The sequence below is a fragment of the Longispora urticae genome (assembly GCF_053902585.1).
In genome coordinates, this window is sequence record NZ_JAQZSH010000036.1 from 1 (window position 1) to 115343 (window position 115343).

Annotated in this window: 84 protein-coding genes, 1 pseudogene and 1 riboswitch; of the genes and pseudogenes, 31 read left to right on the top strand and 54 right to left on the bottom strand. The window is 74.5% G+C overall.

Annotated features, from left to right (window positions below):
* Positions 1 to 1082, top strand: a pseudogene (locus tag PT931_RS25440) (hypothetical protein); the annotation flags it as partial.
* A 145-nt stretch (positions 1083 to 1227) separates the two neighbouring features.
* On the opposite strand, the gene PT931_RS25445 reads toward PT931_RS25440, so the two are convergent.
* From PT931_RS25445 to PT931_RS25465, 5 genes are all read right to left on the bottom strand, one after another.
* Positions 1228 to 1647 (bottom strand): S26 family signal peptidase, encoded by a 420-nt coding sequence (locus PT931_RS25445; RefSeq protein ID WP_456248216.1) that lies wholly within the window; start codon positions 1645 to 1647, stop codon positions 1228 to 1230.
* Positions 1644 to 2144 carry a MauE/DoxX family redox-associated membrane protein gene (locus tag PT931_RS25450; protein ID WP_456248217.1) on the bottom strand — a complete coding sequence of 167 codons (501 nt, stop codon included), beginning with the start codon at positions 2142 to 2144 and terminating at the stop codon, positions 1644 to 1646. Before PT931_RS25450 ends, PT931_RS25445 begins: the two co-directional genes overlap by 4 nt.
* A gap of 19 nt (positions 2145 to 2163) precedes the next feature.
* Positions 2164 to 3957: an ABC transporter ATP-binding protein gene (locus tag PT931_RS25455; protein ID WP_456248218.1), complete on the bottom strand. Its 1794-nt coding sequence runs from the start codon at positions 3955 to 3957 to the stop codon at positions 2164 to 2166.
* The gene (locus tag PT931_RS25460) at positions 3954 to 4442 is read right to left on the bottom strand and encodes a TlpA family protein disulfide reductase (RefSeq protein WP_456248219.1); all 489 of its coding nucleotides are present in this window, start codon (positions 4440 to 4442) and stop codon (positions 3954 to 3956) included. Before PT931_RS25460 ends, PT931_RS25455 begins: the two co-directional genes overlap by 4 nt.
* Before the next feature lie 74 nt (positions 4443 to 4516).
* A complete protein-coding gene (locus tag PT931_RS25465; protein ID WP_363720139.1) occupies positions 4517 to 4714 on the bottom strand; it encodes a hypothetical protein in 198 nt (65 codons plus the stop codon).
* 272 nt (positions 4715 to 4986) lie between these two features.
* Here PT931_RS25465 and PT931_RS25470 point away from each other — a divergent pair, with 272 nt between their 5' ends.
* On the top strand, positions 4987 to 8022 hold the full coding sequence (locus PT931_RS25470; RefSeq protein ID WP_456248220.1) for an AfsR/SARP family transcriptional regulator: 3036 nt from the start codon (positions 4987 to 4989) through the stop codon (positions 8020 to 8022).
* A gap of 55 nt (positions 8023 to 8077) precedes the next feature.
* On the opposite strand, the gene PT931_RS25475 is transcribed toward PT931_RS25470, so the two are convergent.
* The 4 genes from PT931_RS25475 to PT931_RS25490 form a co-directional block, all read right to left on the bottom strand.
* Positions 8078 to 8992, bottom strand: a complete 915-nt coding sequence (locus PT931_RS25475) for a GNAT family N-acetyltransferase (RefSeq protein ID WP_456248221.1) — start codon at positions 8990 to 8992, stop codon at positions 8078 to 8080.
* Positions 8993 to 9164: 172 nt separating this feature from the next.
* Complete coding sequence (locus PT931_RS25480; protein ID WP_456248222.1) at positions 9165 to 10196, bottom strand: hypothetical protein; 1032 nt, start codon at positions 10194 to 10196, stop codon at positions 9165 to 9167.
* A gap of 72 nt (positions 10197 to 10268) precedes the next feature.
* Complete coding sequence (locus PT931_RS25485; RefSeq protein WP_456248223.1) at positions 10269 to 11315, bottom strand: ABC transporter permease; 1047 nt, start codon at positions 11313 to 11315, stop codon at positions 10269 to 10271.
* The gene (locus PT931_RS25490) at positions 11312 to 12037 is read right to left on the bottom strand and encodes an ABC transporter ATP-binding protein (RefSeq protein WP_456248224.1); all 726 of its coding nucleotides are present in this window, start codon (positions 12035 to 12037) and stop codon (positions 11312 to 11314) included. Before PT931_RS25490 ends, PT931_RS25485 begins: the two co-directional genes overlap by 4 nt.
* 88 nt (positions 12038 to 12125) lie before the next feature.
* Between PT931_RS25490 and PT931_RS25495 the strand changes: the two genes are divergently transcribed.
* Complete coding sequence (locus tag PT931_RS25495) at positions 12126 to 12785, top strand: response regulator transcription factor (protein WP_456248225.1); 660 nt, start codon at positions 12126 to 12128, stop codon at positions 12783 to 12785.
* Positions 12772 to 13845 (top strand): sensor histidine kinase, encoded by a 1074-nt coding sequence (locus PT931_RS25500; RefSeq protein WP_456248226.1) that lies wholly within the window; start codon positions 12772 to 12774, stop codon positions 13843 to 13845. The genes PT931_RS25495 and PT931_RS25500 overlap by 14 nt, the downstream gene beginning before the upstream one ends.
* 23 nt (positions 13846 to 13868) lie before the next feature.
* Here PT931_RS25500 and PT931_RS25505 read toward each other — a convergent pair whose 3' ends face one another.
* The 7 genes from PT931_RS25505 to PT931_RS25535 form a co-directional block, all read right to left on the bottom strand.
* Positions 13869 to 14606, bottom strand: coding sequence for a (2Fe-2S)-binding protein (locus tag PT931_RS25505; protein WP_456248227.1), 738 nt, complete (start codon positions 14604 to 14606; stop codon positions 13869 to 13871).
* Positions 14603 to 15277: an ABC transporter ATP-binding protein gene (locus tag PT931_RS25510; protein ID WP_456248228.1), complete on the bottom strand. Its 675-nt coding sequence runs from the start codon at positions 15275 to 15277 to the stop codon at positions 14603 to 14605. The genes PT931_RS25505 and PT931_RS25510 overlap by 4 nt, the downstream gene beginning before the upstream one ends.
* The gene (locus PT931_RS25515) at positions 15274 to 17028 is read right to left on the bottom strand and encodes a dipeptide/oligopeptide/nickel ABC transporter permease/ATP-binding protein (RefSeq protein WP_456248229.1); all 1755 of its coding nucleotides are present in this window, start codon (positions 17026 to 17028) and stop codon (positions 15274 to 15276) included. The genes PT931_RS25510 and PT931_RS25515 overlap by 4 nt, the downstream gene beginning before the upstream one ends.
* Positions 17029 to 17069: 41 nt before the next feature.
* Complete coding sequence (locus PT931_RS25520) at positions 17070 to 18014, bottom strand: ABC transporter permease (RefSeq protein WP_456248230.1); 945 nt, start codon at positions 18012 to 18014, stop codon at positions 17070 to 17072.
* Positions 18014 to 19576 (bottom strand): ABC transporter substrate-binding protein, encoded by a 1563-nt coding sequence (locus PT931_RS25525; protein WP_456248231.1) that lies wholly within the window; start codon positions 19574 to 19576, stop codon positions 18014 to 18016. The genes PT931_RS25520 and PT931_RS25525 overlap by 1 nt, the downstream gene beginning before the upstream one ends.
* 124 nt (positions 19577 to 19700) lie before the next feature.
* A riboswitch (cobalamin riboswitch) is annotated at positions 19701 to 19916 on the bottom strand.
* 119 nt (positions 19917 to 20035) lie between these two features.
* On the bottom strand, positions 20036 to 20818 hold the full coding sequence (locus tag PT931_RS25530; RefSeq protein WP_456248232.1) for a hypothetical protein: 783 nt from the start codon (positions 20816 to 20818) through the stop codon (positions 20036 to 20038).
* Between the two features lie 100 nt (positions 20819 to 20918).
* A complete protein-coding gene (locus PT931_RS25535) occupies positions 20919 to 23099 on the bottom strand; it encodes a HelD family protein (protein ID WP_456248300.1) in 2181 nt (726 codons plus the stop codon).
* A 152-nt stretch (positions 23100 to 23251) separates the two neighbouring features.
* On the opposite strand from PT931_RS25535, the gene PT931_RS25540 reads away from it, so the two are divergent.
* Positions 23252 to 24112 carry an SDR family oxidoreductase gene (locus PT931_RS25540; protein WP_456248233.1) on the top strand — a complete coding sequence of 287 codons (861 nt, stop codon included), beginning with the start codon at positions 23252 to 23254 and terminating at the stop codon, positions 24110 to 24112.
* Between the two features lie 93 nt (positions 24113 to 24205).
* Complete coding sequence (locus PT931_RS25545; protein ID WP_456248234.1) at positions 24206 to 24808, top strand: response regulator transcription factor; 603 nt, start codon at positions 24206 to 24208, stop codon at positions 24806 to 24808.
* Here PT931_RS25545 and PT931_RS25550 read toward each other — a convergent pair.
* From PT931_RS25550 to PT931_RS25570, 5 genes are all read right to left on the bottom strand, one after another.
* Complete coding sequence (locus PT931_RS25550; protein ID WP_456248235.1) at positions 24787 to 26583, bottom strand: ATP-binding cassette domain-containing protein; 1797 nt, start codon at positions 26581 to 26583, stop codon at positions 24787 to 24789. The two genes, PT931_RS25545 and PT931_RS25550, sit on opposite strands and share 22 nt — an antisense overlap.
* Positions 26580 to 28346, bottom strand: a complete 1767-nt coding sequence (locus tag PT931_RS25555) for an ABC transporter ATP-binding protein (RefSeq protein ID WP_456248236.1) — start codon at positions 28344 to 28346, stop codon at positions 26580 to 26582. Before PT931_RS25555 ends, PT931_RS25550 begins: the two co-directional genes overlap by 4 nt.
* Positions 28347 to 28422: 76 nt before the next feature.
* A complete protein-coding gene (locus PT931_RS25560) occupies positions 28423 to 28557 on the bottom strand; it encodes a SapB/AmfS family lanthipeptide (RefSeq protein ID WP_456248237.1) in 135 nt (44 codons plus the stop codon).
* A gap of 21 nt (positions 28558 to 28578) precedes the next feature.
* Complete coding sequence (gene lanKC, locus PT931_RS25565; protein WP_456248238.1) at positions 28579 to 31173, bottom strand: class III lanthionine synthetase LanKC; 2595 nt, start codon at positions 31171 to 31173, stop codon at positions 28579 to 28581.
* Between the two features lie 183 nt (positions 31174 to 31356).
* Positions 31357 to 32046, bottom strand: coding sequence for an SDR family oxidoreductase (locus tag PT931_RS25570; RefSeq protein WP_456248239.1), 690 nt, complete (start codon positions 32044 to 32046; stop codon positions 31357 to 31359).
* 83 nt (positions 32047 to 32129) lie between these two features.
* On the opposite strand from PT931_RS25570, the gene PT931_RS25575 reads away from it, so the two are divergent.
* Positions 32130 to 33017 (top strand): SMP-30/gluconolactonase/LRE family protein, encoded by an 888-nt coding sequence (locus tag PT931_RS25575; RefSeq protein ID WP_456248240.1) that lies wholly within the window; start codon positions 32130 to 32132, stop codon positions 33015 to 33017.
* A gap of 10 nt (positions 33018 to 33027) precedes the next feature.
* Positions 33028 to 34143 carry a M24 family metallopeptidase gene (locus PT931_RS25580; protein ID WP_456248241.1) on the top strand — a complete coding sequence of 372 codons (1116 nt, stop codon included), beginning with the start codon at positions 33028 to 33030 and terminating at the stop codon, positions 34141 to 34143.
* Here PT931_RS25580 and PT931_RS25585 read toward each other — a convergent pair.
* The 4 genes from PT931_RS25585 to PT931_RS25600 are packed head-to-tail and all read right to left on the bottom strand — an operon-like array spanning position 34115 to position 38970.
* On the bottom strand, positions 34115 to 35428 hold the full coding sequence (locus PT931_RS25585) for an FAD-dependent oxidoreductase (protein WP_456248242.1): 1314 nt from the start codon (positions 35426 to 35428) through the stop codon (positions 34115 to 34117). The two genes, PT931_RS25580 and PT931_RS25585, sit on opposite strands and share 29 nt — an antisense overlap.
* Before the next feature lie 50 nt (positions 35429 to 35478).
* The gene (locus tag PT931_RS25590; protein ID WP_456248243.1) at positions 35479 to 36420 is read right to left on the bottom strand and encodes a TolB family protein; all 942 of its coding nucleotides are present in this window, start codon (positions 36418 to 36420) and stop codon (positions 35479 to 35481) included.
* On the bottom strand, positions 36417 to 37613 hold the full coding sequence (locus PT931_RS25595; RefSeq protein WP_456248244.1) for an MFS transporter: 1197 nt from the start codon (positions 37611 to 37613) through the stop codon (positions 36417 to 36419). The genes PT931_RS25590 and PT931_RS25595 overlap by 4 nt, the downstream gene beginning before the upstream one ends.
* A gap of 1 nt (position 37614) precedes the next feature.
* The gene (locus PT931_RS25600) at positions 37615 to 38970 is read right to left on the bottom strand and encodes a discoidin domain-containing protein (RefSeq protein WP_456248245.1); all 1356 of its coding nucleotides are present in this window, start codon (positions 38968 to 38970) and stop codon (positions 37615 to 37617) included.
* A 292-nt stretch (positions 38971 to 39262) separates the two neighbouring features.
* Between PT931_RS25600 and PT931_RS25605 the strand changes: the two genes are divergently transcribed.
* On the top strand, positions 39263 to 40357 hold the full coding sequence (locus tag PT931_RS25605) for a golvesin C-terminal-like domain-containing protein (RefSeq protein ID WP_456248246.1): 1095 nt from the start codon (positions 39263 to 39265) through the stop codon (positions 40355 to 40357).
* 181 nt (positions 40358 to 40538) lie between these two features.
* Here the strand turns inward: PT931_RS25605 and PT931_RS25610 are convergent, their stop codons facing one another.
* Positions 40539 to 42506, bottom strand: a complete 1968-nt coding sequence (locus PT931_RS25610; protein ID WP_456248247.1) for a BTAD domain-containing putative transcriptional regulator — start codon at positions 42504 to 42506, stop codon at positions 40539 to 40541.
* A 164-nt stretch (positions 42507 to 42670) separates the two neighbouring features.
* Here PT931_RS25610 and PT931_RS25615 point away from each other — a divergent pair, with 164 nt between their 5' ends.
* Complete coding sequence (locus tag PT931_RS25615) at positions 42671 to 43543, top strand: M23 family metallopeptidase (protein WP_456248248.1); 873 nt, start codon at positions 42671 to 42673, stop codon at positions 43541 to 43543.
* A 108-nt stretch (positions 43544 to 43651) separates the two neighbouring features.
* On the opposite strand, the gene hrpB is transcribed toward PT931_RS25615, so the two are convergent.
* The gene (gene hrpB, locus PT931_RS25620) at positions 43652 to 46153 is read right to left on the bottom strand and encodes an ATP-dependent helicase HrpB (RefSeq protein ID WP_456248301.1); all 2502 of its coding nucleotides are present in this window, start codon (positions 46151 to 46153) and stop codon (positions 43652 to 43654) included.
* A gap of 60 nt (positions 46154 to 46213) precedes the next feature.
* On the opposite strand from hrpB, the gene PT931_RS25625 reads away from it, so the two are divergent.
* Together PT931_RS25625 and PT931_RS25630 are read left to right on the top strand one after the other, a co-directional pair.
* Entirely contained in the window at positions 46214 to 46792 is a 579-nt protein-coding gene (locus tag PT931_RS25625) for a TetR/AcrR family transcriptional regulator (protein ID WP_456248249.1), read from the top strand.
* Positions 46793 to 46883: 91 nt separating this feature from the next.
* Positions 46884 to 48284, top strand: a complete 1401-nt coding sequence (locus PT931_RS25630) for a nitrilase-related carbon-nitrogen hydrolase (protein ID WP_456248250.1) — start codon at positions 46884 to 46886, stop codon at positions 48282 to 48284.
* A gap of 64 nt (positions 48285 to 48348) precedes the next feature.
* Here the strand turns inward: PT931_RS25630 and PT931_RS25635 are convergent, their stop codons facing one another.
* Positions 48349 to 49818 (bottom strand): hypothetical protein, encoded by a 1470-nt coding sequence (locus tag PT931_RS25635; RefSeq protein ID WP_456248251.1) that lies wholly within the window; start codon positions 49816 to 49818, stop codon positions 48349 to 48351.
* Between the two features lie 237 nt (positions 49819 to 50055).
* Between PT931_RS25635 and PT931_RS25640 the strand changes: the two genes are divergently transcribed.
* Positions 50056 to 52419: a GGDEF domain-containing protein gene (locus PT931_RS25640; RefSeq protein ID WP_456248252.1), complete on the top strand. Its 2364-nt coding sequence runs from the start codon at positions 50056 to 50058 to the stop codon at positions 52417 to 52419.
* Between the two features lie 63 nt (positions 52420 to 52482).
* Here the strand turns inward: PT931_RS25640 and PT931_RS25645 are convergent, their stop codons facing one another.
* From PT931_RS25645 to PT931_RS25655, 3 genes are all read right to left on the bottom strand, one after another.
* The gene (locus PT931_RS25645) at positions 52483 to 53970 is read right to left on the bottom strand and encodes an alpha/beta fold hydrolase (protein ID WP_456248253.1); all 1488 of its coding nucleotides are present in this window, start codon (positions 53968 to 53970) and stop codon (positions 52483 to 52485) included.
* A 171-nt stretch (positions 53971 to 54141) separates the two neighbouring features.
* Positions 54142 to 55122: a DUF3800 domain-containing protein gene (locus PT931_RS25650; protein WP_456248254.1), complete on the bottom strand. Its 981-nt coding sequence runs from the start codon at positions 55120 to 55122 to the stop codon at positions 54142 to 54144.
* A 107-nt stretch (positions 55123 to 55229) separates the two neighbouring features.
* Entirely contained in the window at positions 55230 to 55952 is a 723-nt protein-coding gene (locus PT931_RS25655) for a hypothetical protein (protein ID WP_456248255.1), read from the bottom strand.
* 229 nt (positions 55953 to 56181) lie between these two features.
* Here PT931_RS25655 and PT931_RS25660 point away from each other — a divergent pair, with 229 nt between their 5' ends.
* Complete coding sequence (locus PT931_RS25660) at positions 56182 to 56568, top strand: VOC family protein (protein ID WP_456248256.1); 387 nt, start codon at positions 56182 to 56184, stop codon at positions 56566 to 56568.
* A 93-nt stretch (positions 56569 to 56661) separates the two neighbouring features.
* On the opposite strand, the gene PT931_RS25665 is transcribed toward PT931_RS25660, so the two are convergent.
* Entirely contained in the window at positions 56662 to 59667 is a 3006-nt protein-coding gene (locus PT931_RS25665; RefSeq protein ID WP_456248257.1) for a BTAD domain-containing putative transcriptional regulator, read from the bottom strand.
* A gap of 194 nt (positions 59668 to 59861) precedes the next feature.
* Here PT931_RS25665 and PT931_RS25670 point away from each other — a divergent pair, with 194 nt between their 5' ends.
* Positions 59862 to 60248: a hypothetical protein gene (locus PT931_RS25670; protein ID WP_456248258.1), complete on the top strand. Its 387-nt coding sequence runs from the start codon at positions 59862 to 59864 to the stop codon at positions 60246 to 60248.
* An 85-nt stretch (positions 60249 to 60333) separates the two neighbouring features.
* Here PT931_RS25670 and PT931_RS25675 read toward each other — a convergent pair whose 3' ends face one another.
* Entirely contained in the window at positions 60334 to 61245 is a 912-nt protein-coding gene (locus tag PT931_RS25675; protein ID WP_456248259.1) for a hypothetical protein, read from the bottom strand.
* 260 nt (positions 61246 to 61505) lie between these two features.
* On the opposite strand from PT931_RS25675, the gene PT931_RS25680 reads away from it, so the two are divergent.
* Positions 61506 to 64946 (top strand): M28 family peptidase, encoded by a 3441-nt coding sequence (locus tag PT931_RS25680; protein WP_456248260.1) that lies wholly within the window; start codon positions 61506 to 61508, stop codon positions 64944 to 64946.
* 73 nt (positions 64947 to 65019) lie between these two features.
* Here the strand turns inward: PT931_RS25680 and PT931_RS25685 are convergent, their stop codons facing one another.
* A complete protein-coding gene (locus PT931_RS25685; protein ID WP_456248261.1) occupies positions 65020 to 65913 on the bottom strand; it encodes a hypothetical protein in 894 nt (297 codons plus the stop codon).
* Positions 65914 to 66173: 260 nt separating this feature from the next.
* On the opposite strand from PT931_RS25685, the gene PT931_RS25690 reads away from it, so the two are divergent.
* Positions 66174 to 66326 (top strand): hypothetical protein, encoded by a 153-nt coding sequence (locus PT931_RS25690; RefSeq protein WP_456248262.1) that lies wholly within the window; start codon positions 66174 to 66176, stop codon positions 66324 to 66326.
* A gap of 279 nt (positions 66327 to 66605) precedes the next feature.
* On the opposite strand, the gene PT931_RS25695 is transcribed toward PT931_RS25690, so the two are convergent.
* Complete coding sequence (locus tag PT931_RS25695) at positions 66606 to 66971, bottom strand: winged helix-turn-helix transcriptional regulator (RefSeq protein ID WP_456248263.1); 366 nt, start codon at positions 66969 to 66971, stop codon at positions 66606 to 66608.
* A gap of 92 nt (positions 66972 to 67063) precedes the next feature.
* Between PT931_RS25695 and PT931_RS25700 the strand changes: the two genes are divergently transcribed.
* Complete coding sequence (locus tag PT931_RS25700) at positions 67064 to 67681, top strand: NAD(P)-dependent oxidoreductase (protein ID WP_456248264.1); 618 nt, start codon at positions 67064 to 67066, stop codon at positions 67679 to 67681.
* Between the two features lie 381 nt (positions 67682 to 68062).
* Here the strand turns inward: PT931_RS25700 and PT931_RS25705 are convergent, their stop codons facing one another.
* The 5 genes from PT931_RS25705 to PT931_RS25725 form a co-directional block, all read right to left on the bottom strand.
* On the bottom strand, positions 68063 to 69208 hold the full coding sequence (locus tag PT931_RS25705; protein ID WP_456248265.1) for a branched-chain amino acid ABC transporter substrate-binding protein: 1146 nt from the start codon (positions 69206 to 69208) through the stop codon (positions 68063 to 68065).
* Between the two features lie 108 nt (positions 69209 to 69316).
* Positions 69317 to 70144 carry an AfsR/SARP family transcriptional regulator gene (locus PT931_RS25710; RefSeq protein WP_456248266.1) on the bottom strand — a complete coding sequence of 276 codons (828 nt, stop codon included), beginning with the start codon at positions 70142 to 70144 and terminating at the stop codon, positions 69317 to 69319.
* A gap of 131 nt (positions 70145 to 70275) precedes the next feature.
* Positions 70276 to 73152 carry an AAA family ATPase gene (locus PT931_RS25715; RefSeq protein ID WP_456248267.1) on the bottom strand — a complete coding sequence of 959 codons (2877 nt, stop codon included), beginning with the start codon at positions 73150 to 73152 and terminating at the stop codon, positions 70276 to 70278.
* A 4-nt stretch (positions 73153 to 73156) separates the two neighbouring features.
* On the bottom strand, positions 73157 to 73375 hold the full coding sequence (locus PT931_RS25720) for a hypothetical protein (RefSeq protein WP_456248268.1): 219 nt from the start codon (positions 73373 to 73375) through the stop codon (positions 73157 to 73159).
* A gap of 288 nt (positions 73376 to 73663) precedes the next feature.
* Complete coding sequence (locus PT931_RS25725) at positions 73664 to 75070, bottom strand: MFS transporter (RefSeq protein ID WP_456248269.1); 1407 nt, start codon at positions 75068 to 75070, stop codon at positions 73664 to 73666.
* A gap of 45 nt (positions 75071 to 75115) precedes the next feature.
* Here PT931_RS25725 and PT931_RS25730 point away from each other — a divergent pair, with 45 nt between their 5' ends.
* On the top strand, positions 75116 to 75598 hold the full coding sequence (locus tag PT931_RS25730) for a winged helix-turn-helix transcriptional regulator (RefSeq protein ID WP_456248270.1): 483 nt from the start codon (positions 75116 to 75118) through the stop codon (positions 75596 to 75598).
* A 37-nt stretch (positions 75599 to 75635) separates the two neighbouring features.
* On the opposite strand, the gene PT931_RS25735 is transcribed toward PT931_RS25730, so the two are convergent.
* From PT931_RS25735 to PT931_RS25755, 5 genes are all read right to left on the bottom strand, one after another.
* Complete coding sequence (locus PT931_RS25735; protein ID WP_456248271.1) at positions 75636 to 76418, bottom strand: ABC transporter permease; 783 nt, start codon at positions 76416 to 76418, stop codon at positions 75636 to 75638.
* Positions 76415 to 77368, bottom strand: coding sequence for an ATP-binding cassette domain-containing protein (locus PT931_RS25740; RefSeq protein ID WP_456248272.1), 954 nt, complete (start codon positions 77366 to 77368; stop codon positions 76415 to 76417). The genes PT931_RS25735 and PT931_RS25740 overlap by 4 nt, the downstream gene beginning before the upstream one ends.
* 236 nt (positions 77369 to 77604) lie before the next feature.
* On the bottom strand, positions 77605 to 78450 hold the full coding sequence (locus tag PT931_RS25745) for a DUF4097 family beta strand repeat-containing protein (RefSeq protein WP_456248273.1): 846 nt from the start codon (positions 78448 to 78450) through the stop codon (positions 77605 to 77607).
* Between the two features lie 49 nt (positions 78451 to 78499).
* Positions 78500 to 79015, bottom strand: coding sequence for a hypothetical protein (locus PT931_RS25750; RefSeq protein ID WP_456248274.1), 516 nt, complete (start codon positions 79013 to 79015; stop codon positions 78500 to 78502).
* 89 nt (positions 79016 to 79104) lie between these two features.
* Positions 79105 to 79662 (bottom strand): hypothetical protein, encoded by a 558-nt coding sequence (locus tag PT931_RS25755; protein ID WP_456248275.1) that lies wholly within the window; start codon positions 79660 to 79662, stop codon positions 79105 to 79107.
* 255 nt (positions 79663 to 79917) lie between these two features.
* Here PT931_RS25755 and PT931_RS25760 point away from each other — a divergent pair, with 255 nt between their 5' ends.
* The 4 genes from PT931_RS25760 (at position 79918) to PT931_RS25775 (ending at position 98169) form a co-directional block, all read left to right on the top strand.
* Positions 79918 to 80127, top strand: coding sequence for an MbtH family protein (locus tag PT931_RS25760; RefSeq protein ID WP_456248276.1), 210 nt, complete (start codon positions 79918 to 79920; stop codon positions 80125 to 80127).
* 47 nt (positions 80128 to 80174) lie between these two features.
* Positions 80175 to 97073: an amino acid adenylation domain-containing protein gene (locus PT931_RS25765; RefSeq protein ID WP_456248277.1), complete on the top strand. Its 16899-nt coding sequence runs from the start codon at positions 80175 to 80177 to the stop codon at positions 97071 to 97073.
* Between the two features lie 77 nt (positions 97074 to 97150).
* Positions 97151 to 97507, top strand: a complete 357-nt coding sequence (locus PT931_RS25770) for a hypothetical protein (protein ID WP_456248278.1) — start codon at positions 97151 to 97153, stop codon at positions 97505 to 97507.
* Positions 97507 to 98169, top strand: coding sequence for a nucleotidyl transferase AbiEii/AbiGii toxin family protein (locus tag PT931_RS25775; RefSeq protein WP_456248279.1), 663 nt, complete (start codon positions 97507 to 97509; stop codon positions 98167 to 98169). The genes PT931_RS25770 and PT931_RS25775 overlap by 1 nt, the downstream gene beginning before the upstream one ends.
* Before the next feature lie 66 nt (positions 98170 to 98235).
* Here PT931_RS25775 and PT931_RS25780 read toward each other — a convergent pair whose 3' ends face one another.
* Complete coding sequence (locus PT931_RS25780) at positions 98236 to 98496, bottom strand: DUF6289 family protein (protein ID WP_456248280.1); 261 nt, start codon at positions 98494 to 98496, stop codon at positions 98236 to 98238.
* A 170-nt stretch (positions 98497 to 98666) separates the two neighbouring features.
* Here PT931_RS25780 and PT931_RS25785 point away from each other — a divergent pair, with 170 nt between their 5' ends.
* Positions 98667 to 99446, top strand: a complete 780-nt coding sequence (locus PT931_RS25785; RefSeq protein WP_456248281.1) for a class I SAM-dependent methyltransferase — start codon at positions 98667 to 98669, stop codon at positions 99444 to 99446.
* A 25-nt stretch (positions 99447 to 99471) separates the two neighbouring features.
* Here the strand turns inward: PT931_RS25785 and PT931_RS25790 are convergent, their stop codons facing one another.
* Positions 99472 to 102189, bottom strand: a complete 2718-nt coding sequence (locus PT931_RS25790; protein WP_456248282.1) for a BTAD domain-containing putative transcriptional regulator — start codon at positions 102187 to 102189, stop codon at positions 99472 to 99474.
* A 257-nt stretch (positions 102190 to 102446) separates the two neighbouring features.
* Between PT931_RS25790 and PT931_RS25795 the strand changes: the two genes are divergently transcribed.
* Positions 102447 to 102869, top strand: coding sequence for a hypothetical protein (locus PT931_RS25795; protein WP_456248283.1), 423 nt, complete (start codon positions 102447 to 102449; stop codon positions 102867 to 102869).
* Positions 102870 to 103056: 187 nt separating this feature from the next.
* Entirely contained in the window at positions 103057 to 103584 is a 528-nt protein-coding gene (locus PT931_RS25800) for a hypothetical protein (RefSeq protein ID WP_456248284.1), read from the top strand.
* 12 nt (positions 103585 to 103596) lie between these two features.
* On the opposite strand, the gene PT931_RS25805 is transcribed toward PT931_RS25800, so the two are convergent.
* Positions 103597 to 104253, bottom strand: a complete 657-nt coding sequence (locus PT931_RS25805) for a nitroreductase family protein (protein ID WP_456248285.1) — start codon at positions 104251 to 104253, stop codon at positions 103597 to 103599.
* A 68-nt stretch (positions 104254 to 104321) separates the two neighbouring features.
* Between PT931_RS25805 and PT931_RS25810 the strand changes: the two genes are divergently transcribed.
* Both PT931_RS25810 and PT931_RS25815 read left to right on the top strand, forming a co-directional pair.
* The gene (locus PT931_RS25810) at positions 104322 to 104708 is read left to right on the top strand and encodes a winged helix-turn-helix transcriptional regulator (protein ID WP_456248286.1); all 387 of its coding nucleotides are present in this window, start codon (positions 104322 to 104324) and stop codon (positions 104706 to 104708) included.
* Positions 104709 to 104794: 86 nt separating this feature from the next.
* Positions 104795 to 106006: an erythromycin esterase family protein gene (locus PT931_RS25815; RefSeq protein WP_456248302.1), complete on the top strand. Its 1212-nt coding sequence runs from the start codon at positions 104795 to 104797 to the stop codon at positions 106004 to 106006.
* 77 nt (positions 106007 to 106083) lie between these two features.
* Here the strand turns inward: PT931_RS25815 and PT931_RS25820 are convergent, their stop codons facing one another.
* The gene (locus PT931_RS25820) at positions 106084 to 107409 is read right to left on the bottom strand and encodes an MFS transporter (RefSeq protein ID WP_456248287.1); all 1326 of its coding nucleotides are present in this window, start codon (positions 107407 to 107409) and stop codon (positions 106084 to 106086) included.
* Positions 107410 to 107474: 65 nt separating this feature from the next.
* Between PT931_RS25820 and PT931_RS25825 the strand changes: the two genes are divergently transcribed.
* From PT931_RS25825 to PT931_RS25835, 3 genes are read left to right on the top strand one after another with little or no spacing between them, the layout of a single operon-like run.
* Positions 107475 to 108455 carry a DUF5937 family protein gene (locus PT931_RS25825; RefSeq protein WP_456248288.1) on the top strand — a complete coding sequence of 327 codons (981 nt, stop codon included), beginning with the start codon at positions 107475 to 107477 and terminating at the stop codon, positions 108453 to 108455.
* 52 nt (positions 108456 to 108507) lie between these two features.
* Positions 108508 to 109173: an AAA family ATPase gene (locus PT931_RS25830; protein WP_456248289.1), complete on the top strand. Its 666-nt coding sequence runs from the start codon at positions 108508 to 108510 to the stop codon at positions 109171 to 109173.
* An 18-nt stretch (positions 109174 to 109191) separates the two neighbouring features.
* Positions 109192 to 109929 carry a VOC family protein gene (locus PT931_RS25835; RefSeq protein ID WP_456248290.1) on the top strand — a complete coding sequence of 246 codons (738 nt, stop codon included), beginning with the start codon at positions 109192 to 109194 and terminating at the stop codon, positions 109927 to 109929.
* A 41-nt stretch (positions 109930 to 109970) separates the two neighbouring features.
* Here PT931_RS25835 and PT931_RS25840 read toward each other — a convergent pair whose 3' ends face one another.
* The 5 genes from PT931_RS25840 to PT931_RS25860 all read right to left on the bottom strand — a co-directional run bounded on the left by PT931_RS25840 (position 109971) and on the right by PT931_RS25860 (position 115016).
* A complete protein-coding gene (locus PT931_RS25840; RefSeq protein WP_456248291.1) occupies positions 109971 to 110780 on the bottom strand; it encodes a hypothetical protein in 810 nt (269 codons plus the stop codon).
* Positions 110781 to 110782: 2 nt separating this feature from the next.
* On the bottom strand, positions 110783 to 111763 hold the full coding sequence (locus PT931_RS25845) for a TauD/TfdA family dioxygenase (protein WP_456248292.1): 981 nt from the start codon (positions 111761 to 111763) through the stop codon (positions 110783 to 110785).
* Positions 111764 to 112165: 402 nt separating this feature from the next.
* Positions 112166 to 112891: a TIGR03089 family protein gene (locus tag PT931_RS25850; protein ID WP_456248293.1), complete on the bottom strand. Its 726-nt coding sequence runs from the start codon at positions 112889 to 112891 to the stop codon at positions 112166 to 112168.
* A 194-nt stretch (positions 112892 to 113085) separates the two neighbouring features.
* On the bottom strand, positions 113086 to 113451 hold the full coding sequence (locus tag PT931_RS25855; protein WP_456248294.1) for an iron chaperone: 366 nt from the start codon (positions 113449 to 113451) through the stop codon (positions 113086 to 113088).
* A gap of 59 nt (positions 113452 to 113510) precedes the next feature.
* Positions 113511 to 115016, bottom strand: a complete 1506-nt coding sequence (locus PT931_RS25860) for a carboxylesterase/lipase family protein (RefSeq protein WP_456248295.1) — start codon at positions 115014 to 115016, stop codon at positions 113511 to 113513.
* Positions 115017 to 115343 lie beyond the last annotated feature (327 nt).

Sequence of the window (115343 nt, forward strand, 5' to 3'; positions counted from 1 at the left end):
GCTCCGGATACGTCGACATGGCCTGGCACACCGGCTCACACCACTGGACCGGCAACCTCTCCGCCATCTCCTACGAGATCCCCCGCGCCGACCTCAAGGCCGGCGACATCCTCAACGACGCCGCCAACCACGTCTTCCTCTTCAACGCATGGGAAGCCGACCACACCTACTTCTCCTACTACAGCTTCGGCTCCAGCCCGGTCCAGAAGGTCAACCACGTCTCCATCAACGCCGGACAGCTCGACGGCCACCCCAACGGCAACTACGTCGCCCGCCGGTACAACAAGATCGTCGACGACGCCGGGGTCTCCAGTCGTCGGATCTACGAGGCCAGCAGCGCGAACTCCTGGATCAACCAGTGGACCGGCGTCAGCGCCACCGGGGGTCTCTCCGTGGTCGAGGTCAACGGCACGAAGCTCATCTACTCCGTGGACGCCAACGGCCGGGTCAACGAGGCCAGCAGCGCGAACTCGTGGATCAACCAGTGGACGGGCGTCACCGTGCCCGCCACCTCGAAGCTGTCCGTGGTCGCGGTCAACGGCACGAAGTTGATCTACTCGATCGATGCGAACGGGCGGGTCAACGAGGCCAGCAGCGCGAACTCCTGGAGCAACCAGTGGACCGGGGTCACCGCCGCCCCGGGCTCGAACCTGTCGGTGGTCGCGGTCAACGGCACCAAGTTCATCTACTCGATCGATGCCAACGGGCGGGTCAACGAGGCGAGCAGCGCGAACTCGTGGATCAACCAGTGGATCGGCGTCACCGTGCCCGCCGGCGCGAACCTGTCCGTGGTGGCGGTCAACGGCACCAAGCTGGTCTACACGATCGATGCCAACGGGCGGGTCAACGAGGCGAGCAGCGCGAACTCGTGGATCAACCAGTGGATCGGCGTCACCGCCACCGGGGGCCTGTCCGTGGTCGCGGTCAACGGCACCAAGCTGGTCTACACGATCGACGCCAACGGGCGGGTCAACGAGGCCAGCAGCGCGAACTCGTGGATCAACCAGTGGACCGGGGTCACCGCCACCTCGGGTCTGTCGGTGGTCGCGGTGAATGGCACCAAGCTCGTCTACTCCTACTGATCCGCGCCCAGCACGAAGGCCCGACCCAGTAGTAACCCTCCGCGTCGCGGGGCGCGGACCACCCGGTCCGCGCCCCGCGACGCGTTCCGGCCAGGACATGCCATGCGTCCGTAGGCCGGGGGACACCGCGGCGACCGGATCGACCTCATGCCGGGTCGGCGGCCCCCAGGCGGCGGACGACCACGCCGAGCACCGCCGCCACGGGTACGAGGCCGAAGCGCCGGGAGTCGAGGCTGTGCGGGTTGTCGCCCAGCACGGCCAGGTACCCGGCCGGCACCACGGGATCCGGCACCGCAGCGGCCATCTCCGGTGGCACCGGGTCGCCGGGGGTCGCGGTGGCCCGTTTGACGAGCCAGGGCGGGTCGCCGGGGCGCGGCCGACCCGGAGGCGCGAAGACGAGGGGCGTTCCCCGTCGGACGGTGCGGGTACGGCGGACGAGGAGCCGGTCGCCGTCGTGGAAGGTGGGGGTCATGCTCGACCCGACGACCGTGACCACCCGGTACCGCACCCGGGCCCCCGCGAGCCCCGCGCCGGCCAGGACCAGGAGCACCCCCAGCCAGATCATCGGCCGGTCACCAGGTACGCGAGGTCGCCCCACCTGCTGATCAGGAACCCGCCCAGGCACCCGACCCCGATACCGGCCAGCATCCCCACGGCGTCGGCGGGTCCCTCCCGGACGACGAGACCCAGCGCCGACGTGGCGAGCAGGACCAGGTTGCGGGCCAGCTCGCCGGGGCCGAGGACGCTGACCGGCCCGAAGCACGCGCACCTCACCCGGCGCCGGCTCCGGACGGCCCAGCCGGCGACGACGGTGAACGCCGCCAGCAGGGCGCCGCCGAGCGCGAATCCGGCGACCGCCGCGCCGGGTACCACCAGCAGGACCGCCGCGACCGCTTCGGTGACGGGGACGGCGACCGTGACGAACGGCCGCGCCGCGCCCGGCAGCCAGGCCAGGTCGGCCAGGCTCGCGCGGAACCCGGCCAGCGCCCGGAACTTGCCGACGCAGGCGAGGACGAGGACCACCACGAGGGCGGCCCGGCAGGCGTAGCCGACGACGCTCATCCGACCGTCCCGGCGGCGCTCATGCGGCGGTCCCCGCGTAGCCGGCGGCCTGGAGGGCGAAGAGTTCGGCGTACCGGCCGCCCGCGTCGACCAGTTCCGCGTGCGTGCCCTCCTCGAGGACCCGGCCGGCCTCCAGGACGACGATCCGGTCGGCCTCCCGGAGCGTGTTCAGCCGGTGCGAGACGAGCAGGCTGGTGCGCCCGGACCGGTGCCGGCGCAGGATCTCGTGGATCTGGTGCTCGCTGACCGCGTCGAGGCCGGAGTTCGGCTCGTCGAGGATCAGCAGATCCGCGTCGTCGCGCATCAGGGACCGGGCCAGCGCGACCCGTTGCCGCTGGCCGCCGGACAGGGCCACGCCGCGGCTGTCACCGGTCTCGCCGAAGAAGATCCGGCTGAGCAGCGTCCGGTACCCGTCCCGCAGTCCTTCGACGATCGCCGCCGCCCCCGCGAGCCCTGCCGCGCGTTCGATCGCGGGCCGGTCGTCGAGCCGGGCCACGTCGCCGACGCCGATGTTCTCCGCGACGGTGAGGTCGTAGGCCATGAAGTCCTGGAAGGTCGCCCCGATCCGGCCGCGCAGGCCGTCGATCGAGAACGTCCGGATGTCCCTGCCGTCCCAACGGATCTCCCCGCGCTCGGGATCGTACAGCCGGCACAGCAGACTGATCAGGGTGCTCTTGCCGGCGCCGTTCACCCCGGCCAGCCCGGTCGCCCGCCCGACGGGGATCGTCAGGTTCAGGCCGCGCAGCACCCACGGACCGTCGGCGTCGTAGCGGAACCACACGTCGCGGAACTCCACGCCGAGCCGCAACGGGTCGGGGACCCCCGCACCGTCCACCAGGTCCGGTGGGGCGTCCACGACGTCCAGGTAGTGCCGGAACAGCCGCACCGCCTGCGCGGCGTCGGTGAGCTGGGTACCGACCCCGGAGATCGCCGCCTGCAACCCGGCGACCGCGCTGAGGAACAGCACCACGTCACCGGCCGTCAGGTGGCCGCCCGCCGCGCGGAACACCACGACCGCCGACCCGGCCGCGAGGGTCACCGCGCTGAGCAGGGCCAGCCCGCCCTGGGTCAGGGCCATCCTCCGCTGGACCCGCAGGTCCGCCCCGCTGACCTCCAGCGAGGCGCGCATCATCCGGGAGTGGAACAGGTCCCCGAGCCCGAACAGCCGGTGCTCGGCGGCCCCGGCCAGCTCGGTCTGCAACCCCTGGTACATGAACCGGGAACGCCGGGCGGTCATCGTCTCCTCGGCCGTCCGGGCGAACCGCCGCGCCATGCCCAGCTGGGCGAGCAGGTGCGGGACGGCGGCCAGCGCCAGCATGACGGCCATCGGCGGCCACACCGCCAGCACCAGGACGAGGAAGCCGGCGGACCCCAGCACGGCCCGGACCGCTGTGAGCAGGAAGGACACGCACGCGCCCGGTGCGTGCTGCGCCGTGCCCTCCGCCAGCCGGAACCGGTCCTGGAACGCCGGGTCCTCCAGTACCCGCAGGCCGCGCAGTCGGCTCGCCGCCCGGTAGAGCCGCTCCTCGACGTGCAGGCCGATCCGGGTCCGCAACCAGACGGTCAGATAGCTGGTCAGGTACCCGGCGCCGGCCGCCGCCCCGCCGAGCAGGGCGGCCGCGGCGGCCAGCCAGGCGAGGTCCCCGGCGGGGCGGGCCGGGCCGCTCAGCCCGTCGATGAGCAGCTTCCCGGCCCACGCGGCCAGGACCGGCAGCCCGCTGACCGCGGCACCGACCGCCAGGACCGCCACCCCGCGCGTCCCTGCCGCCGCCCAGCCGGTGAGCAGGGCGGCCCGTACGGCGCGCCCGCTCACACCCCGGCCCCGGCCGCGACGCCGTTGTCCACTTCCCGGATGACCCCGTCCGCGACCCGGAGCGTGGTCGGGAACAGGGCCACCCCGAAGGCCCGCCCGACCGGTCCGTCCATCGGCGTGACACCGGCGCGGGCGAAGAACGGGACCTTGGCGAGAACGGCCTCCGTCTCGCCCCCCGGCTCGCCCATCACGAACACGAACGTCGGTTCGGCTCCGGGCAGCGCGGCCAGCGTCCTCGTGCACGGGGCGCAGCCCGGCAGCGCGAACACGACCGTGGCCGGCCCGACGAGCAGGTCGCGGTGCGTGAGGGTCGCCCCGTCGGTCATCGTGGTGGCGAACGTCGGCACCGGGTCGCCGACCCCCGGGGCGGCGGGCCCGGCCGTGGCGCCGTCGCGCAGCCGGCGGATCACCGCGAAGGTCAGTACCAGGTTGAGCAGCACGATCGCGGCCAGGATGAGCACGGCCGCCGCCAGCAGAGATTCCATCAGTGTCCCTTTCAGACGGTCAGGGGAGGGTGGCGCCGCGACCCCGTGGGCGGCGCCACCCCGATCTCGGGCTCCTAGCAGGGCGCCCCTTCGGTGGTGCAGTGGCCGCCGCAGTTCTGGTAGGCCTTGCTGCACCGCCACAGCCCGCCACCGAGGGGTACGCAGTAGCAGCCGCAGTAGTCCCCGTGCGAGGGCACGCAGGCGCCCGCGGTGCTCGAGGGCAGCAGGCGGCCCAGCAGGCGGTCGCCGAACCTCGTCATCAATCTGGTCATGACGCTCCTTCCAGAGGTCTCACACCTGGGCAGTCCAGGCCCGGCCCGGTTCACAGTGGAGGCGTGAAAATCCGGGGCGGGCACGAGACTTGCCGACGCCGCTGTCACGGCGCTGTCATGAGTGCCGGCCGGGAGGCGGACCGGCACGAGATCTGGACCACACTCGACGGAAGGGACTACGGGTACAGGCGCCCCGAACAGCACAATTCCGAAAGGGCCTACCGGGCGTACCCCAAAGGTCCGGATCACCCCGGCGTGACATCGGAGACGACATGGAGATCGGCCTGCTCGGCCCGCTGGACATCCGCGACCACGGCCGCCGGATCGCGGTCACCTCGGCCAAACAGCGCACCGTGCTCGCCGCCCTCGCGCTCCGGGTCCCCGAGGTCGTCAGCGCCGAGCAACTGATCGACCTCATCTGGGACGGGCAGCCACCCGCCACCGCGCGGAGCGTCCTCCAGGCGCTCGTCATGCGGCTGCGCCGGCTCCTCGGCCCGCACGTCCTGGTCACCCGGGCGCCCGGCTACCTGCTGGCCCTGCCGCCGGAGGCGATCGACGTCCACCGGCTGCGCGACCTGCGGACCGCCGCCGACCGGGCCGCGGCGACCGGCGACGTCGAAGGCGAGGTCGGGTGTCTGCGCCAGCTGACGGCCCTGCGTCGCGGCCAGACCTTCGCCGACATCGCCTCGGAGACCCTGCACCGGGAGTACGCGCCGCTCCTGGACGAGCAGCTCGTCGAGGCGCGGGAACGCCAACTGGCCGCCGAGCTGGCCCTGAGCCGGCACCACCTCGTGATCGACGACCTGCGCTCCTTCGTGCTGGCCCACCCCCTGCGCGAGCACGGCCGGGCCATGCTCGTCACCGCGCTGCACCGGACCGGACGGCGCGCCGAGGCGCTCACCGCCTACGAGGACGCCCGGCGGACCCTGGCCACCGAACTGGGCGTCGAGCCCGGGCCGGACCTGCGCCGGGCCCACGCCGCCGCCCTCGACGAGCCCGCCGCGACCCCGGCCCCGGCCACCCCGCCACCGGCCCAGCTACCCGCCGACATCGGCGACTTCACCGGCCGCTCCGGAGTGCTCGACCAGCTGGCCGCCCGACTCGACCCGACCGGCGCGGCACCGTTCGTGGCGGTGGTCTCCGGTATGGGCGGGGTCGGGAAGACCACCCTGGCGGTACACCTGGGCCACCAGCTCAGGGCCCGGTTCCCCGACGGCCAACTGCACGCCGGGCTGTCCGAACCCGGCGGCCGGCCCGTGCCCGCGGTGGACGTCCTCGGCCGGTTCCTGCGGGACCTGGGCACCCCGGAGCGGCAGCTGCCCGCGGGGCTGGAGGAGCGGGCCGCCCGGTACCGCAGCCTGCTCGCCGACCGTCGGGTCCTGGTCGTGCTGGACGACGCGGCCGACGCGGCCCAGGTCCGGCCACTGCTGCCCGGTACCCCCACCGGCGCGGTCCTCGTCACCAGCCGCAACCGACTGTCCGGCCTGGCCGGTGCCACCCGGATCGACCTGGACGTCCTCGGGGAGACCGACGCCGGGGCGCTGTTCGCCACGATCGTCGGCGCGGACCGGGCACACGGCGACCAGCGGGCCACGGCGGAGATCCTGGCCGTCTGCGCCGGGTTGCCGCTGGCCGTCCGGATCGCCGCCGCCCGACTCGCGGCCAGGCCGGGCTGGAGCCTGCGCACACTCGCCGACCGGCTCACCGAGGCCCGCGGCATCCTCGACCAGCTGGCCACCGGCGACCTCGCCGTCCGGGCCAGCTTCGAGGTCAGCTACCGCACGCTCGCCGCCGGCAGCCCCGCCGAACGCGTGGCGGCCCGCGCGTTCGGGTACCTCGGCTGGTGGCAGGGCGCCGACCTGGCCCTGCCGGCGGCCGCCGCCCTGCTGGGCCTGGCCGAGCCGGACGCCGAGGACGCGTTGGAGACCCTGGTCGACGCGCACCTGGTCCAGACCGCCGAGCCCGGCCGCTACACCTTCCACGACCTGCTGCGGGTGTACGCCGCCGAACGCGCCGCCACCGACGCCCCGGGGGAGCGCGCCGCGGCACTCGCCCGGCTGTCCGCCCACTACCTCGCCGCCGCCACCGGGGCCGCCCGCGACGCGGACCGCCATCCCCACGCCCCGGCCACGGCCGCCGCCCGGGCCTGGCTCGACGCGGAGCGCGCCAACCTGATCACGGCCGCGGCCCTGGAGCACCGGCTCTCCCCGGTGCTGACCGGCTACCTGCAGACCCACGCCCACTACGGGGACGGGGTCCGGCTGCACACCCTGGCGGTGGAGGCCACCGGCAACGACCCGGTCGGACACGCCCGCGCGCTCCACGACCTCGGGCACGCGTACCTCCAGCAAGGCCACTACGCCACCGCGCTGGAACACCTGCGTCGAGCCGCCGCCCGGTACGCGGAGCTCGGTGACGAGGCCGGCGAGGCCCTGGCCCTGGAGGTGACCGGCGAGCTGCACGGACAGCGCGGCGAGCTCGACCAGGCGCTGGCCCAGCTGCTGCGCGCCGCGGACCTGCGGCGCTCCGCCGGCGACCCGTACAGCCAGGCCGGCGGGCTGGTCAACCTCGGCACCGCGCACGGGCGGCTGGGCGACCTCGACCGGGCCACCGCCGCCTGGCGGGAGGCGCTGGTGCTCGGCAGGGAGGCCGGCAACCAGCGCGCCGAGGGCGCCGCGCTCGCCGGGCTGGGCATCGTCCACCAGCGCGGCGGCCAGTACGACCTGGCCCTGGAGTACCTGCACCAGTCCCTGGACCTGCACCGGGCCCGGGGTGACCGCCGCGACGAGGGCGGCACCCTCAACAACCTGGGCGTCGTCTACGGCCGGCTGGCGCGCTACCCCGAGGCGGCGCACCACTTCCGCCAGGCCCGCCAGCTGCACGCCGAGATCGGCAACCGGGCCTCCGAGGGGCAGTCGCTCAGCGGACTGGGCACCGTCCACGAGCGACTCGGCGCCTACGACGAGGCCATCGCCCACCACGAGTCGGCCCTCGCGCTCGGCCGCCAGATCGGCGAACGCAACCTCCAGGCCCAGTCGCTCAACGGCCTCGGCTCCGCGCACCTCGGACGGGGCGAGCTCCAGGCCGCGCTGGACCGGCACACCGCCGCCCTGGGGATCGCGGAGGAGACCGGTGGCCTGATGGACCAGGCCCAGGCGCACGAGGGCATCGGGCACGCCCGGCACGCCCTCGGCCAGACGGCACTCGCCCGGCCGCACTGGGACCGGGCGCTGCGGACGTACACCGGGATGGGCGTCGTCGAGGCCGACGAGCTGCGGGCGAGGCTCGCCGACCAGGACCCGCACTGATCCGAGCCCACGCTGGCAGCCGGCCGGCGGGGCACCGGCGTCCCCGACCGGGCCGTCAGACCCGGACGGTGAGCTGACAGATGTTCGCGGCGTACGCCGTGGTCATCCCGACCGACTGGTACAGCTGGTACGCCCCGGTCGGATTCGAGGTGTCCACACCGAGCCCGGTCGCGTTCCGGCCGCGCGCCGCGTGCCCCGCGAACGCCGTCTCCAACAGCAGGCGCCCCAGCCCCCGGCCCCGGTGCGCCGGCCGCACGCCGAGCAGCTTCACCCAGCCCTCGCCCCGGTCGGCCCGCTGGTCGGTGGAGCGCAGCGCGGCGGCCCACTCGCCGTCGACCTCGCACACCAGGCAGTCGTCCCACTGCCCGGAGTCGTCCGCCGTGTACGGCCGCCGGGCGGTCGCGAACGCCTCGACCATCACCGCGTGGAACTCGTCCCGCTCCCCGGTCGCCATCGGCCGGACCACCACCCCGGCCGGCGGAGTGGGCGCCTGTTCCGTCCCGGTCAGCTCCCGGCTCATCCGCGCGCTCTGGTACTCGAACGCGAAGCCTGCCCCGGCCAGGGCCGACAGCCACCACTCCTCGGTACCGGGCACCCCGCCCGCGCGGACCACCAGCTCGGACCGCCCGGCCGCCCGGGCCCGCTCCGCGCAGCGCGCCAGCAGCAGGTCCAGCACCGGGCGGTGCGCGTCGCCGACGGCGTCGGGGTGCCGGTACACCTCGCAGAACACCGAGTTCTCCTCCGGCTCCAGGTAGCCGAGGCAGACCACCCGGCCGTCGGGGTCCCGGACCAGCCAGGCGTCGAGGGCCGGGTCGAAGTCCGGGGCGGTGAGGATGTCGCGGACCTGGGACTCGTCGAACTCGGGCGCGCCGATGGAGGCGACGTCGCTGGCGTGCAGCATCACCAGGATGTCGGCCACGTCGTGCGCGGTGGGCCGGCTGAGGGAGTGTCCGGCGGGGAGGGCTGTCATGGGGCCAGTCTCAAGGCCCGACCATCCGAGCGCCATTCCTTTTCCTCCGGGCACCCTTCGGCCCACCGGGAGCGTTCCTCCGGGCACCCCTCGTCCCGCCGGGAACCTTCCTCCAGGCACGCTTCGGCCCACCGGAACGCACCGGACCCGAGGCGCCGGGCGTCCGGCGCCGTCACTGCGGGTTGAGGTGGACCGGCGCGTCCGGGCAGCTCAGACACACGAACAGTCGCAGCGACCCCCAGCGGCCGACCTGCACCCCGGTCGGCTCCTGTAGGTCGAGGCGGTCGGGGTGCGCCCAGTCGACGTGCCCCTCCTCGACGGGCCGCCAGCGGTCCCGGGTGCCGCCGTCGTACTCGGCCGAGGCGATGACCAGCAGCAGGCTGGTCGGTCCGGCGCAGCGCGGACACGGTGTCGGCACCGGGTCGGTGGTCGTCCACGCGGCGTGCCCGCCGACCTTCCAACCGGGGGCCGTCAGCGCGCTGGCGTGGTCCTCCGCCCACGACTCCAACGAGTCCCGCAGTCCGGCGGGCAGCTCCGTCGGATCCGGGTACTCCACGACCTGCTCCGGATGCAGCCCGCACGCCCGGGGCAGATACCGCTCGTCGCCGGCCCCGCCACCCGGAGGCTCGGCCAGTTCCCCCGTCACGTCGGCCTCGCGGCGCCACCGCAGCTCCAGCGTCGGCCCCACGAACCCGTCCTGGGGGTGGTCGAACGGGCACCACAGCACCTGGAGCAGGTCGGCGCCGCCCGGCCGGGGCAGGTCGGGGACGTCCGCGGCCCGCAGCTGGGCGACCGCGACCAGGGGATTCGGCGGGACGTGCGCCCGCGACGCGTACCGGTGGCCGACCGCCGGGCCGTCGCCCTCGGAGCCCCAACCGACGAACCCGGGGCCGACCAGCCGGGCGAGCTCCTCCATCAGCTCCCACTCGCCGTCGGCGAGCACGTGCCGCTGGGTGCGGCGCGCCTCCGCCGCCGCGAACCGCTCCATCAGCTCGGCCGGCAGCGGAACGTCCTCCAGGACCGTGTGCGGGGTGTCGCAGACCGGCCAGGGCTCGTCGGCGGGCCAGCGCAGGGGCCCGCCGACGTGGCTGTCGGCGGCGGTGACCGGGCCGGGCCGGGGGTGCAGCCGGGTCGTTGTGCGCCCGTACGCCTCCAGCTCGGCCAGCCGGGCCCGGAGCTCCGGCGGCGCGGGTGGTGTCCTCACCGGCCGATGGTAGACACGGCGGCCGCGCGAACCGGCCAGCGGGTCGCACCGAGCGGTTCCGGGCCGCCCGGTTCAGCCGCCGTGCCGCCGGAGGCGGTGGAACGCGTACCCGCAGAGCAGGGCCGCGAGGGTGGCGTACACGGCGAACTCCCACCACTGGAACGTCCAGTAGCGGTCGCCCGGCTGGTAGGTGACCGCCTGGTGGTACGTGGCGCCGATCCGCGCCACACAGTCCCGCATGCCCTGCGCGACCTCCGCCGGAACCGGGCCCGCCGGGCCGCCGCCCTGCCCCTGGCCGATGGTCGGGCACGCCGCGCGCAGCACCTCGTCGGTGAGCGGCCGTCCCGCGTCGTCGACGACGTGGACGGACCGGATCCAGGCGTCCGGGATGTCCGGTGGCGCCGGTTGCAGAGCGGGTTCCGGGACGCCGAGGAGGATGCTGCCGCCGGAGCCGTATCCCGTCGTGTCCGGGTCGAGGGGGACGGTGGTCCGCCGTGGCGTGGCCGCCAGCGGCCGGATCCAGCCCGTCACGATGATCCGGAGGCCGAGCAGGCCGACGAGCGTCAGGGCCATGGCCGGCAGGGTCCGGCGCAGGACCAGGCCGGCGGTCACGCCGAACGCGAGGGCGAACAGCGCGTACCCGACCGGTGCCAGGTCGCGCTGGTCGAAGGTGCCGTAGACCGCCGCCGTCGCGGTGTCCAGCGGTGCGGCCCACCACGTGACGAGCGCGGTGAGCAGGCCGGTGGTCGCGACCGTCGCGGCGCCGAGGACCCCCAACTTGACCGCGAGCCACCGGGTCCGGCCGACGCTCTGGGCCCAGGCCAGTTCGTGCGTGCCGGCCTCGAACTCCCTGGCCACCATCGGCGCGCCCAGGAAGAGGCCGAGGAGGGCGGGCAGCACGATCACGACGAGCCCGACCACGGTGTTCAGGGGCGTGTTGGCCTGCACGAACGTGAGGAGGGCCGGACAGTCGGTCTCCGTCCCGCAGGCACGACGGGCGGCGGCGGCTGCGGTGACCAGCCGCGGCCGGGTCACGAGGAGCACGGCGGCGACGGCGACGGAGCCGGCCGCGAGCACCCAGGCCGGGGCACGGAACTGTCGGAGGGCGAGGCTGATCACGGGGCCGGGGTCCTTTCGTCGGCGGCGCGGGTGAGTTCGTCGAGCACGATCCGGTCCAACCCGGCCGGGGTGGCGCACAGGTCCGCGATCGAGGACGCCAGACGGACCCTGCCGCCGGCGAGCACGACCACGTGGGTACAGCAGTGCGCCAGGTCCGCGACCAGGTGGGTGGAGAGCACGACCGCGCCGCCCGTGGCCAGGGCCGAGGCGGCCGTCTCGTCCAGGAACGCCCGCCGCGCGAGCGGATCGAGAGCGGCCACCGGTTCGTCGAGGACCAGCAGGTCGGGGCGCTTCGACAGGGCGATCGTGAGGGCCAACTGCGCGCGTTGTCCGCCGGAGAGCCGACCGGCCCGCTGCCGGAGCGGTAGCCCCAGGCGGTCGATCCGGCGCGCCGCCGCGGACGCGTCCCAGCGGCGCGGGTTCAGCCCGGCGCCCAGGTTCAGATGGTCGGCGACGGTCAGACCGGCGTAGACCGGGGCGTCCTGCGCGACGAACCCGACCCGGCCGGACCGCATCACCGCGCCGGGTGCGCCGCCGAGCACCCGGACGGTGCCCGCGGTCGGGGTCAGCAGGCCCACGACGAGCCGCAGCAGGGTGGTCTTGCCGGCGCCGTTCGGCCCGACCAGGCCGACGATCGCGCCCTCCGGCACGGCCAGGGTGCAGTCGGACAATGCCCATCGCCGCCGGTACCGCCGGGCGAGGGCTTCGGTTTCCAGGATCATGCCGTCGAGTTCTACGCCGGGCCGGGTGACAGCCCGGTCACACGGGACTGTCACCGCGCTGTCACCCGCCGGCTGGCATGCTGGGCCGATGCGGGTACTGGTCGCCGAGGATCACCGGTTCCTCGCCGAGACGATCGCGACGGGGCTGCGCCGGGCGGGCATGGCCGTCGACGTGGTCACCGACGGCGGCGAGGCGCTGAACCGGTTGGACCTCGCGCCGTACGACGTGCTGGTCCTCGACCGCGGCCTGCCCGTCGTGTCCGGTGACGACGTCTGCCGGCACGCGGGCCGGCGCGGGCTGCCCGCGCGGATCCTGATGCTCACGGCCGCGGGCACGCTCGCGGACCGGGTCGACGGGCTCGACCTCGGCGCCGACGACTACCTGACCAAGCCGTTCGACTTCCCGGAACTGGTCGCGCGGGTCCGGGCGCTCGCCCGGCGGTCCGTCGCACCCGTGCCGCCGGTGCTGCGCGTCGCGGACGTGGAACTGGACCCGGCCCGCCGGACCGTCACCCGCGCCGGGCGCCCGGTGGCGCTCACCCCGAAGGAGTTCACCCTGTTGGCCTACCTGATGGCGCGCCCCGGCCGGGTGGTGTCCACGGAGGAACTGCTCGACCACGTGTGGGACGAGGCCACCAACCCGTTCACCACCACGGTGAAGACCACGCTCGGCCGGCTGCGGGCCAAGCTCGGCGCGCCGGCGGTCATCGCGACGATCCGCGAGGGCGGGTACCGTGTCGACGACTGACCGGCCGCGGCTGCGTACCCGTCTCGCCCTGCTCTACGCCATGACGGCGGTCGTCCTCGGGGCGGGGCCGGTGGTCGTCGTCGGTCTGGGCGCCTGGTCCGGTGGTTCCGCCCACGAGGCCGGCATCCCGGTCGCCGCGGGGCCGCCGGACAACACCGGCACCGTACTCCTCGCGGCGGCCCTCGGACTGTTCCTGGTGGCCCTGGTGGCAGGTCCGATCGGCTGGGCGCTGGCGGGGCGGGCGGTCCGACCACTCCGGGAGCTGACGGCCGCCGCTGGCGGGGCGGCCCCGGGCCGGCTACCGGGCCACGGCGAACTCGGCAGATACCAGGAGTACGCCGAGCTGTCCGCCACGCTGACCGGCCTCTACGCCCGCCTCGACGCCGCGTACGCCGCACAGCGCCGCTTCGTCGCCGACGCCTCGCACGAACTGCGCACCCCCCTGACCGTCCAACGTGCGCTGATCCAGGTGACGCTCTCCGATCCGGACGTCGACGCGACCTCCCTGCGGGCGGCCTGCGAGAAGGTGCTCCAGATCGGGGCCGAGCAGGAGCGCCTGGTCGCGGCGCTGTTGGCGCTGGCCCAGGGGGAGCGGCGCCCGGTGGCGGCCGAGCCCGTCGACCTGGCCGTCCTCGCGGCGGAGGCGTGCACCGCGCGCCGGCCCGCGGCGGCGGACCGGGACCTCACCCTCCGGCGGGACCTCCAGCCGGCCGTCGTGATCCGGGCGGATCCGACGCAGTTGTCCAGTCTGATCGGCAACCTGCTGGACAACGCCGTCCGCCACAACGTCGACGGCGGCCGGATCGACGTCACCACCCGAGCGGAGGCCCGGCGCGCAGTCCTCACCGTGGGCAACACCGGACCCGTCGTGCCGGCCGACGCGGTCGGCCGGATCCTCCAGCCGTTCCAGCGCCTCGGCCCGACCAGCCCGGAGGACGGGAGTTCCGGCCTGGGGCTGGCGATCGTGCGCGCCGTCGCCGCCAGCCACGACGCCGAGCTGCGCGTCCGGCCCGGCGTCCAGGGTGGACTGACCGTCACGGTCGCCTTTCCCCCGGGCTGACCGACCGGGGCGCGGGCGTCCCGTCACGCCTCCAGGGCGGCGTCCCACCGCTGGCGCAGCTCCGCCGGCTCGAGCAGCGCGCAGTCGCCGCACTTGCCGCCCGCCGGGATCTGGTAGTGCAGGCAGCAGCTGCGCCGCACGTAGAAGCTCCGTCCCCGGTGCGCCGCGAAGGTCCCGGCCCCGGCCAGCGGACCATGCTCCAGGAGCGGCCCGCAGTCCACCACCGGGGCCGGGCCGCTCCGGGCCACGGTCTCCAGCGCCCCCGCGACCGAGGCCGCCACGTTGCCCCACAGCATGCCGACCGCCCCGGGCGCCCGTTCCCGCACCGCGTCCACCACCGGGCCGAGGTGGCCGTCGATCAGGTCGGCCCACCACCGTCCGACGTCCCGGTCGTCCAGCGGTCGGCTGCCGGCCGGCTCCGTGAGCAGGAACTGGAAGCCGTCCGTGGGGACGTAGCGCCAGCGGACCCGGTCCGGGTGCACGTCGAGCAGCACGCCCCGGGTGGCGTACGCCGCCACGACCGGGCCCAGCAGGCGGGACGCGTAGCCGAAGACCGTGAACGAGCCGGCGACCCGGGGCGTGCCGATGGCGAAGCGGCGGGCCACGGTGTCGATCAGCCGGTCGGTGGTCGCGTCGGCGGCGCACAGCTCCCGCACGGTGCTCCAGCCGGGGCCGGCCGGTCCGGTGCGCAGGGTGTATCGGGGGACCGCCGCGACCGCGGCCAGGACATCGAGGAGCTCAGCGCGGGGTACGGCGGTCACGGGTCCATCCGGTGGGTGCGGTGGGCGAGGGTGTCGAGCCAGACGGTGTCGTGGCTGACGACGACGAGCGCGGTGCCGTGGCCGGCCGCCTCGGCGAGCAGCTCGGTGATGGCCGCGGCGGTGATCACGTCCTGCCGCGCGGTCGGCTCGTCGGCGACGACGAGCGCGGGGCCGGCGACGAGGGCGCGGACGATCGCGATCCGCTGGCACTGCCCGCCGGACAGCTGACCGGGCCGCGCCGTGGGGTCGAGGTGCCCGAGCCGGGCCCGGTCGAGCCACTCGGCGGCGACGGCGCGCAGCCCGGCGGGGTCCGTCCGGGGCCGGCCCGGGGCGGTCAGCGGTTCGGTGACGCTGCGCCAGATCGGCCAGCGCGGGTCGAGGCTCGCGTGCGGGTCCTGGAAGATCGGCATCACGTAGCCGGGGCGCGGGTAACTGGCGGCGCGGTCGCGGCGCCACGCGGGTTGGCCGGCGTAGTGGACGGTTCCGGTGTCCGGCCGTTCGATCCCGGCCAGGAGGCGGAGCAGCGTCGACTTGCCGGAGCCCGACGGTCCGCTGATCCCGAGGATCTCGCCGGGCGCGACGTCGACGCTGACCCGGTCGACGGCGGTGATCCGGCCGAGGCGGGTCCGGTAGCCCCGGGTGACGTCCACGGCGGACACGACGGCGGTCATGACTCCTCCCAGCAGGCGACCCCGCCGACGAGTACGGGTTCGCGGTCCCGGCACACGTCGGCGACCTGGGCGCACCGGTCCGCGAAGGTGCAGCCCGGGCCCGGCTCGCCCCGCAGCGCCGGGGGAGTGCCGGGCAACGCGGTCACCGGGGCGCCGCCGGGTCGCGGGGTGGCGGCGAGCAGCGCCCGGGTGTACGGGTGCCGCGGGTTGTCGAGCAGCTCCGCCGTGGGCCCGGTCTCGACGATCCGGCCGGCGTACATGATGACGATCCGGTCGGCGTGCCGGGCGACGAGGCGCAGGTCGTGGCTGATCAGCAGCAGTGACCGGCAGGAGCCGCGCAGGGTGCCGAGGATGTCGTCGGCGAGGTGCGCGTCGAGGGCGCTGGTCGGCTCGTCGGCGATGGTCAGTACCGGCTGGTGCGCGCCGGCCGCCGCGATCGTGGCCCGCTGCAACATGCCCCCCGACCAGCGGTACGGCCGTTCGGTGAGGCGCCGCGCGGCGTCGGCGATCCCGAGCGCGTCGACCCGGCGCACCACCTCGCCGCGCGGTGGCCGCCGGCCGTGGTGCCGCCACGCCCCGCCGACGTGGTGCCCGACGGAACGCAGCGGATCGCAGGCGGCGTACGGGTCCTGGGCCACGTAGCCGACCACCCGGCCCCGGAGCCGGCGCAGGCCCCGTCGGTCGAGGCCGGCCAGGTCGGTGCCGTCGACGGCCAGGGTGCCGCCGAGCGTGACCCCGGCGGGCAGCAGCCCGAGGACGCTCCGGGCCAGGGTGGTCTTCCCGCACCCGGACTCGCCCACGATGGCCACGCACTCACCGGCGGCGACCGTCAACGAGACGCCGCGCACGGCCCGGGTGCCGTCGGGGTAGGTGACGACGAGGTCCGTGGCGCTCAGTACCCCCGGAATGTCCTGTGTGGTCTTGACCTGTGGGGTTCGGCGCAGGCGGGTGGGGCGCGGGCGCGGGTCGACGGCGTCGCGGAGGGCGTCGCTGACCAGCATCGCGGACGCGACCATCGCGGCGATCAGCACCGTGGGGCCGATCAGCAGCCACGGGGAACTGACCAGGGAGCCCTGGCTGTCGGCGAGCAGCTGGCCGAGCTCGGCGGTCGGCGGTTGGGCGCCCAGGCCGAGGAACGACAGGCCCGCCAGGGTCAGGGTGGTCTCGCCGACCGTCGTCGTGGCCGCGACCAGCACCGTCGTCGTCGCCCCGGGCAGCACGTGGCCGAACAGGATCCGGATCCGGCCGATGCCGGCCAGCCGCGCGGCGGTCACGTCGAGCCGGCGGTCGCTGCCCAGCACGGCGCCGCGCGCGATCCGGGCCGGATACGCCCAACCGGACGCGACGATCGCCAGGATCAGATGCGTGGAACCGACGCCGAGCGCCCCCACGACCGCGAGCGCGATGATCTGCGACGGCAGCCCGAGCAGCGCGTCGATCACCCGGCCGACCACGGCGTCCACGACCCCGCCCAGGTAGCCGGCCAGGCCGCCGACGGTGATCCCGATAACCGTGGTGAGAGCGAACACGACGAGTACCGCCTGGAGGGACTTCCCCAGGCCGGCCAGCGTCCGGGCCAGCTGGTCACGGCCGGACTGGTCGGTGCCGAGCCAGTGCTCCGCGCCGGGCGGGGTGAGCTGGTGGGCGTAGTCGGGCAGGTCGGGGTCCACGCCGAGCAGGACGGGGCCCGCGACGGCGAGGGCGAGGACGGCCACCGCGATCCCGACGCCGGTCCACATGCCCAGGGTCATGGCCGGCCATCCGCCCCGGGGCGGCTGCACGGACGCCGGACTCACGACCGCCCACCCGCCCGGGCCAGCCGCGGATCCACGGCGACGGCGACCAGGTCCACCACCAGCGACACCGCGACATACACCGCGATCGCCAGCAGGGTGTACGCCTGCACCACCGGCAGGTCCCGCGCCGTGATGGCCTGCACCGCGTACCGGCCGACCCCCGGCCACGTGAACACCGTCTCCACGATCGGCGCCCCGCCGAGCAGCGCGGCCACCCCGGTCCCGACCACGGTCAGGAACGGCACCAGCGCCCCCGGCAGATCGTGCACCAGCAGCAGCCGCGACCTGCGCGCACCGCGCGCCGTGGCCACCTCGACGTGCGGCGCGCCCCCGGCCCGCAGCAGCTCGGCGCGCAGCAGCCGCGACCACGCGGCGGCCGTTCCCAACGACAGGGTCAGCGCCGGCAGCCCGACCGTCGCCCAGCTCCCGTCCGTGATGATCTGGAAGTGCCCCAGCCGCAGCACCACGACGTGCAGCAGCGCGAGCCCGACCACGAAACCGGGCAGCACCAGCACCGCCGAGGACAGCAGCCGGATCGCCGCGTCCGGCCACCGGCCCGCGGTGACGGCGGCGACCGTGCCGAGCAGCAGGGCCGCCGCCAGCGACAGTCCGACCGCGACGACGGTGAGCCGCACCGTGGCCGGCAGCCGCTGGCCCAGCTCGTCGGCCACCGGCCGGCTGGTGGCCCAGGACGTGCCGAAGTCGCCGCGCACCGCGCCGGCCAGCCAGCGGCCGTACCGGGTCACCGGATCGCCGGTCAGCCCGAGCTCGACCCGCTTGGCCCGCACCTGCTCCTCGGTCGGGTGCGCGACCCCGTTGGCCGTGAGGACCCGGTGCGCCGGATCGCCCGGCGCCAGGGCCAGCAGCGCCCAGACCAGGACGCTGCCGACCAGCAGGGTCAGCACGGCCTGGCCGATCCGGCGCAGGACCGTGTTGCGCATCAGTACGCGTCGACCCACAGCAGGCCCACGGGCGGTACCGCGTAGCCGCGCAACGTCGGCGAGGCCACCACGGGTACCCGCTTGAGCGACAGGTACAGGCTGTACACCTTCTCCTCGATCACGATCTGCTGCACCCGGGCCATCAGCTTGTCCCTGGCCGCCGGGTCGAACGTCTCCGCCAGCTGCCCCGCGAGCCGGGTCAGCTCCGGATCGTCGACCCCGCCGTAGTTGTTGTCGCCGCCCGGGGTGAAGTTCGCGATGATCGGGGTCACCGGGTCGGTCTGGGTCCAGTCGATCGCCCCGTTGCCCATCACCGCCGCGTCCCAGCCGGTGGGGGTCTTCACCGTGGCGGTCACGTCGTCGATCTGGCGGACCTCGACGGTGAACCCGACCGTCTTCAGCTGCGCCTGCACCGCGACCGCGACGGTCTTCGAGTCCGGCTGCTGCGGGTACGTGAGCAGCGTGAACGCCAACGGTGTGCCGCCCTTCGCCCGGGTACCGTCGGCGTCCTTCGCCCAGCCGGCCGCGTCGAGGAGCCGGTCCGCCTTCGCCGCGTCGAACGTCTGGTTGCGCGCCGCGTACGGCAGGAACGCCGGGTAGAAGCCGACCGACGTGTCGTACAGCCCGTTCATGACCTGGGTGGCGAGCTGGCCGTAGTCGATCGCGTGCGACAGCGCCCTGCGGACCTCCACGTCGGCCAGCGGGCCGGTGCGCGGGTTGAGCACCAGCTGGAAACCCTCTGCGGCGGTACCGGCCGCCTGGTTGAGGAACACCGCGTCCGCCCGGCCCCGCAGTTCCCGGGCGGCGGACGTCGGCGGGTACAGCGCCAGGTCGGCCTCCCCGTGCTGCACGGCCAGGATCCGGGCCTGCGCGTCGGGGATGAACCGGACGGTCAGCCTCTCCAACTTCGGCGCCGACACCGTGTACCCGGGGGTCGGCGTCATCGTCATCGCCTCCGAGGTCAGCCCGGTGACCGTGTACGGCCCCGACCAGATCCTCGCCGCGATCAGCTCGGCCGGCTTCCCCTTCACCGGCAGGTACCCGGCGTGGTCGAAGATCGGGAACATCGACTCGTGGGCGAGCAGGCTCGGCACGTACGACGTCGGCTTGACCGTGGTGAGCGTGACCGTCAACGGCCCGTCCGCCTTCACGGTCGCCCCCGGCAGCATCGGCTTCACCGAACTGTTGTCGGTCAGGCTGAACGTCATCGCGGCGGCGAGCGCGGCCCCGTCGAGCGGCTTGCCGTTCTGGAAGGTCAGGTTCGGCCGCAGCTTCAGGGTCCACGCCGTCGGACCCGCCTGGGCCGGCGCCGACTCCAGCAGCCACGGGACCAGTTTGCCCCCGGCGACCGGCTTCATCAGCAGCGCGCCGAACCCGAACTCCGGCGCCCAGAACCCGCTCTCCAGCGGATCGAGATCCTTGACCGCGAAACTCGTCGCGATCGTCAACGTCGTGACCTTGCCGTCCGCCGGCTTGTCGGTCGACGTACCCGTGCAGGCCGAGGCCCCCAGGGCCAGCCCGAGCACGGCGATCAGAAGCCTGCTTCCACTGCCTGTCCGCATTGCCGCTCTCCCTCGCGAGATCCGACGCAAGCCGGGTCGGCGGGAGACCACGCGTGAACCGGCCCAGGGCGCGGCACGGCGTCGGCGAGGCCCCTCCCACGAGACCCGGAACCGGCACGCGCGTTGGGCGCGTGCACCGACGGCAGATATTCGGACTCGTGGGCGGTGCGCCGACAGACGCTGCCTAGTGGCCGTCGCTTCCCAGGACGTGGCGTCCCAGTGCTGTTGACGGCGGTCGTTCCCACATACCGCTGCGGGGCAGTCCCGGATTCACACCGGGTTCCCTGTTGCCACGCCACCGCCGTGCGGGAGGGGGCGTACCGTTGGCGAGCAGGAGCATACACACCCCGCCCCGACCGGGATAGCGAGTGACTCACACCCGTCACCTCTTGCGGAGTGTCCGTCACTGTCCGCAATGCTCTGCACGGCCCGGGGCGCCTTCCGCGCGGCGCCGTGCCATCAGTGTCCTGGGGCGACCACGCGCGTCGCGGCCTCGTAACCGGCCAGGGGCAGGACCACCTGGGCGTGGCAGCCCCGCGCGCCGCACTCGCACGCGAAGGGATAGCCGGTCGGCGCCACGGGCGGGACGTGCGCCGTACCCAGCCAGGTCCGGATGTTGTCGGCCACCACACCGTTCTCCCAGCGCCGCGCCGCCCGGACGTCGGCCGGGTCGACCTCGGGCCCGACGACAGCGGGCAGCGCGTCCTCGACGGCGACCAGGACCGCCTCGACCGGCAGGGTGCCGTCGACCGGAACGACCGGGAAGCCGCGCGCGGCGGCCAGCTCGACCACCCGTTGCCCGTGGAGCCGGTCCTTCTCGATCCGGTTCTCCAGCGCCTGCCGGGCGTCGGCGGTCGGCGGCAGCGGCCGGCGTTCCAGCACCGAGCGTTGGAACGGGGCCGTGGAGACGAGGAACACGGCCGCGTCGCCGTCCGGCACCAGGTCCGGCAGCACCTGCGGCCCCTCGACGACCACGGGCGGCGACGGTGGCAGGGCGGCCAGGTCGGCGAGAACCAGCGGCCAGCGCTTGCGGGCCAGCGCCTCGAACTCGGCCGCCTGCTCGACCGGGGTCAGCCCGAGCCACTGGTCGTCGGGGCTGCGCTCCGGCTCCGGCAACCGGGCCTCGTGGCTGTGCCAGAACGCGTCCACGGGGAACACCCGCAGGCCGTGTCGGCCGGCGAGGATCCGGGTCAGTGTCGTCTTCCCCGAGCCGGTGCCGCCGCCGATCCAGACCGTGACCATGTCCGCCACAGTACCGACACTCCCCGGTCCGGGCGCACCCCCAGGAAGCGAGGATGTCCCAGTGAGGCCGGAGGGCGTACACCCTCCGGCCCGGCGTCCGTCAGCGCGGCTTGAGCGCCCGCAGCACCTCCGGCACCTCCCCGGGACACAGCACCCCGAGCCGCCGCGTCGACCGCGTCAACGCCACATACAGATCGTTGTGCCCGCGCGGCGACTCGTCCAGGATCGCCTGCGGATCCACGATCAGCACGGAGTCGAACTCCAAACCCTTCGCGTCGCGCACGGTCAGCACCTGGTCCCGGCCGCCGACGGCCCGCAGCTCGGCCCGGCTCTCGGGCACGATCACCCCGACCCGGCCGTGCGCACCCTCCTCGGCGACCAGCGCCGCGACCCGGCCCGCCAGGTCGCCGGTCTGCTCCACCCACGGCTCGACCCCGACCGACCGGACCGGACGCGGCGCTGTCAACGCGGGATCCAGTTCGGCGAGGACGTCGGCGGCCACGGCCATGATCTCCGCCGGGGTGCGGTAGCTGACGGTCAGTTCGGCGAGCCGCCAGCGCTCGGCCACGTACCTGCCGAGGGCGTCCTGCCAGGAGGCCGTGCCGGCCAGGTCGCCGGTCTGGGCCACGTCCCCGACCAGCGTCATCGACCGGTTGGGGCTGCGGCGCATCAGGAGCCGCCACGTCATCGGGGACAGCTCCTGCGCCTCGTCGACGATGATGTGCCCGAACGCCCAGGTCCGGTCCGCCGCCGCGCGCTGGGCCGCGGTGAGCCGTTCGGCGTCCTCCTGGCGTTCGGCGAGCTGGCCCGCGTTGACGACGTCGGCGGCGAGGAGGAGTTCCGGGTCGATTTCGTCCTCGAGGTCGATGGACCGGGAGCCGAGCGCGATGTCGAGCACGCCCTCCGCGTAGTCGGCGTCGACCGCCGGGCCGGCGACCTCGACGACCTCCTCCTCGCCGAGCAGCTCGGCGGCCTCGTCCAGCAGGGGCACGTCGGCGGGGGTCCAGCCGCCGCCGGGCCGGTACAGCGACAGACGTTCCGCGGGGGTGAGCAGGTCACCGGCGGCGATGTCGATCCGGTCGCGGTCGGCGTAGAACTCGGCGAGCAGGCGTTCGGGGGTCAGGTCCGGCCACAGTTCCTCCAGGGTCGCGGCCACCTCCGGGTCGGCGGCCAGCTCCTCGCGGATCTCGACCAGGTCGGCCGGGCCGAGCAGGTTGTCGCCGCCCAGCGGGTCCGCGCCGATCCGGTCGGCGGCCTGGCGGACCAGGGCGTCGAGGACGTCGTCGGCGAACACCGCGCGGGCCAGGTTGTGCGGGCGGCCGGTGCCCAGGGCGCGGGTCCGGGCCCGGTCGCAGGTGACCGGGTCCAGCCAGAGCGGTTCGCGGTCGTAGGTCAGTTCGATCGGCTCGTCGGGGACGCGCTGCCGGTCGGCGACCGCCCCGGCCAGCACCTCGGCCAGCACGAGCCGGCCCTTCACCTCGGCGACGTGCGCCGGTTCGGCCGCCGTGGCGGTCACGCCGGGGAACAGGCCGCCGGGGGTACGCAGCAGCACGCCCGTCTCCGCCAGCGACGGCAGCACCTGGGAGATGTACCGCAGGAACGTCGGGTTCGGCCCGATGATCAGCACGCCGTGCCGGGACAGCTGTTCGCGGTGCGTGTAGAGCAGGTACGCGGCCCGGTGCAGGGCGACGGCCGTCTTGCCGGTGCCGGGGCCGCCCTGCACGACGAGGACCCCGCCCATGTCCGAGCGGATGATCACGTCCTGCTCGGCCTGGATGGTCTCCACGATGTCGCGCATCCGGCCGGTCCGCCGGGCGTCGAGGGCCGCGAACAGCGCCGCCTCGCTGGCGATCCCGACCTCGGTGTCCTCGCGGGCGGCCTCGGCCAGGTCCAGGACCTCGTCGTCGAGTTCGGTGACCCAGCGGCCCTGGGTGCGGATGTGCCGGCGGCGGCGGACCCCGTCGGGCGCGGCGGCCGTGGCCAGGTAGAACGAGCGGGCCGCCGGGGCGCGCCAGTCCATCAGGAGCTGCGCGTGCTCGCCCCCGGCGTCGAACAGCCCGATCCTGCCGATGTGCCGGACGGTGCCGTCGTCGAGGTCGAGGCGGCCGAAGCACAGGCCGTGCTCCAGCGCGCCGAACTCGACGACCTGGTCGGTGTAGAGGACGCTCGCGGAGTCGCGCTCGGAGCGGTTCTGCGGCGTGCCGCCGGGCGTGTAGTGCAGGGCGGTGGCCAGCCGGTCCTGCGCCTGGGCGCGCAGGGTGTCGAGCTGGCCGTAGAGCATGGACAGGTAGTCCTGCTCCTCACGGAAGTCGGCGGCAGTTGACAAGCGAACTCCTTGTTTGGTACCGTCATGGCCAGAACCGCTTTTTACGCGGTTCTTTTTTGTTGCACGAACTTCCCAGTATAGCCACGCCCCGTCGCTACGGTGGTGTGATGACTCCTCTCGCCGTCACAGGATCCACCGGGCAGCTCGGTGGCCGGGTCGCCCGGCTGCTCGCGGCGGCCGGCCTGCCGCTGCGCCTCCTGGTCCGCGACCCCGCCCGCGCCCCCGACCTGTCCGCCGAACTCGCCGTGGCCTCCTACGGGGACGGGGAGGCCGTCCGCTGGGCCCTCGACGGCGTCGAGACGGTGTTCATGGTCTCCGCCGCCGAGTCCCCCGACCGCCGCGACCAGCACTTCACGTTCGTGGACGCGGCGGCCGCCGCCGGGGTCCGCCGGGTGGTCTACGTCTCCTTCCACGGCGCGAGCCCCGACGCGACGTTCACCCTCGCCCGGGACCACTGGGCCACCGAACGGCACATCCGCGCCTCCGGGCTCGCGTCCACGTTCCTCCGGGACAACCTGTACCTCGACTTCCTGCCCCACATGGTCGGCGCGGACGGCGTGATCCGGGGGCCGGCCGGCGACGGCAGGGTGGCCGCCGTCGCCCAGGACGACATCGCCGCGTGCGCCGCCGCCGTGCTCACCGACCCGGCCGCGCACGACGGGGAGAGCTACGACCTGACCGGCCCCGAGGCGCTGACCCTCGCCGAGGTCGCCGCCGTCCTGACCGCGCGGACCGGGCGGACGGTCACCTACCACCCGGAGACCGTCCCGGAGGCGTACGCGTCGCGGGCCTCCTACGGCGCCCCCGACTGGCAGCTCGACGCGTGGGTGAGCACGTACACGGCGATTGCCGCCGGGGAACTGGCGGGCGTCAGCGACGCGGTTCCCCGGCTCTCCGGCCGGCCGGGGACCACGCTGTCCCAGCTTCTGGGCTCACGTTCCGTCAAACCTCCCGAGGTGGTCGGATAGTCGACAATCGACTGGTTGCTATGCCATGGCTACGCTGGGGAAAGGGAGATTGGCACGGGGAGTGACCGACTTGGGGGTTCGTTGATTCGCACGGTGCTCGGACACGAGAGGGCGCTCTGGCGGGGAGCACTGGGTGCGATGCTGGCCCGGGAGCGCGACCTGGTCGTCGTGGCCGAGGTGGGCCGCGGCGAGGAGATCCTCGACGTCGCCCTCCGTGAGCGGCCCGATGTCGTCGTCCTCGACATCGCGTTACCGGGCACGGTGGAGGTCGACGAGCTGTGCGTGACCCTGTGCGAGGGGCTGCCGGAGGCGGGGATCCTGGTCCTGGTCGACCGGCGGACCTGCGCCACCATCGGCGTCACCCTCACCCGGCTGGCGCCCCGGGTCGGGTTCCTGGCCACCGACGCCTCGCCCCGCCAGCTCGTCGAGGGCATCCGGCAGCTCGCGCTCGGCAAGCCGGTGATGGACGTCCAGATCGCGGTGGCCGCGCTGTCGGCGGAGAACAACCCCCTCACGACCCGCGAGCGCGAGGTGCTCCGCAAGGCCGTCGACGGCGCGCCGGCCCGGGAGATCGCGGCGGAGCTCTTCCTGAGTACGGGCACGGTGCGCAACTACCTCTCCAGCGCGGTGTCGAAGATCGGCGGCCGGAACCGGATCGAGGCCATCCGCATCGCTCAGGACGCCGGCTGGGTCTGAGCGCCCGGTGCCGTCTCCGACTGCCAGTGGCCGAGCAGCTCGCGGTACAGGGGGGACGTCGCCAGGAGCGTGTCGTGGTCGCCGAGCGCGGCGGTCACCCCGTCGAGGACCAGCACCCGGCGGGCCCGGAGCGCGGAACTGATCCGGTGCGCGATCACCACCACCGTGCCGCCGCGCGCCGCGAACGCCTCCTCGGCCCGCCGTTCCGCCGCCGCGTCCAGGTGGCAGGTGGCCTCGTCGAGGACGACGACGGGCGCGTCGGCCAGGTACGCCCGGACCAGGGCGAGGAGTTGGCGTTCCCCGGCGGACAGCGCGCCCGGGGTGACGGTGCCGGGGTAGCCGCCGAGGCGGGTCACCAGGTCGGTGGCCCCGATCGCGGCCACCGCGTCGTCGAGGAGCGGGTCGGGGGCGGTGGGGCGCAGGTAGCGCAGGTTCTCCCCGACGGTACCCGTGAAGAGGTATGCCTCCTGGGGGATGAGGACGCGCCGGTCGGTGGGTGGGGCGGTCACGGTGCCGGCGTCGGGGGGCAGCAGCCCGCACAGCAGGCCGGCCAGGGTGGACTTGCCGATCCCGCTCGGGCCGACGACGGCGAGGTGGTCGCCTTCGGGCACGTCGAGGTGCAGGTTCCGGAGCACCGGCAGGGAGTGGGGGCCGTAGGCGAAGGTGAGGCCGCGCACGGCGATGGCGTACCCGTCCGATGGCGGGACCAGGTCCGCCGCGACCGCGCCGGACGTCCGGGCGGCGCCCTCGGCCGGTGCGCCCGGCCGGGTCGAGGCCGCGTACCCGTCCGATGGAGCCACTCGGCCGGCGGGCGGCCCCGGGCGCACGGGCTGTTCCGCCGCGGCCGCCGCGTCCAGGATCCGCCCCAGGGTCACCACGAACCGCAGCCCGCTGCCGCCCAGCCCGTTGACGAGCGCGCCCAGCGCGGGCTGGAGCCCGACCAGCACGTACGTCAGCCCGCCCAGCAGGGCGCCGGCGGTCAGGCCCCGGCCGACGAGCCACGGCGCGGCGGCGAGCAGGACCAGCAGCGGTCCCCAGCCGCCGACCGCGAAGCACAGGGTCCGCAGCGCGCCGACCCGGGCCAGGGCCAGCTCCGCCGTCGCCTGGTGTCCGACGGGGCCGCCGACCAGCGCCGCCGCGTACGCCTCCCCGCCGCTCCCGGTCACGTCCCGCAGCCCGGCGAGCACCGTCCCGGCCGTGCTGGACAGCCGTTCGTCGGAGCGGACGTACGCGCGCTGCCGGCCGGCGGCCACCCCGAGCGTGGTCAGGAACGCGCCGAGCCCGAGCAGGAACGGCGGCCCGACCAGCAGCAGGATCACCGGCGCGGTGGAGGCCAGCCCGACGGCGGCCCCGGCGGCGGTGACGACGAAGCCGCGCACGACGACGACCAGTCCCGCGTAGGTGTCCCGGGCGATCTCCACCTGGTGGGTCAGCCGCGCGACCGCCCCGTCGTCCGGGCGGCCGGCGACGCCCCGCCGTAGCGCGCCGCGCACCACGAGCCGGACCAGGTCGTCGCGGAACGGTTCGACGAGGTCGCCGAGGCGCAGGTACACCTGCCGGGCCCCGAGGGCGCCGATCCCGGCGGCGGCGAGCAGCGCGCCGAGCCAGGCCAGTCCCACCCACGGGCGGCCGGCGAGGAACCCGGTGTCCACGGCGCGCGCGACGGCCAGCCCGGACAGCGCGGCCGGCAGCGCCTCGGGGACCGACCAGGCCAGGAACGCCCCGGTGGCGCGCCGCCGCAGGGTACGCCCGGCGTAGCGCAGCTCGCGTCTCACGTCGGGAACACCGCCCGGTAGTCGGCGTCCGTCCACAGTGCCGCGTGCGGGCCGACCGCGCGGACCCGGCCGGCCTCCAGCCACACCACGAGGTCGGCCCGGGCCGCCGTGGACACCCGGTGGGTCACGATCAGACGGGTACGGTGCCCGTGGTCCTCCGTCAGCGTCCGGCTGATCCGCATCTCGGTGACCATGTCGAGGCTGGACGTCGCGTCGTCGAGGACGAGCAGCCGGTCGGCGTGCCAGGCGCGGGCCAGGCCGAGCCGCTGGGCCTCGCCGCCGGACATCGGCGCGGCGGCGAGCGCGGTGCCGTAGCCCCGGGGGAGCCGGGTGACGAACTCGGCGGCGCGGGTGGCGTGCGCGGCCGCGAGGACGTGGGTGAGGGGCCGGCCCATGCCGACGGCGTCGGCCACGGTGTCGCCGACGAGGACGGGGCGCTCGAAGGCGCAGGCGACAGCCGCCCGCAGGGCGGGGTGCGGTAGCTCGGGGAGGGGGACGCCGTCGAGGAGGACGGAGCCGGCGTCGGGGTCGCGCAACCGGCCGGCGAGCGCGGCCAGCACCGACTTGCCGGCTCCCGACAGGCCCACGACGGCCACGGCGGCGCCTCCGGGCAGGTCCAGCGTGACCCGGTCCAGCAGAGCCGGGACCCCGCCCCCGTCGAGCGACGCCGGGGCCCCGGATCCGCCCGGTGCCGGGCCGGCGGAGGGGTCGCCAGGCGCGGCGACGGGCGCGGACGGCGACAGGTGTCCGGCGTGGACGGTGACGTCGAGGAACTGGAGGCGGCCGGGACCCTCGGGCAGCGACCGCGTGCCGTGGATGGTGGGCGGGACCGCGAGGACCTCGGTCACCCGGTCGCCCCCGGCCCTGGCCCGGGCCAGCCGCCCGAGCAGCCCGGTGAGCCCGCCGAGCCCCGCGCCCTGGACGGCGTACTGGCTCGCGGCGAACAGTTCGCCCGCCGTGATCCGGCCGTCGACCAGCGCGAGTCCCCCCGCGGCGAGCACCGCGACGAGGACGAGCGGCCCCACGAGCGCGCCCTGGGCGCCGGTCCGGGCGAGCACCTGCCACGCGCGTACCCCGTGCCGGTGCAGCTCCGCCAACGGACGCAGCACCCGCGCCTCCTCCCGGTCGACGGTGCCGGCCGCGGCGATCGTGCGGGCCCCGGTGAGGGCCTCGGTGAGCCGGCCGGCGAGCTGCCCCTGGGTCTCCTGGTAGCGGAGGGCGGCCTCGGTGGTCCGCCGGGTGAAGGCGCGCAGCACGAGCGCGACGAGCCCGAGGCCGGCGAGGAACGCCACGGCCAGCCACGGGTCGAGGACGGCCAGCAGGACGAGGCTGCCCGCCGGGGGCACGACGGCGGCGGCGAGCAGGACGAGGCTGGGACCGGCGTGCGCGGCCGACGCGGCGGCGGAGGTCAACCGGGTGGACAGGTCGCCGGGGGCGAAGGGGCGCGCGCGGCCGGGTCCGAGGTCGAGGATGTGGCGGAGGAGGCGGTGGCGCAGCCGGGCGGTAGTGTCGGCGACCGACGCGGCCCCGGCATAGGAGCCGGCGAGGTCGCAGGCCACGGCCACGACGACGGCGAGCACGGCCCAGGTGGTCCAGGAGTACCCACCGGGGCCGGTGGGTCGTGCGGTGCCGACCAGGGCGTCGACGGCGTTCCCGAGGACCCACGGCAGCCCCAGCCGGGCCAGCGCCCCGCCCAGTGCGGTCACCCCGATCAGCGGCAGCCATCCGCCGCCGCGACGCGAGATCTCCCCGGGCTGGTTCACCTACACTCCTCGGTACGGGCCGCGGCCCCGGACGAGCGACAATCGTCCGGGGCCGCGGTCTGCGTGCGGGGTGGTACTAGTCGCAGATCAGGACGCTCAGGCCGCTGCCGTGGCCACACAGGGTGACGCTCAGCGTGCTGCCGTGGCCACCGTGGCCGCCGCCGCCGTTCTCGGGAGCGGTGGTCATGCCCTGCAGGTCGAGAAGAACCATGGGAATCTCCTTTGAGGGATTTCAGTGACCCGCGCCGGACGGCGCGGGGGTCTGTGGGGTCGGCGCGGGGCGTCGACCGGGGGTGAGCAGCGGCGCGTGCACGGGCGAGTCGTGCAGGACGGCGCCCAGCGCGAGGAGCACGCCGGCGGTGCCGGTGGCCAGGTCCATGGACAGCCGCAGCAGCGCGGTGCCGGGGAAGGCCGTCCCGTCGCCGTAGGGCAGGGCGTGCCAGTCGAGGCCGCGGACCTGGCGGGCCACCTCGGGGTCGGTCCGGGGCTCCGGTGAACGGCCGGCGAGGTAGAGCAGGATGCCGGCCCGGCCGGTGAACAGGCCCGGGAGGACGTACATCGGGGACCGGGCGGCGAGCTGCGCGCCCCGGCTGGCGACCGCGAACTCCTCGTCGGCGCCTCGGGCCAGGTACTCGTCGAGGACCATGCCCAGCCCCACGCTGCCCACGTCGAGGTACGGGTTCGTCCGCCAGCCCTCGTCCACCTCCAGCACCCCGTTGTCGCGGACCCGGCACCGGCGCAGGTCCTGGCGCAGCGCCACGGCCGCGTGCTCGAGGAACGCCGGGTCGCCGGTGTCGTCGTAGGTCCGCAGCAGCAGCCACGCCCGGCCCGCCCCGCCGCGCATCAGCCCGGCGTAGGGCTCCTTGCCGCCGCTCGTCGTGCCGCCGTCCGCGGTCTCGCCCAGCCGTTCGGCGACCAGTTCCGCGGCCCGGTGCGCGGCCACCCGCAGCGTGGGCTCGCCGGTCCGGTCGGCCAGGTGCAGCAGGTTGAGGCCCGCGCCGGCCAGGCCGCCGAACAGGTCGGTGCCCAGGGTGTGCCACTTCTCGCCGAGGAACACGTCCACGGCGTCGAGGGCCGCCTGGCGGTGGCCGAGGTGGTCGAGGGTGAAGGCGGCGCCGTGCAGGCCGTCGTACAGGCCGAGCCGGGTGTCGGGGTGCGGGTCGCGGGTGTGCCGGACCAGCCAGTCCTCGAACTCCGGGTGCCGGCCGGCCCCGGTGACCGACAGCGCGTGCAGCACGCCGGACGCGCCGTGGGCGAGCCCCAGGCCGCCGAGCGTGAACTGCGCGATGTCGCCGGGGAACAGCCGGTCGCCGCGGCCGGGCGTGGCGCTGGCCACGATGGCGCGGGCCAGGCTGTCGCGCAGGTCGGGCCAGCCGGCCGGGTCGGGTTCGATCCGGGCCACGGGCGCCGAGGGCAGCTCCGCGGGCGCGATCACGTCGACGGCGCGGGCGAGGAACGACGGCGGCACCGGGAAGTGGTCCTGGATCGTCTCGGCGTGCCGGCGGGCCGTCGGCCGGTGCAGCCACAGCAGGTTCGTCATCGGCAGGAACAGGGCCAGGCGCAGGCAGGCCAGGGAGTACAGGTCGCGGTCGACGCCGGTGACCCCGCGCGGCGCGGCGAAACCCTGGTTGCCCAGGCCGGCGCGGACCGGGTCCCCGATCTGGGTGGCGACCTCGAAGTCGAGCAGGGCCACGGTGTCGTCCTCGCGGACCAGGATGTTGAGCAGGTGCAGGTCGCCGTAGACCACGCCGCGGGCGTGCACGGCGGCGAGGGTCTCCTCGACCTGGCGTTGGATGTCCAGCGCCCAGTCGGTGTACCGGGCGCGGTCGGCGGCCCCGGCCGCCGGGTCCGTCAACGGGTAGCGCGCGACGATCGCCCGGTTGAGCACGGTGCCGTCGACGTGCTCCATCACCAGGAACCGGTGCTCGCCCAGGGTGAACAGGTCGAGGGCGCGGGGGATGCCGGGGACGCCGTCGAGCTGGCGGAGGATCGCGTGCTCGTGCTCGATCCGGCGGACCGCGTCGTGCCCGTGCGAGTCGAGCCCCGCGTGCGGCCGGCCCTCCTTGAGCACGACCCGCGCGCCGGTCCGGGTGTCCTTGCCGGTGTACACGCCGCCGCCGTTGGAGAAGTGCAGCACCCCGTCGATGGTGTACGGCAGGTCCGCGACGTGCACGGCGTTGCGCGCGGCCAGGTGCGGGGCGAGGAACGCCGGCAGCGTGACCCACTCGGGCACGTGGAACACGGGGTCGCGCCGGTCGGGGACGAGCGTGCCGTCCGGGGCGGCGATGGCGGGCACCCGCTCGCCGTCGGCGGCCACCAGGTACCGGTGCGTGAAGGCCCCGTAGCGCACGTGCAGCGGCCCGGAGCCCCAGCGCAGGTCCGTGAGGATGGCCGGGTTGGGCTCCCCGTCGAGCACCGCCCCCAGCTCGGTGAGGATGGCCTCGCAGGCGGCGTCGTCGGCCGGGTAGATGGTGACGAGTTTGCCGCTGTGGCCGCGCGGCGCGTTCTTCGACACCCGGGCCGACAGCGCGTCGGGGGAGCGGAGGAACTTGAAGCCGATGCCGCGCGGCACGCAGTGTTCCCAGACCGCGTCGAGGACCCGGTCCGCGTTCTCCCGGGTGGCCGACGCGTGGATCTTCCAGCCCTGGGCCGGCAGCGGGTCGGCCGGCCGGCGGAACACCAGCCAGTCGTCCTGCTCCGCCCGGGCCCAGCCGTCGGGGAGCGGGCGGGCGGCGGTGGCGAAGGACTGCCCGGCGGTCGCCGCCGAGCCGATGGCGTCGTAGAAGGTCCGATCCGCCATGCAGTAGTCCTCGTACCGTTGCGCCATGCCGCCTCGATCCCTCGACTGTGGTATCGAGGTCCATCATTCGGGGGATGGACACGGCGGAACAGTGCACTCCGTCATGTGCCGGATATGAAATGCTCACCGATGATTCGTGGATATTTCACAACCGGAAACACGTTTAGAAAAGCACTCCCAACGGTACGCGGACCACTGTCCTCCATGGACCTACCGCAGTCCGGGCCGGACCGTCAGGTCGGTGACCTCCGCGTCCCGGGGCAGGTCGAGCGCCGCGAGGACGGCCGTGGCGACGCTCTCCGGCTGGATCCACTCCTTCGGCTCGTAGTCCGCGCCCTCCTGCTGGTGCACCTTCTCCTGCATGGCCGTCGCGGTCCGCCCCGGGTAGACGCTCGTGACCCGGACACCGTTGCCGTGCTCCTCGGCGCGCAGCGCGTCGGCGAACCCGCGCAGCCCGAACTTGCTCGCCGCGTACGCGCTCCAGCCGGCGTGCGCCGCCAGGCCCGCGCCGGAGTTGACGAGCACCACGTGCCCGGCCGCGGCGCGCAGGGCGGGCAGTGCCAGCCGGGTCAGCTCGGCCGGCCCGGCCAGGTTCACCGTCAGCATCGTCTGCCACACGTCCGGGCCCAGCTCGGCCACCGGCCCCAGCTCGACGGCGCCGGCGCAGTGCACGAGCGCGTCGAGCCGGCCGGGCAGCCGGCCCGCCAGCTCCCCGGCGAGGTCCGCCGGGCGCCCCACGTCGGCGACCAGCACCTCCGTACCCGGAAACTCCTTCGCCAGCGCTTCGAGCGCGGCCCCGTCCCGCCCGAGCAGGAAGAGGTTGTCCCCCCGGTCGTGCAGCTTTCGCGCGATGAGTGTGCCGATCCCGCCGGTCGCCCCGGTGAGCAGTGAGTTCGCCATGGGACCCATCCTGCCAGCCGTCCCGGGTCGGGTCCTGGCAACACCGTGGCAGTTGTCGGGCGGTAGGACTAGCATCGCCGGCTGTGACCACAGACTACGTACTGCCCGGCGAGGACGTGTTTCCCGAGGGCATCACCGAGGGCCCCGACGGCCGCAGCTTCTACGTGTCCAGCGCCCGGCAGGGCACCGTCTACCGGGGCCGCACGGACCGCCCCGAGCTGGAGGTGTGGCAACCCGCGGGCGCCGACGGCCGGACGGGCGCGCTCGGCATGGCCGTCGACGGGCACGGCCGGCTGCTGGTCTGCGGCTCACGGACCGGCTACCTGTTCGCCTACGACCTGGCGGGCGGCCACCTCGTCGCCAAGTGCCGGGTGCCGGCGGAGCTGACCCTGCTCAACGACGTGTTCGTCGTCGGCGAGTACGCCTACGTCACCGACTCCGAGCGCCCCGTCGTCTGGCGGGTGCCGGTCGGGGAGGAGATCGGCGAGGCCGAGGAGTGGCTGGTGCTCGGCGCGGCCGAGGACATGCCCTACCTGAACGGGATCGTCGCCGTGCACGACGGCGCGACCCTGCTGATCGCCGCCCAGGGCACCGAGGTGCTGTGGCGGGTCGACGTGGCCACCCGCGCGGCCGAGCACGTGACCCTCGACGGGGAACTGGCCGCCGACGGCATGGTCCTCGTCGACGGCGCGCTGTACACCTGCGACAACGCCGAACTCCTGGAGGGCGACGTGGCCTTCTACATCAGCCGGATCGAGCTGGCCCCCGACGCGCGCTCCGGGCGGATCACGCACCGCTGGGACCGCCCCGCCGCCGACCACCCGACGACCATCGCGCACCTCGACGGCAGGTTCCTGCTGGTCAACTCGCAGTTCCTCGCCGGTCGGGAGGGCACGGCCCGGGCCCCGTTCACCGTGAGCGCCGTGCGGTTGGCTCCCGAAACCAGCGTGTCCCCGGCGACCGGTCACTAGGCTGGGGGCCGTGACCCACGACGCTGAGCTGTACCCGGCCGACCGGCTCGACCGGGCCCGCGCGGCCGCCGTCGCCGCCGGCTACGACGCCCTGCTGGTCTCCCCGGGCCCCGACCTGCGCTACCTGACCGGGTACGAGGCGCTGCCGTTGGAGCGGCTCACCTGCCTGGTGCTGCCGGCCGAGGGCGAGGCGTTCCTCGTGGTGCCCCGCCTGGAGAAGCCGGCCGCGGAGGCGTCCCCGGTCGGCGGGCTGGGCGTCGAGATCGTGGGCTGGGCGGAGACCGAGGACCCGTACGCTCTGGTCGCGGCCCGGTTGCCGAAGGGCGTCGGCCGGGTCGCCGTGGACGACCACATGTGGGCGGAGAAGGTGTTCGGCTTCCGGGCCGCGCTGCCCGGGGCCGAACAGGGCCTGGCGGGGGCGCTGCTGCACGGGCTGCGGATGCGCAAGTCCCCGGCGGAGGTGGCCGCGCTGCGCCGGGCCGGGGCGGCCATCGACCGGGTGCACACCCGGATGGCCGACTGGCTGCGCGCGGGCCGCACCGAGCGGGAGGTGGCCCGCGACATCGCCGAGGCCCTCCTCGCCGAGGGGCACGCCCGGGTCGACTTCGTCATCGTCGCGTCCGGCCCGAACGGGGCCAGCCCGCACCACGAGGTCTCCGACCGGACGATCGCGGCCGGCGACCCGGTGGTGGTGGACATCGGCGGCACGATGCCCGACGGGTACTGCTCGGACTCCACCCGCACCTACGCCGTCGGCGCCCCGCCCGCCGACTTCCTGGCGTACTACGCCGTGCTGCTGGCCGCCCAGACCGCCCAGACCGAAGCGGTGAAGCCGGGGATGACGGCCGAGGCGCTCGACGCGGTCGGCCGCGACCTGATCACCGCCGCCGGCTACGGGGAGCAGTTCATCCACCGGACCGGGCACGGCATCGGCCTGGAGACCCACGAGGAGCCCTACATCGTGGCCGGCTCGGCCCGGCCGCTGGAGCCGGGGATGGCGTTCTCCGTGGAGCCCGGCATCTACCTGCCGGGCCGGCACGGCGCGCGGATCGAGGACATCGTGGTGTGCACCCCGGACGGCGGCGAGCGCCTGAACGTCACCGGGCGCGAGCTCGTCCTGCTGTAGCCCGTCGGGCCGCCCACAGCACCTTCCACATCATCGCCGGCCGTTGCAGGACGGCGGGCGGCGTGACGAGGTGCTGCACCGAGGTGAAGGTGCGCCGCACGCCCAGGTCCACCCCCGCGGCCTCCTGCATCTTCCGGGTGTACCAGTTGAGGAACCCGATGCCCCGGGGCCGGGGGCCCTCGGTGAGCGGGTACGCGAAGTCCCCGCCGACTGCGAACTGCCAGGGGGTGGCGATGGTCCGGGCGGCGGCGCGGTAGTACTCCGTGGACAGCGCGGCGGTCACCGTCTCCCGGCTGGTCAGCAGCCGGTCGAGTTCGAGGGCCTCCAGGGCCGCGCAGGTCATGCCCTGGCCGTAGATGGGGTTGAAGCTGCAGATCGCGTCCCCGAGCGCGAGGTAGCCCGTGGGCGGGGCGGACAGGTCCTCGAAGTGCCGCCGCCGGCTCGACGGGAACTGGTGGTAGACGATCTCCGTCACGGGTTCGCTGCGGGCGAGCAGGTGGGCGAGGTCGGGGTGCGGCAGGAGGTCGATGTGCTCGCGGAAACCGGCCTCGTCGCGCGGGTACGCCCCGTGCCAGCCGCCCAGGGTCACCACCCAGCGGTCGCCCTCCACGGGCAGCGCCAGGCCGACCCGGAGCTCGTGGGGCGGGGCGGGCACGACGAGCACGGCGTTGCCCTGGGCCAGGTCGTCGGGGGAGCGGCGGTACAGCCGGCTCGCGTACCCCACGCCGATCTTGACCTCGGTGACCTTCGGGGCCTCGTGGCCGAGCGCGCCCAGCCAGCGGTCGGAGCGCGAGCCCCGACCGGTGCAGTCGACGACCAGGCCGGTGTCGATCGTCGTCCCGTCGTCGAGGCGGACCCCGGTGACCCGGCCGTCCGCGCCGGTCAGCTCGGTGACGGCCACGGTGTCGCGGAACTCGACGGCGGCCAGCTTGGTCACCCGGTTGCGCAGGGTCAGCTCCAGCAGCGGCCGGCTGAACGACACCAGCCGCAGGCCCAGCGGCTCGTCGATCGGCCAGCTGTACCCGAACCGGTGGAACCGCAGCCCCAGCCCGGCGTCGAACGCGCTCGCGCCGGCGGCCAGCAGCTCCTCGGTCACGTCGCCGAACAGTTCCTCCAGGGCCCGCAGGCCGGCGAGCAGCAGCACGTGGCCGTGGCCGCCCTGCGGCACCCCCCGGCGGGGATCGGCGGCGTCGGGGAGCCGGTCGCGGTCGAGGACGACCACCCGGCCGAAGTGGTTGGCCAGGGCGCGGGCCGCGGACAGGCCGGCGATCCCGGCTCCGATCACGACAGCAGTCTGATCCGAAGTGGTCACCATTGCACCGATGTTATGCCCTCTCACCCCGTTTGTGGAGCTGCCAGCGCGGGAGAAGGTGAGGTTCCCTCAACGAGGCGGGTGGGCGCTCCGGAGCCGTCGGCGGGCACCGTCCACACCGTCCCGGCCCGGCCGTAGCCGACCGTGCTGTCGCCGAACCAGACCGCCTGGTCGTCCACCTCGGCGGACTCCGCGAGGGGCGTGTCGGCCAGGGTGGACAGATCCAGGACGTGCAACCGCCACCCCGAACCGACCTTCTTCTTGTACGCGACCCGCCGGCCGTCCGGCGACAGCGACGGGCACTCGACGTTCTCCCGCACCGTCTCGACCCGCCACCCGGCGAAGTCGCCCTTCACGAGATGGGTGCGGCCCCTGGTCGCCACGGTCGCGTAGAACGTGTTGTCGTCGGCGGAGAAGGTCACCCCCCAGAAGTTGACGTCGGGCGCGTGGTAGCGCTGCCCGTCCACGTACAGCTGGAGGTTCTCGATGTTCGTGACCAGGTTGCCGGTCCGGCCGTCCAGGATGCCGGTGGCCGTGGAGAACGTGCCCGCCGCCGCGTAGGAGTCACCCGTCGTGAACGTCGTCCACGCCAGGAACCGGCCGGTCGGCGACACCCGGGCCCGGCTGGGGATCCCCGCGAGCTGGATCCGCCGGGTCTCCCGCAGCGAGCCGTCCAGGACGATCGCGGTGGTGGTCGCCACCGCGCCGGGCTGCACGACCAGGCACAGCCCGACCCCCGACGCCGCCGAGAACCGGTCGCAGGTGCGCTCCCCGACGGTCACGCCGCCCTCCGGCGTGCGGGCCGACACCCGGCCGTCGGGCCCCCGGAACAGGGTGGCCCCGGCGTCCAGGGTCAGCGCCTCGCCGCCGGCCGTGACCCGGCGGGCGGCGTACACGGTGTACCCGAGGGCGACGGCGACGAGCGCCACCGTCGCGGCCAGGGCGATCCACAGTCGGGTCCTCACGGGACCTCCTTCGGCAGCAGGAACGGGGCACAGGCCAGCGCGAGCACGAGCCCGACGGCGGCGGCGGCCAGCGCGGCCGTCAGCCCCCAGCCGGTCCACGCGGCGCCGAACAGCACCGAGGAGAACAACCGGGCCACCGCCTGCGCCGTCTGCACGAGGGCGAGGGTCCCGGTCCGGCGCTCGGGGGTCGACAGCGGGCCGGCCAGGGCCATCAGGACCCCGTCGGTGGCCGCGTAGAACACCCCGTGCAGGGCGAGGGTCGCCACCAGCAGGCCCGCGCCGGCCAGCGGCGAGAGCAGCAGCAGGTACGCGAGCCCGAGCGCCCCGTGCCCCGCGAGGAACACGGTGCGCCGGCCGAACCGGTCGGCCAGGATGCCGGCGGGTACGGCGAGGGCCAGGTAGACCCCCGCCGTGCCGAGCGGCAACAGCGGGAAGTACGTGTCGGGGAGCGCGAGCCGGTCCCGGAGCACCAGGTAGACGAACGGGTCGGCGACCGTCACCACCCCGAGCAGCGCGGCGGTCAGGCAGATCCGCCGCACCGCCGGCCCGGCCGTGATCCGGGCGGCCACCGCCTCCCGGGCGATCTGGGGGGCCTCCTTGACGAACAGCGCCAGCAGCAGCACCCCGAAGCCGCCGATGCAGCCGCTGACCACGAACACGGCGTCGTACCCGCCGGACGCCACCGCGAGGATCGCGAACGCGACCAGCGGACCGAGGAGGGCCCCGGCCGTGTCCATCGCGCGGTGCACCCCGAACGCCCGGCCCAGCGCCCCGGCCGGCGAGCTGAGCGTGATCAGCGCGTCGCGGGGCGCGGTCCGGATGCCCTTGCCGGCCCGGTCGACGACCAGCGCCCCGACCAGCCACGGCATGGTGCCCACCAGGAAACCGAACCGGGACAGCGCGGACAGTCCGTAGCCGATCCCGGCGACGAGCTTGTGCCGCTGCCAGCGGTCGGCCGCCCGGCCCCCGGCGAGCCGGACGAGGGCGGTGACGCCCCCGTACAGCCCGTCGAGGAATCCGAACTGGAGCGGACTGAGTCCCAGCCCGAGCACCAGGTAGAGCGGCAGGACGGCCGTGACCATCTCGGAGGAGATGTCGGTGACCAGGCTGACCGTGCCGAGCACGAGCACCGTGCCGGCGACCCGCCCGGACCGGGACGCGCGACGCGCGTCCCGGTCGAGTGCGACGTACATATCAGTGGCAGGTGTACGTCGGGCTGGTGTCCAGCACGCTGTTGTCCGCCCCGATGAGGGTCGAGGTGAACGTCGTGTCCGTGAAGTTCAGCTTCAGCACACCGAACTTGCCGGTGATCCGCTTGAGGCTGTTGGGCTGCACGTTCTCGATCGCGTACGGCGGCGCGCCGCCCATCCCGCCCAGGATCTCCACGATGCCGTTGGCGTTGCTCTGCGCGGTGGGGGTCTGCGGGCCGAACCGCTCGTAGTGGTGGTCGTGGCCGTTGAGGACCAGGTCGGCGCGGGCCGCGTACAGGGCGTCCCACACCGGCTTGCTGACCGGGTCGTTGCCGTGCTCACCGGAGCTGAACAGCGGGTGGTGGTAGTACGCCGCGATGCAGCCCTTGGTGTTGGCGGCCAGGTCGGCCTTCAGCCAGTTGAGCTGCTCGGGGGTGTCGAGCAGGTTGGAGTCGAGGGCGACGAAGTGCCAGTTGCCCTCGTTGTAGCTGTAGTAGCTCTTGCCCTGGGGGAAGGCGATGGAGCCGTAGTAGCTCTTGTAGCCGACCTCGAACCCGGCCGGGTCGTAGGTCTCGTGGTTGCCGGGGACGGGCCGGGTCTTGGCCTTGAACGCGCCCCAGGTGGTGTCGTAGTACGCCTTGTAGTCCGAGAGCCGCGCGTCGTCGTACTGGTTGTCACCCATGGTGACCACGAACTTGGGGTTCATGTTCGTCACGAGCTTGGCCGTCTTCGGGTGCTGACAGCTGGACGAGGACGCCGTGCACTGGGCGGCGATGTCCCCGGCCGCCGCGACGACGAAGGAGCCGCCGCCCGGTGAGGGGGACGCCGTCGGGCTGGCGGTCGGGCTCGCGCTGGTCGAGGGGCTGGGCGTGGGGCCGGGGCCCTGGGTGCCGTACACCTCGAGTTCCTTGATCGAGTATCCGTAGGACGTGCCGCGCTGGGTGCCGTTCACCCGGACGTAGCGGCCGGCCCCGGACAGGCCGGTGCGGTCGTCGGTGCCCCCGTCGCCGTCGGTGGTGGTGTGCACCCGGATCCAGTTGGTCCCGTCGTTGGACAGGTCGAACGTGTACTTCTTGGCGTAGGCGGCCTCCCAGACCACCTTGATCCGGGACACGGCGGACACCGCGCCGAGGTCCACCTGCAGCCACTCGGGGTCGTGGCCCTCCTGGGAGGCCCACCGGGTGCTGGTGGTGCCGTCCACGGCCTTGTTGGGGGAGAAGCTGGACGACTCCACCGACGAGGCGGTGGCGGGCTTGTCGCGGGACAGCAGCGGGTCGGCGGCCTCGGCGGCGGTGACCCCGACGCCTAACAGGGCCGCGACGAGCGTGATGGGAATGACGGTATGGCGCAAACGGAACACGTCTGCCTCCTGGTCAGCGGAAACGCGGACGGACCCCACCGCCCCCATGGGGAGGGCGATGGCTCAGCGGGCGCAGGGGCCCGCCGACGGCCGGGTCAGTGCTTCGTACTGAGCGCGTCACCTCAGGTGGGGAGGCCGCGCCGAGCCGTTGGGTCGATCACAGCGGATCATGGCATTATTTGTCAAGTAGTCTAACTATCAATTGGCACCCTTGAGTCCATCCAAGATCGCTGATAGAAAGGGTGGCGCTGCGCGGGGCGGTCACCCGTCCCTACTCCTCCGTGGAGGAAACATGTCCGACCCCGACCGCGCCCTGCTCACCGCCGCCCTGTCCCGCCGCTCCGTGTTCCGGGGCGCCGTTGCCCTCGGCGCCGGCGCCACCGTCGGCGGCCTCGAACTCGCGGGCCCCGCCTCGGCCACCGTGCCCGCGCCCGCCATCGCCAGCTGCGCCACCTGGGGCGCCCGCCCGCCGGCCGACCCGCTGACCGAGATCAGCACCGACGCCAACAAGATCCTGATCCACCACACCGCCACCCCGAACGTCACCGACTACTCCCAGGCGCACGCCCACTCCCTGGCCCGGGCCATCCAGAACTTCCACATGGACAGCAACCACTGGTCCGACACCGGCCAGCACCTCACGGTCAGCCGCGGCGGGTACGTCACCGAGGGCCGGCACTTCAGCCTCGCCCACCTGACCAGCGGCAACGGCATGGTGGTCGGCGCGCACTGCCCGGGGCAGAACAACCAGGCCATCGGGATCGAGAACGAGGGCACCTACATCTCGGCCACGCCCACCACCGCCCAGTGGAACAAGCTGGTCGACCTGTGCGCGTACATCTGCGAGCGGTACGCGATCGCGCCGACGAAGATCTACGGGCACCGCGACTACGTGTCCACCAGCTGCCCCGGCGACGCGTTCTACGCCAGGCTCCCGCAGCTGCGGCTCGACGTGGCCGCCCGGCTCGACGGCACCCCGGCGTTCTCGGTCGTCGTCGACAACGCGTCCGCCGGCTTCCGGGCGTCGGCCGCCTGGGACGTGTCCAGCTTCTCCGCCCAGCGGCACGGCGGCGACTACCGGTTCGCCACCCCGGTCGGGGCCAGCGACGCCGCCTACTTCTCGGCCACCCTGCCGGCGGCGGCGAACTACCGGGTCGAAACCTGGTACCCGGCCGACGCCGGCTACAACGCGGCCACCCCGTTCGTGGTGTTCGCCTCCGGGGGCAGCCGGACCGTGACCGTGAACCAGCAGGTCAACGGGGGAGGGTGGCGGGACCTGGGGACGTTCGCGTTCGGGGCGGGGGCGCGTGACCTGGTGGCGGTGAGCCGCTGGACGTCGGGCACCCAGTACGTGATCGCCGACGCGGTCCGGGTCACCCGGGTCTGACCCGACGCCGGCCGGGTGGGGGCGCCCACCCGGCCCGCAGGTCGGCCCATCCGGTCCCGGCGGGTCAACCTGCCTGCGCGCGTTGGACGCCGGAACCGACCGGTTCCCGTCCCGCCGCACCCCCGGCGCGCGGAGGTCGACGCGCGATGAACCGGCGACGGGACGTCCGGCGGCGCGGGGTCTAGGAGTCCACCGTCGACTGCAACCGCAGGGCCTCCGACGTGTACGCCGCCGCCAGCGACCCGCCCGTGTGCAACTCGCCCAGCCGGCGCGCCGTCCGCGCCTGAGCCCGCCGGTCCCCGATCCGCTCGAAGATCTCCCACGCCCGGGTCAGCAGCCGCACCGCCGCGTCCCCGCGTTCGAACCCGGCCAGGTCCGTCAGGCAGTACGCCTCGCCGTGCGCGTCCCCGAGCGCCGCGAACCGGTCCAGCGCCGCCACCAGCGCCGACCGCGCCCCGGCGGGGTCCCCGGACCGCAGCCGCAGCAGGCCGAGCTGGTGGGTCAGGTGCGCGGTGCGGTGCGTGTCGTCGACCTCCCCGGCGAGCCGCAGGCCGGTCCGCAGCGCCCCGGCCGCCGCCGGCAGGTTCCCGCCCACCCGCAGGGCCATGCCGAGCGCGCCGTGCACGTACGCCTGGCCGTGCCGGTCGTCGGCGGCCACGTAGTACGCGAGGGCGAGGCGGAGGCAGTCGTACGCGGCGTCCAGTTCGCCCCGGATCCGGTGCACCGCGCCCAGCCCGGCCAGGGCCCCGGCCTCGCCGCGCGGGTTGCCGAGCCGCGCGTACAGCAGCCGGGAGCGGCTGAACGCCTCGGTCGCCGCGGAGTACCGGTCCCGGTAGAGGTGCACCTGCCCCAGGTCGCGCAGCGTGACCGCCTCGCCGAGCAGGTCACCGGCCCGTCGGCACGCGGCGTGCGCGGCCCGGGCGGTGCGCTCCCAGTCGGTGGTCCGCCCGACCAGGTCGCACCACGGCACCATGGCGTGCGCGAGTTCCCAGGCCAGGTCCGCGTACCCGCCGCGCGCCGCCAGCCCGACCGCCGCCACCAGGGCCCCGCTCTCGGCGGCGAACCAGGCCACCGGGTCCGCGGTCAGCGCGTCGCCGCCGGGCACCGGCCAGCGCGCGGCGACCCGGACCCCGGGCCCGAACACCGGGGGCGGCAGCGACGCGGCGGCCCGGTCGGCGAGTTCCAGGTAGCCGCCGAGGACCCTGCGCACGGCCGCGTGGTCGGGGACGCCGGGCAGGTCGGGGGCGAGCAGGCCGACGAGGACCGGCAGCGCGTACCGGGCCTGGCCGAGGGCGTCGACGCCGTGGGCCCGTACCAGTCGATGGGTGTGCAGGGCCTCCAGCACCGACCGCCAGGAGGTGCGGTCCGACAGCGCGCCGACCACCCAGCCGGGCACCGGCCCCAGGCCGAGCTGCGCCAGGCCGCGCAGCACCCCGGTCGCCTCCCCGTCGAGCCGGTCGGCGCCGGCGAGCAGCGGCACCTCGTCGCGGAGCAGCAGCGAGCGGTGCAGGGCCCGCAGCGGCTCGCCGGGCTCGACGCCCAGCTCCTCGGCGAGGCCGCGGCGGGCCCGGGCGTAGGCGGCCAGGGCCTCGGCGCGCCGGCCGGTGGCCTCCAGAGCGGTCATCAGCAGCAGCCAGGACTCCTCGCGCAGCGGGTCCTCGTCGACGAGGGCGCGCAGGTCCTCCAGCCGGCCGGCCGGGTCGGCGGCGGCCCGGGCCTGGCGGATGCCCCGCCACCGCTCGACGAGCCGGTCCACCTCCGGGGCCCACAGCGGGCACGGTGGCAGATTCTCCAGGGGCTCGCCCCGCCACAGGTCCAGCGCGTCCGGGTCGGCGGCGTCGAACCGGGCCGCGTCCAGCTCGCCGTCGCCCAGCTGGAGCCGGTAGCCGGGCGGTTGGCGGTGCAGGCGCTCGTCGCCGAGCAGGCCGCGCAGGTAGCTGACGTAGGTGTGCACATTGGCCACCGCCGACCGGGGCCGCCGCTGGGGCCAGAGCACCTCGACGGCGTGGTCCACCGACACGGTGCGGCCGTGGTGCAGGGCGAGGGTGGCCAGCAGCTGGCGGGGTTTACGGCCCTCGACGGTGACGAGGACCCCGTCCTTGACCAGCTCCAACGGGCCGAGGATCCGCAGTTCGAAGCCGTCCGACATCGACACATCACCCACGATTCATGATCGATGCGGCTGAGCCTAGCGGGGTCGGATCTTCCGGACCAGTGGCGAGTGGAGGAATTCTGGAGGTCGCCTGGAGGTCCGGGCGTGAGGCTGGGCGCACCCCGCGCAGCAGCGGACCCACCGCGCGAAAGGAGCCCACCATGCGCCTCCGCCCGGCGCTGCGAGCCGCAGCCGCCCTGATCATCGGCCTGTCGAGCGTGTTCCTGGCCAGCCAACCCGCCTCGGCGGCCGCCCCGGCGTTCCAGATGCCGTTCCCCTGTGGACAGGCCTGGAACGGCGACAGCGACAACAGCAGCGCCCACGTCTCCTGGGAGCTGGACTTCAACCGGGGGAGTTCGGCCAACGCCGACCTCGGCGACACCGTCCTGGCCGCCGCCGCCGGCACCGTCGAGGTCTCGGCCCACCAGGGCTCCGTCAACGGGTACGGGAACCTCATCGTCCTCAACCACGGCGGCGGCTACTACACCTACTACGCGCACCTCAACAAGCGCGCCGTGACCGCCGGCCAGTCCGTCCTGCGCGGCCAGGCCATCGGCTCCGTCGGCAACACGAGCAAGCCGGGCAACGGCATCTCCCCGCACCTGCACTTCGAGGTGCGCTACCCGGACCGCTCGCAGTCGCACATCATCAAGGCCGTGTTCAACGGCTCGACGTTCGGCTACCCGAACTCCACCCCGACCAGCCACAACTGCGCCACCCAGCGCGACCCGGCGACCGTGTGCGGGGCCGGGTTCGAGATGACCGACTCGGTGAAGCTCGGCACGGCCGGCACCGCGAACCTGCTCTGGAAGGGCTCCACCTCGCAGAACTGCGCGGTGACCCTGAAGATGACCAGCGTGGGCACGGGTACGGCCACCAGCGCGTTCCTGGAACCACAGGGGGCGTCGCGGACCACGGACTCGGGGAGTTTCACCGAGTACGCCGGCCCGGTGGTGCGCACCTCGCCCAACTGCGTGAAGTGGGGCGGCAGCGCGGGCGGCTCGAGCTACACGTCGGGCTTCGAACACTGCTAGTGGCCGGGTGACGGGCGGGGGCTGAGGGGCCACGCCCGTCCCGTCCCGACCGCGTCGCGCCGTGGGTCCGTCGACGGGCCCACGGCGCACCGGCGCGCCCACCCGCGCCTACTTCCGGGGCGTCACCCGTCGGGTCGGCGGGGCGGTGGTCGGGTCCTCCGGCCACGGATGCCGGGGGTACCGCCCGCGCAACTCGCCCCTGACCTGCGGGTACGCGTTCCGCCAGAACGACGGCAGGTCGGCGGTGACCGCGACCGGCCGCCCGGCCGGGGACAACAGGTGCAGGACGACCGGCACCCGCCCCTCGGCCACGGTCGGCGACGCGGCCCAGCCGAACACCTCCTGCACCCGCACGGCGAGTACCGGCGCGGCCGGGTCCGCGTAGTCGAGCCGCACCATCGAACCACTGGGGACGGCCAACCGCTCGGGGACCACCTGGTCGAGCCGGGCCGCCTGCGCCCACGGCACCAGACGGCGCAACGCGGACGCCACATCGGTCCGGGCCAGCTGGCCCCGCCGGGTGGCCTTCCGCAGCTCCGGCCCCAGCCACTCCCCGGCCCGGTCCAGCAGCGTCCCGTCGTCCACGGCCGGCCACGGCTCCCCGAGCGCCCGGTGGCAGCAGGCCAGCCGGTCCCGCAGGCCCCGGGCGGCGGGGGACCAGTCGAGCAGGCCCAGACCCTCCTTGCGCAGGCCGGTGAGCAGCGCCGCGGCGACCAGTTCGCGGTCCGGGGACGGCAGGGGGCGCTCCACCAGGACGATCGCGCCGAGGAGTTCGACCCGGCGGGCCAGGACGTCGCCGTCGGCCCAGGTGACCTGCTCCTCGGTGCGGACCAGGGCGCCGGCGAGCTCGCGGGCCGTGGCCTCGTCCAGCGGGGCGGCGAGCCGGATCCGGGCCGACGCGCGGCCGGTCGGGCGGTCGGCGGTGGCGACGGCGAGCCAGGGCAGGCCGGTCAGGGGGGAGCCCTCGTTCAGGTCGGCCCCGGTGCCGCCGGCCATCAGGTACTCCCGGCCCCCGGCCCGGCGGAGCCGCGCGAGCCGCTCCGGGAACGCGAGGCCCACCACGATCCCGGCGGCGGCCTCGTCGGGCACCCGCGCGTCCGGGGCGCTGTCGCGGGGCCGGTCGGGCAGCAGGCGGCGGGTCTCGTCGCGCCAGCGGGCCGTCGCCGCGCGGTCCACGTTGTCCCGCAGCCGCCGCCAGTCCGCCGCCAGGTCGTCGGTCGTGTGCGCCTCCTCCGACAGCAGCGCCACCACCTCGGCCGCCCGGCGCGCCCCGACCAGCCCGACCCCGTCGAGCAGGGCCCGGGCCAGGCGGGGATGCGCGCCGACGGCCGCGATGGCCCGACCCCGGGGCGTGACCCGGCCGGCGTCGTCCACCGCGCCGAGCGCCCGCAGGGTCGCCCCGGCCACCTCCGCCGACGCGGCCGGCGGCGGGTCGAGCAGCTCCAGTCCGGTGCCGCCGGGGTTGCCCCAGCAGGCCAGTTCGAGCAGGAAGGCGGTCAGGTCGGCGACGGCCACCTCCGGTTCGGCGTGCGCGGGGAGGCGGTCGTGCTCGCCCTCCGACCAGCACCGGTACGCCCAGCCCTCCGCCTCGCGGCCCGCCCGCCCCGCGCGCTGGGTGGCCGAGGCCTTCGACACCCGGCCGGTGACCAGCGCGCCGAGTCCCCGGGCCAGGTCGATCCGGGGCGAACGGGCCAGGCCGGCGTCCACCACGATCCGCACCCCGGGCACGGTGAGGCTGCTCTCGGCCACCGCCGTGGCGAGCACGACCCGGCGGTGGGCGCTCGGCCGCAGGGCCGCGTCCTGGGTACCGGCCGCCTGCCGCCCGTGCAGGGTGACGATCTCCACGGGCCCGTTCCGGTCGGTCAGCCCCGCCAGGCGCCCGGCGACCCCCGCGATCTCGCCCGCCCCGGGCAGGAACACCAGCACGTCACCGTCGGCCTCGCGGAGCGCCCGCCGGACCGTGGCCGCCACGTGGTCCAGCGACCGGGGATCGACCCGCAGCCCGTGCGGCGGCGGGATCGGCCGGTCGGGCGGGCACCACACGGTCCGCACCGGGTGCAGGGCCGCGTCGGCGGACACCACCGGCCCGCCCACCACCCGGGACAGCCGGTCGGCCTCGGCGGTCGCGGAGGTGGCCAGCAGCCACAGGTCGGGCCGCAGCGCCGCGCGGACGTCCACGGTGAACGCCAGGGCCAGGTCGGTGTCCAGGTGCCGTTCGTGGCACTCGTCGAGCATCACCGCGCCGACCCCGGGCAGGTCGGGGTCCCGGCCGAGGCGGCGGACCAGGACCCCGGTCGTGACCACCTCGATCCGGGTCCGCGGGCCGACCCTGCGCTCGCCGCGCACCGCGTACCCGACGGACTCGCCGACCTGCTCGCCCAGCAGGGCCGCCATCCGGCGCGCGGCGGCCCGGGCGGCCACCCGGCGGGGCTCGGCCACGATCACCGTGCCGGTCACGGCGCCGGCCAGGGCCAGGGGCACGAGGGTCGTCTTGCCGGTGCCGGGCGGGGCGACCAGTACCCCCGCGTGGTGGTGCTCCAGCGCATCCAGCAGGGACGCGAGCACGGCCCGGATCGGCAGGTCGGTGTCCGGTCCCGGCGGCGGCAGCATGCCGACAGCTTCGCACGCCCGGACATTGACGCTGCTGGAGGTCATGTATACGGTGTATACATGACCTCCAGTACCGCCGAGCGGATCGCCTCCGCCGCGCGAGGGATCCTGCACGCCGAAGGGGCCGACGCCGTCACGATGCGCCGGGTCGCCGACGCCGTGGGTATCACCCCGATGGCCATCTACCGGCACTTCCCCGACCGGCAGGCCCTGCTGCGCGCCGTCGCCGACGCGGCCTTCGCCGACGCCGCCCGCGACTGGGGCTCCACGCCCCTCACCGGTGACCTGCGTGCCGACCTGCGGGTCCTCGTCGACGAACACCTCGACTTCGCGCTCGGCCACCCCCGGCTCTACGCGTTCATGTTCACCGACCGGCGCGAGGAGGCCCGGCAGTTCTCCGCCGGGATCCGCGAGGGCGGGTCGCCGACCCTCAACCTGCTCGTCGCGTTCCTCCGGGCCCAGATCGCCGCCGGCGGGCTGCGCGACGACGACGTGTGGGAGGTCGCGCTGACCCTCGCCGCGCACCTGCACGGGCTGGTCCTGCTGCACCAGGGCGACCGGACCGGACTGTCCGACGAGGACTTCCGGGGCCTGGCGCACCGGTCCGTGGAGAGGTTGGTCCGTGGCCTCGCCGCATGACACGCCGACCGCCACGCCGGACAGCCCCGGACCCGGCAGACCCGGCGGCGCACGACCGGTCGGGGCGGAATCCGGGTCCCGACTCCCCGCGATGACCCACCGCGGGCTCCGGGCGCTCGGCACCGCGCTGGCCACCGCCGTCCTCGCCTACCTCGGCACCGGACTGCACCCCGTGCCGGCCCTCACCTGGCTGGCGCCCCTGCCCGTGCTGCTGCTCGCCCCGCGGGTGTCCTGGCGGCTGGCCGGACCGGCGGCGTTCGCCGGTTGGATCCTCGGCTACGCCAACGTGTGGACGTTCTACGCGTCGGACCTGGAGATGCCCGTACCCCTCCTGGTGGGTTGTCTCGTTGTGCTGTCCGCCGCGTTCGCCGGCCTCGTCCTGGCCTACCGGGCACTGCTGCTCCGGGGCCGGGCGCTGTCCGCCACGCTCGCCACCGCCGCCGGCTGGGCCGCCCTCGAATACGTGTTGTCGCTGGTCACACCGCACGGCGCCTACCTCAGCGTCGCCTACACCCAGACCGATGTCCTGCCGGTCACCCAACTCGCCTCCCTCACGGGTGTGTGGGGCATCAGCTTCCTGCTCCTCGGGGTACCGGCCGCGCTGGCCACCCTCCGCCGCCCCCCGGTCGTGGCCGCCGCCCTGACCGCCGCCGCCGTCCTCGGCTACGGCGCCTGGCACCTCACGGACGTCCCGGCTCCCCGGACCACCGCCCGGGTCGCGCTCCTCGAACTCCCGGCCCCGAACGGCGAGGTCCCCGTCGACAGCCCCGCCGGCCGGGCGCACGTCGCCGCCTACGTGACCCGGCTCCGGGAGGTCACCGCCGACGTCGTCGTCCTGCCCGAGGTCGCGTTCCGCGCCGACGAGAACACCCTGTCCCTGCTCACCGGCCCGTTCACGGCCGTGGCCGCGGAGCGCGGGTTCGACCTGGTCGTGGGGCTGGCGCTCACCGAGGGCGGCGTGGCCAGGAACGTCGCCCTGAACCTGTCGCCGACCGGCCCGCCCGTCCGGTACGTCAAACACCACCTCGTCCCCGGCCTGGAGGACCGGTTCGCGCCGGGGGAGGGCCTCGCGTTCGGCCGCCCCGACCGGGGACTGGTGATCTGCAAGGACCTCGACTTCCCGGACCTGGTCCGCGACTACCGCCTGCACGGCGCGGACCTGCTCCTCGCGCCCGCGTGGGACTTCGACGTGGACGCCTGGCTGCACAGCCGGATGGCCGTGATGCGCGGGGTGGAGAGCGGGGTGACGATCGCCCGTACCGGTCGGGACGGGACGCTGGTGATCACCGATCCGCGCGGACACGTCCTCGCCGAGGGGGACGGCGGGCTGGTCGTGGCGGAGGCGGGCCTGTGGTCGCGGCCGACGCCGTACGCCCGGTGGGGGGACTGGTTCGCCTGGCTGTGTCTGGTGCTGCTGTGCGGGGTCTGGGGTGCGGCCTTCGTGGCGCGCCGGCGACAGCGACGGGCCGGCGGCGGGGCCGTGACCTCGTAGTACGCGGCCCGGGCTCGACCGGCCCGGGCCGCGACCTGGGATCAGGCGGCCCGGGCCGTCCCCGCTACTCGATGACGAGCCGGACGACCGCGCCGTCCGCGCCCACCATCAGCCCGAGCGCCCGGACCGGCGCCAGGTCCTCGCGTTCCTTCTCCGTCATCGACGTGCTCGCCGCGAACACCTTGCGCAGGTCCACGTAGGCGACCACGGACGTGGTGGCCGGCCGGCCGGCCATCGCCCTGCGGTACAGCTCGTTGTCCGCGAGGGTGCCCTGCGGCTGGTAGGAACCGTAGGTGAGCGTCGTCTTCTGCCCCGTGCCCTCGACCTTGATCAGCGACCCGAACAGGCCGAGCACGCCGCGCAGCCGCCCGGCGGTGGCCGCGTCGGGACCGTCGGCGGTGAGCCGCCCGGCCGGGTGCGCCAGGTCGGTGACCGCGACCGTGAGGGTCGCCCCGAACAGGCCCTTGATCCCGCCGAGCATCGCGTCGACGGTCTCCTTGTCGAGCAGGCCCTTCAGGGCGCCGAGCTGGGCGTCGACCTGCTGGTCGAGCGAGCTGTCGAGGGCCTTGCGCACCTCGGGGCTGTCGGTGAGCGGCTGGACCACGGCCGCGATGACGGAGTTGCCCGGCAGGGTCTCCAGCTGCTTGACCAGGTCGGCCTTCGGCACCACGGTGGGCGGGACGCTCTGGGCGACGCGCAGTTCCACGCCGTCCGGGACGGCCTGGAGCCCGAGGGCCACCTGGCCGACGGTCTGGCCGTCGAGGGTGGTGGCGGGGAAGCCCTCCTGCAGCGACCTACCGGCCGCCAGGACACCGGGGCCGTCCGCCCAGCCGATCGCGACCTGGTTGGCGGGCAACTTCCGCACCACGGAGGTGTACGCGTCGGTCTGGGCCAGCTTCCTCGACACCCGGACGGCGTCGTGCGCGGCGGTCCGCGCGGTGGCCGACCCCACGGGCACGGCGACGAGGGCGTACCCGTCGGTCAGCTCGAAGTTCACCTTCGCGCCGGTGAGCGCCTTCCCGGCCTTGGCGTCGTCGGTGCTGGCCAGCGCGTACAGGGTGACGTAGCCGCCGTCGGTCTTCCACAGGGCGACGCCGAGCCGGTCACCCAGCCAGGGCTTCGCGGCGTCGTACGTCAGGCCGGGGATGTCGGCCTCCTCCAGCAGGTCCCGCTTGACGTCGGCCGTACTGCCGGAGCGGCTGGGGAACTTGCGCACCAGGTTCAGCAGCTGCTTCTGCTGGCTCAGCGCCGGGTCGAGGTCCATCCGGGCGAACGCGGCGACCGTGCCGGGCATGACCTGCTCCGGCTCGACCCCGGTCGGCGCGGTCCACAACCGCACGGCCGCGAACGCGCCACCGCCGAGCAGCACGGCGACGGCCACCCCGAGGGCGACGAACAGTGCCGTGCGGCTCCGCCGGGGCGGGGCGGGCGGCGCGGCCGGCGGGGCGAAGCCGGGGGCGGTGGGCTGTTCGTACCCGATGACGGGGTCGCCCTGTGCCGACCACGGATCCGGCTGGTCCTGGGGGTGGGTCACGTCGTGCCTTTCTGAGTGCGGGTGGCGACCGATGCTAGCGCCGGGAGGTCACCCTCCGCAGTCCCGTTCCGCGCGGCCGGGGCCACGGGGCCGGAGGGGCGCACAGCCGCCGTCCCACCAGGTGGGGACCGCGGGCCGGGAGCTTCGCCGCGCGGGAGCGTGCCGACGATGGCAGAGTGGATCGGTGGGGCCAGGTCGGTGACCGGGTCCGCTCGGCCGTTGGCTCAGGTGTAGAGGATGCGCTATTTGCCCGATCCCACATTGTCTGCCCGGATCAGGCGCCTGGAAGGGCTGCCGGAGGACGACCCGGCGCGCCTGGTCGCCCAGGTACGCGCCGTGCTCCCGCGCGCCGTGGCGCCGGCCGACCGCGCGCGGCTGTTGCTGCTGGAGCTCGCCGGCCTGCTCCGGCTGGGCGTGGGCGGACACGAGCGGGTACTGGGTGAGCTGACCGAGCTCGTCGAACAGTCCGGAGACCGCCTCACCCAGGCCCGGTTCCACACCCTCGCGGCGCGGGCGGCCCTGGACAGGGGAGTGGTGCAGGAGACGCTGGTGCGGCTCGTGCGGGGCCGGCAGGCACTCGACGCGGTGCCCGAACCGGGCCGGCCCGGGGTGCTCATCCTGCGCGAACAGGCGGCGGTGTACTCCCTGGCCGGCTTCCACGACCAGGCGGCGCTCACCGGCGAGCTGGCCACCCGGCTGGCGGAGCGCGCCGGGCTCAACCCCCGCAGGTACGTCGCCGCGTGGGTGCTCACCCGCCGGGCCCTGGCGCTGGACCACGCGGGCGACCCGGCCGGGTGCGCGGCGGCCCTGCGGGACATCGCGGCGCTGCGCGGGGTCCTGCCCCAGGAACAGCCCTATGTGGAGTACGCGGGTCTGCGGCTCGCGGCCCTGGGGGAGGGCGGCGGGGACGGGCCGGTCCGCGCCGACGGGGGCTACCTGACCGCGCTCGGCGAGGCGTGTCGGGCCGTCGCCCGGGGAGACGGGCCGGGCGCCCTGCGGTGGCTGGAGCCGCTGGATCCGGCCGCGTGCCCCGTCGGCCCCGCCGAGGTCCCCCGGCTGCGCGCGCTGGCCCACGCCGCGGCGGGCGACGAACGCCGGGCCAGGGAGGCGGACCGGCAGGTCGCCGCGCAGATCACCGGGCCGGCGCGCGCCCTGCCCGGACTGCTGCTGGAAGGGGTGACGGCCACCCTGGAACAGGACGAGCTGCGCCGCGACCTCGAGCACACCACGGGCGAGGCGCACACCGACGCGCTGACCGGCCTGCCCAACCGCCGGCACCTGGACCGGTACCTGGCCGGCGCCCGGGGCGGGCACGGGGTGCTGTGCGTCGCCGACCTGGACGGCTTCAAGGGCGTCAACGACCGGCACGGCCACCCGGTCGGCGACCTGGTCCTCCAGCAGGTCGCGCGGATCCTCACCCATGGTCTGCGCGCCGGGGACTACCTGGCCCGGTACGGCGGCGACGAGTTCGTCCTGGTCCTGCCCGGCACGGAACTGCCCGAGGCCGAACGGGTCCTCGGCCGGCTCTCGGACACGATGGCCGGCTACGAGTGGACGGGCCTGGTCCCCGGCACCCCCGTCGCCCTCAGCTACGGCCTGGCCCGCTACGACGCGACGAGCCCGCCCGACGAGGCGCTGCGGGTCGCCGACGCCGCCATGCTCCGCGCGAAGGACAGCGCCGCCCGGAACCGCCGGCCGCCCGTCGCGGTCCGGACGTTCGCCGACGTGCTGGACGAGGCGATCGAACGGCGGTCCCTGAGCCTGGAGCAGCTCCAGGGGCTGCTGATGGCCGAGGACGTGGCGGTCACCCTGGGCATGCTCAGCCGGTGGCGGCGCGGACTGGCCGCCCCGCGCAGCTCCCACACCACCCGTGCCGTCGCCGTGCTGGAGCAGGTCCTCGGCGAGCCGCCGGGCGCGCTGGCCGGTCTGCTCGCGCTCCGGGCCGGGCTCGGCAGGTACCGGCGGCGGCCCGACCCGGTGCCGTTCGAACAGGTCCTGGAGAAGCACGAGGTGGTGGGGCGGCTGCTCCGGGAACTGGGGCTGCCCGGCCTGCCGCTCAACCCGGCCGTGGAGTGGCTCAGCGTGCACGACCTGTACGAGCTGGACGCCGCGGGCGCGGAGTCGCTGCTGCGGGTCACCCACGTCGGCCGGGCGCGGGCGGCGGTCGACCGGTACCGGGTCATGTTCGCGGTGGATGACCTGGCCAGCCGGAGCCCCCAGGTCAAGGGTCTGCGCGGCTGCCACACCGGCCGGGTGCTCCTCGACGAGCCGTCCGGGGTGATGCTCGCCGAGCTGCTCCTCGACGCCCCGCTCGCCCCGGGTGAGGTGATGATGGCCGAGTACTCCGTGGCGATGGCGCCCGGCGGCGCGTCCGAGTACCGGGGCCACCGGGGCTTCGCGGTGGGCGGCGCGCAGTTCGTCGCCGAGGTGCACTTCCACCCGGACGCGGTGCCGGTGCGGTGCTTCGAGTTCACCCAGCCCACGGTGGACGCGCCGATCCGGGTGGTGCGCGAGGTGCCGATCAGCCGGGACCACACCGCCCTGATGGCGGTAGGGCGGGTGGAACCCGGCGACTGGGGCCTGTTCTGGGAGTGGGACTAGCGGCCCCGGGCCCTTTCCGGGAGTGGGACCGGAGGCCCCGGGCCGCCAGTCAACCCCGGCCGGCTAGCGGCCGGCGTCGTCCTGGCAGGTCACGTCGGCCTTCGGCAGCACGCCCGTGGCGAGGTACGTGTTCACGGCCCCCGCCACGCACGTGTCGGGAGAGGACCCGAACAGGCCGTGCGCCATCACGTCCCGGGCGGTCACCAGCCGGGAGCCGGTCATCGCCCGGTGCATGGCCACGCCGTGCCGGTAGACCGTCCGGGTGTCGCCGGTGGCCTGCACGATCAGCGCCGGGTGGTCGTTGCGCACCACAGTTGTCCGCTCCCGGGGCGCGGCCCAGAACGCGCAGGCCGTGATGTTGCTGGTCAGAGGGCCGAAAATGGGCTGGCTGGCCCGGACGCGCTGGATGTTGCGCCAGTACCACTCAGGGTCGCGCGGGTAGGCCACGTCGCCGCACAGCACGGCCGACTGCGCGTCACCGCCGCCGTCCGGCCCCGGGCGCAGCAGGTAGTCCAGAGAGCCCGCCAGTGCCGGGTTGGCCGGCGTGGGCCGGCCGGCGGCCGTGTCGGCGAGCGTGCGGACGTCCGCGGCGATCTGCGGATACTGGTCCCGGCCGGTCAGCGGGCCGAACACCAGCAACGCGACCACGTGCTCGTCGACGACGTGGCCGCCGACCGTCACCGGGGGACCGTCGATCAGTCCCTGTAGGCGGGCGCGCACCTGCGGCCCGGTCGTGCCCAGGTGGTATTCGGGGTCGCGGCGCGCGGTCCACGCCGCCCAGTCGTCGAGGGCCGCCTCGTTCGGCGCGCCCAGGTCCTGGAACATCCGGGGGCCGTAGCGGTCCGGGTCGACGGCGCTGTCGAGGACCACCCGGTCGGCGCGGTCCGGGAACATCTGGGTGTACACCGCGCCCAGGTACGTGCCGTAGGACCGGCCGAAGTAGCTGATCCTCCGCTCGCCCAGCGCGGCGCGGACGACATCCATGTCCCGTGCCGTGTTGCGGGTGGTGATGTGCGCCAGCCGGTCGCCCTCCCGTTCGGCGCACCGACGGGCCAGGTCGGCCTGCAGGGCCACGTCGCGGTCGAAGCCGGCCCGGTCGGAGCCGGCCGAGCGCATCGAGAACGCCACCGGCCAGCCGCAGTCGACCGGCGAACTGCGGCCCACCCCGCGCGGGTCCATGCCGATCAGGTCGTACCGGGCCAGGACCTGCGGGGTCATCGCGGTCCGGATCTGGAGCATCATGCGCAGGCCCGGGCCGCCGGGGCCGCCCGGGTTGGACAGCATGACCCCTCGGCGCTGCCGCGGCTCGGGGGACTTCAGCCGCGACACGGCCACGGTGATGGTGCGGCCCCGGGGCTCGTCGTAGTTCAGCGGCACGGTGACGTCGGCGCACTGGGCGCCGGCCGCGTCGAGTGCCGGGTCGGCGCAGGAGGCCCAGGTCAGGCGCTGCTGGTGGTAGCGGGCCAGGTCGTCGCGCGCGGCGGAGGCCGGGGTCGCGGCCACCAGTAGTCCGGCGCCGACCGCGAGTGCGAGGAGGACGTTTCGTTTCATGATCCAACGGTATGCGCGGGGGGTCCATCTCGGACATGCCGCCTGCTACCCGGGAAGGGTACAGCGGGCGCTACCGTCGCCAGGGGTCCCCGGGGCCGGCGAGGTACTCCGGTACACGTGGTCCCGGGGGATGACGGCGGCGATGACGACGACGCCGGGGTCGTCAGCGCCTCACCGGCCGGCGGCGCGCAAGGAGGTCGGCGACAGGAACGGCCGCAGCGGGCCGTCGTCGACCGTCCCCGCCAACCGTCGGGTGACCCCCGCGAGGAGGTCGGCGACCTGGACCCGGGGGTCGTCGCGGGAGTCGGCCATCACCAGTCCGGCCAGCGGGGACAACCCGGCGCCGTCGGTCAGTACCTGCTGGATGCGCCGGAGCCGGCCGGCCGTCAGGGCGCTCTGCTCGTCGTGGGTCACCAGTACCCGTCGGTGTCCGGCGCTCCAGAACAGGATCGTCTCGGCGAGCGCCGGCAGCATCGGCTCCAGCGGGGGCGGCACCGACCGGTCGTCCTCGCTGAGCCTGGTCAGGATGTCCCACACCCGGGCCCGGTCGAGCCCGTCGAGAACGCCGGCGGCCCGGGCGTCGAGCCCGTCGCGCACCAGCGAGTCGCGCGAGTCGAAGAACCGCTCCAACGCCCGGGCGTCCGGGCGGGGCCGCCGCTTGAGCCGGACGAGGTCGACGAAGGTCTCCAGGAAGGTGGTCCAACGGTGCCCGGTGGCGCGCCCGGACCGGTACACGGCGAGGGCGGCGGGCCGGCGGTCCTGGGTCAGCCGGGTACCCGCCGCGTAGGTCGGCTCGGCCAGCAGCAGGTCCACGATCCGGGTGACGAGGAAGTACTCCTTGTCGATCAGGTGCACGTGCGCCCGGCCCGCCAACCGCGCCAGGAACCAGTCGAGCGCGTCCGCCGCACCCGGGCCGCGGAGGAACTGGCCGGACTTGAACTCGTTCGGCGAGAACCGGAACCCCGACCGCAGCGCCGCGATCAGCCCCGCCGCCTCGTCCGCCCGCAGGTCGACACTCGCGTGCGTGATCACCGGGGTGGTCGGATCGAGCAGATTGGTACCGGAGAACCCGGACTCGTCACAGGCGATCTCCACGACGGCACCGGCCACCGCGCCCGACGGGGGCAGCCCGCCCTGTAGTGGCAACCTCACGTCCGGTACCTGGCCATGCCCACCATGATCGCCCGTCCACCCCGATGAGACCACCGAATTGCGCCCGGGCCTCGTACCCGTCGATGTCTCCGGTCTTGGGAGGCGCCTCAGGTCGGTTGGCCCGGGAGCGGGTTGGTGGGTGTCTCCCCGGGACCGGGCTGCGCTCCGGCGGGAGGTCCGACGACCCCGGGCTGTCCCGCGCCCGGTCGCGTGTCGGAGGGGGAGGCCGGTCCCGTGGCGGTCGGCCCGGACGTCGGCGGCTGTCCCGTGCCCGGGTGTGGCACGAGGACCGGGTGTTGCCCGGTGGTGGAGGCGTGGGCCGGTGCCGTGAACGCCGGGTGACCCGGATGCCCGGGCTGACCCGGGAACCCGTGTTGCGCGGCGGGTCCCGGCCGACCCGGGAATCCGGGCTGTGCGGCGGGCCCTGGCTGACCGGGGAATCCGGGCTGTGCGGTGGGCCCTGGCTGGCCCGGGAATCCGGACTGGGTGGGGATTCCCGGCTGGGTCGGGAACGGCAGGGGCCCCGAGGGCCTCGGCCGACGTGGCAGCAGCGCGCCGCACATCAGCATGATCAGCCCGAACAGGGCGCTCAACCCGAACAGGGCATAGGTCGCCACCTGTGCCGACTGCCGGTCGGTGAACTCGCGGATCACCTGGTAGCCGAAGGCGAAGACCAGGGCGCTGAACATGATCGCCAGGCAGCCGAGCAGGGCCAGCACCGAGTTCTTGCCATTGACGTGGATCGTCGCGGACGCCCAGATCACGCCGTTGAGCATCGCCAGGCCGATCACCGTGGCCACGAGGTAGACGAGCATCCCGGAGTCCATCATGTACGGAATCCTGCCATACCCGGCGGACGGTGTCCGGTCCGGAAATTCTGGCGGCCGACCACCGGCTTCGCCGTCGCGCACGGAGTCGGCCGGGCCGAGGCCTGTCGGGCGCGGGCCCTCTGCGGGGCCGATGCGCGCCACCGCCGGCCCCCTGGGCTTCGGCGGCCGGTTCATGATCGAACCGCCGCAACGCGCCCGGCGACCAGCCGCCCGGGCTTACGATGCGACCATGAGCGGAAAAGTAGTACATTTCGAGATTCCGACCGATGACCAGGAACGCGCGCGCGCCTTCTACGCCCGCGCGTTCGGCTGGAAGGTCGACGCCGTCCCCGACATGGAGTACGCCATGGCCGGCACCGTCGACTCCGACGAACAGGGCATGCCCACGGAGATCGGGGCGATCAACGGCGGCCTGGCCCCGAGGCGCGGCCCGCTGACCAGCCCGGTCCTGACCATCGACGTGCCCGACATCGACGACGCCCTGGCCCGGGTCGTCGAGTTCGGGGGGACGGTGGTGGAAGGGCGCCAGGAGGTGATGGGGATGGGGTTCACCGGGTACTTCGCCGACAGCGAGGGCAACACCATCGGGCTGTGGCAGAACGCGTCCCCGTCCTGAGACCGGCAACCGCCCCGGTCCCGAGATCCGGGAGCCGGCGTGGCCGACGACAGACGGGCGGGATCCGCCGGCCCGGAGGTCGGCGACGGGTGCCTAGCCGCCCGCCTGCCCGCCCCGCAGGGTCGCCAGCCAGTCGGTGACCTCCCGCTCCCTGCCGGTCCCGCACGCCAGATGCAACGCGACGCACTCCCCGCCCGTCGTGAGCGCGGCCGGCACGTCCCCGGCGGCCACCTGGGCCCGGGCGAGCTGGAGCAGCGCCGTGGCCGTCGCGACCGGCGACTGCGTGGACCGCGCCGCCGCCACCGCGTCCCCCAGGAGCCGCAGCGCCAGGTCGACGTCGCCCCGGCGCGCGGCGATCTCGCCGGCCAGGCCGAGCGCGGTGCGCAGGCCGTGCGGGTGGTTGGACTCCCGGGCCGCGTCCAGGGCGCTGCTGGCGTGGGTCCACGCGGACGCCACATCACCCATCGTCAGGTACGTCCGGCCCAGGTGGCACGCGGCGATGACCAGCCCCGTCCGGTCCTGGGCCCCGGTGAGGATGGCGACCGCCGTCCGGCACAGCTCCAGCGCCTCCTCCAGTTGGCCGAGCGCGGAGTGGCACTGGCTCAGGCAGACGAGCGCGTTCGCCTCGCCGACCCGGTTGCCCGCGGCGCGCATGCTGGCGGCCGCCTGTTCGAACGTCACCAGGGCGACTTCCGGCGCGGCCCCCGACGTCCGCAGCAGGTTGCCGAGCGCGACCTGGGCGAGGCCCCGCTGCGCCGCGGCGGTCGGGACGTCGGCGAGGTGCCGGATCGCCCAGTCGACCGCTGCCCGGGCGGCCGTCCAGTTGCCCGTCGCCCGGTAGGCCATGCTGAGCTGGGTGGCCGCCGTCGCCGCCAGGGCCGGCCGGCCGGCCCGGACGAACATCCGCCGGGCGCGCCGGAGCAGCGGGAAGGCCCGGGGGAGCTGACCGCGGGCCTGGTACATCCCGCCGAGGCCGAGTAGGAGCGCGGCGACGCCCTCGGGGTCACCGGTGGTGGCCAGGGTCTCCTCGGCGACCTGGGTCCACTCGCTGATGTAGCTCTGGTGCCCCGCGAAGTTCGTCATGCTCGTGACCAGCCGCCACGACAGGTCCGGCCAGCCGCGCCGGGTGGCGTCCCGGGCCGCCCGGAACAGCAGGTCGTACTCGGCGCGCAGCCACTCGGCGGGATCGGCGTCGCCGGGGGAGTCGGTGGCGTCGGGGCCGGACCAGGCCGGGGTGGGGTAGTTCTTGCTGGGCAGGGCCGCGTCCGCCCGCAGCGCGGCCCGCAGCAGCGCCTCGTAGCAGCGCCGGAGCGCGGCGACGTCCTCGCGGTCGGCGTGTTCGCGGGCGCAGAGTTGCACCAGGTCGTGCAGCGCGAACCTTCCCGCGTCGCGTCCCGGCGCCAGCAGCGAGGCGTCCGACAGCCGTTCGACGAACCGGTCGCCGTCCTTCGCCGAACAGCCGATGAGCACCGGCACGATCCAGTGGCCCGCCTCCGCCACGGGAAGCAGCCCGATCCGGCGGAACAGGACGGCGGTGTCCCCGGTGAGCCGGTCGAGGCTGGTACCGAACACGGCGCGCACGGTGCTGTGCGGGTCCCCCTCCACGCTCAGGGCGTCCAGCCGTTCCCCGCCCGCGACCAGGTCGGCGTACTCGCGGAGGCTCCGTCGGCCGTCGACGAGGTTCGCGGCGGCGATCCGCAGCGCCAGCGGCAGGTTTCCGCAGGCGTGCGCCAGTTCCAGTGCCGCCGTCGGGTCGGCGCGGACCCGCTGCCGGCCCACGACGTCGCCCAGCAGGTCCACCGCCTCGGCATCGGCGAGCGTCCCGAGGTCGAGGCGGTGCGCCCCGTCCCGGGCGACGAGACCGCCCAGCCGCGCCCGGCTGGTGACGAGGACGAGGCTGCCGGAGCCGCCCGGCAACAGGGGACGGACCTGGTCCACCGAGTGCGCGTTGTCGAGCAGGACGACCATCCGCCGGTCGGCGACGAGTGACCGGTACACGGCCGTGGCGTGCTCGTCGGTGTCCGGGACGGCCTGCGGGGACAACCCGAGCATCCGCAGCAGGAGCCGGGTCGCCTCCCCGGGCCCGACGGGCGCCCCGGTTCCGTGCCCGCGCAGGTCGAGATAGAACTGACCGTCGGGGAAGCGTTCCCGGGCGGTGCGGGCCCAGCGGACGGCCAGCGCGGTCTTCCCGACGCCGCCGATGCCCCGGACCACGACGACGGCCCCGCCGCCCGGTGCCGCCGAGAGCGTGTCGAGCCGCCGGAGTTCCGCCGCCCTGCCGGTGAAGTCGGGAATGTCGCGGGGGAGGGTGCTCGGCCCCGCGTCCACCGCCGGGGCCCGCGCTCCCGAGACCTGGACGCCGCGGCCGGGGTCGACGCCCCGGAGTACGGCCACCTGCATGGCGCGCAGTTCCTCGGTGGGCTCGACGCCCAGCTCCTCGACGAGGCGCTTGCGGCCCTCCTGGTACGCCTGGAGCGCCTCGGCGGGGCGTCCGCACCGGTACAGGGCCACCATCTGCTGGCCGCGCAGCCGCTCGCGGAGGGGATGCTGCGGCACGAGGGCGTTCAGTTCGGCGATGACCGCGTGGTGCGCGCCGAGCGCGAGGTCCGCGTCGATCCGGTCCTCCAGCACGCCGGTGTGCCGCTCGGTGAGCCCCGCGACGGACTCCCGGACCGCGCTGGCATCGGCGACGTCGGCGAAGGCCGGCCCGCGCCAGAGCCCGAGGGCCTCGGCCAGCAGGGTCCGGCCCCGCTCCAGGTCGCCGGCGCGCACCGCCAGGTCGCCGCGGTCGGCCAGCGCCGCGAACGCGTCCGCGTCGAGCTCGCCGTCCCGGACGAGGACCCCGTACCCGTGCGGGTAGCGGACCACGCGGGCGTCCCCGAGGCGGCGGCGGAGCTGGTGGACGTACACCTGCAGGTTCTTGGCGGCGGACTTCGGCGGTGCGGTCTCCCAGATCGCGTCCACCAGGGTGCCGGTGTCCACGGCCCGGTTCGGGTGGCACAGCAGGGTCGCCAGCAGCACCCGGAGGTTGCGCGCGCCCAGCGGGACCGGCCCGGAATCGTCGAGGACCCGCAGCGGTCCGAGGATTCCGAAGTGCACGATCGCCCTCCCGTACGCGATGCGGCCTACCGCCGGAAGTGCAGGTTACTGGATCGGCCGGCCGCCCGCCGAAGTGCCGGCATACCGAGCCCGAACCGGCGTCCGTGACCCTCGCGGGGTACCGAATTCCGCATTCACAGCACCGGGAGAGCACCACGGACCACCGCGGAGGCCCTCCCCGAAAGGAACGACTGATGTCCTCATTCCGGAAACTTCCCCAGCTCCTGGCGGCTGTCGCCGTCGGCGTCGTGGGCGCGGCGGTCGCCATGGAACCGGCCGCGGCGGCAGGGGCGCCGGCGTGTCCCTACCCGTACGTGTGCTTCTACAGCGGCGACCTGGAGAACCCGGCCTCGCAGATCACCGGCAGGTACCAGGTGGTGACCTCGGGCTACCAGAGCATCACGGGCTCGTCCATGAACGCCCGCGCCATTGTGAACACCCGCCACGACGACGTGGCCTACCTCCGCTTCACCGACGGCAAGGTGGTCTGTATCTGGCCCGGAGGCATGTACGACACCTCCAACGACCACCCGATGCGCAAGATCAACGGGGTTCGGATCTCGTCCTCGGCGACCTGCTGACCGTTCGGGGAGAGCGGGTACCCCGCACGGGGCGGCCCGTCCGGGGACTCCCCCCGGGCGGGCCGCCCCGTACGTCCGGGGGGGATCAACGCGTGCCCTGGTCCCACTCCCAGCGGATGCCCACGACCCCGCGCCCGGGGTTCTGCGCCGCCACCAGGGCGATCCGCGCGTCCGTCAGGGGGATCTCCTGTTCGCCGCGCGGCTCGTCGGCGGTCGCGGCCTGGAACCGGTAGCACCGCCGGGGCGGCTCCGAGGGGGCGAACCGGACGCGGACCACGTAGAGACCGGTGGAACGGGCGAACGCGCGAAAGTACTCGTGGTCGCCGATCGGCTGGCCGATGACCGCCGTGTACTCGATGAGGAAGGTCTCGCCCGCGTTGTGGACCCGGTCGAGGAGCAGCTCGGTGCCGACCAGACTCTGGGCGTGGTCCCTGCGCACCCGGCCGGGCCGGCAGTTCAGCGTCGCGGACACGTGGATCGTGTCGAGGTCGTACCCGGGTTCGGCGAAGTTCACCGCGAAGCACCGGTCCACCCCGTTGACCTCCGCGCGGGCCAGGAACCGGGTCCGGATCTCGGACAGGATCCGCCCGGGGCGGAGGACCACCTCCTCCTCGGTGTACAGCACGCGCACGTCGTCGGGGATCTCGGGGCAGATCTCGCCGACGATCCGCTTGACCGCGGTGCCACTCGGCACGGCGTCGAACCGGAGTCGCTCCGGGGCCCCGACGGCCTGCCGACCGCGGGAGCGACGCGGGCCGAGCAGGGCCGTCAGCGCGCCGGGGGCGAGGGCGAACAGCTCCTCCAGCGCGGTGACCGCCCGCAGGGACTCCGACCGCTCCGGGCGGTTGTGGCCGGTCTGCCAGTTGCTCAGGGTGCCGATCGCGACGTGTACCCCGCGGCGGGCGAGCCGCCCCCGGACGGCGTGCAGGGTCAGGCCGCTCTCGCCGATCGCCGATCGCAGCGCGGTCCCGAACGTGACGGGTGCCCGTGGTCGCATCTTCCACCTCCGTTCCCATGATGGCCCCGCGCGCCGTGTCCCGCAGCTGTGAAAATCCCGAGTTTTTTCAACGGGTGTCCGGGTTCCGGTCGGGGTCTCGCCGTCGCGCCGGAATCGTCCCCGCCGACCGTTCAGTGACTACTGACGGTGATTGTCCGACGTCTTGCCGTATCGGGTGCCGTCACTACGCTCCTCCTCACCCTCACATGGCCATCGGTGGAATTCCATGGATGGACCCCCCTCGCACCAAGGAGCAACCCATGAGACACGGAACCCGGCCACCGGCCCTGGCGGCGGGGCTGGCCCTCGCGCTGGTCGCGGGGACGGCCGCCGCGCTGTCCTGGTCCGCCGCGCAGGCCCCCACGGCGCAGGCCGTCGATCCCGTCGGGCTGGCCGTCGCCGCCGCGGACCGGGCCGCCTCCAGCGGGCTGGACGCGCTGCGCAAGGGCCCCGACGAGCAGTTCGACCGCCGGGCCGTCTACACGGGGGGCGACCCCGGTGCCGCGCTGTACTACGTGTCCTACGACCGCACCTACCGGGGACTGCCGGTGGTCGGCGGCGACGCGGTCGTGGCCACCGACGCCGCCGGCCGGGTGCTGAGCACGGTGTCGGGCAGCGACACGACGATCGCGGTGGACACCCGGCCGGGGATCAGCGCGCAGCAGGCCACCGCCGCCGCCCGTACCCGTCTGCTGAAGGTCGACCAGGTCGCCGAACCGAAGCTGGTGGTGCTCACGCTCGACCAGCCGAGGCCGGTACTCGCCTGGCACGTGCTCGTGTCGGGCACCGCGACCGGTGACGGGCACCACGGTGGGGAGGCGTCCCGGCAGAACGTGTACGTCGACGCCGCCAGCGGCAGGGTCGCGCACTCCACCGAGGAGATCGCGGCGGGCACGGGCACCGGGATCTGGAGCGGACCGAACCTGACCATCGGCACGTCGGGCTCCAGCGGCAGCTACCGGATGAGCCACCCGAGCCGGCCGAAGCTGGAGTGCACGGACTACACCAGCGCGTCGAGCACCGGCGCGGCCTACACCGACACCGACGACGTCTGGGGCAGCACCTCCAAGACGGACAAGGTCTCCGGCTGCGTGGACGTCCTGTACGCGGGATCCGCCATGTGGGACATCCTGCAGAACTGGTACGGCCGCAACGGCCTGGACGGCAACGGCAACTGGGTCGACGCCGAGGTCGGGCTGCCCGAGGTCAACGCGTACTGGGGCCAGACCAGCAACCCCGACGGGGTCGTGTTCGGCCGCAACAACGCGAACCAGTGGATCACCGCGATCGACGTCGTGGCGCACGAGTACGGCCACGGACTGGACGCCAAGACCCCGGGCGGCATCTCCGGGCACGACACCCAGGAGGCCGTGGGCGACATCTTCGGCGCGCTGACCGAGTACTACCTGAACAACGCGACCGACGCGCCGGACTACGAGGTCGGCGAGAAGGTCAACCTCTCCGGCAGCGGCCCGATCCGGTACATGTACAAGCCGTCGAAGATCTCCGGGCACCCCGACTGTTACTCCACCAGCCTGCCGTCCTCGGAGCACGCCTCCGCCGGGCCGATGAACCACTGGTTCTACCTGCTCGCCGAGGGCACCAACCCGACCAACGGCCAGCCCGTCAGCGCGACCTGCAACAGCACCACGCTGACCGGGATCGGGATCCAGCCGGCCGGGAAGATCGTCTACAACGCGATGCTGACGAAGACCTCGGGCATGACGTACCCGAAGTGGCGGGTCAACACCCTCACCTCGGCGAAGAACCTGGACCCGAGCTGTGGCCAGTACCAGAAGGTCAAGGCCGCCTGGGACGCGGTGAGCGTGCCGGCGCAGTCCAACGAGCCGAGCTGCACCTCCACGCCCGGCAACGACTTCACCCTCGGGCTGAACCCGGGCTCGGGCAGCGTCCAGCCGGGTTCGTCGGTCACGTCCACGGTGAACACGGCCACCACCTCGGGCAGCGCGCAGACCGTGAACCTGTCCGCCTCGGGGGCGCCGTCGGGCGTGTCCGTGTCGTTCAGCCCGTCGTCGGTGCAGTCCGGGTCCAACAGCACCATGACCATCTCGACCAGCTCCTCCACGGCGCAGGGCAGCTACACGATCACGGTGACGGGGACCGGGTCGGTGAGCCACACGGCCACCTACAGCCTGACCGTGGGCACCGGCAATCCGAACCCGACCGTGCCCGACATCGACGTCGCCAAGGTGCAGGCGCACCTGACCCAGTTCGGCACGATCGCCTCGCAGAACGGCGGCAACCGTCGCGCGGGCAGCGCCGGCTACACGGCCTCCGTGGCCTACGTGAAGGGCAAACTCCAAGCGGCCGGGTACACGGTGACCGAGCAGAACTGCTCCTCGTGCACCTACCCGTCGAACAACCTGATCGCCGACTGGCCCGGTGGTGACACCAACAACACGGTGATGTTCGGCGCGCACCTCGACGGGGTGAGCGCGGGCCCGGGCATCAACGACAACGGCTCCGGTTCCGCGGCCCTGTTGGAGACCGCACTGGCCCTGGCCAGCGCGAACCCGACCATGACCAAGCACGTCCGGTTCGGCTGGTGGACGGACGAGGAGCAGGGCCTCAACGGCTCCACGTTCTACGTCAACTCCCTGAGCGCCGCCCAGAAGACCGCCATCAAGGGGTACTACAACTTCGACATGATCGGCTCGACCAACGCCGGGTACTTCATCAACAACATCACCACGGCCACCTCGGCCCCGCTGAAGGCCTACTGGGACTCCCTCAACCTCCAGCCGGAGGAGAACGTCGAGGGCCAGGGCCGCTCCGATGACGCCTCGTTCAAGAACGCGGGCATCGCCACCAGCGGTTACGCCACCGGCGCCTCCGCCCGCAAGACGAGCGCCCAGGTGACCAAGTGGGGCGGTACTGCCGCGGCGTACGACCCCTGCTACCACGCGGCGTGTGACACCACCAGCAACATCAGTGCCACTGCCCTCAACCGGGGCGCGGACGGCATCGCGTACGCCATCTGGAACCTCGCCGTCGGCACGTCCACCCCGACCAACGACTTCTCGGTCTCGGTGAACCCCGCCTCCGGCAGCGCGAACCGGGGCTCCTCGGTGACGGCCACCGTCAACACGGCCACCACCTCGGGTAGCGCGCAGACCGTGAACCTGTCCGCCTCGGGGGCGCCGTCGGGCGTGACCGTGTCGTTCAACCCGTCGTCCGTGCAGTCGGGCTCCAACGCCACCGTCACGTTCGCGGTGGCCAGCAACGCCACCCCGGGCACCTCGACCATCACGATCACCGGCGCCGGAGCGGTGTCGCACACCACCACCTACACCCTGACCGTCAACGGCACCCCGCCGACGACCCCGCCGAGCGGGCGCACGTTCACCAACAACACCGACTACCAGATCATGGACAACCAGGTCGTCAGCTCGTTGATGGCCAACGCGAGCGGCGCCGCGACGTCGCCGGTGCAGGTGTCGGTGACCATCAACCACACCTGCTCCGAGGACCTCGGGATCAGCCTGATGGCGCCGAACGGCATGACGTACACGATGAAGTCGCCGGGTACCGGCAACTACCCGTGCACCCAGTTCGGCGGCCAGCGGACCTACTCCGTGCCGGTCGGCGTCGTCGCGGCGGGCGGCGTCTGGCGGCTCGGCGTCACCGACTACGGCCCGGGTGACTACGGAATCCTCGACACCTGGTCGGTCACCGTGTAGTTCGCAGTCCTCCTGAGGGGAGAGGGAAAGGGCCGACCGCGTCAGCGGTCCGCCCTTTCCCTTCGCGGGATTCCTACTCCCATTCCCACCGGATGCCGTGCAGGCCGGGCCCGGGGTCCTGGGTGGCCAGGAGCGCGACCCGGCCGCCCGTGAGCCGGAGTTCCCGTTCCTCGCGGGACTCCTCGAGCAGCGGTGCGTGGAACTGGTAGCACCGCACGGGCAGTTCCGAGGGATCGAACCGGACCCGGGCCACGTAGAGCCCCGCGGGTTCGGCGAACGCGCGGAAGAACTCCCCGTCCGGACACCGCTGCCCGACGACCACGGTGTACTCGATCATGAAGGTGTCACCGGAGCTGAGTGGACGGTCGAGAATCAGCTCGGTACCGACGAACCGTTCGCTGTGGTTTCGCAGGACCCTGCCGACCCTGCAGTGCCGCACCGCGGTGATCCCGATCGCGTCGAGATCCTGCCCCGGCTCGGCGAAGCTCGCCACGCCCCACCGGTCCACACCGTCGCGGCCGGCCAGGCCCAGCAGCCGGGTCCGGACCTCGTGCAGCGTCCGGCCGGCGGAGAGCACCGCCTCCTCCTCCGTGCACAGCACCCGCACCCCGGCGGACTCGCGACGGATCTCGTCGGCGAACTCGGCGACCGCCCGACCGCTCGGCAGGCCCTCGAACCGGCCGCCGCCCACCCGCGCGACCGCCCGCGACCGGGACGGTCCGAGCAGCCCCGTCAACGCGCCGGGAGCCAGGCCGAACATGTCCTCCATCACGGCCACCGCCCGCAGGGACTCCGGCCGCTCCGGGCGGTTGTGGCCCGACTGCCAGTAGCTGAGGCTCGCCACCGCGACCTGGACACCGCGGCGGGCCAGACGCGCCCGGACGGCGTGCAGGGTCAGTCCGCTGTCGGCGATGGCGGCGCGCAGCGCGGCCCCGAATGTGGCGTGCGTTCGTGTGTTCGGCCGCATGCCCGACCTCCGATCTCGACAGGGTCCCGTGCGTTTCCTTGAAATTCCCAGGTTCTTTCAATACAGCGTCCGTGGAAACGCGAATCCGGACCTCGGTAGGGGGCGTTCCACCAGGGCGTTCAGCGATGACGCACAGCTGTCACGCGACATCTCGTGGTGTCGGTATTCGTCGCTACGCTCATGCCCACCCCTGATGGTCATCGGTGGAATTCGATCGCATTCCGCCTGGCCGCACCCGTTTCCCGGAAAGGAGAAACCCGATGCCTTCGGGGAACATCCGGATCTTCGTCGTCATCTGGGTCGACCAGAGCTTCGCCAACGGACTCGCCGAGGTCCCCGCGGGTCGCGACTCCGCCGTGGAGTGGTCCACCGAGTGCTATCCGGGCCCGGACCGCGAATACGTCCACGCCTGATCCGGGGCGCACGGTTCGCACCGGCAGATACCTCTCTGAGGGGTGAGGAGGGGCCGGCCGCCGCAGGGCGGTCGGCTTTCTCGCGTCGGGGGACGGGCGTGCGACCCCCGGTGGCGGTCGTCGGCAGCCGGGGCGTGCCGGGTCGTCCACGGCGGCACCTCCGAGATCGGTATGAGGGCGGTCACAGGACCTGTGGGAGAAAACCCTGACACAGTTCGGGCCCGCCGGAGCATGCGAAGTGGCCATAACTCCAGAGTTGTGGCTGGTGGTGACGCCGGGTCAGACCGGGCCGGGTACGGCCTCGCGGGCGTCGATCAGCTCGTCCCAGTGCGCGGCCGTCCACGCGCACGCGGCGTCCATCGGCGCGATCAGGCTCCGGCCGAGGTCGGTCAGCGCGTACTCGACCCGCGGGGCCGGGCCGGGGTGCTCGGTGCGGGAGACCAGGCCGTCGCGTTGCAGACCGCGCAGGGCCTGGGTCAGCACCTTCGCCGTGATGCCGCGCAGGGGGATCCGCAGTTCGGAGAACCGGCGTGGTCCGCTCTCCAGGCAGCGGATCACCATGCCGCCCCACTTGTCGCCGATCCGGATCGGGGACAGGTCCGACGGGCAGACCGGGTCGAACATGTCGGGGTCGAGAGGCTCCACCCGGCCACGGTACCCCGGAGGTAACCGCCCTCGTCCGTAGCTTTCCTCTCGTCGGTCCGGCGGCGGGCGTCGGACCGGGGAGGAGCGGGAGAATGAGCAGGATCATCGTGTTCGGCGCGGGCGGCCGGGCGGGGAGAGCGGCCGTGGCGGAGGCCGTGCGTCGGGGGCACGAGGTGACCGCCGTGGTCCGCGACCCGGCCCGGCATCCGGCACCCGCCGGGGTGCGGGTGGTCGCCGGTGACGTCACCGACCGGGCCGCGGTCGCGGCCCTGGTCGCCGGGCAGGACGCCGCGGTGCACGCGGCCGCCGACCTCGGCGCGGACCCCGCCGAGTTCTTCCCGGCGGCGGCCCGGGCACTGGCCGGCTCCGGGGTGCCCCGGCTGGTCGTGGTCGGGTTGGCCCCGGTGCTGGCCACCGCCGACGGCGTGCCGCTGATGGACACCCCGGACTATCCGCAGGAGTGGCGGACCTTCTACCTCGGCCACGCGGCCGGCGTCGACGCGCTGCGCGGGGCCGGCGACGGGGTCGACTGGGTGGTGCTCAGCCCGGCCGGGGACTTCGACCACGCGGCGGCCCGGACCGGGGGCTACCGGGTGGCGCCCGCCGACGCGGCGAGCCGGATCTCCTACCCGGACCTGGCGGTGGCCGTCCTCGACGAGATCGACCAGCCCAGCCGGCACGGGGTGCACGTCGGCGTGGAGCGGGCCTGACCCGTGTCGACCCACCCGCCCGGCGTGGAGCGGGCCCGATGACTGGACCGACGCGACCGCGGCGTGGAGCGGGCCCGATGACTGGACCGACGCGACCGCGGCGTGGAGCGGGCCCGATGACTGGACCGACGCGACCGCGGCGTGGAGCGGGCCCGATGGCCGGACCGACGCGACCGCGGCGTGGAGCGGGCCCGATGACTGGACCGACGCGACCGCGGCGTGGAGCGGGCCCGATGGCCGGACCGACGCGACCGCGGCGCGGAGCGGGCCTGGCGACACCCGCGCCCCCGCGTACCCGTCGAAGGTCCGTCTGTTCTGGACCTTGACCGGCGAGGGCGGTGGGGCTCACCGATCCGGGGAGCCCCACCGCCCCGCCCGACCCTAGGCCTTCGGGATCTCCTCCACGGCGACGATCCGGCCGCCCTCGACCCGGTACGCCCACACCGCGACGGCCGACAGCTCGATCTCGCCCTGCGGGGTGAACGCGAAGTCGGTGGTCACACCCTTGCCCTTGTAGGCGTCGACGAACGCCTCCATGTCCTTGCGGTTCGTCCTGCCCGCCTTCACGCCGGCCACGAAGATGCTGGCCGCGTCGTAGGACTCGGCGCTGTAGGTGCCCGCCTCGCTGCCGAACGCCTTCTTGAAGTCCGCGGCGAAGGTGCCGCCCGCCTTCTCCGGCGGCACGCACGGGCAGGTGATGATCGCGCCCTCGGCGGCCTCCTTGCCCGCGCCCTCGACGAACTTGTCGTCCTTGACGGCGTCGCCGGTGACGAAGGCCGCCTTGACGCCCTGGCCGCGCAGCTGCTTGAGGAACGGCGCGGCCTCGGCGTAGTAGCCGCCGTAGTAGACCGCGTCGGCGTTCGAGGCCCGGATGGCCGAGATCAGGGCGGAGAAGTCCGTCTGACCCTTGCTGGTGGTACCGGTGGCCACGGGCTTCACGACCTTGCGGACCTCGTCGGCGAGGCCCTTGCCGTACTCGGAGGTGTCGTCGACGACGAACACCTTCTCCGCCTTCAGCGTGTTCTGGATGTACCGGCCGGCGGCCGGCCCCTGGGTGGCGTCGTTGCCGAGCGCCCGGTGGAACGTCTTCCAGCCGCTGGTGGACAGGCTCGGGTTGGTGGCGATGGTGATCATCGTCAGCCCGTTCTCGGACAGCTTCCCGGCGGCCGCCTTGGACTCGCCGGAGAACGCCGGTCCGACGACGCCGATGATCTTCTGGTCGGGGATCACCGCGTCGGCGATGCCGGGGGCCACCTTCTCGTCGCCCTGGGAGTCCCGGTTGTCGAGCTCGATCTTGCAGGTGTCCTGCCGCGACGCGTTGTACTGGTCGATCGCCAACTTCGCCCCGTCGCGGACGTTGATGCCGAGTGCCGCGTTCGGGCCGGTCAGGGCGCCGAAGAACGCGATCTTGACCGTGCAGTCCTTGCCGGAGGCGGCACTGCCGTCCGAACTGTTCTGCACGCAGCCGGCCGTGGCGGCCAGGGCCGCGGTGAGTACGACGACGGCTGGTACGAATCTCTGCTTCAAGGCTGTGAGCCCTCCTCGGTGGTTGACCCCCGACGGGTGCGGGACCTTCCGTAACGGCGGGGAAGCTACCCGTGAACGCCGCCGAGGGAAACCGTGTGCCGGTCGGCACTACCAAACTGTTACGAATCGCGCCAACGCCGTCGCGGGGTCCGGTACCGCCCCTTCCCACCGCAGATCCGGATCGTGCGCGAGGATCCGCCGGTGCAGCGCCGCGACCGCCGGCCCCGGCTCCACCCCGAGGTCCTCCCGCAGCCGGCACCCGGCCTCCCGGAGCACCGCCAGGGCGTCCGACTGGCGGTCGCACCGGTACAGCGCGAGCGCCCACAGTGCCCACCCCCGCTCCCGGAACGGGTGCTCCGCGACCAGCGAGCGGCACTCGACCAGACTGGTCCGGTGCTGCCCCAGGGCCAGCAGCGCCGCGACCCGCTCCTCCCGGACCAGCGACCGCCACTCGTCCAGACCCTCCACCTCCGCGCGGACGAACCGCAGTTCCGCCAGGTCCGCGTAGGCCGCGCCCCGCCACAGCCGCAGCGCCGCGTCCAGCAGCGGCAGGGCCAGGTCCGGGCGCCCGCCGGCCAGGGTGGCCATGCCCGACCGGGCCGCCTCGACGAACCGGACGGCGTCGACGGACCCGCCCCCGGTGAGCAGCGCGTAGCCCGGACCGCTGCGGACCAGCACCTGCGGGGGCCGGCGCGGCGACCGCCCGGGCTCCAGGGCCTTCCGCAGGTCGGCCACGCAGGTGTGCAACGCCGGGCGCGGCCCGCGCGGCGGGGTCCCGTCCCACACGTCCTCGATGATCCGGTCCTCCGCGACCACCGTGCCACCGGCGATCAGCAACCGGGCCAGCAACGCCCGGGGCCGGGGCCCGCCCAGCCTGGTGGGCACGCCCCCGACCGTCACGGCACAGGGCCCGAGGACCGCGAATTCGACCAGCATCCGGGTACGCCTCCTCCCGCGGCTCCGTGCCGCGACGTACCCCAGCCTCGTCGCGCGCGGGTGTCCCGGCATCGGCGCGAGCCCCCGTCCCCGCCGCCCGACCGGACCACTGATGGGGGCACCGCCCCCAACTACTGGGTCGGCACGAGTCCGCGCACGCGGGCCGGGACCGCGCTCCGGTCGGCCAGCCCCAGCTTGGCCAGGACGCTCGCCACGTGCTTCTCGACAGTGCGCGGGGAGATGAACAACCGCCGGCCGATCTCCACGTTGCCGACCGACCCGGCCAGCAGCACGAGCACCTCGTACTCGCGGACGCTCACCCCGAGCCCGGCCAGCTCCCCGGGCACCGCGTCGATGCCCCGCCGGCGGTGCGGACGCGGGGCCCCGATCCGGCGGAGCAGCGAGCGGCACGCGCCGGCCACGGCGGGCACCCCCGCCTGGTGGAAGTACTCCTCGGCGGACCGCAGCCACCCCGCCGGCTCGCCCCAGCCGTCGGCGATCGCCGCCTCCGCGACCAGCCTGCGGCCCAGGTGCCCGGCCAGCGGGAACGGCTCCGCGGCCAGCACCGCCTCCTCGAACGACTCCGCCGCCGCGTCCGCCCGGCCCGACCGGCCCAGCAGCACCGCCCGCGCGAACAGCACGAACTGCCGGTTCCACCGGACCCCCGCCGACGGGAACCGCACCACGTCCTCGTACTCGGGCCAGCCCGCGCGGCCGGCGTGCGCCTCGACCAGGAGCCGCAGGCCGCGCCCGCCGGCCAGCTGGTACGCCGACGGGTGCTGCGACTCCTGGACCAGTACCGCGTCGAGGTCGGCCGCCGCCCGGGCGTGGTCCTCCTCCAGGAGCGCGCACACCGCGTACCCGAGCCCGGTGACCCGCACGTCCGGCCCGTCCTCCGGGGCGCACCGCTCCAGGTCCGCTCGCCGGCCCCGGTGACCCGCCAGCGCGGCCTGCGCGACCATCAGGTCCTGGCGCGCGGCCGGGTGCCGCATCCGGGCCGTGACCCGGTCGGCGCGCTCGACCACCTCGGCCGCCGTGTCGTAGTCGCCGCGCAGGACGTGCATGATGGCGAACGCCAGGTCGGCGAACGTGCTCCGGGCGATCGCCCCGGCCCGGTCGGCCGTCAACTGGGCCTGCCGGAGCCGGTCGACCTCGCCCGTGCGCAGGAAGTGGGTCACCCCGAGTCGGAGCAGCGCGTCCAGCCGCCAGCCGGGCAGGTCGTGCTCCTCGGCGACGGCCAGCATCCGTTCCAGGCAACGGTCGGCCTCCGCGTAGTCGTTCTCGCGGGCCAGGACCGCCAGGAACTGCCAGGCCCGGCAGGCCGCGTCCGGCAGGTCCCGCCGCTCGGCGGTGTCGGCGGCCTGCCTGGCCAGCCGTCCCGCGACCGCGATCCGGTCCTCCAGCGGTCCCGAGCCCAGGAAGATCAGGCGGGCGTCGACCACGTCGAGCAGGGCGCCCGGCCCGGGTGCCGGATCGTCCCGGAGCAGGTTCCGTGCCACGGTCAGCTGTTCGGTGGCGTCGGGGATCCGCTCCGCCATCACGGCGGCGAAGGCGATGTCCGCGTGCAGCTCGGCGCGGGTCCGCTCCTCGGACGACCCCCGATACGGCACGGGCAACTCCCCGACGAACCCCAACGCGCGGTCGATGTGCCCGCCCGCCAGGTGGGCACGGACCAGCGGCGCCTGGAGTCCGGTCGCGGGGCGGAGCTGGTGGGACCGTTCCAACGGCGCCACCGCCGAGGTGTAGAACCCCGCCGCCAGCGCGCGCCGGCCGGCCTCGGCGAGCAGGTCGGCGGCGAGGGCGTCCTGGCCGGCCGCGCACCGCAGGTCCGCCGCGAGCGTGAGCCACCCGTCCGCGGGCGCCGGGTGCACGTGTTCGACCGCGTCGGCGGCCCGCTGGGCTAGCGCGGCCCGTTCCGGGGGCAGCAGGTCACCCAGGAGCGCCTCGGCGGTCAGGGCGTGCCGGAAGGCGTACCAGTCGGATCCGGTCTCGTCGGGTTCGAGGAGCCGCGCGGCGACGGCGGCCCGGGCGATCCGCAGCACCGTCGCCTCGTCGAGCCCCGTGGCGTTCCGCACGACCGTCAGGGTGAACCGGGGGCCCAGGGTCGCGGCGATCCGGAGCAGGTCCTCGGCGGGGTCACCGAGGCGGCGGACCCGCTCCCGGACGCCGTGCACGATCGTGGCCGGCACCGGCGGGTCGACGCCCGTCAGGTGCCAGCCTCCGGGGCCGTGCCGCAGCACCCCGGAGTCGGTCATGGCGGTGACCAGCTCCTCCACGAAGAACGGGTTGCCGCCCGCCGCCGAACCCAGCCGGTCGAGTACCGCCCCGGGCACGCCGCCGACCTCGACGCCGAGGACCGCCGCGGCCAGCAGGGCGACGTCGTCGGACCCCAACGGTCCCAGCTCGACGAGGTCGGCGACCCGACGCCGGGCCGCCGAGTGCGCCAGGTCCATCGCGGGGCAGGGTTCCGGGCGCGAGGAGGCGACCAGGAGCACCGGCAGATCCGCGAGGTTGTCCAGCAGGTACCCGAGGACGGTCAGGGTCTCGGTGTCGGCGTCGTGCAGGTCGTCGAGCAGCAGCACGCAGCCGGTGGGCCCCCCGACGTGCCGCAGGAGGCGGAGCAGGGCCTCGGCGACCTCGATGAGGGTCAGGTCCGGGGCGGCCCTGTCGTCCTGCCGCCACTGGGGGATGAGGCGCGCCAGAGCCGGCCGGTAGAGCAGGAGTTCGGGCGCGTCCGGCGGCCCGCTGTCGCGCAGCAGCGAGCTGATCGCCTCGGTGAGCGGCCGGAACGGCATCGCGGTGCCGGCCGCGTCGGCCCGGCCGCGGAGGACCGGAACCCCGGAGCGGGCGGCCGCGGCGGCGGTCTCCCTGCCCAGCCGGGACTTGCCCAGACCCGCCTCGGCGACGAGGAAGACGGCCCGGCCGCCCTGCCGGAGCCCGGCGATCGGGTCCGTCAGGAGGGCCAGCTCCCGCTGGCGGCCGATCAGCGGGGTGGACGGTTGCGGCACGTGGTCACCAGTCCCAGTCGTCGTCCTCGGCGTCGGCGCAGCCGGGGCACATGGACAGCGTCCCGGGTGGGCCCCCGTCCCCCAGGCTCCGGAACGTACCGAGGCCCGCGCCGGTCAGGAGCCGGGAGCGGACGCCGGGACCAACCGGGTCCGTGAGCACGATCTGGCCCGCCGGATGGTGTTCCAGCACGCCGAATTGCCCTGATCTGTCCTCAGCCGTCACGCACAACCTCCACTGTGTCCGGTACCCGTGGGAGACGAGCGTATCGGTCCGGACGGTGCCGGCAAACCGGCCGAGAATCCGATACCGGACAGCGGACCCGGCACTCCGGTACCGGCCCGGAGCAGCACCTCTGAGTGAGTTCCGAGTGGACTCACAGTGGTCACGGGCGCGACGGCACCGGTGGCCCGACCCGGCCGTCGGTCCAGGGCGGCCCGCCAACCCCTCCCCGGGGTAGGTGACCCCGCCGCCGGCGACCCGACCGGGTCGCGGTCGCCGGCGGCGACCTGGTCAGGTGGCCGTCCGCCGCGCCGGCCACGCCGCGGCCACCAGCGCCACCGCGCAGACACCCAGCACCACCAGCCAGCCCGCGCGGAACACCTCCACCGGGTCCTGACCGCCGCCGCCACCCAGGACGGTGACCAGCAGCGAGATGCCGAGCACCGAGCCGACCTGGCGGCCCATCTGGATCACGGCGGAGCCGGTGGCGAACTGGTCGGCGGGCAGGGCCGCGGCCGCCGAGCCGATCAACGCGGGCAGGGTGAGTCCGACGCCGATCCCGGTCAGCAGCATCCCGGGCAGGATCTGGGCCGGGTAGCTGGCGGGCACGGTCGGGTCCACGCTCGCCGCCCACCAGGCGATCCCGCCGGCGAACAGCACGGTGCCGAGTGCCGCGACCCGGTTGGCGCCGCCCAGTAGGCGCGCCAGCCGGGTGACCAGCAACGACAGCAGCGGCACCATCAACGGCCCCGGCGCGACCGCCAGCCCGGTCTGCACCGCCGAGTAGCCGAGCACCTCCTGGCACCACAGCACGACGGACAGCAGCATCATCGCGAACGCGACGGTGAACAGGGTGGCCGCGACGGTGGCGACCCCGAAGCCGCGCACCCGCAGCAGCGTCATGTCCAGCACCGGCGCGGGATGCCCCGTGGAGCGCCAGACGAACAGCGCGGCGGCGAGGACCGCGACCGCGACGGTGCCGCCGAACCGGACGGACCCCCAGCCCCAGTCGTCCGCCCTGACCAGGGCCAGCGCCAGTGCCCCGACCGCGAGGACCATGAGCGCGCTGCCGAGCATGTCCGGCCAGGGCCTGTCCGCCCGCGCGTCGTTGGCCGGCAGCACCCGGGGGCCGAGCACCAGACCCGCGACGCCGATCGGCACGTTGATCAGGAAGACCCAGCGCCAGTCGACCTGGGTGAGCAGCCCGCCCAGCACCGGGCCGAGCGCGGCCGCCACGCCGCCCACCGCGACCCAGGACCGGACCAGCGGCGCCCGCCGCTCGGGCGGAGCCGCGGCCAGGAGCAGCGCCAGTGAGGTCGGTACGCACAGTGCGGCGCCGGCGGCCTGGAGCACCCGGGCGGCGACCAGCCAGCCGACGGACGGGCACACCGCGCACAGGGCCGAGGCGAGGGTGAAGGTGCCCAGGCCGAGCAGGAACCCGGTCCGGTGGCCGATCCGGTCGGCGATCCGGCCGAGCGGGACCAGCAGGGCCGCGAACACGATGGCGTAGCCGTTGAGGACCCAGGACAGGGACGACAGCGGGGCGCCGTGGAAGTCGCGGCCGATCTCCGGGAGGGCGACGTTGACCACGAACAGGTCCAGGTTGGCCATGCCGACGGCCAGCGCGACGATCGCGAAGACGCGGCCGGTGCGCGGGGGAGCCGACAGGGCTAGACGGTTTGATTCTCCAACTGACATGGGTGCGACGGTAGCGGGGTCGGTTTGATATGGCAACCTAGTGGTATGACGTCGCCCCACGTGGACTGGACCGCCCTGCCCGGCCGACCGTGCTCCGTCGCCGCCGCCCTCCAACTCCTCGGTGAGAAGTGGGCGCTGCTGGCCGTCCGCGAGATCACCTACGGCAACCACCGGTTCGTCGACATCGTCCGCAACACCGGCGCCCCGCGGGACCGGATGGCCGCCCGGCTCCGCGGCCTGGTCGAGGCGGGCATCCTGGAACGCCGCCAGTACTCCGAGCGGCCCGAACGCCACGAGTACCTGCTCACCGAGGCCGGCGCCGAACTCCGGCCCGTGATGCTCGCGCTGCTGTCCTGGGGTGACAAATGGCTGGCGGACACCCCGCCGGTGACGGTCGAGCACGCCTGCGGCCAGCTGCTCGACCCGGTCACGACGTGCCGGGCGTGCGGGGAGGAGGTCCGGCCGGGCGAGTCGACGCTGCACGTGAACTCACCCGGCTGGGGGATCTCGGGGCCGACCCCGGCCTAGGGTTCGGACGCCGAGGTCCGCGGCGGCCGCCCTCCGGCTACCGCGACGGGTCGCGGTTGTACAGCTTCTTCGCCCACAGGTAGCCGACGAGCGCGATACCCGCGCACCAGGCCGCCGAGAGGAGGGCGTTGTTCCCGATCGGGCCGCCGAGCAGGAGCCCCCGCAGGGTCTCGATGACGGGGGTGAAGGGCTGGTACTCGGCGAACTGCCGCAACCCGGCCGGCATCGAGTCGGTGGGCACGAACCCGCTGCCGAAGAACGGCAGCAGGACCAGCGGCATGGGCAGGTTGCTGGCCGTCTCGACACTCTTGCTGACCAGGCCCATCGCGACCGACAGCCAGGTCAGGGCGAAGGTGAGCATCGCCAGCACCCCGACCGCCCCGGCCCAGGCCAGCGGGCCGGCCGGCGGCCGGAAGCCGATCAGCAGCGCGACGCCGGTGACGATGGCGAGGCTGATCATGGTCTGGATCATGCTGCCGAGGACGTGGCCGGTCAGCACGGAGGAGCGGGCGATGGCCATGGTGCGGAACCGGGCGATGATGCCCTCGGTCATGTCGGTGGCGACGGAGATCGCGGTGCCCTGCGCGGCGCTGGTCACGGTCATCAGCAGCACGCCGGGGACGACGTAGTCGAGGTAGTCGGACCGGCCGCCGCCGAGCCCGGCGCCGAGCGTGCCGCCGAACACGTAGACGAACAGCAGCAGGAAGACGACGGGCATGCCGGCGAGCATCAGGGTCAGCGACGGGTACCGGCGCATCCGGCGCAGGCTGCGGCGCAACATGGTGCTCGAGTCGCGCACGGCGTAGGTCAGGGTGCTCATCGCGATACCTCCGCGGTCTTGGGGTTGCCGGTGAGGGCGAGGAACACGTCGTCGAGGTCGGGGGTGTGCACCGACAGCGACTCGACGGTGACCGCCGCGTTGTCGAGCCGGTCGAGGATCCCGCGCAACAACAGGACACTGCCGTCGGTGGGTACGTGCAGCGCGAGTTCCTCGTCGTCGCGGGTCGCCACGTCGAGGATGCGGGCGGCCGCCCCGAGCGCGGTGGCGTCGGCGAACCGCAGGCTGATGTGCCCGCCGGGGATCAGGCGCTTGAGCTCGGCGGCGGTGCCCTGGGCAACCAGCCTGCCGTGGTCGAGGACCGCGATCCGGTCGGCGAGGTGGTCGGCCTCCTCCAGGTACTGGGTGGTGAGGAAGATCGTGACCCCGTCGGCGACCAGGTCGCGGATCGTCTGCCACATCGCGCGCCGGCTGCGCGGGTCGAGCCCCGTGGTCGGTTCGTCGAGGAACACGATCCTCGGGTCCCCGACCAGGCCCATCGCCAGGTCCAGCCGGCGGCGCATCCCGCCGGAGTAGGTGACCGCGGACTTGCCGGCCGCCTCGACCAGGTCGAACTTCTCCAGCAGCGCCTGTACCCGGCGCCGGCCCTCCTGGCGGGGCAGGTGGTGCAGGTCCGCCATGAGGAGCAGGTTCTCCCGCCCCGTGAGCAGGCCGTCCACGGCGGAGAACTGGCCGGTGACGCCGATCGCGGCCCGCACGGCGTCCGGCTCGCGGGCGACGTCGTGGCCGGCGACCCGGACCTCGCCCCCGTCGGCGCCGATCAGCGTGGACAGGATCTGCACGGTGGTGGTCTTGCCGGCGCCGTTGGGGCCGAGCAGGGCGAAGATGGTGCCCTGGGTGACGGTGAGGTCGATGCCGTCGAGGACGACGTGGTCGCCGTAGGACTTGCGGAGGCCCTGGGTGCTGATCGCGGGCGGGTCGGTGCTGGTCATGGTCCCTCGTTCCCTTCGTGGGGCCGGATGTGGGCGTGCGGGGTCGCCGGCGCGGCGCGGGGTGGCTGCGGGCCGGATCTGGGCGTGCGGGGTCGACCGGAAGTCGGTGGACGGTCCGGGTGGGGAGGTGCCGGGTTCGGTGGTCGCGTCGTGCCGGGCCGGTCGGTCTTCGGGCGGGGCACGGGGGAGCCGGTGGGTCGTGGTGGTGCGCGGGGCCGGCCCGTCGCAGCGGCGGGTCAGCTGTGCCGGATGATGATGTCGCCGTAGGACGTGCGGGCGCGGATCTCGACGGTGTCGCCCTGCGCGGGTTCCGGGGCCCCGACGGGCGCCAGGCGGTTGCGGACGTTGCCGAACTGGGTGTGCACGTCCAGCAGCGCGGCGGTACCGGGCCGGATGCCGACCTCCACCTCGCCGAACGCGGTCTTCAGCGACACGGTGCCGCGCACGGTCTCCCCGATCCGGATCACGCCGTTAGCGGTGGTCGCGGTGACGTCGTCCCGGGCCTGGTCGACGGTGATGTCGCCGTTGGCCGCCTTGACCCGCAGGCCGCCGCCGACGGCGCCGATCCAGGTGTCGCCGTTGGAGTTCTTCACGATGGCGGTGCCGTCGACCTGCCGCAGGCGCACCCGGCCGGTACCGGTGCTGACGTCGGCGTTCCCGGCGATCCGCCCCACGGCGACCGCGCCGGCCCCGGTACTCAGATCGGCGGGTCCCGTGTCGTCGACGTTCAGGTCGCCGGCCGTCGTCCTGATCCGGCACTCGCCGAGCCTGCCCGTACTGCGGAACGCGCCCAGGGTGGCGTCGGCGTGCAGGTCGGAGCCCTGCGGGAGCGCGATCTCCACGTCGACGGACCCGACCTTGTTGAACACGTTGAAGCGCTGCCGGGGACCCTTCACGAGCAGCCGGCCACCGGTGTACTCCACCCGGGTCTGCTCGGCGGCCCGCACGTCCGCCTCCTTGTCCGCGTTGCTCGGGCGGACCTGCACGGTCGTGTCCGCGCGGTCGGTCGCCGTGATCCGGACGTCGGCGACGGCGAGTTCGATCGTGACCGGGATCGGTTCGGGGGTGTCGAAAGTAGGCATGGTGCGATCTCCTGACGGGAGGCGGGCGTTCGGGGCTGACGGGCGGGAGCTAGCGGACCCAACCGGTGTAGCGGTCGGCGCCCCGCGCGGCGCGCTGGTCGTCGGCGGGGGCGTGCCAGGCCGAGCCGGACGCGGCCGCGGCCGAGGCCCGGACCAGCCACGCGTTGACGGAGAGGCCCTCGCGGCCCGCCGCCTCCTCGATCCGTGTCTTGAGCTGGTCGGACAGCCGGAAGTTGATCCGGGAGGTGGCGCCCTCGTCCAGGTCGGCGACGGCGGGCGGGGCCTGGGGCGCGGGGCGGGGCTCCTCGGCCGGCGGCTCGGCCGGCGGCGGCGTCACCACGAAGCTCGGCTCCCGGCCGCGCAGGCGCAGCTCCACGGAGCCGGGCGCCAGGTCCCGGGTGATCTCGTCGGCGGCGGCCGAGAGCGCGTCCAGGAGCGCGAGCCGGAACGCCGACTCCAGGGGGGCCGCCAGCCGCTCCGCGAGGGCCCGGGCCTCCGGGCCACCGAGGTCGGCCGCGTCGGCGAGTTCCCGGCAGACGTTGTCGACATACGACGTGAGATTCATGGTGCCATCATGGCACCGCGATGGCGCCATGGCAAGCCATGTTGGCTCAGCATGACGCCACCGGTGGCGTTGTGGTCTGTCGGCGCGGGTCAGAGCCAGCGCCGTTCCCACTGGGTCATCGGCGCGCGCCCGTAGTGCCAGCCGGTCTCCAACAGGTACCGGAGTTCCGGATGGCGGCGGACGTGGCGGCGGTTGTGCGGGAACCACCTGCCCAGGCCGAACCACGCGCGCCGGAGCGCCAGCCACGCGAGGAACGGCAGGAACCACACCGCGATCCGGGGCGCGGTCAGGGGTACGAGCGGCAGGCCGTCGAAGTTGCCGAACGCGGTGTCGAGGAGCAGCGCCGACCCCCACGCCAGGGCGGGGAAGCCCACCAGGGCCAGCAGGGCCTCCAGGAGGTGGCCGAGGCGGCACCGCCGACACCGCGGCACCGGGACGTCGAGCCGTTCCCACTTCTCGCGGACGACCAGGCCGAGGGCGAGGAAGGTCGTGGTCGCGTCCCGGTGCGCGGCGGCCCTGTACGCGGCGGCTTCCGACGCCGGACCTTCGCAGAACCAGCACGCGCCCTCCGGCCAGATCTCCGGCGCCGGCACCTCGAACACGTCGAAGTCATCCTCAGGCGTTTCGAACGGGTCGAAGGTGGACACGGCCAGCATGCTAGCCAATCCTGTCCACTCCCACATCCCGGGACGACCGAGCACGGCGGCTGCGCGAACGGTGATCTAGTTCACGGAACCGATGCGACCCATTGCGGAGCTTCTGTGGATGTTCCCGCCCCACCTGCGTCCGCGCGTCCAGTGACGCCACGCGCACGCACAGTACCCGTGACGTGATGATCTAGGGTCGTCGCGGGCGGTCCTCAGTGGATCGACCTCCGGGCACGCGACCAAGGGATCGGCGAGATGACGAATCCGTTTGAGGACCAGGACGGCCGGTACCTCGTGCTGGTCAACGACGAGGGCCAGCACTCGCTGTGGCCGCTGTTCGTGGACATCCCCGCGGGCTGGGCCGTCGCGAAGGACGAGGACACCCGACAGGCCTGCCTGGACTACGTCGAGGCGCACTGGACCGACATGCGACCGCGGAGCCTCGTGACCGCCATGGGGGAGTAGCCCCAGGTCGGACGCCGGATCGCACACCATCGAACGGGGACGAGTTCATGTCGAGCACCGCAACCCTGCCGGACCTGTTCGAGGCCCGAGCGGCGGCCACGCCGGACGCCCCGGCGGTGCTGTCCGGGGCCGACCCGGTCAGCTACGCCGACCTCGACCGCCGGGCCAACCGGCTCGCCCGGCTGCTGCTGGCCCGGGGCGTGCGCGCCGAGGACGTCGTGGCCCTCGCGCTGCCCCGGTCCGTCGACCTGGTCGCCGCGCAGCTCGCGGTCCTCAAGACCGGCGCGGCCTACCTGCCGGTGGACCCGGACTACCCGGCCGAACGGGTCGCGTTCATGCTCGCCGACTCCCGGGCCGGCGTGCTGGTCGCCCCCGCGGACTTCCCGGCGGACACCGGCGCCGTCCGGGTCGACATCGACACCCCCCTCGACGGGTACGCCGACACGGCCCCGCCCCGCACCGTGTCCGCGCTGAACCCGGCCTACGTGATCTACACGTCGGGTTCCACCGGCCGCCCCAAGGGCGTCGCCGTCACCCACACCGGCGTGGCCGCCATGGCCGCCGCGCACGTCGAGCAGCTGGACGTCACCCCGGACAGCCGGGTGCTGCAGTTCTCCTCGCCGGGCTTCGACGTCGCCGTCGCCGAGTGGACCATCGCGCTGCTGCACGGCGCGGCCCTCGTCCTGGCCCCGGCCGACCGGCTCGCCGCGACCGACACCCTCGGCGACGTCGTCGCGGCCCACCGGGTCAGCCACGCGCTCCTGCCGGCCGCCGTGCTCGCGGCCCTGCCGACCGGCGCGCTCACCGGCGTGACCGGCCTGATCACCGGCGGCGACGTGTGCTCCGCGGAACTGGCCGCGCGCTGGTCCCGGGGGCGGGTGCTCCGCAACGCCTACGGGCCCACCGAGGCCACCGTGTGCGCGACCCTGAGCCGGCCGCTCGGCGCGGACGGCACCCCGCCGCCGATCGGGCTCCCGGTCGCGGACACCCGGATCCACGTCCTCGACGCCGCGTTGCGGCCGGTCGGCCCCGGCGAGGTCGGCGAGGTGTACCTCGCCGGTCCCGGTCTGGCGCGCGGCTACCTGCACCGGTCCGCGCTGACCGCCGAGCGGTTCGTGGCCGACCCGGCGGGCGCCCCCGGCGAGCGGATGTACCGGACCGGGGACCTCGGCTCCTGGGACCCGGACGGGCAGCTGCGGTTCGCGGGCCGCGCCGACGAGCAGGTGAAGATCCGGGGCCACCGGATCGAACCGGGCGAGGTGGAGGCCGTGCTGGCCGGGCATCCGTCGGTCGCCCAGACCGCCGTGCTGGCCCGCGAGGACCGGCCCGGGGACCGCCGGCTCGTCGCCTACGTGGTCCCCGCCGGGTCCGACAGCCGCGACGCCCTGGGACACGTGGACGAGTGGCGCGCGATGCACGACGACCAGTACGCGGCGGCCGGCGCCCTGCCGCTCGGCCAGGACTTCGGCGGCTGGGACAGCAGCTACGACGGCCGGCCCATCCCGCTGGAGCAGATGCGCGACTGGCGCGACGCGACGGTCCGCCGGATCCGCCAGCTGCGCCCCCGCCGGATCCTCGAACTCGGCGTCGGCAGCGGACTGCTGATGGCCGAGCTGGCCGGCGACTGCGACGCGTACTGGGGCTGCGACTTCGCCCCGAACGTCATCGCCGCCCTCACCACCCAGGTGGCCGACGCGGGGCTCGCCCACCGGGTCGAGCTGCGCTGCCTCGCCGCGCACGAACTCGACGGCCTGCCCACCGGTTACTTCGACACCGTCGTCATCAACTCGGTGGCGCACTACTTCCCGGACGCCGACTACCTCGCCGACGTGCTCACCCGCGCGGCGGCCCTGGTCGTACCCGGCGGAACGGTCTTCGTCGGTGACGTCCGCACCCGGGCCCTCGCGCCGAGCATGCTCGCCGCCGTCCGCCTGCACCGGGCCGACCCGGCCGCCGACCCGGCCGCGCTGCGCCGCCTCGTCCGGCAGGACCTGCTGCTGGAGAGCGAACTCCTCGTCGACCCCGCCTTCTTCACCGCCCTCGCGGCCGGGGCCCCGGAGCTGGCCTTCGCCGACATCCGGATCAAACGGGGCCGCGACCACAACGAGCTGACCCGGTACCGCTACGACGTGGCCCTGCACACCGCCCCCACGACGCCCGCCGACCTCGCCGGCGCGCTCGTGCTGCCGTGGACCGGGCCGGAGGCCGTGCGGGAGGCGCTGGTCCCGGGGCGGACCGTGCGCGTCACCGGCGTGCCGAACGCCAGGCTGGTCGGCGAGGTGGCCGCCGGGCGTGCGCTGGGCACGGCCGCCGACCTCGCGGAGCCGCTGCGCCTGCTGGCCGGGCCCGTCGGGGTGGACCCCGAACTCGTCGCCGGGCTGGCCGGCGGGCACCAGGTGGTGCTGACCCACTCGGCGGCCGGCGACGACCGGTTCGACGCCGTGTTCCTGCCGGCCGACGCGCCGGCCGCGATCGCCGCGCCGATGCCGGTCGCCGCACCAACGCCCGAAGTGCGGGCGCAGCCGTCGGTGGCAGCGCCGGCCGCGATCGCCGCGCCGCCCACCGCCGGGGCCCTGCGCGCGCACACCAACGACCCGTCCGCCGCCGGCCGGCGCGCAGCGCTGGTCGCGGACCTGCGCGGGTACGCCGCCGACCGGCTGCCCGAGCACATGCGCCCCGCCGCCGTCGTCGTCCTCGACGCGTTCCCGCTCGGCCCGAACGGCAAACTGGACCGCCGCGCGCTCCCGGCCCCCGACCCCGCCCCGGACTCCACCTCCCGGCCGCCGCGCACCGCCCGCGAACGCGCCCTGTGCGACCTGTTCGCCGAGGTCCTCGGGGTCGCGGCGGTCGGCGCGGAGGACGACTTCTTCGCCCTCGGCGGGCACTCGCTGCTCGCCACCCGGCTGGCCAGCCGGGTCCGGTCGGTGCTCGGCGCGGAGCTGGCCGTGCGGGGCGTGTTCGACGCGCCCACCCCGGCCCGGCTGGCCCTCGCCCTCGACGCGGCGGGCGGCGCGGCCAGGCCCGCGCTGGTCCCGTACCCGCGTCCGGACCTGCTGCCCCTGTCGTCCGCGCAGCGCCGGCTGTGGTTCCTGCACCGCCTCGAAGGTCCGACCGCCACGTACAACGTGCCGCTCGCGCTGCGGCTGACCGGCGACCTCGACCCGGCCGCGTTCGGGGCCGCGCTGGCCGACGTGGTGGCCCGGCACGAGGCGCTGCGTACCGTGTTCCCCGAGCGTGACGGCGAGCCGTACCAGCTGATTCTGGAGTCCTTCCGCCCGCCGTTGCCGGTGACGGCCGTCAGCGAGGCGGAGCTGCCCGCGGTCCTGGAGCTGTCCGGCGGGCGGGGCTTCGACCTGGCCACAGAGCCGCCCGTGCGGGCCGAACTGTTCCGGATCGCCGCCGACGAGCACGTCCTCCTCGTCGTCGTGCACCACATCGCCGGCGACGGCTGGTCCATGGCCCCGCTCACCGGGGACCTCGGTCGGGCCTACGCCGCCCGGGTCGCCGGCCACGCGCCGGACTGGGCGCCGCTGCCGGTCCAGTACGCCGACTACGCGCTGTGGCAGCCCGAACTGCTCGGGCGCGCCGAGGACCCCGACAGCCTGCTCGCCACCCAGACCGCCCACTGGCGCCGGGTGCTCGACGGCGCGCCGGAGGAGCTGGTCCTGCCGGTCGACCGCCCCCGCCCCGCCGTCGCCAGCCACCGGGGCGACACGGTCCCGTTCACCGTGGACGCCCGGCTGCACGCCGAGCTGCTGCGGGTCGCCCGCGAGCACGACGCGACCCTGTTCATGGTGGTGCAGGCCGCGTTCGCGGTGCTGCTGTCGCGGCTCGGGGCCGGCACGGACCTGCCGATCGGCACCCCGGTCGCGGGCCGCACCGACGAGGCGCTCGACGCGCTGGTGGGCTTCTTCGTCAACACGGTCGTGCTGCGGACCGACGTGTCCGGCGACCCGACGTTCCGGGAACTGCTCGCCCGGGTCCGCGAGACCGACCTCGGGGCCTACGCGCACGCCGAGGTGCCGTTCGAGCACCTGGTCGAGGCCGTCGACCCGACCCGGTCGCTGAGCCGCAACCCGCTGTTCCAGGTCATGCTGGTCCTGCGCGGCGACGACGCGGTGGACCTGGACCTGCCCGGGGTCCGGGCCGCGCTGGAACCGTTGCTGTGGCGCGGTTCCCGGTTCGACCTGACCGCGTTCCTCACCGAGCGGCTCGACGCCCGGGGCGGGCCCGCCGGGCTGGCCGGCGCGCTGGAGTTCGCCGAGGACCTGTTCGACCGCGCCACCGTCGCCGACCTGGCCGACCGCCTGGTGCGGGTGCTCGCCGGGGTGGTCGCCGCGCCGGAGGTCCCGGTCAGCCGCGTCGACGTCCTGGGCCCCGCCGAGCGGCACCGACTCCTGGCGGAGTGGAACACCACGACCCTTCCGGGGGTGCCGGCGGCCACGTTCCCCGACCTGTTCGCCGCCCAGGTGGCCGGTACCCCCGGAGCGGTGGCCCTGCGGTGGGGCGGGGAGACCGTGACGTACGCGGACCTGCACGCCCGCGCGGGTGTGCTCGCCGGTCACCTGCGGGCGCACGGGGTGGTGGCCGAGGACGTGGTGGCCGTGGCGCTGCCGCGCTCGCCCGGCCAGGTGGTCGCGGTGCTCGGCGTGCTGATGGCGGGCGCGACGTTCCTGCCGGTGGACCCCGGATATCCGGCCGAGCGGATCGCCCTGCTGCTGGCGGACTCCCGGGCCCGCCTGACCCTGGTCGACCCGGACCGGTCCGCCCCGCTGCCGGCGGACACCACGACCCTGACGGTCGACGCCACCGGCGCCCCGCTCGGGGAAGCTCCACTCCGGACCCTCGACGCGGTGGGGCCGGTCGGGCCCGACTCGGGTGCCTATCTCATCTACACGTCCGGGTCGACGGGCCGGCCCAAGGGTGTGCTGGTCAGCCATGCCGGCCTCGCGGCCATGGCCGCCGCGCACCGCGCCCACCTGGGCACGACCGGGTCCAGCCGGGTGCTCCAGTTCGCGTCGCCGAGCTTCGACGCCGCCGTGTGGGAACTGTGCATGGCCCTGCTGGCCGGGGCCTCGCTCGTGCTGGCGCCGGCAGCGGACCTGCGCCCCGGCGCGCCGCTGGCCGCGACCGTCGCCGCGCACCGGGTCACGCACGCGACCCTGCCGCCGGCCGTCCTCGCCGTCCTGTCGCCCGCCGACCTCGCCGGGGTGGACACCCTGGTCGTCGCCGGTGAGGCACCCTCCGCCGAGCTCGCCGCCCGCTGGTCACCCGGCCGGCGCCTGGTCAACGCGTACGGGCCGACCGAGACCACGGTGTGCGCCACGATGAGCGGGCCGCTGGCCGGTGCCGGGGTGCCCCCGATCGGCCGCCCTGTGCCCGGTACCCGGGTGTACGTCCTCGACGCGGCCCTGCGCCCCGTCCCGCCCGGCGTGACCGGCGAGCTGTACGTGACCGGCCCGGGCCTGGCGCGCGGCTACCGGGGTCAGCCGGGCCTGACGGCCAGCCGGTTCGTGGCCTGCCCGTTCGGAGCCGCGCCCTCCGACCCGACCCGGGATGCCCCAGGCACCCGGATGTACCGCACCGGTGACCTGGCGCGGTGGACGCCCGCCGGGGACCTCGTGTTCGCCGGCCGGGCCGACGACCAGGTGAAGATCCGCGGCTTCCGGATCGAACTCGGCGAGGTCGAGGCGGCCCTCTCCGCGCACCCGGCCGTCGCCGGGGCCGTCGCGCTGGCCCGCGAGGACCGCCCGGGCGACCGCCGCCTCGTCGGCTACGTCGTGCCCGCCGGGGCCGCCGACCCGGCGGAGCTGAGGGCGCACCTGGCGGCCCGGCTCCCGGAGTACCTGGTGCCGTCGGCTGTCGTCGTCCTGGACGCCTGGCCGCTCACCCCGAACGGCAAGGTCGACCGCCGCGCCCTGCCCGCCCCCGACACCCACGCGGGCACCGGCCGGGCGGCCCGCACCGGCAGGGAGGAGACCCTGTGCGGCCTGTACGCCGAACTCCTCGGCGTGCCCACCGTCGGCCCGGACGACAACTTCTTCGCGCTCGGCGGGCACTCGCTGCTCGCCACCCGCCTGACCAGCAGGGTCCGCGCCGTCCTCGCCGTCGAACTGCCCGTGCACCAGGTGTTCGAGGCACCCACCCCGGCCGGCCTCGCCCGGCTCCTCGACGCCGCCGAGGGCCGGGTCCGGCCGGCGCCGCGGGTCGTCCACGACGGCACCGAGGGGCCCCTGTCGGCGGCCCAGCGCCGGCTGTGGTTCCTCAACCAGCTCGACGGGCCCGGGTCCGCGACGTACAACATGCCCCTGGCGCTGCGGCTCACCGGGGACCTCGACGTCGCGGCGCTGCGCGCGGCCCTGGGGGACGTGGTCGGCCGGCACGCGACGCTGCGCACCGTGTACCCCGAGGTCGACGGGCAGCCCCGGCCGGTGGTCCTCGACGGGCCGCCCGCGTTCACGGTCCGCGACGTCGCCCCCGACGGGCTCGCTGACGCGGTGACCGCCCTGAACCGGCGCGGTTTCGACCTGACCACCGAGCCGCCCCTGCGCGCCGAACTGCTCACCGCGGGGGAGCACGACCACGTGCTGGTGCTGCTGATGCACCACATCGCCGCCGACGGCTGGTCGGTGGGGCCGCTGTCGAGGGACCTGTCGGCGGCGTACGCGGCCAGGACGGCCGGCCACGCCCCGGACCGGGCGCCGCTGCCCGTGTCCTACGCCGACTACGCGCGCTGGCAGGCGGAACTGCTCGGCGCGGAGTCCGACCCCGGGAGCCTCGCGGGCCGGCAACTGGCCTACTGGCGCGGGCAGCTCGCGGGCGTACCCGAGGAACTGCCGTTGCCTTTCGACCGCCCCCGGCCGCCGGTGGCCTCGCACCGCGGCGACGTCGTGGCGTTCACCGTCGACGAGCCGACCCGGGCCGCGCTGCTCGACCTGGCCGCGCGGACCAGCTCGACCCCGTTCATGGTGCTGCAGGCCGGACTGGCGGTGCTGCTGCACCGGCTCGGCGCGGGCACCGACATCACCGTGGGCACGCCGGTGGCCGGGCGCACCGACGAGGCGCTCGACGACCTGGTCGGCTGCTTCGTCAACACCCTCGTCCTGCGTACCGACGTGTCCGGCGACCCGACGTTCACCACCCTGCTCGCCCGGGTCCGGCGCACCGCGCTGGCCGGGTACGCCCACCAGGACGTGCCCTTCGAGCGGGTCGTCGAGGTGCTCGACCCGGAGCGGTCCACGGGACGGCACCCGCTGTTCCAGGTGATGCTCGCGGTCCAGAACACCGGCGGGGCGTCCTTCGACCTGCCCGGCGTGGCGGCGCGCACCGAGCCGGTCGGCTGGGAGGCCGCGAAGTTCGACCTGTGCCTCAACGTGGACGAGGGGCTGTCCTGCCAGCTCGAGTACGCCACGGACCTGTTCGACCGGCGCACCGCCGAACTGCTCGCCGACCGGCTGGTGCGGGTGTTCGCCCAGGTCGCCGCCGACCCCGACGCGCCCGTCAGCGCGATCGCCGTGCTGACGGACGACGAGCGCCGCGCGGTCCTCGTGGACTGGAACGACACGGCGACGCCGGCCCCGGCCGCGAGTCTGCCCGCGCTGTTCGCCGCCCAGGTGGCCCGGGCGCCGCACGCCGTGGCCGTGCGGACCCCGGACGGGTCGGTGAGTTACGCGGAGCTCGCGTCGCGTGCCCACCGGCTCGCCCACCGATTGACGGCGCTCGGCGTCGGTCCCGAGACCCCGGTCGCGGTGCTGCTGCCCCGCTCGGTGGACCTCGTCGTCACACTGCTGGCGATCCTGGCGGCGGGCGGCGCGTACCTGCCGCTGCATCCGTCCCATCCGGACGCGCGGCGCAGCAGGATGCTCGCCGAGTGCGGCGCGCCGGTCCTGGTGACCGACACGGACCCGGGCTTCGAACACTCCGCGACCGTGATCGCGCCGACCGCCACAGCCGGGGTGACCGTGGGCGGGGACCGCGCGCCCGACATCCGGATCCACCCGGGCCAGCTCGCCTACCTGATGTACACCTCCGGCTCGACCGGCGACCCGAAGGCCGTGGCCGTCACCCACGCCGACGTCGCCGCCCTCGCGACCGACCGGCGGTGGCGCGGCGGCGCGCACGACCGGGTCCTCGCGCACTCCTCGCACGCCTTCGACGCCGCCACCTACGAGCTGTGGGTGCCGCTGCTGACCGGCGGCCGGATCGTGCTCGCCCCCGAGGACCCCGACCAGGTCGACGCGGTCGTGCGGACCCTGCGCGCGGGACACGTCACCGGCCTGTGGCTGACCAGCGCCCTGTTCGAGCTGGTCGCCGACGAGCACCCCGACAGCCTGGCCGGGGTGACCGAGGTCTGGACCGGCGGCGACGTCGTGTCGGCGGCCGCCGTCCGCAAGGCCCGCGCGGCGTGCCCGGACCTGCGGATCGTCAACGGGTACGGCCCCACGGAGACCACCACCTTCGCCACCTCGTTCGCCGTGCCCGCCGACCACGCGGCCGGCACCGTGCCCATCGGCCGGGCCCTGGACAACACCCGGGTGTACGTCCTCGACGCCGCCCTGCGACCCGTCCCGCCCGGCGTGACCGGCGAGCTGTACATCGCCGGAGCCGGCCTCGCCCGGGGCTACCAGCGCCGCCCCGCCCTGACCGCCGAACGCTTCGTGGCCTGCCCCTTTGGCTCGGGCGAGCGGATGTACCGCACCGGCGACCTCGCCCGGTGGACCCGCGACGGGCAGCTCGACTTCGTCGGGCGCGCCGACGAGCAGGTCAAGCTGCGCGGCTACCGGATCGAGCTGGGCGAGGTGACCGCCGCCCTCACCGCCCACCCGGGCGTCGCCCGCGCCGCCGTGCTCCTGGACGGACACCTCGTCGGCTACGCGGTCGCGGCCCCCGGCCACGCGCCCACCCCGGCGGAACTCCTCGGGCACCTGTCCGACCGGCTGCCCGGCTACATGGTCCCGACCAGCGTGACGCTCCTCGACGAGCTCCCGCTGACCAGCAACGGCAAGCTCGACCGCAGGGCACTGCCGCGGGCGGCGGCCCCGGAGTCCCGGGCGCCGGGCACCGGGCGCGAACGCATCCTGACCGACCTGTTCGCCCAGGTCCTCGACCTACCCGCCGTCGGCGTGGACGACGACTTCTTCGCCCTCGGCGGCCACTCGCTGCTGGCCACCCGCCTGGCCAGCCGGATCCGCGCGGCCCTCGGCGTCGACCTGTCCGTCCAGACCGTCTTCGGGCACCCGACCCCGGCCCGCCTCGCCCGCGCGCTCGGGGAGGCCGGCCCCACCCGGACCCGCCCCGCCCTCGCCCCGGCCACCCAGGCCGGCCCGGTCCCGTTGTCCTACGCCCAGCAGCGGCTGTGGTTCCTGCACAAGCTGGAGGGGCCCAGCCCCACCTACAACATGCCGATCGTGATCCGGATGGCCGGGACCCTCGACGAGGCGGCGCTGCGGGCCGCGCTGTGTGACGTCGCCGACCGGCACCCGACCCTGCGCACCGTGTTCCCCGAGACCGACGGGCGGCCCCGGCAGGTGGTCACCGACCTCCGGCCCGCCCTGGAGGTCCTCGACGTTCCCGCGGCGCACGAGCGGGCCGCGCTGGCCGCCGCCGCCCGGCACACGTTCGACCTGGCCGACCGGCCGCCCGTGTACGCCCGGCTCGTGCGGACAGCCCCCGACCGGCACGTCCTCGCGCTGGTCGTCCACCACATCGCCGGCGACGGCTGGTCGCTGGGGCCGCTGGCCCGGGACCTGGCCGCCGCGTACGCCGCCCGCACCTCCGGCCGCGCCCCGGACTGGGCCCCGCTGCCCGTGTCCTACGCCGACTACACGCTCTGGCAGCGCGCCCTCCTCGGTACCGACACCGACCCGGGCAGCGTGCTGAGCGTCCAGCTCGACCACTGGCGCCGGGCGCTGGCCGGGGCGCCGGAGGAACTGGCCCTGCCGTACGACCGGCCCCGCCCGGCCACCGGCAGCTACCGGGGCGGCCTCGTACCCTTCGCGGTCGATCCCGCCCTGCACCGCGACCTGCTCCGGCTCGCCCGCGACGGGCAGGCCACCCTGTTCATGGTGCTGCAGGCCGGCCTGGCCACCCTGCTGTCCCGGCTCGGCGCCGGCGAGGACATCCCGCTCGGCACGCCGGTCGCCGGCCGGCTGGACGAGGCGCTCACCGACCTGGTCGGCTTCTTCGTCAACACCCTCGTCCTGCGCACCGACCTGTCCGGCGACCCGTCGTTCACGGGGCTGCTGGACCGGGTGCGGGGCGCGGACCTGGCCGCGTACTCCCATCAGGACGTGCCCTTCGAACGCCTCGTCGAGGCCCTCGAACCGACCCGGTCCACCGGCCGGCACCCGCTGTTCCAGGTCATGCTGGCCCTGCAGAACAACGCGCACGCCGACTTCGGCCTGCCGGGGCTCGACTGCGAGGTCGACCTCGTCGGCTCGGGCACGGCGAAGTTCGACCTGTTCGTCAGCCTCACCGAACGCACCGGCCCGGACGGCTCCCCGGCGGGGCTCGACGGCGTGCTGGAGTACGCCGCCGACCTGTTCGACCGCGACACGGCCGAGGCGCTCACCACCCGGCTCGTCGCCGTCCTCGGCCAGCTCGCCGCCGCGCCGGACCGCCCGGTCGCGCGGGTCGAGGTGCTGTCGCCGGCCGAACGCCGCCGCGTGCTCGCCGACTGGAACGCCACCGCCGCGCCGACCCCGGCCACGACCGTGCCGGACCTGTTCGCCGCGCAGGCCCGCCGTACCCCCGACGTCGTCGCCGTGTCCTGTGCCGAGGAACAGGTGAGCTACGCCGACCTCGACGCGCGCGCCGACCGGCTCGCCCGGCGGCTGATCGCGCTCGGGATCGGGCCGGAGGACCTCGTCGCCCTGGCGCTGCCCCGCTCGGCAGGCATGATCGTGGCGCTGCTCGCCGTGCTGCGGGCGGGGGCCGGGTACGTGCCGGTGGATCCGGAGTACCCGGCTGAGCGGGTCGCTCTCATGCTCGCCGACTCCGAACCCGCGCTGCTGCTCACGACGGACGGAGTGGCCGCGACGCTACCGGAACACTCCGTGCCGGCACTGGTGCTCACGACCGGCGGATTGGTCGGGACCGACCCGGCGTCGCCGCGCACGACCGCTGGGCTCCCGCACGGTCAGGCGGCGCTTCCGCTCACCAGTGTCGAAGAGCCGTGCACGACGGGTACCGACGGTGCCGTCACCGACGCCGACCGGGTCCGCCCCCTGCGCCCGGAGCATCCCGCGTACGTCATCTACACCTCCGGCTCCACCGGCCGCCCCAAGGCCGTCGTCATGCCGCACGCCGGCCTGCTCAACCTGCTCACCTGGCACGGCGCGGCCTTCCCCGGCGGGGCCGGCCGGCGCACCGCCCAGTTCACGGCGACCAGCTTCGACGTGTCCGTGCAGGAGATCCTGTCCACCCTGCTCAGCGGCCGGACCCTGTGCGTCCCCGCCGACCCGATCCGCCGCGACGCCGCCGCGCTCGTGGACTGGCTCGCCCGGCACGAGATCGACGAGCTGTTCGCCCCCAACCTCGTGGTCGAGGCCGTCGTGGTCGCCGCCGCCGAGGCCGGACAGGCCCTGCCCGCGCTGGTCGACATCGCCCAGGCGGGGGAGGCCCTGCGCCTGACCGCCCCGGTCCGCGCGTTCTTCCGGGCCGCGCCCCGCCGGCTGCACAACCACTACGGCCCGGCCGAGACCCACGTCGTCACCGCCGGCACCCTCCCCGACCTGGTCGCCGACTGGCCCGACCGGCCGACGATCGGCGGCCCGATCAGCAACACCGGGGTGTACGTCCTCGACGCCGCCCTGCGGCCCGTCCCGCCGGGCGTCACCGGCGAGGTGTACCTCACGGGCGCCGGCCTCGCCCGGGGCTACCTGCGCCGCCCGGCCCTGACCGCCGAACGCTTCGTGGCCTGCCCCTTCGAGGCCGGTGCGCGGATGTACCGCACCGGCGACCTGGCCCGGTGGACCCGACACGGCGAGCTGGACTTCGCCGGCCGGGCCGACCACCAGGTCAAGATCCGGGGCTTCCGCGTCGAACCGGGCGAGGTCGAGACCGTCCTCGGCGGGCACCCGGACGTCTCCCAGGCCGCCGTGATCGCCCGCGACGACCGGCTCGTCGGGTACTTCGTCGGCCCGGCGCCCTCGGCCGCACTGCGGGACTGGCTCGCGACCCGGCTGCCCGACCACCTCGTGCCCTCGGCCCTGGTGCCCCTCGACGCGCTGCCGCTCACCCCGAACGGCAAACTCGACCGCGCGGCCCTGCCGGCCCCCGACGTGACCGGGCGCGGGCGGGCGGCCCGTACCCCGCGCGAGGAGATCCTCACCGCCCTGTTCGCCGAGGTCCTCGACCTGCCCGCCGTCGGGGTGGACGACGACTTCTTCGCGCTCGGCGGGCACTCCCTGCTCGCCACCCGCCTCGCCAGCCGGGTCCGGTCCACCCTCGGCGTGGAGGTGCCGGTCCGGGGCGTGTTCGAGGCCCCGACCCCCGCCCGGCTCGCCGCGCTCCTCGAGGCAGCCGCCGGCCGGACCCGCCCACCGGTCCGCCGCGCCGACCGGCCCGCGCTGCTGCCCCTGTCGGCCGCCCAACGCCGGCTGTGGTTCCTGCACCGCCTCGAAGGGCCCAGCTCCACCTACAACCTGCCCCTCGCGCTCCGGCTGTCGGGCGCGCTCGACCCGGCCGCGCTGCGGGCCGCGCTGGCCGACGTCGTCACCCGGCACGAGGCCCTGCGCACCGTGTTCACCGAGGTCGACGGCGAGCCCCGTCAGGTCGTCCTCGACGCGGTGCCCCGGCTCGACCTCGTGGCCGTGCCCGGCGAGAGCCTGCCGGCGGCACCCGCCGGGGCGGCCGGGTCCCCGTTCGACCTGGCGGAGGCGCTCGCCGGAGCCGCCCGGTCCACGTTCGACCTGGCCACCGACCTGCCGATCCGGGCGTCGCTGTTCCGCCTCGGGGACGACGAACACGTCCTGCTGCTCCTCGTGCACCACATCGCCGGCGACGGCTGGTCGGCCGGCCCGCTGACCGCCGACCTCGGCACCGCATACCGGGCCCGCCTCGCGGGGGAGGAGCCCGGGTGGGCGCCCCTGCCGGTCCAGTACGCCGACTACACCCTCTGGCAGGACGAGCTGCTCGGCGCGGAGGGCGACCCCGGCAGCCTCGCCAGCGAACAGCTCAACCACTGGCGCAAGGCCCTGGAGGGCGCGCCCGAGGAGCTGGTCCTCCCGGTCGACCGGCCGCGCCGGGGCACCGCCTCGCACGAGGGCGGGATCGTCACGTTCGACGTGGACGCCCGCCTGCACGGCGACCTGCTCACCCTCGCCCGTACCCACGACGCGACGCTGTTCATGGTGCTCCAGGCCGCGCTGGCGACGCTGCTGTCCCGACTCGGCGCCGGCGAGGACATTCCGCTGGGCACCCCGGTCGCCGGTCGGCTGGACGAGTCCCTCGACGGCCTGGTCGGCTTCTTCGTCAACAGCCTCGTCCTGCGGACCGACCTGTCCGGCCGGCCCAGCTTCACCGAACTGCTCGGCCGGGTCCGCGAGACCGACCTGACCGCGTACTCCCACCAGGACGTGCCCTTCGAACGCCTGGTGGAGGCGCTGGCCCCGGCCCGTTCCCTCGGCCGGCACCCGCTGTTCCAGGTGGCCCTGGCCCTGCAGAACACCGCCCCCGCCAGCCTCGACCTGCCCGGCCTCACAGCGCGGCCCGAGCCGTTGGCCTGGGGCACGGCCCGGTTCGACCTGAGCCTGAGCGCGGAGGAACGCCGTGCCGACGACGGGGCACCGGCGGGGCTGTCGTGCGTGCTGGAGTACGCGGCCGACCTGTTCGACCCCGCGACCGTACGCGGTTTCGCCGACCGGCTGACCCGGGTCCTCGCCGGGGCCGTGGCCCGCCCCGGGGCGGCAGTGCACGAGCTGGACATCCTCACCGCCGAGGAACGCCACCTGGTCCTGCGCGAACGCAACGCCACCCGGGTCGACCTGCCCCCGGCGACGGTGCCGGAGCTGTTCGCGGCGCAGGTCGCCCGCACCCCCGACGCGCCGGCCGTGCTGTCCGGCGACGAGGTCGTCAGCTACGCGGACCTGCACGCGGACGCCGTCCGGATCGCCCGGCGGCTGGCCGGCCTCGGCCTCGGCCCCGAGGACGTGGTCGCGGTGGCCCTGCCCCGGTCGCCGGCCGCGGTGGGCGCGGTGCTCGGCGTCCTGATGTCCGGTGCCGCCTACCTGCCGGTCGACGCCAGCTACCCGGCGGAGCGGATCGCGTTCACGCTCCGCGACTCGGGCGCGAAACTCCTGGTCACGGACTCCACCTTCGACACCGCCCTACGCGCCAGCCAGCCAGGCGTCGCCGCTCCCGTGGCCCGTCCGGCCCGGTCGTCCAAGGCCACCGTTCCGGCAGAACTTCCGCCCACACTCCTCCTCGACGCCCCCGACCCGGACACCGCAGCGACCCCCCGACCAGCCCTCCCGGCCCACCCCGCCTACGTCATCTACACCTCCGGCTCCACCGGCACCCCCAAGGGCGTCGTCGTCTCCCACGCCGGCATCGCCAGCCTCGCCGCCGAGCACCGCGACCGCCTCGGCGTCGGCCCGCACAGCCGGGTGCTCCAGTTCGCCTCGCCGAGCTTCGACGCCGCGATCTGGGAACTGTGCATGGCGCTCCTGCACGGCGCTGCCCTGGTCCTGCCGCCACCCGGCTCCCCGGTGGACACCCTCGCGCAGGTCGTCGCCCGGCACGGGGTCACCCACGCCACCCTCACCCCGGCGGTGCTGGCCGTCACCCCGACGGGCGCCCTCGACACCCTCGACACCCTGGTCACGGCCGCCGACGTGTGCCCGCCGGAGCTGGTCGAACGCCTTGCGGGCGTGCGCCGGGTCCTCAACGCCTACGGCCCGACCGAGACGACGGTGTGCGCCACGATCAGCACGCCGCTGTCGGGCGCCGGCCCGGTGCCGATCGGCCTCCCGATCACCAACACGCGGGTGTACGTCCTCGACGCGGCCCTGCGCCCCGTCGCCCCCGGCGTGCCCGGTGAGCTGTACGTCGCCGGCGCCGGCCTGGCCCGGGGCTACCTGCGCCGACCGTCCCTGACCGCGACCCGGTTCGTCCCCGACCCGTTCGGCGCGCCGGGGGACCGGATGTACCGGACCGGGGACCTGGCCCGCTGGCGCCCCGACGGGCAGCTGCACTTCCTGGGCCGCGCCGACCACCAGGTCAAGATCCGGGGCTTCCGGATCGAACCCGGCGAGGTCGAGGCCGTCCTCGCCGCCCAGCCCGGCGTGGCCCAGGCGGCGGTGCTGGTCCGCGAGGACGGCCCGGGCGGCAGGCGCCTCGTCGGCTACTACGTGCCCGCGGCCGGCGGCCCGACCCCGGCGCGGCTGCGGACCCGGCTCGGCGCGGTACTGCCGGAGCACCTGGTGCCGGCGGCGCTCGTACCCCTCGAAGGTCTGCCGTTGACCGTCAACGGCAAGGTCGACCGCCGCGCGCTCCCCGCCCCGGAGCCGGGCACGGGCGACCGCGCGCCGGCCACCCCGGGGGAGCACGTGCTGGTCGACGTGTTCGCCCAGGTCCTCGGCCTGCCCTCGGTCGGCGCGGACGACGACTTCTTCGCCCTCGGTGGCCACTCGCTGCTGGCCACCCGCCTCGTCACCGCGATCCGCGAGCGCCTCGGCGCCGACGTGGCCCTGCGGCTCGTGTTCGACCTGCGCACCCCGGCGGCCCTCGCCGCGCACCTCGACGGCGCCGACAGCCGGCCGACCACGGACCTGGCGGCGGACGCCGTCCTCGACCCGGCCATCGTCCCGGCCGCCCCGACGGACCTCGACGCCCGGCACGTGCTGCTGACCGGCGCCACCGGTTTCCTCGGCTCCTTCCTGCTCGCCGAGATCCTCACCGACCCCGACGCCCGGGTGACGTGCCTGGTCCGGGCGGCGGACCCCGCACAGGCCGCCGACCGCGTCGAAACCAGCATGCGGGGGTACCAGCTCTGGGACGAGTCCCACCGCGCCCGCGTCCACGCCCTCCCCGCCGACCTCGAACAGCCCCGCCTGGGCCTGACGGCGGACCGGTTCGCGGAACTGGCCGCGCGGACCGGCGTGATCTACCACAACGGCGCGCGGGTGCACCTGATCGACCCGTACCCGAGCATGCGGGCCGCCAATGTCGACGGCACCCTCGAGGTACTGCGCCTCGCCGCCGGCCGCAACATCCCGGTGCACTACGTCTCCACCGGCAGCACCCTGCTGTCCCGCTCCCCGATGCCGCCCCGGCTCGCCGAGAACCGGCGGGTCGAACCCGGGGACCTGCCCGACAACGGGTACGTGCACAGCAAGTGGGTCGCCGAGCGCCTCGTCCTGGCGGCCGGCGCCCGGGGCCAGCGCGTCGCGATCTACCGCCCCGGCCGGATCAGCGGGCACAGCGGCACGGGCGCGGCCGGCGGCGGCGACGCGTACTGGCACTACCTGCGCGCCTGCGTCGAACTCGGCGCGGCCCCCGACTTCGACGGCGGCGACCTGGCCGAGGTGCACCTGGCCCCGGTCGACTACGTGGCCGGCGCCATCGTGCACCTCGCCCGGCACGCCGCCCCGGACGGCGCGGCGTACAACCTGACCAACGGGCGCCCGGTCGCCACCGCGGTCGTCCTCGACGGGCTGCGCGCCCTCGGGTACCCGGTCGCGATGGTCGAACCCGCCGACTGGGCCCGGCGGTTGGCGGCGGCGGCCGGCACCGCGACGGCGGGCAGTTCCCTGCCGGCGGTGGCGATGCTCACCGGCGACGTGGCCGACCGGCACGAGGGGCCGATGCCGGTGTTCGACGAGACGGGCACCCGGCGGGCGCTGACCGGCTCCGGCATCGCGTGCCCGGTGGTCGACCGCGACATCGTCGACCGCTACCTGCGGTACTTCCGGGAGTCCGGCTTCCTGCCGCCGGCCGTCCGGTGACGCGGCGCGAACGGGACAATCAGGTACAGAACATCTCCAGGGTGTGCTGTCGGACCGGGCGGCGGTACCCTGAGCGCATGGACGAGACCCAGGCACCTCGCCGGCGTCGGGCCTTCGAGGCCCGCCCCGGTCGCAGCGCCCTGGTCGCCCCCGACCTCGCGGCCCTGCGCGGCCCCACCTCCGGGGTCGTCGAACTGCCGCTGGCCATCTCCTGGCAGCCCAACCGCCGGTTCGACCTGGCCAGCGACCACCGCCGCCGCTCGCTGTACCAGAACGTGCTGCGCGAGGCCGCCCAGTACGAGGACCTGCACACGTTCCTGCACCGCGACACGCTGCTGGAACTGTGGCCCCGCCTGCTGCTGCCCAAGGGCGTCCGCGCCGCGTGGGAGCACGCCCACCCCGAACTGCGCCCGCCGGTCTCCCGCGCCGCCTGATGCCGATCGACGAGTTCCACCGGCAGGTGGCGACGCTGGCCCTCCGCGCGATCGGCCCGCTCGGATTCGCCCTCGGCGGCGGAAACGCCCTCATGATCCACGGCATTATCGACCGCCGGACCTACGACGTCGACCTGATGGTGGACCGTGAGGGCGCCGTCGCCGAGGCGGTCGCCGCCGTCGAGGACGCGATGCGCGCCGCCGGGCTCACCGCCCGCCGCGTCGAGCGCCGCACCGACCTGGCCGACATGTTCGAGGGCTTCGACCTGGAGCTCGCCGACTGGATGATCGCCGACCCCGCCGACGGCCGGACCATGCAGCTCCAGATCGCGCACATCAGCCGCCTGCACGCCACGGTGATGATGGACGTCGGGCCCGTCCTCGCCCTGGAGGACGTCATCGGTTCGAAGGTCTGCGCGCTCGCCGGCCGGTACGAGTCCCGCGACTTCGCCGACGTCGCCGACGCCCGGGGCCGGTTCAGCGTGGCGCAGCTCATCGCCCTGGCCCGGGCGCTCGACCCGGGCCTCGGGGCTGCGGACTTCGCCGACGTCGGCGACCGGCTCGACGCCCTGGAGGACGAGGTGTTCACCGACGAGCTGGGCCTGGACGCCCCGGCCGTCGCCGTACTCCGCGACCGGCTGGCGGACTGGCCCCGCTCGTAGCTCCCGGAGTCGTACCCGTCCGGACCGGTCTTCCGGGTCCGGCCGGCGGAGCCTCCGCGTCGGACATCAGCTCCCGTCGAGCGACGGGGCGGCGTCGCAGGCCATCTTGCGGAAGACGTAGTACCCGGTGAGGGTGCCGCCCTGGGTCATGTTCCCGCGGCAGTCGATGTAGCGGTAGCCGTTCCGGTAGGTCTGGGAGGAGTCGGTGTACCAGTTGTGGCTGCACGTGTAGCCGGCAGGGCACTGCGGGATGGCCTGAGCCGGGGCGGACACCCCGACGATCGCCCCGCCGGCGAGTGCGGCGGCGAGCAGAACGCGACGAATCATGACCGGTTCCTTCCAGGCGGAGGACGCGGCGAATGAGCGTCCACTCTGGACAAGGATAGGGCAGGATGCGCCTGTCGGACCTGCCAGAACCGGCCCGTGGCCCGGCCACGGGTCGGACAGCGCGGCGGCCGGCGATCTAGGCTGACCGGGTGTCCGCAGGAGGAGAGCCCATGACGACCGACGAACCGCGCCCGACCACCCGGGAGCAGCGCACCGTGTTCGGTGAGGTCGCCGGCACCTACGACGACGTGCGGCCGGGATACCCGCCGGAGATCCTCACCCGGATCCTCGCCCACCTGGGCCGCACGCCGGCCCGGGTGCTGGAGTCCGGCGCCGGGACGGGCAAGGCCACCGCGCTGCTGCGGACCCTGGACGTGCCGGTCACGTGCGTGGAGCCGGACCCGGAGATGGCCGCCGTGCTGACCGGGCGGTACGCCGACGACCATCTCGTGTCCGTCGTGGTCAGCGGCTTCGAGGACTACACCCCGGCGGCGCCCGTGGACCTGCTGGCCAGCGCGCAGGCCTGGCACTGGGTCGACCCGGCCCGCCGCGCCGGGCTGGCCCACGCCGCGCTCGCTCCGGGTGGCGTGCTGGCCGTCTTCGGCCACCACTACGGCTTCGCCGACCCGGAGCTGTCCGAGGCCCTCAACGCCGTCTACCTGCGGCTGGCCCCGGAGATCGCCCACCGGGAGGGCTTCCCGGAGCACTACACACCGTTCGCGCCGGGGGAGCTGGCCGCGTTCACCGACCTGGACCGCCAGCAGGTGGAGCGGGTGGTGCCGTTTCCGACGGAGCGGTACCTGCGGCTGCTGTCCACGTTCTCCAACCACCGGCTGCTCGCGCCGGAGCGCCGCGAGCGACTGCACGCCGCACTGGCCGAGGTCATCGACGGGCACGGCGGGGTACTGGACCACCGGCTCACCACGACCCTGTGGCTGGCCCGCCGCTGACGGGCCCGGTACCCGTCGAAGGGGTTCAGGTTTCGCTGGTCCTGAGGCGCTCGCAGTGGTCCTCCAGGTCGGCGAGCAGGCCTTCGAGGACGTCGATCTCGTCCTGGTCGGGCAGCGCGCGCCACAGCCGCAGCGCACTCTCCAGGTGGGTGCGGGCACTGTCCGTGTCGCCGAGCGACCGGTGGGCGATGCCGACGTTCTGATGGGCGTTGCTCGTCATCCGGATGTCGCCCGTCCCCTCGGCGGCGACCAGCGAGTTGTGCCAGTGGTGGAGCTGGCGTTCGTGGTCCGCGAGCACGGTGTAGACCGTGCCCAGGTTTCCCTCGGCGAAGGCGATGTCCCGCTGGTTCTCCGTCGACCGGGCGATGTCCACGGCACGCTGATAGTGCTCGATCGCCTCGTCGTAGCGTCGGGCGAGGTAGTGGGCCCAGCCCAGGTTGTTCCAGATCGTGCCCCGCTTGGCCAGGGTGTCGGGGAACTTCTCCAGGAGCCGCAGCGACTCCTGGTACGCCGTCAGCGCCTGCTCGTCGTGTCCCTGCTGGGCGAGCAGGATCGCGTGGTGGGACAGCGACGCGGCCAGGGCCCGCTCGTCGGACAGCTCGCGACGCAGCGTCACGACGTCGGCGATGACCTCGAGCGCCTCGTCGTAGCGCTTGAGGTAGTACAGCGCCGGGACGAGCGCGTTGCGGGCGGCCACGATGGCCGCCGGGTCGCCGTGCGCCCGGGCGGCGCGCTCGCCGTGGCGCAGGATCACCAGGCGCTCCGCCGGGGACCGCCGCCTCTCCAGCCACGCCTGCAGCGACTCCGTCAGGTTCCAGCACAGCTTCGGATGGGACTGTTCGACCGCGGCGACGACGGCCACGATGGCGGTGCCCTCGGTGTCGAACCAGGACACCGCCGCCCACTCGTCGGCGAAGGTCAGCCCGCTGGGCTCGAGTCCGCGGTCGACGGTGCTGCCGAGTGTCCGGTCGGCGTCGGCGCAGGCCCGCAGGTACCAGTCCAGGAGGCGGGCCAGGGCATCCGGTGTTTCCGGTGACCGGGTCGCCAACTCGGTGGCGTACATCCGCACCAGGTCGTGCATGTGATAGCGGCCGTCCTGCTCCATGAGCAGGTTGGCGTCACACAGCAGTGCCAACGGTGTCGCGACGTCCGCGGCGGCCTGACCTGCCAGGGCCGCCGCGACGTCGGTGCCGAGATCCGGGGCCGGATTCGCGCCCAGCAGGTGGAAGAGCCGCTGGGCGGCGTGCGGCAACGAGTCCAGCGAGTGGGCGAACACCGCGCGGACGGACGCGAGTTCGTCGTCGGCGATGTCCAGGCCCGACAGTCCGGCGGCCCGGAGCTCGCGCAGGTAGTCGTCGAGGGTCTGCGCGGGACGGTCCTGGAGCGTCGCGGCGGCGATCCGGATCGCCAGCGGCAGACAACCCAGCGCGGTGGCGAGGGCGGTCGCCGCGGCCGGGTCCCGGTCCACCCGGCGGGTGCCGATGACCTGCCGCATCAGCTCCACCGACTCCCCGGGCGACAGGGGCGCCAGATCGACCCGGCGGGCGCCGTCGATCGCGACGAGGCCGGTCAGCCGGTCCCGACTGGTCACGACGACGAAGTTGTCCCGGCCGCTGGGCAGCAGCGGGCGGACCTGCTCGACCATGCCCGCGTTGTCCAGCACGACGATCATCCGCTGGTGGACGACGCGCGAACGGAACAGGGCGCTGGCCGCGTCCACATCGGAGGGGATCGCGTCGTCGGCCACCCCGACCATCCGCAGCAGCTGGGCCAACGCGTCGATGACCGGCATCGGGCGGCGCCAGTCATAGCCGCGCAGGTTGATGTAGAGCTGCCCGTCCGGGTAGCGGTCGGCGGCCAGCCGGGCCCAGTGCACGGCCAGCGCGGTCTTGCCGACCCCCGCCATGCCGCCGATCGCGCTCAGGAGCACGGTGCCGCCGTCCGGGCGCTGCCGGGAGTAGTCGTCCAGGCGGTCGAGCTCCGCGCTCCGGCCGAGAAAGTGGGGAACGTCCCTCGGCAGGAACCTGCGCATCCCGGCCGCGGGGAGGGGGTGCGGGCGCAGCGCCGGATCGTCGCGGAGGATGTCCGCGTGTCGGCGCCGCAGCTCCTCGCACGGGTCGATCCCCAGTTCGTCGGCGAGCCGGGTGCGGGTCGCCGTGTACAGGTTCAGGGCCTCGGCCTGCCGGCCGCTCCGGTACAGCGCGAGCATGGTGACGGCGATCAGGTCCTCGGCGAAGGGGTGCAGGCGCACCAGGTCGCCCAGTCGGGGGAGGATCTCCGTCGCGCGGCCCAGGTCGAGTTCCGCCTCGGCCCATTGCAGGGCGACCGCCAGTCTGCGCCGGTCCAGATACGCCGCGGTGTCGCTGATCAACGGGTTGTCGGCGAATCCGTCGAACGCGGTGCCGTGCCAGCAGTCCAGCGCGGCGCGCAGGTGCTGGCTTCCGGCGTGGGTGTCTCCCGCCCCGACGGCTTTCGCCCCCGCGTCGGCGAGGGCCTCGAACCGGGTCGCGTCGAGGTGGTCCCTCGCCGCCAGCGTGTAGACGCCCTGACGGTGCCGCAACAGGTCCGCGCCCACGAGACGCCGCACCTGGTAGATGTACTGCTGGATGTTGCGCCGCGCGGACGGCGGCGGCTCGTCACCCCACAGCGCCACGCTCAGCATGTCCGCCGACACGGGCTGATCCGGCCGCGCGAGCAGCACCGCCAACACCAGCCTGGTCTTGAACGCGGACTGGAGATACACCTCGGCACCGTCGCGGGTCACACGCAGCGGCCCTAGTACCTGGAACTCCCAGCCCTGCCCGGCCATCCCGCGCCATCCACTCCGTGTAGCCATCTGGTCGCGCGCCGAATTGTAGCTCCGCTGTGCAGCGGCCACGGATCATTCCATCCGCAGCCAGTTGGCCGCTAGTGGATCCCCCCGGTTCGGCCCGACGCTCCGGCTCCCGTGCGCCGGACGGGCGGTGCCGTGCACGCAGGCCCTCTCACATTGGAGTCACCATGACACAACGGAAAACGATCGTCGGCACGATGGTGATGCTCGCGGCTCTCGCCTCGGCCCTGCTCGCCAGCCCGGCTCAGGCCAGCGGCGGCGGCTGCAACGACATCACCCAGAACGGCTGGCACCTCGGCGTGTGCAGCTCGGACAACGGCGTGACCATGTACCCGGACTACTACATCAACGCGGCGCCGTCGTGGTCGGGCAGCTGTACGTCGAAGAGCAGGTGGGAGATCTGGCAGAACGGCAGCATCGTCGGCTATTCGTCCTGGGCCAACGCCGGATGCGCGAGGGGCCACTACACCCGGAACGGCGTCAGCATCGAGGGCCGGTCGTCCTCCCTCGAGTTCCGGACCCGGGTGCAGATCAGCCTCAACGGATCGACGGTGTACAACGGGGTCGGCCCGGCCACCCGGTGCTGCTGACGGCCGCTGACTGACGGACGGAGGGTCCCACCGACCCGCCGTGCGGAACGGGGGCCGGCCTCCCGGTGGGAACACCCGCCCGGAGGCCGGCCGACGGCACGGCCCACGATGGAGGTTCGCGGCGCACCGTCGGGCGCCTGCCCGTTAGGGTGGTCCGGATCCGCGCCCGTCGCCCAGGGGAGTCATCGTGTCCGTCCCGGTTCCTGACGCAGCGCCACCGTCGTTCGCGCTGCGGAGCGGGCGCTGGCTGTTCGCTCGCCACCTGCTCGCCGGCACGGTGACCGTCCTCGTCGCGATGGGCGTGTGGGCCGTCGCCACCACGCCCATCGTCGCGGTGCTCCTCATCGACGAGTCCTTCTCCGCCTCCGGGTACGCCGGTGCCGCCCTGTCGACGACCGGAATCGTGTGCGTCGCGACCCTGGCGATCGTGCCCGTGGCCCTGGGCCTGGAGCGACTGGCCCTCCGTGGCGGCAGGGCGTGGCAGGTGGTGGCGGGGCTGCTGCCGATCGCCCTGTGCCTGGCGGTCGTCGCGGGTGTCGTCGCCATGGTCGACCTCACCGGGTCGCCCGGGGCGTACGACGCCATGGCCTTCGCGGTCTTCCTCATGGTCCTCCTCGTCCTCTACTGGCCGGTGCTGTGGATGCTCAACCTCGCCAGCTATGTCCTGCGTCGGGTCCGGCACGCCTGGCGACTCCGCCGCTCGACCGGACCGTGACGCGGATCCACCTCACACGGGCCGCGCCCCGAACTGCTCCCGGTGGACGTTGCGGTCCGGGGCCCGGCGGCCGGGGTGGCCGGGTCGCTCCGCCGGATAGCCCACCGACACCAGGAGGGCGATGGCCAGGTCGTCGCGGTCGTCGATGCCGACCGCCTTCTTCACCAGGGCCTCGTCCCAGCCGTTCATCGGGGACGTGGCCAGCCCCAGTTCGGTGGCCGCGAGCATCACGAAGCTGGCGGCGATCATGGCGTCCTTGACCGCGTACTCGCGGAGTAGTCCCCGGTCCCGGAGTCCGACCTGGAACGCCGCCGAGGCGGCGGAGAACATGGAGATGAACTCCTCGGTCCAGGCCCCGTTGTGCCGCGCCTGGGCGTAGACGTCGCCGCGGTCCTCCTGCCAGGCCCACGGTTCGGCCACGAAGACCAGAACGACCGGGGCCTCCTGGGGTTGGGGCTGCCCGCCCGTCGCGAGGGTCAGGGCGGCGCGGCCCTCCTCGCTGGACACGACGATGATCGACCGGTCCTGCAGGTTCCAGCTGGTCGGCGCCTCGATCGCGAGGTCCAGCAGTGTTTCGAGGTCGGCTCCGGGGACCGGGTCGGGTCGGTAGTGCCGGACCGAGCGGCGGGTGCGGATGGCGTCTGCGACAGAGAGCGTGCGGTTCGTCATGCACTCACTCTCGGAGAGTCACTCTCTTTTGGGAAGAGGGCACTCGAAAGTGCGCTACTCTCCTTCGGGTGCGCAACCTCGTGGAATCCTCCGGCCTGCCCGCCGACGTCTACTCCGCCGGGTGTCCGACCCGGCAGGTCCTCAACCACATCGCGGGCAAGTGGACGATCCTCATCGTCGACGCCCTGGTCGACGGCACCATGCGCTACACCGACCTGAGCCGACGGATCGAGGGCGTCTCGCAGAAGATGCTCACCCAGACCCTGCGCCAACTCGAGGCGGACGGATTCCTCACCCGCACCGTGCACCCGACCGTCCCGCCCCGGGTCGACTACGACCTCACCGACCTCGGCCGCAGCCTGGCCGGGCCGATCGCCGCGCTCCGGGAGTGGACCGAGGCGCACATCAACGAGATCGAGGAGGCCCGGGCCCGTCGGCGCCTCTCCCCGGCGTAGGCGCGGGGTCCCCGCCCATGGCTGTTTCCGGAACGGGGAACCGGGGTAGGCCAGGGCAGGACTCGGAGGTGGCGATGACGACGCGGATGTCTGACCTCGGCGCCCATGCCCATCTGCTGGCGAACGCCGGGGCGTTGGACCCGTTGATGCTGCGGATCGGCGCCGCGTCCGTAGTGATGCTGGGCGCCGCCGACCACGGTACGCACGACTTCCAGCACTGGCGGGTCGAGATCACCCGCAGGCTCGTGGCCGAGCACGGGTTCTCGTTCGTCGCGGTCGAGGGGGACTGGTCCGACTGCGCGCGGGTCGACCGCGCCGTCCGGTCGACCGGGGCCGACCCGCCGGCGCCCGTGGCCGCGCTGCGGGCCGTCGAACGGTGGCCGACCTGGACGTGGGCGAACGAGGAGGTACTCGCCTTCTGTGACTGGCTGCGGCAGTGGAACGCGGGCCACGACCGGCGGGTCGGCTTCCACGGCCTGGACGTGTACGGCCTCCGGGAGTCCACCCGGGCGATCGTCGACTACCTGCGCGGACACGACCCGGCGGCGATCCCGGCGGCCGTGCGCGCCTACCGGGCCCTCGAACCGCCCGACCGGGGCGCGGCCGTCCGGTTCGTGCGGGCGGGGCTGGAACCCGGCGTGCTCGGGCTGCTGACCTACCTGCGGCGGCACGCGGTCGAGCAGGTGGGGGAGGAGTTCGCCGGCTGGCAGAGCCGGGACGTCGTTCCGGGAGCCGAGGGGTACTACCGGTCGATGGTGGCCGGCGACGCCGACGCCCGGAACCTGCGCGCCACCCACCTGGCCGACACCCTCGACCGGCTGCTGGAGCACTACGGCCGGGGCGCCAGGGCCGTGGTCTGGGCGCACAACGCGCACGTCGGTGACGCCCGGGCCACCGCGGGCCCGGTCGGGGTCGGCCAGCTCGCCCGGCAGCGGCACGGCTCCGACGCCGTCGTGCTCGTCGGCTTCGGCGGCTACCAGGGCACCGTGGTCGCGGCGACGGCCTGGGGGGAACCGCCCCGGACGATGGCCGTCCCGCCCGCCCGGGACGGGTCCGTCGAGGCGCTGCTGCGCGGTAGCGGGCACGAACGCGCGCTCTTCGTGTTCCCGCGCGTCGACCAGCCCCGCTGGCTCACCGAACCGGTCGACCACCGCGCGATGGGTGTGCTGCACGAGCCGCACGCCTACGAACCGGTCGTGCTCGGTGCCCGGTACGACGCGTTCTGCTGGTTCCACCACACCACCGCCCTGCATCCGTTGCACGCGCTCTCCCCGGAGCGGGAGCCGTCGGCGGCCTGAGCCCCCGGCCCGAGCCCCGGCCGGGCGCCCCGGCCTGAGCACCCCGTCCCGAGCGTCCAGGCCTGAGCGTCCCGGCCTCACGCCCGCCGGACCGGCTCGGCCGCGCGGCCCGGGCGGACCGCGGCCGGCACGTCGCGCACCGTCCGGTGCAGCACCACCGCGCAGACGGCGGTGGCCACCCCGGCCGCCCCGATCGCCACCCCGGTCCCGCCCACCTCGGCCAGCCCGCCGACCAGCACGGGACCCACGCCCTGCACGGTCATCAGCCCCGTGCTCAGCAACGCGAAAGCCTGCCCCCGCATCGGCTCCGGCACGGCCTCGAGGAACTGCCGCTGCAACGTCAACCCGAACGCGAACCCCGCCCCACTCAGCGCCAACAGCACCCCGGTCACGGCCAACGGCAGATCGAGAACCATGCCCATGAGGGGTACGCCGAGGAGCGCGACCAGCGGCCCGTACAACCGCTCGCGCCGGGCCGGCCCCACGAACCGCGCGACGACCACGTCCCCGGCGAGCATCCCGACCGGCAGGCACGCCAGCAGCAGCCCCGCCGAGCCCGCCGGGAACCCCCGCCCGTCCGAGTACGGCACCAGCAGGCTCTCGCCGCCGACCACGAGCCCGGGCGGGAGCCACTGTGCCAGCAGCAGACCCCGGACCCGCCGGTCGGCGAGCAGTTCCCGGCTGCCGGCCAGGCTCTCCGCGACCGCCGAACGCCGCCGCCCACCGCTGCCCGGCACCTCGTCGGTCTCCTCTGGCACGCAACGCGCCGTGCGCGGCTCTCCGCCGGATTCCAGGTCCGGGCGCGCGCCGGGCTCCGCGGTCGCGAAGTCGGTCAGCCGCCACCGGACCACCAACGCCGCGACCAGCATGCAGCCGGCGCTGACCAGCAACGCCTCCCGCGCCCCGAGGAACGCGACGGCGGCCCCGGCCCCCGCGAGCCCCAGCAGCTGCGCGCCCGAGGAGGCCATGCTCATCAACGACCGGCCGAGGACGTAGGTGTCCCCGGTCAGCGCGACGGCGACCAGCTTGCTCGACGCCCCGCCGAACACCGGGCTCAGGCACGCCACCAGCGCGACGACGACCAGCATCGCCCACACCGGCAGGCCGCCGAGGCCGAGGAGCAGCGCGCTGGCGGCCTCCAGCAGGTAGCCGGCCGTGATGAGCCGGCGCGGCCGGAGCCGGTCGGCGTACGCGCCGAGGAGTACCCCGCCGAGGAGTTGCGGCAGGAAGCCGATCCCGAAGGTCACCGCGCCCAGCAGCGGCGAGCCGGTCAGCGCGTAGACCAGTACGGACAGGGCGACCATCCGCACGGTGTTGGCGGCGATGGCGAGCGTGCGGGTACCGAAGATGATCCTGAAGGTCGGCTCGGCGAGGACCTGTCCGAACGTGGCGCGTTCCGTCATGCCGGAATCCTGGCCGGGCCGTCCCGCACGGGCCAATCTTACGTCCAGTGGCGTAACCTCGGTGGATGCTGCGCTTCGAGGCAACCGCCGAGGACCTGGTCCGCAGCCGGTTCGGCATCTCCCCGCTCTGGGAGCTCAACGGGCTGATCACGGCGCTCGCCGGACGACACGGACACCGACTGCCGCCATCCTGGGCGGCCCGGCTCGCCCCGGTGTTCGGGCGACTGCGCCGGGAGGTACCCCTCGACGCTGTTCTCGCTCTGCACACCCCCGGCCACGGCGCCGGCTTCATCGTGCCGCCCCCGCAAGGCCTCGCCCAGACCTGGGAGGCCGACCTCGCGACCGTCCGGGCCACCGACCCGGCCACGGCGCGCGCCGAGATCGACGAGTGCCTCCGCCGCCAACCCTCGGCCCTCGACGTCCTGACCCGGCCCGATGTGGTGGCCCGGCTCGCCGACGCCCTGGAGGCCGCCTGGCACGGCCTGCTCGCCGCCGACTGGCCCCAGTTCCGGGCGATCCTGGAACGCGACGTGCTGCACCGTTCCGGACTGCTCGGCCGGGGCGGCTGGTCGGCGGCGATCGAGGGACTGCACCCCCGGGTCCGCTGGCACGCCGACGGCATCGAGGTACTGGACAGCCGAGAGGACAACCAGGCCCGGCTCGGCGGCGACGGCCTGCTGCTCGTGCCGTCCGTCTTCGTCTGGCCGGGCGTCGCCGCGCACACCCAACCACCATGGCCCAAGACCCTGGTCTACCCGGCGCGCGGCGTCGGCGCCCTGTGGCAGGCGACCTCCGCGCCGGACGCCGAACCGCTCGGCCAGCTCCTCGGCCGGTCCCGGGCCCGGCTGCTGCTGGCCCTCGACGAGCCGGCCAGCGGTACCCAGCTCGCCCGGTCCCTCGCGATGGCCCCCGGCGCGGTCGGCGACCATCTCACCGTCCTGCTCCGCGCCGGGCTGCTCGACCGGGCCCGGTCCGGCCGCTCCGTGCTCTACCGCCGGACCCCGCTGGGCGACGCCCTGGCCGGCGGGGCGCCCTGGCCCTCCTGAGTGGTGGCCGCTGGCGGAACCACCGGACCTTGTGATCGGTAGGATCCGGACAGTGCAGAACGAACAAGACGATAACGGTACGGGCCCGCGGACGCTGATCGTCATCCGCGGCAACTCGGGCTCGGGGAAGACGACCGTGGCGCGCCAGGTGCGGCTCCGGTACGGCCGGGGCGTCGCGCTGCTGGAACAGGACCAGCTCCGCCGGCACATCCTGCGCGAGCGCGACAACGCCGGCGGGCTCGCGCCGGCGTTCGTCGCCCACAACGCGACCTTTCTGCTCGACCACGGGTACCACGTGATCCTGGAGGGGATCCTCGCCAGCGCCAGATACGGGGACATGGTGGGCGACCTGGTCGCGTCGCACCAGGGCCCCGTCCACCTCTGGTACCTGGATGTGCCGTTCGAGGAGACCGTCCGCAGGCACGGCGGCCGACCGCAGGCGGCGGAGTTCTCCATCGACGACATGCGCGGGTGGTACCTGCCCGGCGACGTCCTCGGCCTCGTCGGCGAACGCGTGATCGCCCACCCGACCACCCTCCTCGCCGCGGTCGACCAGATCGCCGCCGCGGCGGGCTGGCCCCCACCGGGCGGCCCGGTCGACACGGAGCCGACTTCGCGCTCCGCGACGCTCTCAGGGGGACGTCGTCGGCGCCCCCCGACAGGTCGGCCAACCGACCCGGCGCCGCGCCCGGGTTCGGCGGCGGAGCCCGCCTGGTGATCATCTAGGATCGCCGGTGTGGCAACGCGGCTTGTGCAGATCACCATGAAGGCCCGGGACGACGCGGCGTTGGGCGGTTTCTGGGCGGCGGCGCTCGGCTGGGGAGTCTCCAGCGAGGCACCCGGCGTGACCAACCTCGAACCCGAGGGCTTCGTCTACCCGGACCCGGTCGCCGTCTGCGTCGACCTCGTCGTCTCCCCGGAGCCGAAGACGGCGAGGAACCGCGTGCACGTCGACCTCGCCACCACCTCCGAGGCCCACCGGGCGGAGCTGGTGGCGCGCCTGACCGGTCTCGGGGCGACACCCGCAGACGTGGGCCAGGGTGACGTGCCGTGGACGGTGCTGGCCGACCCGGAGGGCAACGAGTTCTGCGTGCTGGAGCCCCGGGAGATCTACCGGGACACCGGACCCGTCGCCGCCGTGGTGGTCGGCTGCGCGGATCCGCGAGCCATGGCCGGATTCTGGGGCCGGGCCATGGACTGGACCGTGGGCGAGGTGACCGACGACGGTGCGACACTGCGCTCCGCCGCGGGCGTCGGCCCGTACCTGGAGTTCGTCCGGGTACCCGACAGGAAGACCGGGTGGAACCGCGTCCACCTCGACGTCCGGCCGTACCCGGGGGACGACGTGGACGTCGAGGCGGCCAGGCTCCGGGCGCTCGGCGCCACCGCCGTCGACCTGGGCGGCGGCGAGGTCCCGTGGACGGTGCTGGCCGACCCGGAGGGCAACGAGTTCTGTCTCCTCGCCCCGGGCTGACCCCGACCCTCCGGAGGCCGTCGAGGTGCGACGTCCACGGGTCAACCGACCGTCGTACTCCACAGTTCCCGGGGGTTGAGCACCAGGCCGCCGTCCGGTCCGGGCCGGCTGCCCACGACGGACTCGCGGCCGTGCCCCCACCGGTCATTGTCGACGATGAGCAGGTCGCCCGAGGCCAGTTGGACCCGCCTGGCCACCGCGACGGCGGCTTCCGTCAGTCGCCGGACCGCGGGGATCCCGGGATGGTCGGGCACGTGTTCCGTGAGAAAGGACAGCAGATCACTCTTCAGGCGTACGCCGATGTCGGCGTCGTCGTCGGCCGTGGCCAGGGTGTACGCGACGGGACGTGCGAGGCCGTCGGGAAATGGCACCGGGGCGAACAGGTCAGCCAGGGTCTCCGCGCCGTGCGGGGCGAGGTGGAGCAGTCGGACGGCGTCGCGCCAGGCCACGACGAGGGACGCGCCGGTGTGGCCATCGGGCAGGTCCTGCCAGCCGTTGTCGACCATGAGCATGCCGAAGTACGGCGGCCGTGGTGACCGGAGCGCCTGCGACGAGTGCGGGACGAGTGGTCCGGCCACGGCGTGGGCGTCACCGTTGGCGGCGTCCCTGGGCTCGTACCTGATCCGCCAGATCGCCGGATGGTCGGGATGGGTCCCCTTGCTGTCGCCGTAGTAGCACAGCGGTTCGCCCAGCATGGCGAGGAAGTCCACGAACATCCGGGGGTCGCCGGGAAATCCCGTGACGCGCGCGATGCCGGAGACGGCGAGTTCGGAACCGACGGCCTCGACCAGGCCGTCCTCGAAGCCCGACGCGGGCAACGCGAAGGAGGTGGCGGTGAAAGGAAGCGCCATGGTCAGCCCCGTGCCGGGTAGGCGACGTGCTCGATGATGGCACCGTTGGCGCGCCAGGTCCGGAGCAGGTCCAGATCGTGGTGCCGGATGACGCCGGACCGGAAGGCGGGCGCGGTGCCGATCATCATGCGCTTCAGCCAGCGGTCCCGGCCGTCGAACCGGGCGCTGAAGGGCGACCTGGAGTGCGCGGCACGCCGGTTGTCCACGATGAACAGGCCCCGCTCCCGGATGGTGCCCCGGACGGCCACCCGGTCGGCGGCGTCCTCCGCGTGGTGCATCGCGCGTGCGGCGGCGGCCGTCGTCGGTGTCACGAGCCCGGGTTCGAACCGGAACCGCTGCGTCGCCGCCGGAGAGGAGATCGCCGGTACGCGGGGACGCGGATCGTCCTCGGCGATGGGGCGGCCCTCGTTGACGTACATGCCGTGCAGGCGTGCGAGGTCGAGGGCGAAGAGCGGCTCGCGCAGGACCTGACGGTCTTCGTCGTCCAGAATCGCCTCCATGTCACCAAGGCTCGAAACGCTCGTGTACGCGCGGCGTTCCGGCAGCGAGCGCAGGCAGTGCAGCATCAGAAAGTCCGGCGGTTCCGGATGGAAGAACATTTCCGTGTGGTGTCCGAGGCTGACAATGGAGCTCTGACTGGAGACCTCCGCCGCGTTGCCGGAGGTGGGATAGATGTCGTGGAACACCGAGCCGTCGCGTTGGTCGAGGTACGACATCGGGTGGCCGAGACCGACGGCGAAGGTCAGCATGGCCGCCTCACTGACCTGGTCGTGGGGGATCCGCGCCCAGGAGCGGGTGACCGAGGGCGTGGGCGGCAGGTTCCTGACCTCGGGAAGGTTCGAGACGTAGAGCTCGGGGCGCTCGCTCGAGCCGTCCGCCAGGGACGTCACGAGGTGGCGGGTGTGATCGTCCAGGGCGGCCCACGCGTGCGCCGCTTCGCGGGAGAAGCCCTCCAGGTCGTCGTAGGGATCGTGGTCGGTCACAGCGGCGAGGTCATGTATCAGCTCGCTTTCCCGATCAGTCAGCGAATGGGTGTTCCAACCGGACTCCGAGTAGTTCACTTTCTTCCCTTCTGGGAGAATGGAACGTACCTCTCGTGGGCTGCGAATCAGGCGAGGTTCACAAGGGGAAATAGGCGCGGGATTCGCATTGCGGATGCGTTCCGATCAGTGGCCATTGTGGACGTTACCAGCGGGACCGGGTGTCATCCGGGTGGGTTTTCCGCTGATCATCCATTCCCGCCTGGCCGTCCGCGCTACCACCGTCGTCGGACGAACGGTCGGTTCCGACGGCGATTCCGCGCGCCGCCCCGCTTCCGCCTCCTCGCCCCGGGCTGACCCCGGCGTTCCTCCGCCGAGAGCCCGGACGTGCGGCTTCCGGACCCGTCAGACCAGGCCGGCCAGGGTGGCCTCGTCGAGATTCGCGTACAGCAGGATCGAGGCGCCCACCGACAGCGGCGCGAGCAGCCACATCAGCGGCTCCTCGGACGCGGTCACGTCGACCAGCAGCCGGTCGCCCGGGCGGACACCGATGTGCTCGGCGACACCCCGTGCCGCCCGGGCCCACTCCTCGTAGGTGGTGCCGTCCGGGCTCGCCGCGTCGTGGGGCCGGACCTCCGCGTACGCCGGCGTGACGTCCGGGAAGCGGCCGACCTCCGCGAGGAAGTCGAGGTAGAAGCCCTCGGCGGGCGGGCGTTCGGCGTCGCCGGGAGCGAGGTTGAGCACGAACCTGTGGTTGGCCTCCGGCACGGTCTCCAGCCAGCTGCCGAGCCGGCCGCGCGTGACGAACACCGCGTCGAAGGGCGCGTCGGAGTCCCGGGCGTCGGACAGTCCCGCCGCCGCCCACGAGCGGAACGACACGGACAGGCCGAGCGACCAGGCGCCCAGCAGCACGGCGGCGGTCTGCCAGTGCGGCGGCGCCAGGACCGCGACCCGGTCGCCGGGCCGCAGCCCGCACCCGTCGCGCAGCAGGCTCGCGGTCCGGGCGACCCAGCCGCCGAGGTCCGTGGCGCTCAGCTCGACGTGCTCGCCGGTGGCGTCGTCGCGGTAGGCCAGGAGGGGGCGGTCGACGCGGACGGCGTCGCCGACGAGTGCCAGCAGGGCGGTGGACATCGGCTGCTCCGGGGATCGACGGTCGGTCTCCGGGGCCAGTCTAGGAGCCCCGACAGCGGCCACACCGGTGGCGTGGCACGATGCTGAAACCCACCGCTGGGCGTCCGGTGCCGCGCGATCCCTGCCGTCGTCCCGCACGGATGATCCGCTGCGGCGCGGTGGGCGGGCCAGGACTGGGCCGGTCGACAGCCCCGTCAGCAGGCCGTTCCACGGGTCGCAGCCGTCGCGCGCAGCAGGTCCCGTACCAGGTCGAAGTCGATCTTCTCGGGGTTACGGAACCGGATGCAGCCCTTGCCCATCGGCAGCCCGGCGAGCCGCTCGGCGAACGCGTCCCGCACGTCGGTGCGGAGCAGATAGAACGAGATGTACTGCTTCTGGCTGGCGAACGCGACCCCGTCCGTGCCGTCCCGCACGTAACCGGGCATGCCGTAGGCCATCACCTCGTCGAAGCCGGTCAGCTCGGCCCGGCACAGCGCGGCCAGCCGGGTCAACGCGGCGCGCCGCCCCTCGGGGGCCTCGGCGATGTAGGCGTCGACGTCCGGCGCGCTGCTGCTGACCATGGCCCGACCCTAGCCGCGCCGGTCGCGGCCCGCCATCGGCACCCGGGGAACGGCCGCGCCTACCGACCGAGCAGCGGCAACGCCGGGAACGTGTGGTCCCGCCAGATCAGCCGGGACGCCTCCTCCGGGTAGGCGGTGACGGCCTGCTCCACGTCGAAGATCCGCGTGCGGCGTCGCCCGTCGTCGTAGGCCGGCCAGCCGGGGTCGCCGTGCGTGGCGAACGCCGTCCACGCGGCGCGCATCCGTCCGGACAGCGCCTCCGCCTCGGGGGAGGGTCCCTCGCCGATCAGCTTGGCGGGCTGACCGCGGTCCAGATTGCCGAAGACGAGGGGTACGTCGAGGCCGTGGCAGGCGCCGAGGACACCGCCCATCCCCGGGGCGGACCAGGTCAGCTCGTAGAGGAAGGCACGCCCGCCGCCGGTGGTCTGCGCCCGGGCGAGGTGCAGGGTCGGCATGCGGAACAGGCGGTCGGAGTTGACCAGCTCGTACAGCTCCTCCGGTCCCGCCGCGGGGAAGGCGTCGCGGTACCGGCGCGCGCCGTCCGGTCCGGGGCCCAGGTCGTCCAGCGCGGCCGCAGCCAGCTCCGGCGTCACCTGTCCGAGCAGGCCGTCGAGCGCGGTGAGCAGCCGCTGCTCGTCGCGCGTGTGGCCGACGAGGAGCCCGATGTCGCGGCCGGCCCCGTCGGCCAGGGCCTGCCACGGGGTGACGGGAAGGGTGTCCTCGTCGAGGACGGGGGAGAACGGGATCGTCCGGTGCGCGGCCAGCCCCCAGCGGTGCGCCCACTGTCCGATCCTGGCGGTGACCGTGTCCCCGGCGGCGGGAAGGAGGGCCGGGGCCACGGTCGACAGGTCGGCCACCGTGGGCCGCAGTCCGAGCTCGGCGGCGAAGGCGGTGGCGATGTCGGCGGCGAGTTCCGGCGTGAAGTACGTGCCCTGCACGCTCTGCGCGATGGCGCGGTGGAAGAGCCCGGCCGCGCGCGGCATCGCCAGCAGGGCGGCGACCGATCCGCCCCCGGCCGACTGGCCGAAGACGGTCACCCGGTCGGGGGCGCCGCCGAAGGCGCGGATGTTGTCGCGGACCCACTCCAGCGCGGCGACCTGGTCGAGCAGGCCCCGGTTGGCGGGCGCCCCCTCGATCCGCGCGAACCCCTCGATCCCCACCCGGTAGTTGAACGTCACCACCACGACGCCGTCCCGCGCGAGCCTGGTGCCGTCCCACTCGGGGAGGCCGGACATCCCGATCGTGTAGGCGCCGCCCTGGATCCACACCATGACCGGGAGCCCCGCGCCGGGATCCGGCGCGGGGGAGAACACGTTGACGGTCAGCCAGTCCCCGCCCGCGTCCCGCGCCACGGTGTCCATGCCGAACACGCCGGCCTGCGGGGGCGGCGGGCCGAACGACAGGGCGTCGCGCACCCCGTCCCAGGCACGCACCGGCTCGGGTGCGGCGAACCGAAGCGCGCCGACGGGCGGCTCGGCGAACGGGATGCCTCGGAAGACGGCCACGTCCGACTCCCAGACGCCGCGCAGTGCCCCGGTGGCCGGGCGGACCTCGACATGGGGCACGTGACTACTCCCTCACAGGACGGGTCGGACCCGACATGGCACCAGCCCGGATCATCCCCGCCCCGTCACGCCGCGCGCCAGCCAATTACCCACCGGCGGGCCGCACGCCAGCGCCAGCGCCCATAGGCGGGCCGCGAGCCGGCCCACAGCCCACCAGCACCCCGAGCCGACCCACAGCCCACCGGTGCGCCGCGCCGGCCAACGACCAATTGGCAGGTTGGGTCGCGGGTGTCGGGTCAGGGCAGCGGTTCGGATCCACACCCGGGTGACGGGCATCCGGGGCCGGCAGCCCGAAGCCGGTGAGGCGCCGGCCGACGGGCGGGTGTC

Bases quoted from the DNA above. Each gene is read 5' to 3' on its own strand.
- PT931_RS25540 (WP_456248233.1), top strand. From the start codon at position 23,252: ATGACTCCTCTCGCCGTCACAGGATCCACCGGGCAGCTCGGTGGCCGG.
- PT931_RS25770 (WP_456248278.1), top strand. From the start codon at position 97,151: ATGGACGAGACCCAGGCACCTCGCCGGCGTCGGGCCTTCGAGGCCCGC.
- PT931_RS25780 (WP_456248280.1), bottom strand. From the start codon at position 98,496: ATGATTCGTCGCGTTCTGCTCGCCGCCGCACTCGCCGGCGGGGCGATC.
- PT931_RS25815 (WP_456248302.1), top strand. From the start codon at position 104,795: ATGTCTGACCTCGGCGCCCATGCCCATCTGCTGGCGAACGCCGGGGCG.
- PT931_RS25560 (WP_456248237.1), bottom strand. From the start codon at position 28,557: ATGGTTCTTCTCGACCTGCAGGGCATGACCACCGCTCCCGAGAACGGC.
- PT931_RS25490 (WP_456248224.1), bottom strand. From the start codon at position 12,037: ATGATCCTGGAAACCGAAGCCCTCGCCCGGCGGTACCGGCGGCGATGG.
- PT931_RS25465 (WP_363720139.1), bottom strand. From the start codon at position 4,714: ATGACCAGATTGATGACGAGGTTCGGCGACCGCCTGCTGGGCCGCCTG.
- PT931_RS25685 (WP_456248261.1), bottom strand. From the start codon at position 65,913: ATGCGGCCGAACACACGAACGCACGCCACATTCGGGGCCGCGCTGCGC.
- PT931_RS25495 (WP_456248225.1), top strand. From the start codon at position 12,126: ATGCGGGTACTGGTCGCCGAGGATCACCGGTTCCTCGCCGAGACGATC.
- PT931_RS25700 (WP_456248264.1), top strand. From the start codon at position 67,064: ATGAGCAGGATCATCGTGTTCGGCGCGGGCGGCCGGGCGGGGAGAGCG.
- PT931_RS25725 (WP_456248269.1), bottom strand. From the start codon at position 75,070: ATGTCAGTTGGAGAATCAAACCGTCTAGCCCTGTCGGCTCCCCCGCGC.
- PT931_RS25595 (WP_456248244.1), bottom strand. From the start codon at position 37,613: ATGTACGTCGCACTCGACCGGGACGCGCGTCGCGCGTCCCGGTCCGGG.
- PT931_RS25765 (WP_456248277.1), top strand. From the start codon at position 80,175: ATGTCGAGCACCGCAACCCTGCCGGACCTGTTCGAGGCCCGAGCGGCG.
- PT931_RS25525 (WP_456248231.1), bottom strand. From the start codon at position 19,576: ATGCGGACAGGCAGTGGAAGCAGGCTTCTGATCGCCGTGCTCGGGCTG.
- PT931_RS25615 (WP_456248248.1), top strand. From the start codon at position 42,671: ATGCGCCTCCGCCCGGCGCTGCGAGCCGCAGCCGCCCTGATCATCGGC.
- PT931_RS25775 (WP_456248279.1), top strand. From the start codon at position 97,507: ATGCCGATCGACGAGTTCCACCGGCAGGTGGCGACGCTGGCCCTCCGC.
- PT931_RS25760 (WP_456248276.1), top strand. From the start codon at position 79,918: ATGACGAATCCGTTTGAGGACCAGGACGGCCGGTACCTCGTGCTGGTC.
- PT931_RS25510 (WP_456248228.1), bottom strand. From the start codon at position 15,277: ATGACCGCCGTCGTGTCCGCCGTGGACGTCACCCGGGGCTACCGGACC.
- PT931_RS25520 (WP_456248230.1), bottom strand. From the start codon at position 18,014: ATGCGCAACACGGTCCTGCGCCGGATCGGCCAGGCCGTGCTGACCCTG.
- PT931_RS25605 (WP_456248246.1), top strand. From the start codon at position 39,263: ATGTCCGACCCCGACCGCGCCCTGCTCACCGCCGCCCTGTCCCGCCGC.
- PT931_RS25690 (WP_456248262.1), top strand. From the start codon at position 66,174: ATGCCTTCGGGGAACATCCGGATCTTCGTCGTCATCTGGGTCGACCAG.
- hrpB (WP_456248301.1), bottom strand. From the start codon at position 46,153: ATGCTGCCGCCGCCGGGACCGGACACCGACCTGCCGATCCGGGCCGTG.
- PT931_RS25750 (WP_456248274.1), bottom strand. From the start codon at position 79,015: ATGAATCTCACGTCGTATGTCGACAACGTCTGCCGGGAACTCGCCGAC.
- PT931_RS25655 (WP_456248255.1), bottom strand. From the start codon at position 55,952: ATGATGGACTCCGGGATGCTCGTCTACCTCGTGGCCACGGTGATCGGC.
- PT931_RS25535 (WP_456248300.1), bottom strand. From the start codon at position 23,099: ATGCTCTACGGCCAGCTCGACACCCTGCGCGCCCAGGCGCAGGACCGG.
- PT931_RS25855 (WP_456248294.1), bottom strand. From the start codon at position 113,451: ATGGTCAGCAGCAGCGCGCCGGACGTCGACGCCTACATCGCCGAGGCC.
- PT931_RS25470 (WP_456248220.1), top strand. From the start codon at position 4,987: ATGGAGATCGGCCTGCTCGGCCCGCTGGACATCCGCGACCACGGCCGC.
- PT931_RS25675 (WP_456248259.1), bottom strand. From the start codon at position 61,245: ATGCGACCACGGGCACCCGTCACGTTCGGGACCGCGCTGCGATCGGCG.
- PT931_RS25610 (WP_456248247.1), bottom strand. From the start codon at position 42,506: ATGTCGGACGGCTTCGAACTGCGGATCCTCGGCCCGTTGGAGCTGGTC.
- PT931_RS25645 (WP_456248253.1), bottom strand. From the start codon at position 53,970: ATGAAACGAAACGTCCTCCTCGCACTCGCGGTCGGCGCCGGACTACTG.
- PT931_RS25530 (WP_456248232.1), bottom strand. From the start codon at position 20,818: ATGGTCACGGTCTGGATCGGCGGCGGCACCGGCTCGGGGAAGACGACA.
- PT931_RS25735 (WP_456248271.1), bottom strand. From the start codon at position 76,418: ATGAGCACCCTGACCTACGCCGTGCGCGACTCGAGCACCATGTTGCGC.
- PT931_RS25740 (WP_456248272.1), bottom strand. From the start codon at position 77,368: ATGACCAGCACCGACCCGCCCGCGATCAGCACCCAGGGCCTCCGCAAG.
- lanKC (WP_456248238.1), bottom strand. From the start codon at position 31,173: ATGGCGCAACGGTACGAGGACTACTGCATGGCGGATCGGACCTTCTAC.
- PT931_RS25670 (WP_456248258.1), top strand. From the start codon at position 59,862: ATGTCCTCATTCCGGAAACTTCCCCAGCTCCTGGCGGCTGTCGCCGTC.
- PT931_RS25785 (WP_456248281.1), top strand. From the start codon at position 98,667: ATGACGACCGACGAACCGCGCCCGACCACCCGGGAGCAGCGCACCGTG.
- PT931_RS25805 (WP_456248285.1), bottom strand. From the start codon at position 104,253: ATGACGAACCGCACGCTCTCTGTCGCAGACGCCATCCGCACCCGCCGC.
- PT931_RS25460 (WP_456248219.1), bottom strand. From the start codon at position 4,442: ATGGAATCTCTGCTGGCGGCGGCCGTGCTCATCCTGGCCGCGATCGTG.
- PT931_RS25745 (WP_456248273.1), bottom strand. From the start codon at position 78,450: ATGCCTACTTTCGACACCCCCGAACCGATCCCGGTCACGATCGAACTC.
- PT931_RS25850 (WP_456248293.1), bottom strand. From the start codon at position 112,891: ATGTCCACCGCCCTGCTGGCACTCGTCGGCGACGCCGTCCGCGTCGAC.
- PT931_RS25710 (WP_456248266.1), bottom strand. From the start codon at position 70,144: ATGCTGGTCGAATTCGCGGTCCTCGGGCCCTGTGCCGTGACGGTCGGG.
- PT931_RS25640 (WP_456248252.1), top strand. From the start codon at position 50,056: ATGCGCTATTTGCCCGATCCCACATTGTCTGCCCGGATCAGGCGCCTG.
- PT931_RS25795 (WP_456248283.1), top strand. From the start codon at position 102,447: ATGACACAACGGAAAACGATCGTCGGCACGATGGTGATGCTCGCGGCT.
- PT931_RS25475 (WP_456248221.1), bottom strand. From the start codon at position 8,992: ATGACAGCCCTCCCCGCCGGACACTCCCTCAGCCGGCCCACCGCGCAC.
- PT931_RS25660 (WP_456248256.1), top strand. From the start codon at position 56,182: ATGAGCGGAAAAGTAGTACATTTCGAGATTCCGACCGATGACCAGGAA.
- PT931_RS25445 (WP_456248216.1), bottom strand. From the start codon at position 1,647: ATGATCTGGCTGGGGGTGCTCCTGGTCCTGGCCGGCGCGGGGCTCGCG.
- PT931_RS25625 (WP_456248249.1), top strand. From the start codon at position 46,214: ATGACCTCCAGTACCGCCGAGCGGATCGCCTCCGCCGCGCGAGGGATC.
- PT931_RS25570 (WP_456248239.1), bottom strand. From the start codon at position 32,046: ATGGCGAACTCACTGCTCACCGGGGCGACCGGCGGGATCGGCACACTC.
- PT931_RS25840 (WP_456248291.1), bottom strand. From the start codon at position 110,780: ATGGCGCTTCCTTTCACCGCCACCTCCTTCGCGTTGCCCGCGTCGGGC.
- PT931_RS25450 (WP_456248217.1), bottom strand. From the start codon at position 2,144: ATGAGCGTCGTCGGCTACGCCTGCCGGGCCGCCCTCGTGGTGGTCCTC.
- PT931_RS25680 (WP_456248260.1), top strand. From the start codon at position 61,506: ATGAGACACGGAACCCGGCCACCGGCCCTGGCGGCGGGGCTGGCCCTC.
- PT931_RS25820 (WP_456248287.1), bottom strand. From the start codon at position 107,409: ATGACGGAACGCGCCACGTTCGGACAGGTCCTCGCCGAGCCGACCTTC.
- PT931_RS25515 (WP_456248229.1), bottom strand. From the start codon at position 17,028: ATGACCCTGGGCATGTGGACCGGCGTCGGGATCGCGGTGGCCGTCCTC.
- PT931_RS25730 (WP_456248270.1), top strand. From the start codon at position 75,116: ATGACGTCGCCCCACGTGGACTGGACCGCCCTGCCCGGCCGACCGTGC.
- PT931_RS25825 (WP_456248288.1), top strand. From the start codon at position 107,475: ATGCTGCGCTTCGAGGCAACCGCCGAGGACCTGGTCCGCAGCCGGTTC.
- PT931_RS25630 (WP_456248250.1), top strand. From the start codon at position 46,884: ATGACCCACCGCGGGCTCCGGGCGCTCGGCACCGCGCTGGCCACCGCC.